Raw genomic sequence first — 109650 nt, forward strand, 5'->3', positions numbered from 1 at the left:
AAGCGTTGTATCTGTTGGCAACGCTTGCTGATCCGCAGCGTTGGCTCGGCGCGCAATCGGCCACCTGCGTGGATGCGATGAACATCCCGCGTGAACACCCACTGGCCCGCCTGCAACCACTGTTACGTCGCTTGAATCGTGAAGAGGGCTGCGCGAGTGGTTTGCTCGGTTGGTTGCAAGCCGAAGATCCGGTGCATGCGTTGCTTGCTCGCCAGTTGCTTGGCGTTCAGGAGGCGCTCGACAGTACCAAGCTGCTCGGCAATGACCGTTTGCTGGCGTGCATGCGCAGCGATATTCGTGCATTCGACGACGATTTGCTCGGGCGGATGTTGCTATGCGGCGTGCTCTATCAGGACCCTTTGATGGATGCCGAGCAACGTGGTTATTTGCTGGGGCGTATCAGCGGTGTCACTAACCCTGAAGACTGGTTCGACAAGTTTCGCGACAGCTTGATCAAAGGTGAACCCACACGTCCACCACGTTCGGCGCTGGAGGGCGAGGGAATCGACAGCGATGCGTTTTACCTTGCTCTCGATGCACTCAAGGGCCTGGCGCGTCATGGCGGTGCCGGCGTGCCACGCCGGAAAATGTTGCAGTGCATGCAGAAGGCCAAGGACTATCCGGCTCACGGGCTCGGCCTGCGCTTCGCACTGAGTGCCCTGCTGTCCTGGAGCGAGCGCCTGCTCCTGGCCAAAAGCGACACCCGCCCAGTGCCATCCTCGGCTTTCTGGCGCTTGGGCAGTCGATTGGGGCGCAAGGCCTTTATCGGCCAGGTGCTGGGATGTGTGCTGATCACTCCGGTCGTGGCACTGCTCAGCGGCACCGCGGTCTCCGGCTTCGCCATGTTGCTGTTGGGGGTCCTGTTGTTGCTCAGTGCGACCCTGCGTCGATTACACGACATGGGTCGGGGCATTCCCACGCTATTGATCATTGGATGCCTGACGCCGGTGTTGCCGTTTTTGCCGCTGCTGTTGTTCGGCTTCCCCGGTGACACACTGCCCAATCGCTATGGCGTGCCGCCGGACAGTGCTGATCAGGAAACGCTGCCCGGTGGTTTGCAGGCCACCTTGCGGCGGCTAAACGGCTAAAGGCGAAGTTGATCCAGCGCCTTGTTGAGCTCTGAGCGATGGCTGGCAATCTCCGCCGATTGCTGGCCAACGAGTACGGCAGTAAAGGCATCCAGCCATTCGGCAATTTGTTCACGGTCCCCACCCAGGCTTTGCATCCACGCCCGTTCCAGTCGCGCCAGCAAGGTGCGATTGGGCAATGCGTCGCGGGGGTGGATTTTCAGGGCAGTGAGCCGCTCATGACTGTTTTGCCGTGATTGCTGGTCGAGCCCGGTGGGGCTGCGATCAATGCTGTGGCTATGGCGTTCGCCACTGGCAAGCAGGGTCACATCGACTTCGAGCAAACCATTGATGTCGTAACTGAAGCGTACATCCAGGGCCTGGGTCTGGTCGCCGGGTGTCACGGGTACGTCAAAGGAGTCGATGAAAATGTTGTCCCGCACCCACGGTCGCTCACCTTGATAGACCGCTATGCGGATCATTGTCTGCTGGGGATGGGTGGTGAAAAATCGTTGCACCCGGGAGGTCGGGATGATGGTGTTACGCTCGATGATCGGCGAGAAGGCGCCACTGACATCTTCACCACGACTGGTCGAAATGCCCAATGTGTACGGGCAGACATCAGTCAGAATAAGTTCTTCAATTGCACTGTCCCGAGCCTTGCACGCAGCCTGAGTTGCGGCACCAAGCGCAACAATCGTGTCCGGGTCAAGGTGGCGGTAGGGCAGGCGGCCGAACAGCGTGGCCACCATTTGCTGCACGGCCGGCATACGCGTGGCGCCGCCAACCATGACCAGGCTGTCGAGGTCCCGGGGTTTCAACCGGGCATCGCGCAACGCTTGCTCGATGGGCGCGCGCAAGCGGGTCAGCAACGGTTCCCAGATTTTCAGCGCGCCCGCTTCATCCAGCGACCATTCGCGCAACGCGCCAGCACCGTTCCAGCTCAGGTGCTGCTTGCCTTCGCCGAGTTTGCATTTGAGTTGTTCCAACGCATCGCCAAGGCTGGCCAACCCCTGGGCGTCGATCATCTGCGGCGTGAGTTGCCAGTCTTTCAGGCAGGCTTGCAGCAACGCTTCAGTGAAGTCTTCGCCACCGAGGAAGTTGTCGCCGGTGGAGGCGTGCACCTCAATCAGCGGTAATGCGTATTCCAGCACCGTGACATCGAAGGTCCCGCCACCCAGGTCAAAAATCAGCGTGCGCTCGAACTTCTGCTCGTGCAGCCCGTATGCCATGGCGGCAGCGGTCGGTTCGTTGATCAGGCGCGACACCGTCAGCCCTGCCAGTTCGGCGGCAAACAGCGTGCGCTTGCGTTGTTCATCACTGAAGTAGGCCGGTACCGAAATGACTGCCTCGTGCACCGGATGGCCCAGCCAGACCTCGGCATCCTGCTTGAGAGAACCGATCACCAGCGCCGAGAGTTCTTCCGGGCTGAATGGCCGACCACCCAGTTCGAACAACTTGTCACTCCCCATGTATCGCTTGAACGCCGCTACCGTGCGCTCCGGATGAGTGGTCAGGCGGGCGCGTGCTGCCTTGCCCACCAAAATGCTGTCATCCTCGTCCAGGCTGACCACTGAAGGGGTCAGGACGTCGCCAAGTGCATTGGGAATCAACTGTGCCCGGCCTTCCTGCCAAACGGCAATCAGGCTGTTGGTAGTGCCAAGGTCGATACCCAGCAGGGCCGGGCGGGGGAGTTTTGCATCCTGCATGATTGATCTCTTTGAGACGGCGCAAAAAATCGCGACCCTACAGGCTGTAGAAAAAACTGGCAATTGGAGTGGCTGCTACCGGTCAGCTCTTGTGCTGTGTATTAGTTACAGGCTGTTGCATTGCCTATTTGAACAACTGCTCAAACGCCTCCACCGGCAACGGCCGGCTATGCAAATACCCCTGATACAAATGGCACCCCAGCCCCTGCAAAAACGCCAGCTGCTCAGGCGTTTCCACGCCTTCGGCAATCACTTCCAATTCCAGGCTGCGGGCCATGGCGACGATGGCGCGGATGATCTCGGCGTCGTTGGGGTCGGTGGTGGCGTCGCGCACGAACGACTGGTCGATTTTCAGGGTGTCCACCGGCAGGCGCTTGAGATAAGTCAGTGACGAATACCCGGTGCCGAAATCATCCATGGCGAAGCTCACGCCCAGGCGTTTGAGGCGGCGCATTTTGTTGATGGTGTCTTCCAGGTTCTGGATGACGATGCCTTCGGTGATTTCCAGTTTCAGCATCGAGCATGGCAGGCCGTGGCTGCTGAGGCTGTTTTCGATGCGCTCGACGAAGTCGTTCTGGCGGAACTGCCGTGGGCTGATGTTCACGCACAGGCTGAAGTGCTGCGGGTCCACCAGCTTCTTGGCGATCAGCTGTTTGAAGGCCTCGCAGGCTTCGTCGAGAATCCAGGTGCCGACCTCCAGAATCAGCCCGCTGTCTTCCAGCACCTTGATGAATTCGGTAGGCGATTGCGCGCCCAGTTCCGGGTGGTTCCAGCGCACCAGGGCTTCGGCGCCGATGATCCGGTTGCCGCGAGCGTCGATTTGCGGTTGGTAGTGCACGCTGAACTCACCACGGGACAGGGCCAGGCGCAGGTCGGTTTCCATGCGCAGCCGCTCGCTGGCGGCCTTTTGCATGGTGTTGTGGTACATCTGCGTGGTATTGCGTCCCGAATCCTTGGCCCGGTACAGCGCAATGTCGGCACGTTTGAGCAGGTCGGTGGGGGTCGAGCCGTGGTCGGGAATCAGCGCCACACCGATGCTCGGGGTGACTTGCAAGCGCTGGCCGTCGAGGAACATCGGCTCCGACAGCAGTTCGCGCAAAGTATCAGCGAGTTCGCGGACCTGAATGCTGACTTCATTGCGCGTGCCCTCCAGGCCGCTGAGCAACACCACGAACTCATCACCGCCCAGTCGCGCGACGGTGTCTTCCATGCGCACGCTGGCTTCGAGCCTGGCGGTAATGATCTTCAGCACCGTGTCGCCCACCGGGTGCCCGAGGGAGTCGTTGATGTGCTTGAAGTGATCGAGGTCGAGAAACAGCAGGGCGCCGCGCAGGTTGTGGCGTTTGAGCAGGGCGATCTGCTGGCTCAGGCGGTCCATCAGCAAGGCGCGGTTGGGCAGGTTGGTCAGTGGGTCGTGGTAGGCCAGGTGGCGAATCTGCGCCTCGGCATTTTTCAGCAGGCTGACGTCACGGGCGGTCATCAGCAGGCAGGCCGTTTCATTGAGGGTGATCGGTTCGATTGAGACTTCGACGGTCAACAGATCGCCGCGTTTGTTGCGCCCGAGCATTTCCTGATGGTGTACCCGGCCCTTGATCTGCAGTTCGGCCAGCAGTGCCGAACGCTGTTTTTCCTCGGCCCAGATGCCCACCTGATACACGGTGCGGCCAATCACTTCGTCGGCGCGGTAACCGGTCAGCCGGCAGAAACCGTCGTTGACCTCAAGGTAGCGCCCGGTATCGCGCTCGGTGATGGTGATGGCGTCAGGGCTGGAGTGAAACGCCTTGGCGAATTTCTCTTCGCTGGCCTTGAGCGCGGCTTCCGAGCGCTGTTGCTGGGTGATGTCGCGCAGGGTGGTGACGATGCACGGCTGGTTGCCGACGCTGATCTGCCGGCTGGAGATCACGCAGGTCAGCGATTGCCCGTTCTTGTGCTGGACGATGATCGCGACGTTGTTCAGGCCCTGTTCGCGAATGACCTGCTCGATGCGTTGCAGGCTTTTTGCCGACGCATCCCACAAGCCGATTTCATCAGCGCTATGGCCAATCACGTCGGCAGCGCTCCAGCCGAAGGTCTGGGTGAAGCTGGAATTGATCTCGATGAACTGGCCGCTGTCCTGGCGGGTGACACAGATCGGGTCCGGACTGACCTGGAACAGCGTGGCGAATTTCTCTTCCGACGCCACTAGCCGCTGCTCGCGCTCCACTTGATCGGTGATGTCCAGCAGCGTGCCGGCCATGCGCAACGGGTTGCCCTGTTCATCGCGGTAGAGCCGGGCGCGACTTTCCAGGTAGCGTGAGCTGCCATCGGACAATTGCACGCGGTACGTCAGCTGATAATTGCCCGCCGGGCCTTCACGCAGGCTGCGATAGGCGTTGCGCATGCTGTCGCGCTCTTCGCCTGGCACGCCTTCGAAGAATTCGTCGAATGACTCATGGAATGGCTTGGGTTCCAGCCCGTGCAGTTGCGCGGCCCGCGCCGAGCCATAGAGCATGCCGCTGGGAATGTGCCAGTCCCAGGTGCCCAATTGCGCCGAATCGAGGGCCAGGTCCAGGCGTTCCTGGCTGTCCTTGAGCGCATGTTCGGCGGCTTTGCGTTCGGTGGTGTCAAGAAAAGTGCTCAGCAGATACGGCTGGCCTTCGAGTTCAACCTTTTGTGCGCTGAGGATGCCGTCGTGCACCTGACCGTTGCTGGCGCGGAACTGCACCTCCATGCTGATCAGCTCACCCTTGGCCTTGGTCGCCTTGATCAACTGCGCCCGTTGCTCGGGATGCACCCAAAGCCCCAGTTCCAGGGTGGTGCGGCCAATAGCGCTTTGCACCGGCCAGCCGAACAGGCTTTCGAAATACTGATTGGCCTCGGTGATCAGGCCGTCTTCCTGGCGGGTCAGCAGCACCATGTTCGGGCTCAGGTGAAACAGCGTGGCGAAGCGTTTTTCCGAGCTGCTCAGCGCTTGTTCGCGCTGGCGCTGATGGGTGATTTCGCGAATCACCCCGATCATCCGCGGGCGGCCGTGTTTGTCCGGCAGCAGGCTGCCGTTGATTTCCAGCCAGTGCAGGCTACCGTCGGGCCAGCGAATGCGGTGGTGCATCGCCTGTTCCAGCGGCGCGCCGGCGATCACCTGATGGAAGGCGCGAATGGTTTTCGCCCGGTCTTCTGCGGGCAGCAGGTCGAGGTATTCCAGGTCCTCGGGCAGCGGTTGGCGCGGATCGAAGCCGAACAGGGCCTGCGTCCCCCGCGACCAACTGATCTGTCCGCGTTCAATGTCCCAGTACCACGCACCCAGGTGCGCGCCGTTCAAGGCCGCCAGCAACTGCGGAGCGCTTTCCCAGCTTTGCTCGGAGCGATGCGGGTCAGCGGCCTGAATGCGCGGCATGGGCGGAATTCGGTCAGCAGGTTTGGGCATTGGCAGCAGGCCTTGGGCTGAATAGGGCGTTAGGCACAGGTATTCACAGCTCTATAGGAGTAGCACAAGTTAGCCACGAGTCCCTGGCAGATCGAGTTGTGCATCCAGCAAAGCCATAAAGGCCCGTGCGGCATTCGACAGCGTCCGTTCGGTGTGCAAGATATAGCCTAGCTGGCGAGTGAGCTGTATGCCCGGCAAAGGGATGCGCGCCACCTGCTCATCCAGCATGGTGCGCGGCAGAACGCTCCAGGCCAGGCCGATCGAGACCATCATCTTTATGGTTTCCAGATAATTCGTACTCATGGCGATGTTCGGCGTCAGGCCCTGGGCCTCGAACAGACGCTGGACGATGTGGTGAGTAAAGGTATTGCCGCCGGGGAAAACCGCCGGGTGCGAGGCAATATCGGCCAGGCTGACCGCGCCGTTGCTGATCAATGCGTGTTCCGGCGCCACCACGAAATCCAGTGGGTCGTCCCACACCGGTGTGGCCTTGACCAGCGCATGCGGCTCCGGGGCCAGGGTGATGACCGCCAGTTCTGCGCGGCCATGGAGAATTTCTTCGTAGGCCACTTCCGAATCGAGGAACTGAATATCCAGCGCCACCTGTGGGTAACGGCGGGTGAACTCCCTTAATAAGGGTGGCAAGCGGTGCAGGCCGATGTGGTGACTGGTGGCCAGGGTCAGGCGGCCGCTGACTTCGCCGGTCAGATTGGTCAGGGCGCGGCGGGTGTCATCCAGCACGTTCAGAATCTGATAAGCCCGTGGCAGCAAGGCCCGGCCGGCTTCGGTCAGGCCGACTTCGCGACCGAGCCGATCAAACAGGCGCACCTTCAATTGCTGCTCCAGCCCGGCGATGCGCTTGCTGATCGCCGGCTGAGTCAGGTGCAGCCGTTCGCCCGCTCCGGAGAAGCTGCCGGTCTCGGCAATGGCGATAAACGCATTCAGGTTGGCCAGATCCATTTGTAGTATTCCAGTTGGTTATCCAAAGCATAAAAAATATGAATTTGAGTTATTTAATGTAACCCCCTAGGATCGACCTCACAAGCCAAGGGGTTATTGAATCGTTCAAAACCCACGGCATAGAAACAAGCTGATGAGGAACCGTCTGATGGCCGGTAAAACGCTTTACGACAAGCTCTGGGAATCTCACGAAGTAAAACGGCGCGACGATGGCTCGTCGCTGATTTACATCGACCGCCACATCATCCATGAAGTGACTTCGCCCCAAGCTTTCGAAGGCCTGCGCCTGGCCGGGCGCAAGCCTTGGCGTGTGGATTCGATCATCGCCACCCCGGACCACAACGTGCCGACCACCCCGGACCGCAAGGGCGGCATCGAAGCCATCACCGATCAGGTCTCGCGTCTGCAGGTTCAGACCCTCGATGACTACTGTGACGAATATGGCATCACTGAATTCAAGATGAATGACGTGCGTCAGGGCATCGTGCATGTGATCGGCCCTGAGCAGGGCGCGACCTTGCCGGGCATGACCGTGGTCTGCGGCGACTCGCACACCTCGACCCACGGCGCATTTGGCGCATTGGCCCACGGCATCGGCACTTCCGAGGTCGAACACGTGTTCGCCACGCAATGCCTGGTTGCCAAGAAAATGAAGAACATGCGGGTAGAAGTCGAAGGCCAATTGCCGTTCGGCGTGACCGCCAAGGACATCGTCCTCGCCGTCATCGGCAAGATCGGCACCGCCGGCGGTAACGGCCACGCCATCGAATTTGCCGGCAGCGCGATTCGCGATTTGTCGATCGAAGGCCGCATGACCATCTGCAACATGTCCATCGAGGCGGGCGCTCGCGTCGGTCTGGTGGCCGCCGATGAAAAAACCGTGGCCTACGTCAAGGGCCGTCCATTCGCCCCGAAAGGCGCGGACTGGGACAAAGCGGTCGAAGCCTGGAAAGACCTGGTTTCAGACGCCGACGCGGTGTTCGACACCGTGGTCAAGCTCGACGCGGCGCAAATCAAGCCACAAGTCAGCTGGGGCACGTCGCCCGAGATGGTGTTGGCTGTTGATCAGAACGTGCCGGACCCGGCGAAGGAAATGGACCTGGTCAAGCGGGGTTCCATCGAACGCGCCTTGAAATACATGGGGTTGAGCGCCAATCAGGCGATCACCGATATTCAGCTGGACCGCGTGTTCATCGGCTCCTGCACCAACTCGCGGATCGAAGACCTGCGCGCCGCGGCGGTGATCGCCAAGGGCCGCAAAGTGGCCTCGACCATCAAGCAGGCCATCGTGGTGCCGGGCTCGGGTCTGGTGAAGGCGCAAGCCGAGGCCGAAGGCCTGGACAAGATTTTCCTCGAAGCCGGTTTCGAGTGGCGTGAACCGGGCTGCTCGATGTGCCTGGCGATGAACCCGGACCGTTTGGAATCCGGCGAGCATTGCGCCTCGACCTCCAACCGCAACTTCGAAGGGCGTCAGGGCGCCGGTGGCCGTACGCACCTGGTGAGCCCGGCCATGGCCGCGGCGGCTGCCGTCAACGGTCGTTTCATCGACGTTCGCGAACTGATCTGAGGAACCGCACATGAGAGCTTTTACCCAACACACCGGTTTGGTCGCGCCATTGGACCGGGCCAACGTCGACACCGACCAGATCATTCCGAAGCAGTTTCTGAAGTCGATCAAACGCACCGGTTTTGGCCCGAACCTGTTTGACGAATGGCGTTACCTGGACGTGGGCTATGCCTATCAGGACAACTCCAAGCGTCCGCTGAACAAGGACTTCGTCCTCAACGCCGAGCGTTATCAGGGCGCCAGCGTGCTGTTGGCCCGCGAGAACTTCGGTTGCGGCTCCAGCCGTGAACATGCGCCGTGGGCGCTGGAAGAATATGGGTTTCGCAGCATCATCGCGCCGAGCTATGCCGACATCTTCTTCAACAACAGCTTCAAGAACGGTTTGCTGCCGATCATCCTCAGCGACGCCGAGGTGGATGAATTGTTCCAGCAGGTCGAAGCCAATCCGGGCTACGAGTTGAAAATCGACCTGCAAGCCCAGACCGTGACCCGGCCTGATGGCAAGGTCTACAACTTCGAACTGGACGAGTTCCGCAAGCATTGCCTGGTCAATGGTCTGGACGATATTGGTCTGACGTTGCAGGACGGCGATGCGATTGCGGCGTTTGAAACGAAGCACCGGGCGAGCCAGCCCTGGTTGTTTCGCGACGTTTGATTTGAGGTAGACAGGGCTGGCCTCATCGCAGGCAAGCCAGCGCCCACGTTTGAATTGCATTCTTCCATATGGATGCATTCCCCTGTGGGAGCCGGGCTTGCCCGCGATGGCGGCGGCACAGACAACACAGGTCTCAATAAGGAAGTCCCCCATGACCAGCACCGCCCAGCACACTCAGGTTGTCCAAAAGCAATTCGGTGAACAAGCGTCCGCTTATCTGAGCAGCGCCGTTCACGCCCAAGGCACCGAGTTCGCGCTGCTACAGGCCGAGCTGGCGGGGCAGGGTGGGGCGCGTGTGCTGGACCTGGGATGTGGCGCCGGTCACGTGAGTTTTCACGTTGCATCGCTGGTCAAGGAAGTGGTGGCTTACGACCTGTCGCAGCAGATGCTCGAAGTGGTCGCTGGCGCCGCCGTGGATCGCGGCCTGAGCAACGTCAGCACGGTACAGGGCGCTGCCGAGCGCCTGCCATTCGCCGATGGCGAATTCGATTTCGTCTTCAGCCGTTATTCGGCGCACCATTGGAGCGATCTCGGCGTGGCCTTGCGCGAAGTGCGCCGGGTACTCAAACCGGGCGGTGTGGCAGCGTTTATCGACGTATTGTCGCCGGGCAGTCCGCTGTTCGACACCTACTTGCAGAGCGTCGAAGTGCTGCGCGACACCAGTCACGTGCGAGATTATTCTGCCGGTGAGTGGTTGCGCCAGGTCAGCGAAGCGGGGCTGCATACCCGCAACACCACGCGCCAGCGCCTGCGTCTGGAGTACAACTCCTGGGTCGAGCGCATGCGTACGCCAGCAGTTATGCGCGCCGCGATCCGCGAGCTGCAGCAGTCGATGGGCAACGAAGTGCGCGAATATTTTGAGATTGAGGCCGATGGTTCGTTCAGTACAGATGTGCTGGTGCTGATGGCTGAACGATAAACGCCAATCGATAGACTTTTTCCGGGCGCGCCCCACGGGCGCACCGACTGATGACATGAGGAAAGCATGAGCAAGCAGATTCTGATTCTCCCAGGTGATGGTATTGGCCCGGAAATCATGGCCGAAGCCGTCAAGGTGCTGGAGCTGGCGAACGACAAGTACAGCCTGGGCTTTGAACTCAGCCATGACGTGATCGGCGGCGCTGCCATCGACAAGCACGGCGTGCCGCTGGCCGACGAAACCCTGGATCGTGCCCGCGCTGCCGACGCGGTGCTGCTGGGCGCCGTGGGCGGCCCGAAATGGGACACCATCGAGCGCGACATCCGCCCTGAGCGCGGCCTGCTGAAAATCCGTGCGCAACTGGGCCTGTTCGGCAACTTGCGCCCGGCGATCCTTTATCCACAACTGGCCGAGGCGTCGAGCCTGAAAGCCGAAATCGTCGCCGGCCTGGACATCCTGATCGTCCGCGAGCTGACCGGCGGCATCTACTTCGGCGCGCCACGCGGCGTGCGCGAGCTTGAAAACGGTGAACGTCAGGCCTACGACACCCTGCCGTACAGCGAAAGCGAAATCCGCCGCATCGCCCGTGTCGGTTTCGACATGGCCATGGTCCGCGGCAAGAAGCTCTGTTCGGTGGACAAGGCCAACGTGCTGGCGTCCAGCCAACTGTGGCGTGAAGTGGTCGAGCAGGTGGCCAAGGATTACCCTGAAGTCGAACTCAGCCACATGTACGTCGACAACGCCGCCATGCAGCTGGTGCGCGCACCGAAGCAGTTCGACGTGATCGTCACCGACAACCTGTTCGGCGACATCCTGTCCGACGAAGCGTCGATGCTCACCGGCTCCATCGGTATGCTGCCGTCGGCGTCCCTGGATGCCAACAACAAGGGTATGTACGAGCCGTGTCACGGTTCGGCGCCGGACATCGCGGGCAAGGGCATTGCCAACCCGCTGGCGACCATTTTGTCGGTGTCGATGATGTTGCGTTACAGCTTCAACCAGCAGGATGCGGCCGATGCCATCGAGAAGGCGGTGAGCCTGGTACTGGATCAGGGCTTGCGCACCGGCGACATCTGGTCGAGCGGTTGCACCAAAGTCGGTACGCAGCAAATGGGCGACGCAGTAGTCGCCGCGCTGCGGAATCTGTAATCTCTCGGGCCCGCTGCGACTTTCCCCCATGAAAGCAGCGGCCCACTTTTCAAAGAAGGTGTAGTTGCGATGAAACGTGTAGGTCTGATCGGTTGGCGCGGTATGGTCGGTTCCGTGCTCATGCAGCGGATGCTGGAAGAGCAGGATTTCGATCTTATCGAGCCGGTGTTTTTCACCACTTCCAATGTCGGTGGCCAAGGCCCGTCCGTGGGCAAGGACATTGCTCCGCTCAAGGACGCTTACAGCATTGAAGAGCTGAAAACCCTCGACGTGATTCTGACCTGCCAGGGCGGCGACTACACCAGCGAAGTTTTCCCGAAACTGCGCGAAGCCGGTTGGCAGGGTTACTGGATCGACGCCGCTTCCAGCCTGCGCATGCAGGATGATGCGGTGATCGTGCTGGACCCGGTGAACCGCAAGGTCATCGACCAGCAGCTCGACGCGGGCACCAAGAACTACATCGGCGGCAACTGCACCGTCAGCCTGATGCTGATGGGCCTGGGCGGTCTGTTCGAGGCCGGTCTGGTGGAGTGGATGAGCGCCATGACATATCAGGCGGCCTCCGGTGCCGGCGCGCAGAACATGCGTGAACTGATCAAGCAAATGGGCGCCACCCACGCCGCTGTCGCCGATCAACTGGCCGACCCGGCCAGCGCCATCCTCGACATCGACCGCCGTGTCGCCGAAGCCATGCGCAGCGACGCGTACCCGACCGAAAACTTCGGCGTACCGCTGGCCGGCAGCCTGATCCCGTGGATCGACAAGGAACTGCCAAACGGCCAGAGCCGCGAAGAGTGGAAGGCTCAGGCCGAAACCAACAAGATCCTCGGCCGCTTCAAGAACCCGATCCCGGTGGACGGTATCTGCGTGCGCATCGGCGCCATGCGCTGCCACAGCCAGGCGCTGACCATCAAGCTGAACAAAGACGTGCCGATCGCCGACATCGAAGGGCTGATCAGCCAGCACAACCCGTGGGTCAAGCTGGTGCCGAACCAGCGCGAAATCAGCATGCAGGAGCTGAGCCCGACGAAAGTCACCGGCACCCTGAACGTGCCGGTTGGTCGTCTGCGCAAGCTGAACATGGGCACGCAGTACGTCGGCGCGTTCACGGTTGGCGACCAACTGCTGTGGGGCGCGGCCGAACCGCTGCGTCGCATGCTGCGGATTCTGCTTGAGCGTTGATTGCCTGAAGCGCTGAAAGAGCCCGTGCCTTGAAAGAGGTGCGGGTTTTTTTATTCCTGCAGTCTGATATTAGTGGGGTGGCACAGGCGGCACAGATCCCGCCCGAATTGCCTCACCGCCAACCACCCGGTAAAGTGCCGCTCCCCCGTTTCGCCTGAGGTAGAACCATGAGCCAGTCCTTCGATATTGCCGTGATCGGCGCCACCGGTACTGTCGGCGAAACACTCGTCCAGATTCTCGAAGAGCGGGATTTTCCGGTCGCTAACCTGCACTTGCTGGCCAGCAGCGAGTCGGCGGGGCATTCGGTGCCGTTTCGCGGCAAGAACGTGCGCGTGCGTGAAGTCGACGAGTTTGATTTCAGCAAGGTGCAGCTGGTGTTTTTCGCCGCCGGTCCGGCCGTGACCCTGAGTTTCGCTTCCCGCGCCGTCGCTGCCGGTTGCTCGCTGATCGACTTGTCCGGCGCCTTGCCGGCTGATCAGGCGCCACAAGTAGTGCCTGAAGCCAATGCCAAGGTGTTGGCCGGCTTGAAAAAACCGTTCCAGGTCAGCAGCCCGAGTCCGTCGGCCACGACGTTGGCTGTGGTCCTGGCGCCATTGCTGTCAGTCATCGATTTGCAGCGTGTCAACGTGACCGCCAGCCTGGCCGTCTCCGCGCAGGGCCGCGAAGCCGTCACCGAACTGGCTCGCCAGACTGCCGAGTTGCTCAACGTGCGTCCGCTGGAACCGACTTTCTTCGATCGGCAGATGGCGTTCAACCTGCTGGCTCAGGTCGGCAAACCGGACGAGCAGGGGCATACGCTGCTGGAAAAGCGCTGCGTGCGTGAGCTGCGTCAGGTCATGGCCCTGCCTTTATTGAAGATTTCCGTCACTTGCATTCAAGCCCCGGTGTTTTTTGGCGATAGCTTTAGCGTGACCTTGCAGTCAGCGAGCGCCGTGGATCTGGCTAAAGTCAACGCGGCGCTGGAAGATGCACCGGGCATCGAGCTGGTGGAAGCGGGTGATTACCCGACGCCAGTGGGTGACGCGGTGGGGCAGGATGTTGTCTATGTCGGTCGGGTTCGCAGCGGTATTGATGACGTGTCGGAACTTAATGTGTGGTTGACGTCAGATAACGTACGCAAAGGCGCTGCGCTCAATGCTGTGCAGGTGGCTGAGTTGTTGATAAAAGACCTGCTGTAAAAGATACTTGGCAACAATTTGTCGAATGATTCTAGCTGAGCGCTATGCTTGGCCGGAGGGCTTGAAGGCAAGGCACCCTGTGGGGCTTTCCCGGGCATCAAAGAAAACATCGCGCGCGACGACTCTTCGCCGCCGCGCGCAATGCCTTACGGCAGCGGCTATTCAACACCTTCTCGCTGGCCGAGGAATGTTCAAACAAAGGATGAGGCTATGGTTCAAGTTCGCAAACTGGTGTTAGCAATAGCGGCCGCCTCGGCGCTGTCCTCCGGTATGGCGCATGCCCTCGGGCTCGGGGAACTGACCCTGAAATCGACGCAGAACCAGCCGCTGCTGGCGGAAATCGAGCTGCTCGACGTCAAGGACCTCACCGCTGCCGAAGTGGTGCCGAGCCTGGCCTCGCCTGAAGATTTCGCCAAGGCGGGTGTCGATCGCCAGGCCTTTCTCAATGACCTGACGTTTACGCCGGTGATCAACGCCAGCGGCAAAAGCATCCTGCGTGTGACTTCCAGCAAGCCGCTCTCCGAGCCGATGGTGAAATTCCTGGTTCAGGTGATGTGGCCGAGCGGTCGCTTGATGCGCGATTACAGCGTATTGCTCGATCCATCGAAATTCTCCCCGCAAACCGCTGACGCCGCCGCGCAACCCGCGCCGACGCCTGCGATTGCCGCACCGGTGACCGGTGCCACCAAGCCGAGCCAGTACACCACCACGCCGCGCGATACCCTGTGGGAAATCGCGGCGAAGGCCCGTAATGGCGGTTCGGTCCAGCAAACCATGCTGGCAATCCAGGCGCTGAACCCTGATGCCTTTATCGATGGCAACATCAACCGGCTCAAAACCGGCCAGGTGCTGCGCATGCCGGACCCGGTGCAAAGCACCAGCCTGCCGCAATCCAAAGCCATCGCCGAAGTCGCTGCGCAGAACACGGCATGGCGCCAGGGCCGTCGTTATGTGGCCAAGCCTGGCCCCGGCAAGCAGCAGTTGGATGCGACCAAGCGCGGTCGTGCTGACGCAGCGTCGACCCAGGCTGCCAAGGACAACCTGAGCCTGGTCTCGGCCGACACCGGCAAGGGCCGTGGCAAGGGCGCGGCGGGTGATGCCAAGGCCATCAGCAACAAGTTGGCGATCACTCAGGAAAGCCTGGACACGACCCGTCGTGACAACGCCGAACTGAAAAGCCGCATGACTGATCTGCAAAGTCAGCTGGACAAGCTGCAACGCCTGATCGAGCTGAAAAACAACCAATTGGCGAAGATGCAGGCTGAAGGCGTAGGGGGGGCTCCTGCAGCCACCGCCGCTGCTCCGGCGATGTCGGCGGAACTGGCGGCCAATCCTGCCGCGACGCCAACCGCTGCCGCTCCAGCGACGCCTGCGCCTGTGGTCACCGCGCCAGAGGCCACGCCGGCTCCGGCTGAAACACCGATTGAGCCGAAGCCTGCGGCCTCTGACGAGCAGACCTTCAACGAGCTGCTGACCAACCCGATCCTGTTGGGGCTGGTGGGTGGCGGCGCCGTGGTGCTGCTGCTCTTGCTGTTGTTGCTGGCGCGTCGCCGCAAGGCCCAGCAGGAAGCCGAAAAACACCTGCGCATGGCCCGTGCCCTGGCCGAGGAGCAAGAGTTTTCCCCGGAGCAGGACTTGCCGGAAAGCAGCTTCGAAGGCCTTGAAGTACCGCCCCCCGTCGTGAAACTGGCGACACCGCCGGCTCCTGCGCCAGCACCTGCTCCGGTTATTGCGCCTGTGGTGGTCACGCCGCCGATTGCTGCGCCGCTGGTCGCCCCGGCTGCCGAACGTTCTGATGACGTGTTGGGTCAGGCCCAGTCGCACATCAACGCTGGTCGCCTGAATCAGGCCGCCGCGTTGCTGGAAGAGGGCATCAAGCAAGAGCCACAGCGCAGCGATCTGCGTCTGAAGCTGATGGAGGTCTATGGCCAGCAGGGCGACCGTGATGCATTCGTCGGTCAGGAGCGTCAATTGGTGGCCAACGGTGAGAACTTCGCCCAGGTCGAACAGCTGAAAAGCCGCTTCCCGGCGATGGCTGTTGCCGCCGTGGCTGCGGGTGGTATTGCCGCTGCTGCCATTGCTGCCGAACTGGACGCTCAATACGTCAAGGACCTGCTGCTGGACGAGCCGCAAGCGCCTGCTCCTGTAGAAGCATCTGCTCCCGCCGTCGACGACCTCGACAGTGCCTTCGACCTGAGTCTGGATGACCTGGAAGCTGCTTCGCCGGCCGTGGTTGCACCTGCACCGGAGCCTGCCGCCGAGCTGGACGAGTTCCCGCTGGATGACGACCTTAGCTTCGAGTCGGTCTTGCAGCAGCAGACAGACGCCAAGGAAAGCCTCGACGACCTGTCGGATTTCGACCTGGACCTGGACCTCGGTGGCGAAACATCGCCAGCAACCCTGGCCGAGGACGACTTCTTGCTGGATCTGGATGAAGGCGTCAAGGACCTGCCGGGCGTTGAAGTCCCGACGGTGAACGAAGCGGCTCTGGATGACCTTGAACTGCCGGCGGATTTCGATTTGTCGCTGGCCGATGAAATGGCGGCTCCAGAAGCGCCGAACGCGTTCACCAGCGAACTCCACGACGTCAACGCCGAACTCGACCGTCTGTCCCAAAGCATCGGCGAGCCGACGTTCACCGCCGAAGATGCGGCGGCGACCGCTGCCGAGGAGCCTGAGTTCGACTTCCTCTCCGGCACTGATGAAGTTGCCACCAAACTCGACCTGGCTCAGGCCTACATCGACATGGGCGACAACGACGGTGCACGAGACATTCTCAAGGAAGTGGTGACCGAGGGCGATGCCGGGCAGAAGAGCGAAGCGAAGGAAATGCTTTCGCGTCTGGCTTGATGGCTGGGTAAGGTGCAAAAAAAAAACGGCAGCCTATTGAGGCTGCCGTTTTTATTTTGCCGGTAGTGCGAGGGTGCTTTACAGGCTGCCTTCGCGAGCATGCTCGCTCCCACAGGGGTTTTGCGAACGCCACACATCCATACATTCAACGCAAAATCAGCTGAAATGCTTAGGCCAGCAAATCCTCATAAAACGCCCCAAACGGCCGGGTAGGGTGGGCAAGCTGGATCTCCAGAATCCACAACCCCACATTCGGGCAATCCTCGAAACTCCCCAGATCACCCGCGCGATAGATCGCATGCGGAAAGTCACTGACCCGGTGGCCCTTGATCTCCAGGTTCAGCTTCCAGCCCATGGCTGTCGCTTGCTCGTCGGCATAACGGTACAGCTCGGGGCCGGCGACCTGATGGGTCCGCCAGTACGCCTCAACCCGATCAAACAGGGTTTTTGCCGCTGCCGCGCAAGCCTGCATTTCAGGATCATCGCCGACCGTGAAGGTGGCACCTGAATCACCTTCATGAAGGTCCCAGACCACGCCCAGGTCGATAAAGAAAATATCGTTTTCAGCCAGCACCGGATCGCCTTCAGATGGTTGCTTGAAGGTTTTCAGGGTGTTTTCGCCGAAGCGAATCTTCGATGGATGCCAGATGCGGTCCATGCCCAACTCGGTCAGTACTTCGACACTCATGCTCACTGCTTCGGATTCACGCATGCCGGGTTTGACGCGGCGTACCATTTCATCGATGGCTTCCCAGGTCTTGCGTTTGGCGTGGAGCATGCCGTTCAGGCTGTAGGTCGGGCCGACGGCTTCTTTGAGAGTGGCGGTCATCATCAGGTCTCGGTGGGTGGCTGTTTTTCGTTATGTGGGTAGCTATATAGCGAAGTCGACAGGGGCTACGCAATGGCACAAACAGCACGCGCTGCTGGCGTCGTGGTCTGGCGGCCTTATAATGCCTGCCTTTGCTTATATCAGCAGGCTGTTACCCCTTGGCAAATTTAGATAATCCGGCCGCCGAAATGGCGGCCGACGGCTTTTTCCGGATCGCGTTGGGCGTTGAATACAAAGGCTCGCGTTATCGCGGCTGGCAGCGCCAGGCCTCTGGTGTGCCCACGGTCCAGGAAATCCTGGAAAAGGCCTTGTCCAAAGTCGCGAACGCCCCGGTGTCGCTGCACTGCGCCGGGCGCACCGATGCCGGTGTGCATGCCTGTGGGCAAGTGGTGCATTTCGATACTCAGGTCGAGCGTTCGCTGAAAGCCTGGGTCATGGGCGCCAATATCAATTTGCCTCATGACATCAGCGTCAGTTGGGCGAAGGTCATGCCGGCGGATTTTCATGCGCGGTTCAAGGCGATTGCCCGGCGCTATCGCTATGTGATCTACAACGATCAGATTCGCCCGGCGCACCTGAACGAAGAAGTGACCTGGAACCACCGTCCACTGGACGTCGAGCGCATGGCCGAAGCGGCGCAGTACCTGGTTGGCACTCACGATTTCAGCGCTTTCCGCGCCGGACAGTGCCAGGCCAAGTCGCCGATCAAGCAATTGCATCACCTGCGCGTCACCCAGCACGGCAAGATGATCGTCCTGGACATCCGCGCCAACGCGTTCCTGCACCACATGGTGCGCAATATTGCCGGGGTACTGATGACCATCGGTGCCGGCGAGCGCCCGGTGGAATGGATGAAAGAGGTGCTGGAGAGTCGTGTGCGTCGCACCGGCGGGGTCACGGCGCACCCCTTTGGCCTGTATCTGGTGCAGGTTGAATACCGCGACGAGTTCCCGTTGCCCGAGCGTTACATCGGGCCGCACTTCTTGACCGGCTTCACGGAACTTGACGGCTGACGCCCTCGAACGCTTTTGTTACCATCCGGGACTTTCCCTGATTGGCCTTGGAGTTTCATCGACATGTCAGCCGTTCGCAGCAAGATTTGCGGGATTACCCGCATAGAAGACGCGTTGGCGGCGGTCGAGGCCGGGGCCGATGCGATCGGTTTTGTGTTTTACGCCAAAAGCCCCCGGGCGGTGACGTTTCAGCAGGCCAGGGCGATCATCAAGGCTTTGCCGCCGTTCGTGACCACTGTGGGGTTGTTCGTCAATGCCAGCCGTTGCGAGCTGGGGGAAATCCTCGACGCCGTGCCGCTGGACCTGTTGCAGTTCCACGGTGATGAAGCCGTCGCCGAGTGTGAAAGCTGGAACCGGCCGTACATCAAGGCGCTGCGAGTCAAGGCCGGTGATGACATTGCGGCGGCGTGCGATGCTTTTCCGAGTGCCAGCGGTATTTTGCTCGATGCCTATGTCGAGGGCGTCCCTGGCGGAACCGGCGAAGCGTTCGACTGGTCTCTGATACCGCAAGGCCTGAGCAAGCCGATCATCCTCGCGGGCGGTCTGAATCCGGAAAATGTCGCCGAGGCAATCGCCCGGGTCCGGCCTTATGCGGTGGACGTCAGCGGTGGGGTAGAAGCGAGCAAGGGCATCAAGGATCACGCAAAGATTCAGGCATTCATCAAAGCGGTGCGCTTACGTTGATGTGACGGCTGGCACACTGCCGCCGTCCACAGGCATGGCTGAGGGGTTTTGGGTTGTACGCAGGTCACGTTTCGTTGACCCGGCAGCCCGGCGATCATCGCCACACATATGAATTTAGCTCAAGGGCATACGCGGGGCCGCGAACCAAAGCGTTCGGGCCGCCGGTACTGGAGAAAGAAAGCATGAGCAACTGGTTAGTAGACAAACTGATCCCTTCGATCATGCGTTCCGAGGTCAAGAAGAGCTCGGTGCCTGAAGGTCTGTGGCACAAATGCCCGTCTTGCGAGGCTGTGCTGTATCGTCCGGAGCTGGAAAAGACCCTGGACGTTTGCCCCAAGTGCAACCACCACATGCGTATCGGCGCTCGCGCCCGTATCGACATTTTCCTCGACGCCGAAGGCCGTGCCGAACTGGGCGCGGACCTGGAGCCGGTTGACCGTCTGAAATTCCGCGACGGCAAGAAGTACAAGGATCGCCTGACCGCCGCGCAAAAGGCGACCGGCGAAAAAGACGCACTGATCTCCATGAGCGGCACCCTGCTGGGCATGCCGGTCGTCGTGTCGGCGTTCGAATTCTCCTTCATGGGCGGCTCGATGGGCGCCATCGTCGGTGAGCGCTTTGTTCGTGCCGCCAACTATGCGCTGGAAAACAAGTGCCCGATGATCTGCTTCGCCGCCTCCGGTGGTGCGCGGATGCAGGAAGCGCTGATCTCCCTGATGCAAATGGCCAAGACCTCTGCGGTGCTGGCGCGTCTGCGTGAAGAAGGCATTCCGTTCATCTCCGTGCTGACCGACCCGGTCTACGGTGGTGTTTCCGCCAGTCTGGCGATGCTGGGCGACGTGATCGTCGGCGAGCCAAAGGCCCTGATCGGCTTTGCCGGCCCGCGCGTGATCGAGCAAACCGTGCGTGAAAAACTGCCGGAAGGCTTCCAGCGCAGCGAATTCCTGCTGGAACACGGCGCGATCGACATGATCGTTCACCGTCAGGAGCTGCGTCCGCGTCTGGGTAACCTGCTGGCGCAAATGATGGGCCTGCCGACGCCGACTTTCGTCGCGGCACCTATCGAGCCGATCGTGGTTCCACCGGTACCTGCGAACATATGACCGAGCGCACCCTTGGCGAGTGGCTCGCCTACCTTGAACAGTTGCACCCTTCGGCCATCGACATGGGGCTGGAGCGTTCGCAACAGGTAGCGTCCCGCATGGGGCTGGGCAAGCCGGCACCGAGGGTGATTACGGTCACAGGCACCAACGGCAAGGGTTCTACCTGCGCATTCGTGGCTTCGTTGCTGCGGGCGCAGGGCCTGAGCGTTGGCGTCTACAATTCTCCGCACCTGCTGCGTTACAACGAGCGGGTGCAAGTCAATGGCGTCGAAGCCACTGACGCCGAGCTGTGCGAAGCCTTTGCCGCCGTTGAGGCGGGCCGTGGCGACACTTCCCTGACTTACTTCGAAATGGGCACCCTAGCGGCGTTCTGGCTGTTCACACAGGCCAATCTTGATGCAGTGGTACTGGAAGTCGGGCTGGGCGGGCGTCTGGATACCGTCAATGTGGTCGATGCCGATATTGCATTGGTCACCAGCATCGGTGTCGATCATGCGGATTACCTGGGCAATACCCGCGAATCCGTGGCCTTCGAGAAAGCCGGCATTTTCCGCCAGGGCGCACCTGCGCTCTGTGGCGATCTGAATCCTCCACAACCGTTGCTGGACAAGGTGCGCGAGCTCAGTTGCCCGTTTTTTCCTGCGCGGTCGCGATTTTGATCTCGGTATCACCGAACACAACTGGCAATGGCGCGGCGTTGACGCCAAGGGGCGTGTGGTCGAATTGCACGACCTGCCGTTGCTGGATCTGCCGATGGAAAACGCCGCACTGGCCTTGCAGGCGTATCTGTTGCTCGATTTGCCGTGGGTCGATGCGCAAATCATTGAAGCCTTGAGCGCCACTCGCGTGGTCGGTCGTCTCGACCGCCGTCAATTCGACTGGCAGGGCAAGCGCCTGAATTTGATGCTGGATGTGGGGCATAACCCGCATGCCGCCGAGTACCTGGCGCGCCGTCTGGCCAGTCGTCCGCCGGTCGGCAAGCGCCTGGCGGTGTTCGGCTTGCTGTCGGACAAGGATCTGGATGGTGTTGTCGGCGAATTGAATGCTAGTGTCCAGCACTGGGCTGTTGCGCCGCTGGATTCGCCGCGTTCGCGCCCGGTTGCCGAATTAGAGGCCGCCTTGCAGAACCTTGGCGCTTCAGTAACGTCCTATGCCAGCGTGGCTGCTGCTCTGGAAGGGCAGTGTGCGCAAGCAACCAGCGACGACGAAATTCTGTTGTTCGGATCATTTTATTGTGTCGCCGAGGCCCTTGAATGGCTGGCCCGGCGCTCCACGGAGGAAGCGGCAAATGGCTTTGCTGGATAAAGCGTACAAGCAGCGCATGGTCGGTGCCCTGGTGCTGGTGGCGCTGGCAGTGATTTTTCTGCCGATGCTGTTTTCCCGTCAGGATGAACAGCGTCAGGTGGTGGTCGAAGCGCCTGCCGCGCCGCATGCGCCTGCGTTGCCGCAAGTGCAGGTGCAGCCAGTGGTCGTGCCTGAGCCGCAAGCGTTGCCTCAGGAACCGGTGCCAAGCGATGATGACATTGCCGAACAGCAAGCGCCGTCGACACCGATTGCTCCGGCACCAGCGCCCGTTGCCAAGCCGGTAGCGCAAGCGCAAGCGCCAGCACCTGCGGCCAAGCCAGCGCCGGCACCGGCCCAGCCGATTGCCGCTGCGCCGGCAAAACCGGACACCACCCAGAGCCGCGTCGATGCCAATGGCCTGTCAATCAGCTGGTCGGTGCAACTGGCCAGCCTGTCGAGTCGTGACAGCGCCGAGTCCTTGCAGAAAACCCTGCGCAGCCAAGGCTATAACGCCTACATTCGTTCGGCTGACGGCAAGAATCGGGTGTTTGTCGGTCCGCTGATCGAGCGCGCCGAAGCCGATCGCCTGCGTGACTTGTTGGGCCGCCAGCAGAACCTCAAGGGTTTTGTGGTGCGTTTCCAGCCTGAGCGCGGTTAACGCTATCGCCTTGATTTGCAATGCACTGACAATCGCAGCTTACCGATAAGCATGGGCTCTGCTAAAATGCGCCGCCTTATCCGTCTGTAGGCTGCACTGTGCCATTTACCTGGGTTGACTGGGCGATCGTTGCAATCGTCGCCATCTCCGCATTGATCAGTTTGAGCCGCGGCTTCGTCAAGGAAGCGCTATCGCTGGTGACCTGGATCATCGCAGGAGTCGTCGCCTGGATGTTCGGTGGTTCATTGTCCGAGTACCTCGCCGGATACATCGAAACGCCGTCGGCTCGCGTGATCGCGGGCTGTGCCATCATGTTTGTCGCCACGTTAATCGTGGGCGCAATGATCAATTATCTTATCGGCGAACTGGTTCGCGTCACCGGACTCTCCGGGACCGACCGATTCCTCGGCATGGCCTTCGGCGCCGCGCGTGGCGTGTTGCTGGTGGTCGTGGCGGTCGGGCTCTTGAGCCTGGGGCCGGTACAGCAGGACGGGTGGTGGAAAGAATCACAACTCGTGCCAAAATTTTTATTGGTTGCAGACTGGTCCAAAAACCTGATCCTGGGGTGGAGCAGTCAGTGGCTTGCCAGCGGTATCAGCGTACCCGCTGAACTACCGTTCAAGGAGCATCTCTTGCCGACGGCCAAAACGCCTCAGTGAGTTGTGTTCAGTTCAGATCCATTAAGTAGGGGTTGCGTCGCATGTGTGGCATCGTCGGTATCGTCGGTAAGTCGAACGTCAATCAGGCGCTGTATGACGCGCTAACCGTCCTCCAGCACCGCGGCCAGGACGCTGCCGGTATTGTCACCAGCCATGATGGCCGGTTATTCCTGCGCAAGGACAATGGTCTGGTGCGTGACGTGTTTCATCAGCGTCATATGCAGCGCCTGGTCGGTCACATGGGTATCGGCCATGTGCGTTACCCGACCGCAGGCAGCTCGACGTCGGCCGAAGCTCAACCGTTTTACGTCAACTCGCCTTACGGCATCACCCTGGCGCACAACGGCAATCTGACCAACGTTGAACAACTGGCCAAGGAGATTTACGAATCTGACCTGCGCCACGTCAACACCAATTCCGATTCGGAAGTGCTGCTCAACGTGTTCGCACACGAGCTGGCCCAGCGCGGCAAATTGCAGCCGACCGAAGAAGACGTGTTTGCTGCCGTCACTGACGTGCACAACCGTTGCGTCGGTGGCTACGCCGTCGTGGCGATGGTGACCGGTTACGGTATCGTCGGCTTCCGCGACCCGCACGGCATCCGTCCGATCGTCTTCGGCCAGCGTCATACCGACGAAGGCGTCGAGTACATGATCGCCTCCGAAAGCGTGTCCCTGGACGTGCTCGGGTTCACCCTGATTCGCGACCTGGCACCGGGCGAAGCGGTCTACATCACTGAAGACGGCAAGCTGCACACCCGTCAGTGTGCGACCAACCCGTCCCTGACCCCGTGCATCTTCGAACACGTCTACCTGGCGCGTCCGGATTCGATCATCGACGGCGTGTCGGTCTACAAGGCCCGTCTGCGCATGGGTGAGAAACTCGCCGACAAGATCCTGCGCGAGCGTCCTGAGCACGATATCGACGTGGTCATCCCGATCCCGGACACCAGCCGCACTGCGGCCCTGGAGCTGGCGAACCACCTGGGCGTGAAATTCCGCGAAGGCTTCGTGAAGAACCGCTACATCGGCCGCACCTTCATCATGCCGGGCCAGGCTGCGCGGAAAAAATCCGTACGCCAGAAGCTCAACGCCATCGAGCTGGAATTTCGCGGCAAGAACGTGATGCTGGTGGACGACTCGATCGTTCGCGGCACGACGTGCAAGCAGATTATCCAGATGGCTCGCGAAGCCGGCGCCAAGAACGTCTACTTCTGTTCCGCCGCCCCGGCCGTTCGTTACCCGAACGTCTACGGCATCGACATGCCAAGCGCTCACGAGCTGATCGCGCACAACCGTTCGACCCAGGACGTGGCCGACCTGATCGGCGCCGACTGGCTGATCTATCAGGACTTGCCTGACTTGATCGAAGCGGTCGGTGGCGGCAAGATCAAGATCGAGAAGTTCGATTGCGCGGTGTTCGACGGCCAGTACGTCACCGGTGATATCGACGAGGCTTACCTGAATAAGATCGAGCAGGCACGCAACGATGCCTCCAAGGTCAAGACCCAGGCAGTCAGTGCGATCATTGATCTGTACAACAACTGAGTTTCTACCGGCCCTGAGGGGCCGGTTTTGTATCTACTGTTTGTATTTCCGAGAATAGGGCAAGGAGTGACAGCATGAGTCAGGATTGGGATGCCGGTCGGCTGGACAGCGACCTCGAAGGCGTAGCGTTCGATACCCTGGCCGTACGCGCCGGCCAGCACCGCACGCCGGAAGGCGAACACGGTGATCCGATGTTCTTCACTTCCAGCTACGTCTTCCGTACCGCTGCCGACGCCGCCGCACGGTTTGCCGGCGAAGTGCCGGGCAACGTCTACTCGCGCTACACCAACCCGACCGTGCGCTCGTTCGAGGAGCGTATTGCCGCGCTGGAAGGCGCCGAGCAGGCCGTGGCCACCGCCACCGGCATGGCCGCGATCATGGCAGTGGTGATGAGCCTGTGCAGTGCTGGCGATCATGTGCTGGTATCGCGCAGCGTGTTCGGTTCGACCATCAGCCTGTTCGAAAAGTACTTCAAGCGTTTTGGTGTCGAAGTCGACTACGTGCCGCTGGCTGAATTGTCCGGCTGGGAGGCGGCGATCAAGGCCAACACCAAATTGCTGTTCGTCGAATCGCCGTCCAACCCGCTGGCTGAGCTGGTGGACATTGCGGCGCTGTCGAAAATCGCTCACGCCAAAGGCGCGATGCTGGTGGTCGACAACTGCTTCTGTACCCCGGCCCTGCAACAGCCGCTGAAGATGGGCGCGGACATCGTCGTGCACTCGGCGACCAAGTTCATCGACGGCCAGGGCCGTTGCATGGGTGGCGTGGTGGCCGGTCGCAGCGAGCAGATGAAAGAAGTGGTCGGTTTCCTGCGCACTGCCGGGCCAACCCTGAGCCCGTTCAATGCCTGGATCTTCCTCAAGGGCCTGGAAACCCTGAACCTGCGGATGAAGGCGCACTGCGCCAACGCCCAGCAACTGGCCGAATGGCTGGAGCAGCAGGACGGCATCGAGAAAGTCCATTACGCCGGTCTCAAGAGCCATCCGCAGCATGAGCTGGCCCAGCGTCAGCAGAAAGGCTTCGGGGCGGTTGTGAGCTTTGAGGTCAAGGGCGGCAAAGAGGGCGCCTGGCGCTTTATCGATGCGACCCGTTTGATTTCCATTACCGCCAACCTCGGCGACAGCAAAACCACCATCACGCACCCAAGCACCACGTCCCATGGTCGTCTGGCGCCAGCCGAGCGTGAAGCGGCAGGTATTCGTGACAGCCTGATCCGCATCGCGGTCGGCCTGGAAGATGTTGCAGACCTGCAAGCCGATCTGGCGCGCGGGTTGGCGGCGTTGTGATCGAGTTGGCGACGCCGACGACCGGTACCAATGGCCGCGTTGCACTGGTCACCGGTGCTGCGCGTGGCATTGGTCTGGGTATCGCCGCCTGGCTGATCAGCGAAGGCTGGCAGGTGGTGCTGACGGATCTGGACCGCGTGCGGGGTTCGAAAGTGGCGAAGGTGCTGGGCGATAACGCCTGGTTCATCGCCATGGACGTGGCGGACGAGGCTCAGGTAAGGCTTGGTGTGGCCGAGGTGCTGGGGCAATTCGGGCGCCTGGATGCGCTGGTGTGCAATGCAGCCGTTGCTGATCCGCACAACATCACACTGGAGAGCCTGGACCTGGCGTACTGGAATCGGGTGTTGGCGGTGAATCTCAGCGGGCCGATGCTGTTGGCCAAGCATTGTGCGCCGTACCTGCGCGCTCACAACGGTGCCATCGTCAACCTGGCCTCGACCCGTGCTGCGCAGTCGGAGCCCGACAGCGAGGCTTACGCGGCGAGCAAGGGCGGGTTGTTGGCCCTGACTCACGCCTTGGCTATCAGCTTGGGGCCGGAGATTCGCGTCAACGCGGTCAGCCCTGGCTGGATCGATGCGCGAGACCCGGCAGTGCGTCGTGCCGAGCCGCTGACCGATGCCGATCATGCCCAGCATCCGGCGGGCAGGGTAGGGACGGTCGAAGACGTCGCGGCGATGGTTGCATGGCTGTTGTCGCGCAATGCCGGCTTCGTCACGGGCCAGGAGTTCGTGGTGGATGGCGGCATGACCAAGAAGATGATTTACAGCGAGTAATTTGGGTAGGGACTCTGTCTTCCTCAATGATGCTGATTGCGCCGTCCTCTTCGCGAGCAGGCTCGCTCCCACAGTAGAAAGCATGTTGCCTGAAGAAACGCGATCCATTGTGGGAGCGAGCCTGCTCGCGAAAGCGGTCTGACAGTTACCGGCCTCGTCCGGAATCACCTGATTTAGTCTTTTTCAGAAAAACTTCAATCCTGCTATTGACTTAGGTTCGCTACCTGCGTAAATTTCGCGGCCTCGGAGATGCAAACGGGTGATTAGCTCAGCTGGGAGAGCGTCTGCCTTACAAGCAGAATGTCGGCGGTTCGATCCCGTCATCACCCACCACTTCCGAGAGTCTTGCGAGAGCAAGATGGAAGCTTTTAAAAGCCTCCACCGACGCGCAGCGGTAGTTCAGTCGGTTAGAATACCGGCCTGTCACGCCGGGGGTCGCGGGTTCGAGTCCCGTCCGCTGCGCCATATTTTCCGAGTCAGGCTTGCTTGATTCGAGATTGAAAAGCTTCTGAGTTTTCAATCAGACGAGTTACTTGGATGAAAGTCCAAAGCGATACGCAGCGGTAGTTCAGTCGGTTAGAATACCGGCCTGTCACGCCGGGGGTCGCGGGTTCGAGTCCCGTCCGCTGCGCCATATCTGCTACAAGGCCCACTGAACGCCTTGGAGCTACGAAGAAAGTCTGCTGGTAATGCCAGCGCCTGCTTCGAGTCGATAGCAAAGACCCTGGTCGAAAGACCGGGGTTTTTTGTGTCTGAAATTTAGTATTTCCCTCCTTGTCCCTTCGCTCCCCCTCTGTCGAATGCACGACTCTGCCCTCTGCAATGCGATGGTGTTTCCCTGAGCCTCTAACAATTTTTGTAACTGGTTGTTTGCGGCAAGCGCAGAAACCTTTAAAGTTAACCTTTCGGTCAGCTTTGCACTGTCAATTCAGCCTTTTGCTTTGTCCAAAAGCGCTCCTGCAAGACTCGAGATCCTTAAGAACATAACCACAAGGGCGGACCCATAACCGCCCAGAGGATGATCCATGTCCAACCGTGATATATCCCGGCGCTCGTTCCTTCAGGGCGGGCTGGTAGCGGGTGTGAGCGTCACGCTCACGCCGCTCAGCACCCAGGCGCTGGCCGCCTTGATGGAAAACAGCGTGACCGTGCCGTCCGAGCAGTGGCTCGGCAACAACGGCAAGGCGCGCTCGCGTAACGATGCCTTGTCCAAGGTCTGCGGCAGCAAAGTCTTTGCGCGCGACATTCGTGCCAAGGACATGCCGGGCTGGCCCCAGCAGCAAGGCCACGCCATGCTGCTGAAAACCATCAAGGCCGACCATCTCTATGCAGGTTATGACCTGTCGTGGCTCGATGCCGATCTGCAGCCTGACCGCATCGTCACCGCCGCCGACCTGGATAAGGATGGCATCGTCTTCCCGGAAGACCATGCCCCCGATCCGCTGCTGCCGGAAGGCAAGGTGCCGATGTTCATCGGTCACCCAGTGGCGATCCTGATCTGGAACGATTTCGAGCGTTTCCGTCAGGCCAAGGCGAAACTCAAGTTCAATGACAAGGCGATTCGCTACGGCGCCAAGGTGCCGTTCTACGAGCGCGACCCTTATGGCAGCTTCCGCTACGTGCGGGTCGGCGGTGCGACGTCGGCGGACGAAGACGAATTCGCCAGCCTCAAGGATTCGATCCTGTTCCCGATGCTGCGCAATCGCCGTCCGGTGTGGAATTCGCAACCAAACCTGCACGGCAACCTGACCGAACGCGGACTGTTTTACGCCGACCGCATGAAGCAGCAAATCGAAACCCCGCCTGACAACTGGCTGGTGTTTGACGAGCGCTACAAGACCCCGTCGATCGAACCGGCCGCGATGGAGCCGGACAACGGCAACGGCTGGTACGACCCGGCGACCAAGACCCTGCATTTTGTCGTGGCCACCCAGTGCCCGCTGGAAGCGGCGACGGAAACCGCGAAGATGATCGCGCCGTCGCGCTTCGGCCTGGCCAACCTGAACATGCATCCGGGCTACACCGTCGGCTACGGCTCCAAGGACCACAACATCTTCGTCTACTACGCAGCGCTCGCGGCGTTGTACGGCGCTGGTGTGCCGGTGCGTCTGGCCAATGACCGCTACGAGCAGTTCCAGAGCGGCATCAAGCGCCACCCGTTCGACATTCGCTACCAGTTGGCGGTGGACAAGAACGATCACAGCTTCCAGATTTTCCGCGCCGAGATGAACGTCGATGGCGGCGGACGCATCAACTACAGCCCGTCGGTAGCCGCCGTTGGTGCTACCGCCGCGCAGTCGATCTACTACATGCCGCAGAACGATTTACAGGTCACCGCTTATCACTCTCGTGGTGTGGAAGCCGGGTCGATGCGTGGCTACGGCACGCTGCAAAGCATGGCTTCGACCGAGATGATGGTTGATGAGATTGCCGGTCGCCTGGGCATCGACGCCATCGACCTGCGCAAGAAAAACGCGATGCTCTCGGGCATGAAAAACACCCAGGGCGCAGTGCCTGCCGGTGCGTTGCGCCTGCACGAAATTCTCGACAAGGCCGCCGTCCACGACGTCTGGAAAAACCGCGAGACGATCAAGCAGCAGCGTGAAGCGGCGGACCCCGACAACTGGTACGGCGTCGGTTTCGCTATCTGCCAGAAAGACTTCGGCACCGGTTCCGAAGCGCCGATGGCCAGTATCGAGTTCACCGCGCAAGGGCACATCACCCTGCGCCATATCGGCATCGAAATCGGCACCGGCATGTCCACGTCCCAGGCGTTGGTCGTGGCTGACTTCCTTGGCACCGCTGCCACGGAAGTGAAGACCGGCGAAACCGAATGGAAAGAGTTGCAGCTGATCAGCGGCGGCAACCCGTACATCATGAGCCAGGCCGAACAGGATGCACTCCTGCGCAACCCGCGCTGGGTCGGAAAACTGGCTTCGGCTTCGTCAGCGACCAACTCCGCTTACTACTTCAGCCACGCCACCCGCGAAGCGGCACGTGTGCTGTTCAACCACGGCCTGTGGCCGGCGGCGCTGGAAATCTGGGGCCAGGGCCCTTACGGCGGGCAAGCCAACCCTTATGTGGTACGTCGCGAAGACGCGCATTGGGTCGATGGCAAACTCACCGCCAACGGCATGCAACCGCTGAGCTTCGAAGCGCTGGCCAGGCGCGCCCATGAGCGCGGTCTGGTGACCGGCGCCACCGTCCACGGTTTCAACCGCTGGAGCTGGGCCGAGGCCGAGTACAGCATCGACGGCGTGCGCGAGCGTCTGCCGCTCGATGGCCTGGCGGTCAAATACGGCGACGGTGCACCGAAGGCAAAACTGGCGCAAATGACCAGCGCCGGTTTCCACCTGCTGGACCGGCAGAACGTGCATTACCCCGACACCCAGTTGAACAACGCGGCGGTGACTTATTACAGCCCGGTGGCAACGCTGGTGGAATTGAAAGTGAACAAGGGGTCGCTGGACGTGCAAGTGCTCAATCACCATTCGTGGGTCGAGTGCGGTCGGGTGCTGGTAGAGGAATTGGTCAGGGGGCAGCTCGAAGGCGGGATCGCCATGGGCATCGGCCATGCGCTGCTTGAAGAGATGCCGTTGTACGAAGGCGGACCGGGGGAGGGTGACTGGAACTTCAACCGTTACCGTTTGCCAATGGCCCGGCACGTGGCGGTCTGGAACCAGACGGCGGAAATTTTGCCGCCGCTGTCGCCAAGCGATCCGTCCAAGGGCATTGCCGAAGTGGTGATGATCCCGATCGTCGGCGCCATCGGTAATGCCGTGGCTCACGCCATCGGTAAACGTGTCCGTGACCTGCCTATCACTTCTGCTCGCATCAAGGAGGCCCTCAATGGCTAACCGTCCGCTTCAACTGACCCTCAACGGTCAATCCGTCGGCCCGGTGGACATCCCTGATGACCTGCCGATGATCGACTACCTGCACGAATACAAGAATCTCACTGGCTCGCGCCTGGGCTGCGGCCAGGGTATCTGCCATGCCTGCGTGGTGATCGTCGACAATCCCGACGGCACCAGTGAAGAAGTGCGCACCTGCATCACCGGCGCGCATTATTTCGAAGGCAAGAAAGTGCGCACCATTGAAGGTCATGCGACCCGCGATGAGCAGGGCAAGGTCACCGAGCTGAACCCGATCCAGCAGCGTTTCGTCGATGAATTCGCCTTCCAGTGCAGCTACTGCGCGCCGGGTTTCGTCAACGCGGCCACCGTTCTGGTCGAGAAGCTGCAACGCCAGCCCATCGTCAAAAGCCAGCTGGAACAGGTCATCGAAGACAGTCTCGGCCACCATGTCTGCCGTTGTACTGGCTACGTGCGCTACTACAGCGCCACGCGTAACGTGCTCACCGATCTGGGCCTGGTCAGGGAGGGTTAAGCATGAAGCATCTACTTTCCCGCCTGGCACTGGCGGTTGGTCTGGCTGCACCGGTGTTATTGGTTCATGCGGATGATCAGGTCAAGCGTGGCGAATACCTTGCCCGCGCCGCCGATTGCATGGCTTGCCACACTGCACCGGGTGGCGCGCCGTTTGCCGGCGGGCTGCCGATTGTCTCGCCGTTCGGGACGATTTACGGCACCAACATCACCCCGAGCAAAGAACACGGTATCGGCCTGTACAGCGATGACGAGTTCTTCGCCGCCCTGACCGAAGGCAAGCGTCGCGACGGTGCAAACCTGTACCCGGCGATGCCCTACACCTCGTATCACCTGATGCCCCGTGACGACTCGGACGCGATTCACGCGTACCTGAAAACCATCGCGCCTATTGAGCGTGCGGCACCGGTGACCAGCCTCAGCTTTCCGTTCAACGTGCGTCTGGGCCTGATGGGCTGGAACATGCTCTACGGCAAGGACGTGAAGCTGGAGCCGGCCGAGGGTAAAAGCGAGGCCTGGAAGCGCGGCCAGTACATGGTCGATGTTCTCGGTCATTGCGGCGAATGCCACACGCCACGCGGCTTGCCCGGCGCGATGCAGCAGGACAAGCGCCTGACCGGTGGTCTGCTCAACGGCTATCTGGCACCGAGCCTGCTGGCCAATGACCTGGCCGCTCGCGGCTGGAATCATCAGGACCTGAGCTCGTTCCTCAAGCACGGCATGAGCGCGCAGGGCACGATGTTCAACGAAATGTTCCCGGTGTTTCACAACAGCACCCAGGGCCTGAATGATCCGGATCTGGCGGCGATGGCGACGTTCCTGCTTGGCGATCAGCCGCCAGTGGCCAACGCGCTGAACGACGTGGCGCTGGACAAGCTCAGCCCAAGTGCCCAGCGCGGTCGCCAGGATTACCTGAATGTCTGCGCCGGTTGCCATGCACCGAACGGCGAGGGCAAGCCGCACATCGCCGTCGCCATGCGCGGCAATACCACGCTGCGCCTGGAAGATCCGCGCAACCTGTTGCGGGTGATCGAAGACGGTATTGGCGAGCAGAAATTCGCCGGGTTCGAACGCATGCAACCGATGCCGGGCTTTGCCGACAAGCTCAATCATGAGCAACTGACGGACCTGCTCAATTACCTGCGTCAGGGTTGGGGCGGTCAGTCGGCTGAGCTGGCGGTCAGCGACGTGCAGAAGCTGCAAGCGGATGCGCCAGCAGCCGAGCACAAGGCGCACTGACATGCAGCATCTCGATCTGCAAGTGGTGCGTCGGGCGCTGGACTGGTCGGCTGCCGGTCAGCGTGTCTGGTTGTGCACAGTGCTTGCCACCTACGGCTCGGCGCCCCGTGCGCCGGGCTCGCTGCTGGCGGTCAACGCTGACGGGCAATGGATCGGTTCGCTGTCCGGTGGCTGCGTCGAGGAGGACTTTCTCGAACGCGTTGCCGAAGGCGCGTTTCTCGATGCCGTCGGCGTGGTTCGCTACGGCGAAGGTGATGATCCGCGCTCGCGTGTGAGCTTGCCTTGCGGCGGTGTGCTCGACGTGTTGGTGGAGAAGCTTGAGCCGGATTGCGAAGTGCAAGCGCATCTGCGCGAGCTGGAGTCGGCGTTGCTCGGGCAGCGCCGGTTGATCCGCGAGGTCGATCTGGCCAGTGGAGCGCGCAGTCTGTTTGCCGATCGCGAGCAGGGCGCGCGCATCGAGCGTGAGATTGATCGGGTCCGTGTGCGCATTGGCGCGGCGCAGCGTTTGCTGCTGGCCGGGTATTCCAGCGTGGCTCAGGCTTGTGCCGAGTTTGCCGTGGGGCTGGGCTTCGAAGTGATTCTGTGCGATCCCCGCGACGAAGTGCTTGACGGCGTGGTGCTGCCAAACGTCGACATTCGCCGCCAGCTGCCGTCAGTGTTCATCGCTGATGGCGGCTGCCACAGCGACACGGCGGTGGTGGCGTTGACCCATGACCCGCGCATTGACGATCTGGCGATGATGGAGGCGGTGCGCACCGAGGCCTTTTACATCGGTGTGATGGGCTCGATGCAGACGTCGCAAAAACGCTTTGAGCGGTTACGCCGGATTGGCGGTTTGGGGGACGCCGAGCTGGCGCGGATCCATGCCCCCATTGGTCTGAATCTGGGCAGCAAGACCCCGGCGGAAATCGCCTTGGCGGTGCTGGCCGACATTCTGCGAATTCGTAGCGGGATTGCGCGGGACAAGCTCTGAGGCTCTGTCGGCGTCGAGCAAGCTCGGCGCCGACAATTTTTAGAACGGCGGCTTCTTCGGCGAGTCCATACTCTGTGGCAATGCTCGCATGGGTGGGCAAACTCCCTGGAGGAAGATCCGCATGACTGCATCGACAGCAAAACCGGTCTGGTTCATCACCGGCTGTTCAACAGGTTTTGGCCGCCAACTGGCCCTCCACACCCTCAGCCTCGGCTATCCGACTGTGGTCACGGCGCGCAACCCGGCGCAGGTCGAAGACATCGTCAGCGGTCATGAGCACAACGCGCTGGTGTTGAAACTGGACGTGACCGATCCGGCGCAGATCGATGCCGCCGTGAAAGCTGCCCAGGCACGATTCGGTCGTATCGACGTATTGGTAAACAACGCCGGGATCGGCTACTTCGGCTCGTTTGAAGAAAGCGATCTGGAGCAAGTGCGCAACATGATGGAAATCAACGTCTGGGGCCTGGCGCAAATGACCCGCGCGGTGCTGCCGGGCATGCGCAAGCAGCGCAGTGGCACGGTGGTGAATATTTCTTCGGTGGGCGGGATTGTCGCGTTCCCGGCGGTGAGCTTCTATCACGCCACCAAGTTTGCGGTGGAGGGGATGTCCGAGTCGCTGGCCCAGGAAGTGGCGCCGCTGGGGATCAAGGTGCTGATCGTCGAACCGAGCGGTTTCCGCACCGATTGGGCAGGGCGCTCGGCCAACGAGGCGAGCCAGAGCATCGATGATTATCGTGAAACGGCCGGCAAGCGCATGGAGATGATCCGCGGCTACAACGGCAAACAGCCCGGTGATCCGGTGCGGGCGGCGGTCGCGATCGTCAATGCGGTCGAGGCCGAGAATCCGCCGTTGCGTCTGTTGCTCGGTAAAGCGGCACTGGCCGGTGGGCGCGGCAAGATCGTGTCCCTGCGCAAGGACTTCGAAGGGTGGGCCAGTGTCAGTGAAGGGGCTGATTTCCCAAGCTGATCGTCAAGCTGCAATACAGGTGGGAGCGAGCCTGCTCCCACAGTGGATTTCAGTGTCTGTCAGAACCCAAGCTTGTCCCGCAACCCGTAATACCAGGCTCCCAACGCCGCAAACGGTGTACGCAGCAGCTGCCCGCCCGGGAATGGATAATGCGGCAGATCGGCAAACGCGTCGAAACGCTCGGCCTGGCCGCGCAACGCCTCGGCCAGCACCTTGCCGGCCAGGTGGGTGTACGTTACGCCGTGCCCGCTGCAACCCTGGGAGTAGTAGATGTTGTCCCCCAGCCGTCCGACCTGCGGCAGGCGCGACAAGGTCAGCAGGAAGTTGCCGGTCCAGGCGTAATCGATCTTCACGTCCTTCAGTTGCGGGAACGCCTTGAGCATTTTCGGGCGGATGATCGCCTCAATGTTCGCCGGATCCCGAGCGCCATACACCACGCCACCGCCGAAGATCAGGCGTTTGTCGCCGGTCAGTCGGTAGTAGTCCAGCAGGTAATTGCAGTCTTCGACGCAGTAATCCCGAGGCAGCAAACTGTTGGCCAACGCATCGCCCAGCGGTTCGGTGGTGATCACCTGGGTGCCGCACGGCATCGACTTGGCCGCCAGTTCCGGCACTAGATTCCCCAGATAAGCGTTGCCGGCAACAATGATGAACTTGGCCCTGACCTTGCCCTGTGGCGTATGCACCACCGGATTCGCCCCGCGCTCGATACGCACGGCTGGCGATTGTTCATAGATTGTGCCGCCCAGCGACTCAACGGCCGCCGCTTCACCCAGTGCCAGGTTCAGCGGATGAATATGGCCGCCGCTCATGTCGAGCATGCCGCCGACATACTGATCACAACCCACCACTTCGCGGATGCGAGGTTGATCCATCAGCTCAAGCTGCGTGTGACCGAAACGTTCCCACAGGCGCTTCTGCGACTCCAGGTGACCCATCTGCTTGGCCGTGATGGCGGCGAACACGCCACCGTCCTTCAGGTCGCACTGGATATTATATTTGGCCACCCGCTCACGAATGATCCGCCCACCTTCGAACGCCATCTCACCCAGCAGTTGCGCCTGCTTGGGGCCGACGCTGCGCTCAATCACGTCGATGTCACGGCTGTAGCTGTTGACGATCTGCCCACCGTTACGCCCCGATGCACCAAACCCCACCTTGGCGGCTTCCAGCACTACCACCCGAAAACCGTTCTCCAGCAGAAACAGCGCGGATGACAAACCGGTATAGCCGGCGCCGATCACACAGACATCAGTCTCGACCTCGCCCTGCAAGGCCGGGCGCGGCGGTACCGCATTGGCCGACGCGGCGTAATAGGACTCTGGGTAGGGTGTGTTCGCCATCCTGCAGCCTCTGTTTAATATATTTTACGAGTGGGCCGATCCTACCTGAGTTAAAAATCGGCTGCCAGCCACCGGGAAAATCTTCTTTGCAGCGGCAAAATTAAATATTTTGCATATTCATAGGGTTAGCTCGAAAAAAGGTGTTGACACCCCTCCGGAATTCCGTAGAATGCCGCCTCACAGCAGGCACGTAGCTCAGTTGGTTAGAGCACCACCTTGACATGGTGGGGGTCGTTGGTTCGAGTCCAATCGCGCCTACCAAACAAAATCCGCTCTGCTGGGCGGTCTGGAAGGGCTCACCGAAAGGTGGGCCCTTTTTTGTTGTCTGCGATTTGCAAAACTTTTGCAAAGCCCTCGCTCAAACTGCACAACCGTGCCCGCCGGTTACCGATCCGCTCCCGTCAAGAAATCTCGAACTTATCGAAATCGCCACCTGTCTTCCTCAAAACGGCCCGCAGAAAATGTGGCCGTTACTCGGTACGGGGGGCGCAAAATGATTGGTGTGGTGATTCCAGCTCACAACGAAGAGAACCTGCTGGGCGGGTGTTTGTTATCAGTTATTACGGCGGCAGCGCACCCGCTGTTGAAGGAAGACGTTCAGATTCTGGTGGTGCTGGATAGCTGTACCGATGGTACGGCGCAGGTGGCGCAGAGCGCGGGAGTTGCGACGTTGGCCATCGAAGGGCAAAACGTCGGCGCGGCCAGGCGCGCGGGGGCCGCGGCGCTCATCGCCGCTGGCGCACGATGGCTGGCCTTTACCGACGCCGATACCATCGTTTCTACCGAATGGCTGTTCCGGCAGATAGGGTTTTGCGCGGACGCGGTCTGCGGCACGGTCAATGTCGACTCCTGGGAGGCTCATGGTCCGGCGGTGCAGGCCAGGTACGACAGCCTCTATCAGCACGTTGAGGGGCATCGACACATACACGGCGCAAACCTCGGCGTGTGTTCGATTGCTTATCAGCGTGCAGGCGGCTTCAAGAGCTTGCCGGCGCATGAGGACGTTCATCTGGTGCAGGATCTGGAGCTGGCTGGCGCGCGTATTGTGTGGACGGCGAGCAATAGCGTGATCACCAGCGCTCGCAAGGAGAGCAGGTGCCGAGAGGGGTTTGGTGATTATCTGGCTTCGCTGGCTTGAAGCGAGCAATGAAGCGTAACAGTTGGAAGCGCGTGACCATGAACTACGCTGGCATCAACATTCCAGAGAGTTGGATGTGAAATTAATGACAGTCCTCTGGCTCGCAGCCGTGCTCTGTGCAGGCTGCAAATACTTCAGCTATCAGGAAAGCTGTGAAGACAATCCCGACCAGGCAAGCTGTGCAGGGATGAACACTCAGGAGTCTGCGGGAACCACTCACAAGCGTTGATCGTCACTGGCTAGCGCTTTGGGCGGCATGCAAATCCGGACATTCTGAGCTACTACTGACAGGCCGGCTCACCATCGTACTGACAGGAGTGGATCAATGCTGACTCACTGGTTTCTTGCGGCTGTTCATCTCTTGGCCCTGGTCATCGGGTTCTGGGCGGTGCTCACGCGGGGCACGGCCTTGCGTCGTTTGTCGGCTGGGGCGGGGGAGGTCCGCAGCGTATTGATCGCGGACAATCTGTGGGGCCTGTCCGCGCTTGTGCTGTTGGTCAGCGGTGGGATGCGTGCTTTTGGCGGGTACGAAAAAGGCACCGATTATTACCTTCATCAGCCCCTGTTCCAGCTCAAGATGGCTTTGTTCGTCCTCATCTTGTTACTTGAAGTTGCGCCCATGCTGGCGTTGATCAAGTGGCGGATTGCGCAGTCACGCGGCGCGGCAATCGATACAACGCGCACGAAGTTGTTTGCCCGGTTCAGCCACATCGAAGCGCTATTGATGATGTTGATGGTCATTGCGGCAACGGGCATGGCCCGTGGTGTGACATTTGGCTAGGCGGCGCTGATCGCTCTCTTCCTCGGGCTTAAACGGAAACGTCTGATAGCCATGATACGGAGCGGGTGATTAGTATTGGCTGTGACCGCGAATGCCGCGAACATCCGGCGGCTGAAACCGGCCGGCATTGCACTGGGATTTGGGGCGGGGGGTAGAAGCGTGCGCCATGGCCATCGAGAAGGGTGAAAGCGAACAGGCAGATGGCGATGGCGTGCCTGAATCTTTAGCCAGCCATAGCGCTGAAGCGTACGGGCTGGCTACTGACAGCAGCAGGATTCAGGGTGTTTGTGGCTTGTCTGGGGCGGTCAGGCCGGCCTGGATACGCTGATAGATTTCTTCACGATGTACCGCAACGTCTTTCGGGGCGTTGATGCCAATTCTGACTTGCTGGCCGCTAACGCCCAGAATGGTGATCGTAATGTCATCACCGATGTTTATGCTTTCACCGACTTTGCGGGTGAGTATCAGCATGGTCTTCTCCTTGATTGCTTTGTAGGGCACCTGATTCAGACAGTGCAGAGGTCGGTGGTATGTATAGATTAGTGCGAAGTCTCACGGTTTGGGTGCCTCTTTCTGACGCGCAGATGCAGCATTAATTCCCAAGGCGTAACTATACAGAGGCCGCAACCATCATTCTCGTTGTTTTAAGCCCATTTTGCGGCTCTCGTGAAGTATTCATGAATGATAAAATCGCCGCTTTCAACATTCAGAGGGAAGCGTTGTGCGCAAAATGGCCTTGGTAATCGCAGTACTGGCACTGGCGGGATGTGGTGAAGGCAATCAGGCGGACGCTCGCAAGGCGCCAGCCACGGCTGTTTCTGCACCGGCTACGGCTGTCGCGCCGCAGTGGTATCTCGAAGTGCGGGGGGAAACTACTCAGGCGGTCAGTGACCTGAGCGGTTGGTTGATCGAGCACAGTTTTGTTTCCAACGTTGTCATGGAAAATGGCAAAGCGCGTATTTTGATCGGGCCGTTCAACTCCAAAGCCGACGCGCAGGCCAAGCAGGCCGAGGTAGATGCAGCGCTCGTCCGGGCTAAAAAGCAGAACATCGAATTGTTGGTCATCGAGCATCCGGTGGCGCAGTAATCCGGCCAATTGGCGGGTGTTTTGCGGCATGGGTGACGAGTCTGCGCACGTACCTGATCAGGGAGCGCAGCATTGCCAGGGGTTCGCTCAATCTGATGGGTTGCTGGCGCTGCAACAAAGCGGGTGGTGAGCAACCCAAAAGGCCCCGGGTTTAATGTCCGGGGCCTTTGTGTCTTCAAGCGGTATTCAGCCGCAGGCTTTCAGGTTGACCGGTCCGACGAAATCATTGCCTCGGCCCATCACACACGCCACGCTCTGATTGCGCTGGCGTTCCCAGGCTTGTACCGGATAAGTCTTGCTCCAGGCTTCATACAGTTGACGGTCCTGTCTGGACAGTTGCAAACCGTACTGCTTGCTCATGTAAAAATAAGTCCGGGCGATCATCCCGCGAATCGACGGGCGTGGCATGACCTTCTTGGCCTTGAAGTCGACCTGGGTCAGGCATGAGCCATATTGACCTGACTGCACCGGCAACCAGCCGAAGCTGAAATTGTTGCGATCGCCATTGACCTCGCCAATGCTCGGCACCAGGTTGTGCAGGTCGGCCTCGGCTTTCTGGTAGGTCGGGTCGTAACGCGTACAATTTTTGCGTCCGCCCGATTGCCAGCATTGGCGCAGATGACCAATTTGCCAGGCCGGAACGATGTGTTCCCATTCGATGCGCGAAGCGCGCTTGGCATTTTTGCGCGGGACATAACCGCACGCCGCCAGGTTGACCTTGTTGCCTGTGTATTTACAGCCGCAATAGAACTCGGTGGACTGCGGCGCGTAGAGCTTCCAGGCGACTTTCTTGGCTTCGTTGAACGTACGTGGCGCGTCGGCCTGGGCACTCATGGTTATGAACAGAAACAGCAAAGCAAAACAGCGGACACTCATTGACTCAATCTTCCTTCGGCACAACCCAGAAAATCTGCACACCACCGTCGTCGCGATAGGCGAGGGTGACGTTGTCGTTTTCGTCGATTTCTTCGAGCAATTGCTCCCATTCATTCACCGGTTCATCCGGCAGACGAAAAATCAGCGCAGCTTTGGCTTTTTGCGCTGTAGGGGAGTTGATGATTTTTTGCACGCGCATGCCCATGCGCTGATAGGTGTCAGGAGAGACAGGGGTCGTGGCCACGGAATTATCCTTATTAAGCTGTACGTGCATACAGTATTTAACTGTAAGCTTTTTCGCAACTGCTTAAAATTCAAGAAAATCCTCTGACAGCACTTTTTTCCATTTGGTGTAGGAAACTTGAGATTTTTTTGTCAGGTGAGTGCCAGGCCACTCGCCGGGACTGGCGAGTGGCGAAAGCAGTGCCCGGCCGGGACCGGTCGGGCGAGGGCGAATCAATATTCCCAGAACATCCGTTGCAACTCTTTGCTGTCGTTGGTCTTGGTCAGCGCGACCATTGCCAGGATCCGGGCTTTTTGCGGGTTCAGATCGTGAGCCACGACCCAGTCGTATTTGTCGTCTGGCTGTTCGGCATTACGCAGTACGAAACCGCCGGCGTTGACGTGGGACGAGCGGATGATTTGTACGCCGTCCTTGCGCAGGGCCTGCAGGGTAGGGACGACGCGCGAAGACACCGCACCATTGCCCGTGCCGGCGTGGATGATGGCTTTGGCGCCCGACTGGGCCAGGGCTTTGTAGGCCGTGTCGCTGACGTTGCCATAGGAATAGGCAATTTCTACGTCAGGCAGGCTCTTGATGGTCTTGATGTCGAATTCCGAATCCAGGGTATGACGCTTGGCCGGCAGGCGGAACCAGTAGGACTTGCCTTCAACCACCATGCCGAGCGGGCCCCAGGCACTTTTGAAGGCTTCGGTCTTGATGTTGATCATTTTGCTGACATCGCGACCGGACTGGATTTCATCGTTCATGGTTACCAGCACGCCTTTGCCGCGGGCTTCCTTGCTGCTGGCCACGGCCACCGCGTTATACAGATTGAGCATGCCATCAGCCGACATGGCGGTGCCTGGACGCATGGAGCCGACCACGATGATTGGCTTGTCGGTTTTTTCCACCAGGTTCAGAAAGTAAGCGGTTTCTTCCAGGGTGTCGGTGCCGTGGGTGATGACGATGCCATCGACGTCTTTGCTGTCGGCCAGTTCAGCGACGCGACGACCCAATTGCAGCAGGTTGTCGTTAGTGATGCTTTCGGATGCAATCTGCATGACTTGTTCGCCACGCACATTGGCCAGTTGGCTCAACTGCGGCACGTCGGCGATCAGTTGTTCAATGCCGACTTTGGCGGCTTGATAAGTGGCGCTATTGGCGGCGCTGGCGCCAGCGCCGGCAATGGTGCCACCGGTGGCCAGGATCACCACGTTGGCGAGTTTCTGTTGGGTTTGGACTTCTTTCGCCTGAAGGGCGGTGGGCAGGAGTAGCAGAAGGGCCAAGGCGCCCGGAATGAAAGTGTTAAGTGCAGATTTCATTATGTTCTCTCTAGTAGTGAGACGGTGCTGATGCAGGTTCATCTAGATCGCCCCTGGCTGATCTGAACGCCGGGGGTATCCAATAGGAGCATGGACTTGCCCCTTCAAAACCGGACACCAACTCCCCGTTAAATTGATGCCACTGCCAAGCGCCTGAACTCCCTCGGTGAACGGTAGTTCAAGGCGCTGTGCGGATGCTGCTCGTTGTAATGTTCGAAGGCAATTACCAAGTTACGCAGCGCCGTTTCTCGATCCGGCTTGGGCATGTGCGCCACGTAATCACGCTTGATCGTCTTCACGAAGCTCTCTGCCATGCCATTACTCTGTGGGCTACGCACCGGTGTGGTCACCGGCTGCAAGCCGATCTGTCGAGCAAACAGGCGCGTCTGTTCGGCGGTGTAGGCCGAACCGTTATCGCTGAGCCACTGCACCGGCGTTGCAGGCAGCTGATCACCGAAGCGCTTCTCCACGCTTTCCAGCATCAAGTCGCGGATGTCATCGCCGCTGTACCCGGTTGGGCTGGCGACCCAGCCGATGGCTTCGCGATCACAGCAGTCCAGGGCGAAGGTCACGCTCAGTTTAGCGCCGTCCTCGCAACGGAATTCAAAGCCGTCCGAGCACCAACGCGTATCGCTGGTTTGCACCGCAATACGGCCTTCGTGCCGACGCGGCACGCCGGGTTGTTTGATCCGGCGTTCAAGCAGCAGGTTGTGATCACGCATCACCCGGTAAACCCGCTTCACGTTGATCGCGGGTAGCAACTGGGTTTCACGGACGCGACGCAGCAATCCCCAGACTCGACGGTAGCCATAGCTGGGCAGTTCGCTGACCTGTTGCTGGATTTCGGCCACCAACTCAGCGTCGTTCACAGGCCTGCTTCGCCGTGTCTTGGGCGATACCGATTGCTTGATTCGAACCGTTAATTGCGAGCGCGCCACACCGAGACATTCGCTGACCAGCTTCACTGGTCGTCCCCCGGCAACAAGGGTGAGTGCGCAATCCATTTTCGCGACCGGGCGATCTCCACGGCTTCTTTGAGGATTTCCGCTTCCATCGTTTTTTTGCCCAGCATCCGTTGCAGCTCACGGATCTGCTTGAGCGCATCGCTCAGCTCGGAGGCCGGCACCACGGCTTCGCCCGCGCTGACCGCCGACAGGCTGCCGTCCTGATACAGCTTGCGCCACAGGAATAACTGGTTGGCATTGATGCCGTTGCGCCGAGCGACGACCGACACACTTTGCCCTGGCTCAAGGCTCTCGCGAACCATGGCCAGCTTTTGCTCTGGGCTCCAGCGGCGCCGCCGCTCCTGGCCCAAAAACTCCCCATTCTTATCGTTGCTGTTAGTCATAAACATAACCGTTTGCCTATCCCTTATCGTAAGGGGGAAACGGTGTCCTGTCTTTCATGGGGCTCGTTCAGAGCAGGATCTGTACCAGTCATACCTTCGCGGAAAACAACGTTTAACCTGATGATTTATATCAATATTGTTTCGTTTACCGAAGATCGCCAACGCTCTGGTGTCCGGTATTCCGAACATATGAGCTATTCGCGTTCGGCTCTCCGAAAGAGACTACAGACGCTGTTGTCTATTCGACTTGCCAGTGGGAAAAACACAACTAAAGAAATGCGTGCTCAGGCCGATGTTCAATGGAAGGATCTTTCTTTTTCAGGAGTTCACATGTCAATTTCAGTCGGTATTCCCAACGTCGCCGCCGTCACCATCGGTGGCAAGACAGCCGCGACGATTCGCGCATTGAATGAAGCGACCGAGGAAGCGTCGGCTCAAGCGCTGGGCGTAAAGGCAAGTGATGGCAAGGTCAAAACCGGCGCTGTCGGTCTTGATAAACCCGTGAGCGCCAGCGAGGCAGAAGATAATTCCACTGCCAGTGTGGCGCAGAAAGTATTGCAAAGACGTCTGAAAGAACTGCAAGAGCAACTGCGTCAGCAGCAGCAAGATCTGGTGGCCGCCCAGGCAGCGCCTTACCCGACCCCTGAAGCCAAGCTGACGGCCGTTTCGGCGATTCAAGGGCAAATTGCCCAGACCAATGCTGCATTGCTGGAAACAGCCAACGCCCTGTACAAGGAAATGACCAAGAGCGCCGGGTCCGGCGCGGTGGTCAATACCACGGCTTGAAGTGAATGCCGGTTTTTACCGGCGACTCTTCTCAACGGTCGTTTCTGATCGTTGACAAAACTCTGCAGGGTTCGCATAGTTCGATCTACGCAAACGTTTGCGCGACGACGTCGATGGCTCGATCCATCGGCGAACGCGATAAAGCCTACGCCAGCGCAAGCGTTGCTCACAATAATCATAAGATCGGAGTGAACCCATGAAGCTGCCATTCGCTGGACGTCTTCTCGCTGTCGCTATGCTGGCTGCCGCATCCGCCGCGTTGCCTCTCTCCTCGGCTTTCGCCGACACCCCGGAAAAACCCAAAGTCGCACTGGTCATGAAATCCCTGGCCAATGAATTCTTCCTGACCATGGAAGATGGCGCCAAGGCCTACCAGAAAGACCATTCCGCCGATTTCGACCTGATCTCCAATGGCATCAAGGACGAAACCGACACAGCAGGGCAAACCCGCATCGTCGAGCAAATGATCCTGGCCAAGGTCAACGCCCTGGTCATTGCGCCGGCTGACTCCAAGGCCATGGTCCCCGTGATCAAAAAGGCCATCGATGCCGGTATCACCGTGATCAACATCGATAACCAGCTGGACCCGGCTGTGGTCAAAAGCAAGAACATCACCGTACCGTTCGTAGGCCCGGATAACCGCAAAGGCGCGCGTCTGGTGGGCGAGTACCTGGCCAAGCAACTGAAGGCCGGTGACGAAGTCGGCATCATTGAAGGCGTCTCTACCACCACCAATGCCCAGCAGCGTACCGCGGGCTTCAAGGACGCGATGGAGACGGCGCAAATCAAAGTCATCTCGCTGCAATCCGGTGACTGGGAAATCGACAAAGGCAACAAGGTTGCCGCGTCCATCCTCAGTGAATACCCGGAAACCAAGGCGCTGCTGGCCGGCAACGACAGCATGGCAGTCGGTGCCGTATCGGCAGTGCGTGCTGCTGGCAAGGCCGGCAAGGTGCAAGTGGTCGGTTACGACAACATCAACGCCATCAAGCCAATGCTCAAGGACGGCCGAGTCCTGGCCACCGCTGACCAGTTTGCCGCCAAGCAAGCGGTGTTCGGCATCCAGACGGCGCTGAAAATCCTCAAGGGCGAGAAAGTCGACAGCGGTGCCAACGGCGTGATCGAAACGCCGGTAGAGCTGGTTACCAAGTAGTTTTCCGGCGACACAATGGCGCTCGTCCGTCCGGGCGAGCGCATGGAGAGTTTTTATGTCAGTTTCCGCCCCGAACGCTGTCCTCTCGGTCAGCGGTATCGGTAAGACCTATGCCCAACCGGTTCTGACCGGCATCGATCTGACGCTGATGCGCGGTGAAGTGCTGGCGCTGACTGGTGAGAATGGCGCCGGCAAAAGCACCCTGTCGAAAATCATCGGTGGGCTGGTCACGCCGACCACCGGCCAGATGCAATTCCAGGGGCGCGATTATCGTCCCGGCAGCCGCACCCAGGCAGAAGACCTGGGCGTGCGCATGGTCATGCAAGAACTCAATCTGCTGCCGACGCTGTCGGTGGCGGAAAATCTGTTTCTCGATAATCTGCCAAGCAATGGCGGCTGGATCAGCCGCAAGCAACTGCGCAAAGCGGCGATTGAAGCAATGGCCCAGGTCGGCCTCGACGCGATCGACCCTGACACTCTGGTGGGCGAGTTGGGCATCGGTCACCAGCAAATGGTGGAGATCGCCCGTAACCTGATCGGCGACTGCCATGTGCTGATTCTTGACGAACCGACCGCGATGCTGACGGCCCGTGAAGTCGAGATGTTGTTCGAACAGATCACTCGTCTGCAAGCTCGCGGCGTATCGATCATCTACATTTCCCACCGCCTCGAAGAGCTGGCGCGAGTGGCCCAGCGCATTGCGGTGCTGCGCGACGGCAACCTGGTCTGCGTCGAGCCGATGGCCAACTACAATAGCGAGCAACTGGTGACCCTGATGGTCGGTCGCGAGTTGGGTGAACACCTCGACATGGGCCCGCGCAACATCGGCGCTCCTGCCCTGACGGTCAAAGGCTTGAGCCGTTCCGACAAGGTTCGCGACGTGTCCTTCGAGGTGCGTGCCGGCGAGATTTACGGTATCTCCGGTCTGATCGGGGCAGGGCGCACCGAATTGTTGCGTTTGATCTTCGGCGCCGACATCGCCGACAGCGGCACCGTGGCGCTTGGGTCGCCTGCGCAGGTGGTGAGCATTCGCTCACCGTCTGACGCGGTCGGGCACGGTATTGCCTTGATCACCGAAGACCGCAAGGGGGAAGGCTTGCTGCTGACCCAGTCGATCAGCGCCAACATCGCCCTGGGCAATATGCCGGTGATTTCCAATGCCGGTGTGGTCAACAATGGCGACGAAATGGCCCTGGCCCAGCGCCAGATCAACGCCATGCGCATCCGCAGTTCCAGCCCGACACAATTGGTGTCCGAGCTGTCCGGCGGCAACCAGCAGAAGGTGGTGATTGGCCGCTGGCTGGAGCGTGATTGCTCGGTGCTGCTGTTCGATGAACCGACTCGCGGTATCGATGTGGGCGCCAAGTTCGACATCTATGCCTTGCTCGGCGAATTGACCCGTCAGGGCAAGGCGTTGGTGGTGGTGTCCAGTGACTTGCGAGAACTGATGCTGATCTGCGACCGGATCGGCGTGTTGTCGGCGGGGCGCATGATCGACACCTTCGAGCGCGACAGCTGGACCCAGGATGATTTGCTTGCCGCCGCGTTCGCCGGCTACCAAAAACGAGATGCGTTGCTCAACGAAGCAGCGCCTAGGGATCTTCCATGAAAACTGCAACATCTGCCGGTAAACGTAGTGGCAATTTTTACGGCCTCGGCACCTATCTGGGCCTGGCCGGGGCCTTGCTGGCGATGGTCGCGCTGTTCTCGGTGTTGAGCAGCCACTTTCTGTCTTACGACACCTTCAGCACCTTGGCCAACCAAATCCCGGACCTGATGGTGCTGGCCGTCGGCATGACCTTCGTGCTGATCATTGGTGGCATCGACTTGTCCGTCGGTTCGGTGCTGGCGCTGGCGGCATCGACCGTCAGCGTGGCGATTCTGGGTTGGGGCTGGGGCGTGTTGCCTGCAGCGCTGTTGGGCATGGCGGCGGCTGCGCTGGCCGGGACCGTCACCGGTTCCATCACGGTGGCGTGGCGGATACCGTCGTTCATCGTGTCCCTGGGCGTACTGGAAATGGCACGCGGCCTGGCCTACCAGATGACCGGTTCGCGCACCGCCTACATTGGCGATTCGTTTGCCTGGCTGTCCGATCCGATCGCCTTCGGTATTTCGCCATCGTTCATCATTGCCTTTCTGATCATCATCATTGCCCAGGCCGTGTTGACTCGTACCGTGTTCGGTCGTTACCTGATCGGCATCGGCACCAATGAAGAAGCCGTGCGTCTGGCGGGGATCAATCCAAAGCCCTACAAGATTCTGGTATTCAGTCTGATGGGGTTGCTGGCCGGTATCGCCGCGCTGTTTCAGATTTCACGTCTCGAAGCCGCTGATCCGAATGCCGGATCCGGTCTGGAGTTGCAGGTGATTGCTGCAGTGGTGATCGGCGGCACCAGCCTGATGGGTGGCCGCGGTTCGGTCGTCAGCACGTTCTTTGGTGTGCTGATCATTTCCGTGCTGGCGGCGGGTCTGGCGCAGATCGGCGCGACCGAGCCGACCAAGCGCATCATCACCGGCGCCGTCATCGTGGTCGCGGTGGTACTCGATACTTATCGCAGTCATCGCGCAAGCCGGCGGATCTGATACATGGCAACGATCAAGGATGTGGCGGCGCTCGCGGGGATTTCCTACACCACGGTGTCCCACGTGGTGAACAAGACGCGGCCTGTCAGTGAGCAGGTGCGGGTGAAAGTCGAGGCGGCCATCAAAAGCCTCGACTACGTGCCCAGTGCCGTGGCTCGCTCACTGAAAGCCAAAACCACGGCCACCATTGGTTTGCTGGTGCCCAACAGCCTTAACCCGTACTTTGCCGAGCTGGCCCGGGGCATTGAAGACTACTGCGAGCGTAATGGCTACTGCGTGATTCTCTGCAACTCCGATGATAACCCGGACAAGCAGCGCAGCTATCTGCGAGTGCTGCTGGAAAAGCGCATTGACGGCTTGATCGTGGCTTCTGCTGGTGGCGACATGGGGCTGGCTCAGGGTCTTGCAGGCGTGCGCACGCCGATGGTCATCGTCGACCGGGGGTTGGAGGGCGTCGATGCGGATCTGGTGCGTATCGATCACGAATACGGCGCCTATCTGGCGACCCGGCACCTGTTGGAGCTGGGCCATCGGGACATCGCAACCATCGGCGGGCCGGCCTCCACCAGCGTGGCGCAAATGCGTCTGGCCGGTTACTGCCGGGCCTTGAAAGAGGCCGGTGTCGACGTGCCGCGTGAGCGCATGCTGGAAAGCGATTTCACCAGCACCGGCGGTTACAACGCCGCCGCGACCTTGCTGGCGAACAACCCGCCTACGGCGATTTTCGCCGGTAATGACATGATCGGTATCGGTGTCCTGCGCGCCGCCGCCGAGCGCAATGTGCGTGTGCCCTCGCAGCTGTCGGTCATTGGTTTCGACGACATCCAGATGAGCCGTTACGTCTACCCGGCGCTGACGACTGTGGGCCAGTCAATCCTGCAGCTCGGGGAGATGGCCGCCGAAGTGCTTTTACGACGTATTGCCACCCCCGATATGGCGACTGATCAACGGATTGTGACCCCCAGCATTGTCTTGCGTGAATCGACTGCGCCGCTGGCCGGTGTGTTCGCCGAATACAGATGAACTAAAAGCACCGCTGAATTGAAAAGCCGCTGAAACCGAATTGATGAGTAGCAATGTATGCCAGCAAAAGTAGTGGTAATAGGCAGCCTGAACATGGACCTGGTCACCCGGGCGCCGCGGCTGCCCCGTGGCGGTGAAACGCTGATCGGCAATTCCTTTTCCACCGTCTCCGGCGGCAAGGGCGCGAATCAGGCTGTGGCTGCCGCGCGCCTGGGCGCCGACGTATCGATGGTCGGCTGCGTGGGGCACGACGCCTACGGCCAGCAACTGCGCGATGCGTTACTGGTCGAGCAGATTGATTGCCAGGCAGTCAGCACCGTTGAAGACTCCAGCGGCGTGGCGTTGATCGTGGTCGATGACAATAGCCAGAACGCCATCGTGATTGTCGCTGGCGCCAATGGTGCACTGACGCCTGAAGTGATCGACCGTTTTGATGCGGTGCTGCAATCGGCCGACGTGATCATCTGTCAGTTGGAAGTGCCGGACGCCACGGTGGGCCATGCACTCAAGCGTGGTCGTGCATTGGGCAAGACCGTGATCCTCAATCCGGCCCCTGCCAGCCGACCGCTGCCGGCAGACTGGTTTGTGTCCATCGACTACCTGATTCCCAATGAAAGTGAGGCCTCGGCGCTCAGTGGTTTGCCGGTCGATTCCCTGACAACGGCCGAAGTCGCGGCGACCCGTCTGATCGCCATGGGCGCCGGCAAGGTAATCATCACCCTGGGCGCCCAAGGCTCGCTGTTTGCCGATGGCGCGCGCTTTGAACATTTCCCGGCACCGACCGTGAAGGCCGTCGATACCACGGCTGCCGGCGACACCTTTGTTGGTGGTTTCGCGGCGGCCCTTGCATCCGGCAAGAGCGAAGCCGAGGCCATTCGGTTCGGTCAGGTTGCCGCGGCGCTGTCGGTCACCCGAGCGGGTGCGCAACCTTCGATCCCCAACTTGTCCGACGTACAGGCTTTTAAAACACCATGAAAAAGACACCGCTGCTCAACGTCGCGCTATCGCGGCTGATCGCTTCTCTGGGCCATGGCGACATGGTGGTGATCGGCGATGCCGGCCTGCCGGTGCCGCCAGGGGTAGAATTGATCGATCTGGCGCTGACTCACGGCGTGCCTGATTTCATCAGCACGCTGAAGGTCGTGCTCAGTGAAATGCAGGTCGAGAGCCATGTGCTGGCCCAGGAAATCCTCGACAAGCAACCGACGCCTTTGACCGTGCTCGATGAGCTGCTTGCAGAAGGCGAACTCGGTCAGCGCGAGCTGCTCAGCCATGATCAGTTTAAAGTGCTCAGCCGACAGGCCCGGGCGATTGTTCGTACAGGCGAATGTCAGCCTTACTGCAACATCGTGCTGGTGTCCGGGGTGACGTTCTAACTCGCTGTATCCCTATTTGCTTTCCCACGCACAAGGAGTGCTCTATGCACCGCTATGCCCAGAAACTGCACCACCTGCTCCGGAGTCTGCTGCTTTTGTCCCTGATTACCGCAACAAGCGCCCAAGCGGCGGAAAAAATCGACCTGATCATCGACACCGACCCGGGCGCCGACGACGTGGTTGCCTTGCTGTTTGCCCTGGCGTCGCCGGAAGAACTGCACATTCGCGCGCTGACCACCGTCGCCGGCAACGTGCGTCTGGACAAGACCTCACGCAATGCGCGCCTGGCTCGTGAGTGGGCAGGCCGTGAAGAGGTGCCGGTCTACGCTGGCGCACCTAAGCCGCTGATGCGCACTCCGATCTACGCCGAGAACATCCATGGCAAGGAAGGCCTGTCGGGTGTGACCGTGCATGAGCCCAAGGAAGGCCTGGCCAAGGGCAATGCGGTCAATTACCTGATCGATACCTTGAAAGCCGCCAAGCCCCACAGCATCACCATCGCCATGCTCGGTCCGCAGACCAACCTGGCGCTGGCGCTGATTCAGGAGCCGGAGATCGTTCAGGGCATCAAGGAAGTGGTGGTCATGGGGGGCGCGCACTTCAATGGTGGCAACATTACCCCTGTGGCCGAGTTCAATCTGTTCGCTGACCCACAGGCGGCGGAAGTCGTTCTCAAGAGCGGCGTGAAGCTGACCTACCTGCCGCTGGACGTGACCCACAAGATCCTGACCAGCGATGCGCGCCTGAAGCAGATTGCCGCGCTCAACAACAACGCTGGCAAGATCGTGGGCGATATTCTCAATGAATACGTCAAGGGCGACATGGAGCACTACGGCATTCCGGGTGGTCCGGTGCACGACGCTACGGTCATTGCTTACCTGCTCAAGCCTGAGCTGTTCACCGGGCGTTCGGTCAACGTGGTCATCGACAGCCGCGAAGGTCCGACCTTCGGCCAGACCATTGTCGACTGGTACGACGGCCTGAAGGCGCCGAAGAATGCCTTTTGGGTCGAGAATGGCGATGCCCAGGGTTTCTTCGACCTGCTGACCCAGCGTCTGGGTCGCCTGAAGTAAATCACACCCCCGCAGGTGCCAGCCTGCGGGGTTTTACTCCCGTTCTGAATCCACCACGCCAAGGTAGTCAGGCGGGTACTTCTCGAACACCTGCGTGATAAAGGACTGGGCAGCTTGCGTCCCCAACTCCTTGACCAACAAATCGATACCAATGATTGCCAACTCCTCCGGACTGCCGGGGCTGTACGAGCTGTGGCCTTGTGGCCACTTGGCTTTGATGTCGGCGTCGATGCTTACGGTGGTCATGGGGGCGCTCGTGAAGTCGGAAAAGTCTGAGTAGCGAGTTAACCATTTTGCGCGAGATTTGGCACTCCGACTTAGGCATGAGGGGAGGGCTATGCGACACTTGGCCTTCGAAATATTTTCAAGGACTGTGCTGTGCAGATCGATTTGAACACCCCTGACGGCTTGACGCTTGAGGCTGTGCGTCAGTTGCTGGCCTCTGCCAGCGATGACGAACACACCCAGTTGCGCGTGACCCAGGGCGGCATTGCCTACATTTCGTCGGGCGTTGTAGGCGGTACCGACATCGACGGGCTGCGATTTCGCCTGGAGACGTGGGCCAAGGGTTCTGGTTATGTCGGACTGGTCGCGGCCAGCGATGAAGTCTGGGTCATGCAGATCTTCAACGCGCTGAAAGAAAACTGGCCGAACCCGCTGTACGACTACATCGATGTCTATTGAGCGCCGTTCATATTCAGTCACGATTGATTGGTGAACGCCGCCGCGATGCTCAGGCAAACTCGGTGCTTCTTCAGATCCGAGGCGGGGTGTTCGCGCGCCTTGCGAAACCAAACACAGATTTGGCGGTCGCACGATCTCAGCTTAACTATCGATAAAAGGAGGCTTTCATGCCTTGGAAGCTCGCGTCATTGGGTACTTTGCTGGCCGCTGCCATGCTGGCCGGTTGCAATACGACCTCCACCGAGTCTGCAAAAGACCCTGTGATGACCGACACTGGCCACAGCCGCTGCGAAGCAAAGGCTGCTGAATTCGCCATTGGCAAAAAGGCATCGCCCGAATTGCTGGAGCAGGCGCGTACTCGCGCAGGCGCGCAGAATGCCCGGTTCCTCAAGCCCGACGACATGGTGACCCTGGAGTACCGCTCCGATCGCCTCAACCTGAACACGGATGACCAGTCGGTGATTACCCGCGTCAACTGCGGCTGATCGCATCAGGCTTTTGTTTCGCCCATAAAAAACCCCGTCACATGGACGGGGTTTTTTTAGTGCGCCAGAAACTTACTCTGGGCGAACTTGTGCAGCTTGCATACCCTTTTGGCCTTTCTCAGCCACGAAGGAAACGGTCTGGCCTTCTTTCAGGCTTTTGAAACCGTCGCTTTCGATAGCTTTGAAGTGTACGAACAGGTCGTCACCGCCACCTTGAGGAGTGATGAAGCCGAAGCCTTTTTCATCGTTGAACCATTTAACGGTGCCGGTTTGGCGATTAGACATGGTGTATCTCCAAGAAACATATATTTTCAGTAGTACTGTGCTGCTCAGGCCAACTGGGCACACCGGACTATCATAGTCGAAATGTTCGCTTTGGGAGCCCCCCGCAGGTGCAGTTTGCCAATTTGTCTGGTTTTCTTTATCGCTTGATATGGCTGGGAGCCCCGATTTCAAAGGGCTTGAGCGGAAATATGAGGCGATAAAAAAAGCTGTAAAAGCTGCGTAAATTGTATGAAAAAGCTGTTTTCACGCCCTTTTTGCTAGCCCTGCAGGTATAAAAGCGCCGCCGCCCGACTTATTTTTTGACGCCGTTCTCGGTCCGGCACAGGGCAATTTTCTGCATCGCCTTGTCTCCCAGCTCTTGACTGGCCGTACCGCTCATCAACGCCTTGAGATCACTGGCAGGGTAGGATTTGAGTTGATCTGCACCGCAACCACAGACAGCTTTTGCCGCTGCATCGCCAATCTTTTGTGCAGCCGCTGGAACGCACTGATCCATATATTGCTTGCGCAGGCCCGCCGGCCAGTCGGCGTGGGCAGTCAGCGGCAAGAGAAGGGCGACAGGCGCGAAGATTGCGAGTAAACGATTCAGACGCATGCTTGGATGCTCCTTTTGGGTCAAATGGCTGGAAATCTGATGGATGAAATAGGGTTCAAGTTCAGCACTCTGGCATAAAAAACGACGTTTTGCCTTGGCGTAAAGCGCCAGTGCGTCGATGACCGTTCATCTGTGCTAGCATGCCCGACTCGGGCTTTTGCAGGCTTCGGACGACTTTCGGTCCCGATGGCGGCAACTGCGCGAATAACCCTGATTTGAATCCCAGTCACTCTGGTTCGGTTTTCCGGTTGGCCGCAAGGCTCCTGCCGCTGTAAGGCAGGCGTTCGTCATTGAATGGCCTGGACCGGATCTTGTACTGGCTCATCCCAACCCACGTGACCTTTGGTAGGGGTCACCACTAGGAGAGGAGGCGCCATGCCAACTATTACTCTTCCCGACGGCAGTCAACGTTCATTCGATCACCCGGTTTCCGTAGCCGAGGTCGCCGCATCCATTGGTGCAGGTCTGGCCAAGGCAACCGTGGCCGGCAAGGTCAATGGCAAGCTGGTCGACGCCAGCGACATCATCGACAGCGACGTATCGCTGCAAATCATTACGCCAAAGGATGAAGAGGGGCTGGAGATCATTCGCCACTCTTGCGCCCACCTGGTTGGCCATGCGGTCAAGCAGTTGTACCCGACGGCCAAGATGGTCATCGGTCCGGTCATCGACGAAGGCTTCTATTACGACATCGCCTTCGAGCGTCCTTTCACGCCCGACGACCTGGCCGCCATCGAACAGCGCATGCAGCAGCTGATCGAAAAAGACTACGACGTGATCAAGAAAGTCACTCCGCGTGCCGAAGTGATCGAAGTGTTCAAGGCCCGCGGCGAAGACTACAAGTTGCGCCTGGTCGAGGACATGCCGAACGAGCAGGCCATGGGCCTGTACTATCACGAAGAATACGTCGACATGTGCCGTGGTCCGCACGTGCCGAACACGCGCTTCCTGAAGTCCTTCAAGCTGACCAAGTTGTCCGGCGCCTACTGGCGTGGCGATGCCAAGAACGAGCAATTGCAGCGCGTTTACGGCACTGCCTGGGCAGACAAGAAGCAGCTGGCGGCGTACATCCAGCGCATCGAAGAAGCTGAAAAGCGCGATCACCGCAAGATCGGCAAGCGTCTGGGTCTGTTCCACACCCAGGAAGAGTCGCCGGGCATGGTGTTCTGGCACCCGAACGGCTGGACCCTGTACCAGGTGCTCGAGCAGTACATGCGCAAGGTTCAGCGCGACAACGGCTACCTGGAGATCAAGACTCCGCAGGTCGTTGACCGCAGCCTGTGGGAAAAATCCGGGCACTGGGCCAACTACGCCGACAACATGTTCACCACCCAGTCGGAAAACCGCGACTACGCCATCAAGCCGATGAACTGCCCTTGCCACGTGCAAGTGTTCAATCAGGGCCTGAAGAGCTACCGCGAGCTGCCGATGCGTCTGGCTGAGTTTGGTGCCTGCCACCGTAACGAGCCATCGGGTGCGTTGCACGGCATCATGCGTGTTCGCGCGTTCACTCAGGACGACGCCCACATCTTCTGCACTGAAGAGCAGATGCAGGCTGAGTCCGCTGCGTTCATCAAGCTGACCATGGACGTCTATGCCGACTTCGGCTTCAAAGACGTCGAGATGAAACTGTCCACTCGTCCGGAAAAACGCGTTGGTTCCGACGAATTGTGGGACCGCGCCGAAGCCGCATTGGCTGCAGCCCTTGATAGCGCTGGCCTGCCGTACGATCTGCAGCCGGGCGAGGGTGCGTTCTACGGTCCGAAGATCGAGTTCTCGCTGAAAGATTGCCTTGGCCGCGTCTGGCAGTGTGGTACCCTGCAGCTCGATTTTAACCTGCCTGTCCGTCTGGGCGCGGAATACGTCTCCGAAGACAACAGCCGCAAGCATCCGGTGATGTTGCACCGGGCGATCCTCGGTTCCTTCGAACGGTTCGTCGGAATCCTGATCGAGCACTACGAGGGTGCTTTCCCTGCGTGGCTGGCGCCGACCCAGGCAGTGATCATGAACATCACTGATAAACAGGCTGATTTTGCCGCTGAAGTTGAAAAAACTCTCAATGAAAGCGGATTTCGTGCCAAGTCTGACTTGAGAAATGAAAAGATCGGCTTTAAAATCCGCGAGCATACTTTGCTCAAGGTTCCTTATCTCTTGGTTATCGGAGATCGGGAAGTCGAGATGCAGACTGTCGCTGTGCGTACTCGTGAAGGTGCTGACCTGGGCTCGATGCCCGTCGCCCAGTTCGCTGAGTTTCTCGCGCAAGCGGTTTCCCGGCGTGGTCGCCCAGATTCGGAGTAATTACTATTAAGCGTGAAATGAGACAAGATAAACGAGCTGCACCGAAAGCCCCGATCAACGAGAATATCTCGGCACGCGAGGTTCGGTTAATTGGGGCTGAGGGTGAGCAGCTTGGGATTGTGTCAATTGAAGACGCGCTTCTTAAGGCTGAAGAGGCCAAACTGGATCTGGTGGAAATTTCCGCCGATGCAGTACCCCCAGTTTGCAAGCTGATGGACTACGGCAAATCGATCTTCGAAAAGAAGAAACAGGTTGCCGCAGCCAAGAAAAACCAGAAGCAGATTCAGGTTAAAGAAATCAAGTTTCGTCCAGGGACGGAGGAAGGGGATTACCAGGTAAAACTGCGCAACCTGGTACGTTTCCTGAGTGATGGGGACAGGGCCAAGGTATCCTTGCGATTCCGCGGCCGTGAGATGGCCCACCAGGAGCTGGGGATGGAACTCCTCAAGCGAGTTGAAGGTGACTTGCTCGAGTACGGTTCGGTCGAACAGCATCCTAAGATGGAAGGACGCCAGCTGATCATGGTCATCGCCCCGAAAAAGAAGAAGTAATCAACAGGGCACGGCAGGCCTTCTGATTATGTTTATCAACTGAATGCGGAGTATCCGAACATGCCAAAAATGAAAACTAAAAGTGGTGCTGCTAAGCGGTTTCTGAAAACTGCTAACGGTATCAAGCACAAGCACGCTTTCAAGAGCCACATCCTGACTAAAATGTCGACCAAGCGTAAGCGTCAACTGCGCGGTAGCAGCTTGCTGGCACCGTGTGACGTGGCAAAAGTCGAGCGCATGCTGCGCCTTCGTTAATTTAGTCAAGAATAGAGGAAGTAACTCATGGCTCGTGTAAAGCGTGGCGTCATTGCCCGTAAACGTCACAAAAAAATTCTGAAACTTGCTAAAGGCTACTACGGCGCTCGCTCGCGCGTATTCCGTGTTGCCAAGCAAGCGGTAATCAAGGCAGGCCAATACGCCTACCGTGACCGTCGTCAGAAAAAACGTCAGTTCCGCGCTCTGTGGATCGCTCGTATCAACGCTGGTGCACGTATCAACGGTCTGTCCTACAGCCGTTTCATCGCCGGCCTGAAAAAAGCGTCCATCGAGATCGACCGTAAGGTTCTGGCTGATCTGGCAGTGAACGAAAAAGCGGCGTTTGCTGCGATTGTCGAGAAAGCTAAAGCCACCTTGGCTTAAGTACCCCCGACAGTCACCCGGCCTCACCTCTGTGGGGCCAGGTGTTAAACGTCATAAATAGGGGAAGAGCCTTCAAGCTCTTCCCCTATTTTGTATCTGGAGTCTGTACATGGAAAACCTGGATGCGCTGGTCTCTCAAGCACTAGAGGCTGTGCAAAGCGCTGAAGATATCAATGCCCTGGAGCAAATCCGGGTTCACTACCTTGGTAAAAAGGGCGAATTGACTCAGGTGATGAAGACCCTGGGGAATCTGCCGGCTGAAGAGCGTCCGCAAGTCGGTGCGCTGATCAACGTTGCCAAGGAGCGTGTCACAGAGGTTCTCAATGCCCGCAAGGCACTGTTTGAAGAGGCCGACCTGGCCGCCAAACTGTCTGCCGAGTCCATTGACGTGACCCTGCCTGGCCGTGGCCAGACCTCGGGTGGCCTGCATCCGGTTACCCGCACTCTGGAACGTATCGAACAGTTCTTCACTCACATTGGCTACGGCATCGCCGAAGGCCCTGAGGTCGAAGACGACTACCACAACTTCGAAGCGCTCAACATCCCAGGCCATCACCCGGCCCGGTCGATGCATGACACCTTCTACTTCAATGCCAACATGCTGTTGCGCACCCATACCTCGCCGGTACAGGTCCGCACCATGGAATCGAAGCAACCGCCGATCCGCATCGTCTGCCCAGGCCGTGTGTACCGTAGCGACTCCGATATCACCCACTCGCCGATGTTCCACCAGGTCGAAGGCCTGCTGGTTGATCGCGACATCAATTTCGCCGACCTCAAAGGCACCATCGAAGAGTTCCTGCGGGTGTTCTTCGAAAAAGAACTGGCCGTGCGTTTCCGTCCTTCGTACTTCCCGTTCACCGAGCCATCCGCCGAAGTCGACATGGAGTGCGTGATGTGCAGCGGTAAAGGCTGCCGTGTCTGCAAACAGACTGGCTGGCTGGAAGTCATGGGCTGCGGCATGGTTCACCCGAACGTGCTGCGTATGTCCGGGATCGACCCGGAAGAGTTCTCCGGCTTTGCCTTCGGCATGGGCGTTGAGCGTCTGGCCATGCTGCGTTACGGCGTGAACGACTTGCGTCTGTTCTTCGACAACGACTTGCGGTTCCTCGCGCAATTTCGCTAGTCGTAACTAATTCTTAGGAGAGCAGGATGAAATTCAGTGAACAATGGCTGCGTGGCTGGGTTAGCCCGCAGGTAAGTCGCGACGAGCTGGTTGCCCGTCTGTCGATGGCCGGTCTTGAGGTCGATAGCGTTACCCCGGCCGCCGGCGAATTCAGTGGCGTGGTAGTGGGCGAGGTGCTGAGCACCGAGCAACACCCGGACGCCGACAAATTGCGTGTTTGCCAGGTCAGCGACGGCTCGCAGACGTTCCAGGTCGTTTGCGGTGCGCCTAACGTGCGTCCGGGCCTGAAAATCCCGTTCGCCATGATCGGTGCCGAGCTGCCAGGCGACTTCAAGATCAAGAAAGCCAAGCTGCGTGGCGTTGAATCCAACGGCATGCTGTGTTCGCAAGCCGAACTGCAAGTGGGCGAAGGCAACGATGGCCTGATGGAACTGCCGGCCGATGCGCCGGTGGGTCAGGACATTCGTGAATACCTGAGCCTGGACGACGCGAGCATCGAGGTCGATCTGACCCCGAACCGTGGTGACTGCCTGTCCCTGGCCGGTATGGCCCGTGAAGTCGGCGCGCTGTACGCCGCTGAAGTTACCCGTCCGGTGGTGCCTGTCGTACCGGCCGTGCACGACGAAGTGCGTTCGGTTGAAGTGCTGGTCCCGGCCGCTTGCCCGCGCTATCTGGGCCGTGTGATCCGTAATGTCGACCTGTCCCGGCCTACGCCGCTGTGGATGGTCGAGCGCCTGCGTCGCGCCGACGTGCGCAGCATTGACGCCGCTGTCGACATCACCAACTACGTGATGCTGGAGCTGGGTCAGCCGCTGCACGCCTTCGATCTCGCCGAAATCAATGGCGGCATTCGCGTGCGCATGGCTGAAGAGGGCGAGAAGCTGGTTCTGCTCGACGGTCAGGAAGTCAGCCTGCGTAGCGATACGCTGGTGATTGCCGACCACTCCCGCGCCCTGGCGATTGCCGGTGTGATGGGGGGCGAGCACAGCGGTGTCTCCGCGACCACGCGTGACGTGTTCCTTGAAAGTGCGTTCTTCGACCAGATCGTGGTCGCTGGCAAGGCCCGTTCCTACGGTCTGCACACTGACGCCTCGCACCGCTACGAGCGTGGCGTGGACTGGCAACTGGCCCGTGAAGCCATGGAGCGCGCCACTGGCCTGCTGCTGGAAATCACTGGCGGCGAAGCCGGCCCGATCATCGAGACTGTCAGCGAACAACACCTGCCGAAGATTGCACCGGTCACCCTGCGTGCCCAACGCATCACCCAGATGCTGGGCATGGAAATGGATTCGGCCGAAGTCGAGCGTTTGCTCAGCGCTTTGGGCCTGACCATTTCCGCCGACGGAGCAGGGCAGTGGCGCGTAGAAGTGCCAAGCCATCGCTTCGACATCAGCCTGGAAGTCGACCTGATCGAAGAACTGGCGCGTCTGTATGGCTACAACCGTCTTCCGGTTCGTTACCCGCAAGCCCGTCTGGCACCGCAAGCCAAGGCTGAAGCGCGTAGCGAATTGCCTGAGCTGCGTCGTCTTCTGGTCGCTCGTGGCTATCAGGAAGCGATCACTTACAGTTTCATCGATCCGAAACAGTTCGAACTGTTTAATCCGGGTGTTGAACCGCTGTTGCTGGCCAACCCGATCTCGAACGACATGGCAGCCATGCGTTCGTCCCTGTGGCCAGGTCTGGTCAAGGCGCTTCAGCACAACCTGAACCGCCAACAGGATCGCGTCCGTCTGTTCGAAAGCGGTCTGCGCTTCGTCGGTCAACTGGAAGGCTTGAAGCAAGAGCCGATGCTGGCCGGTGTTGTTTGCGGCAGCCGTTTGCCGGAAGGCTGGGCACAGGGTCGCGACGTTGTCGATTTCTTCGACGTCAAGGCGGACGTCGAAGCGGTGCTGGGCTTCGCCGGTGCACTGGGTTCGTTCACTTTCGTACCGGGCAAACACCCGGCGCTGCACCCGGGTCAAACGGCGCGCATCGAACGTGAAGGGCGTCTGGTCGGTTTCGTCGGTGCCATTCACCCTGAGCTGTCGAAAACCCTGGGCCTCGACCGTCCGGTCTTCGTTTTCGAACTGGTTCTGGCCGAAGTGGCGTTGGGTAAAATGCCTAAATTCCACGAGTTGTCGCGTTTTCCTGAAGTGCGTCGTGACCTTGCATTGATCGCTGACACAGGCGTTGCGGCCAGTGCCGTACTGGACGTAATCCGTGAAAGTGCAGGCGAATGGCTGACAGACCTCAGGCTATTTGACGTGTATCAGGGTAAAGGCATTGATCCTGATAGAAAAAGCCTTGCAGTCGGCTTGACCTGGCAGCATCCATCGCGCACTCTTAATGACGATGAGGTGAATACCACGACGCAAAATATCCTCACCTCGCTCGAACAAAGGTTGAACGCCACGTTAAGGAAGTGACGTATGGGGGCTCTGACGAAAGCTGAGATGGCGGAACGTCTGTATGAAGAGCTGGGCCTGAATAAACGGGAGGCCAAGGAATTGGTCGAACTGTTTTTTGAGGAAATCAGGCACGCTCTTGAAGACAACGAACAAGTCAAATTGTCCGGTTTCGGCAATTTCGACCTTCGGGACAAACGCCAGCGGCCTGGCCGCAATCCGAAAACGGGGGAAGAAATCCCGATCACGGCTCGCCGTGTGGTCACCTTTCGTCCAGGGCAGAAGTTGAAGGCCCGAGTTGAGGCTTATGCTGGAACCAAGTCATAACGACGAACTCCCCGTCATCCCGGGCAAACGCTACTTCACCATTGGTGAAGTCAGCGAGCTCTGTGCCGTAAAACCGCACGTGCTGCGCTACTGGGAGCAGGAGTTTCCTCAACTCAACCCCGTCAAACGCCGTGGGAACCGCCGGTATTATCAGCGACAAGACGTGCTGATGATCCGGCAGATCCGCGCGCTTCTTTACGATCAGGGGTTCACCATCGGCGGCGCACGGCTGCGTTTGTCCGGCGATGAAGCCAAAGATGACACCACCCAATACAAGCAAATGATCCGCCAGATGATCGCCGAACTCGAAGATGTTCTGGTGGTACTCAAGAAATAAATTCATGCTTTTAAATACTTCCAGTTTTCAAAAGCTTGCGATATATTCTTGAGCGTTCTTCGAGATGAGGAACGAGTTTCACGCCTAGTCGGGGCGTAGCGCAGTCCGGTAGCGCACTAGCATGGGGTGCTAGGGGTCGAGTGTTCGAATCACTCCGTCCCGACCATATTTTTCAGTAACTTAGCCGAACTCTAACCAGTTCGGCTTTTTTATGTGTAGGGACTTTTGCGGGGGTTCATCCCGTTTTCCTCCTGAGTATGGTCAGGGCCGGTCCTCGCGAATCGGTGGCTGACACTTTGTTTGCCGCTTCGATCAGTTGCCCAAGCTCTGCGGTAGAATAGTGGCTCGTGATACTGCCGTTTTTATGCCCAAGCAAAATGTTTCGGTCCTCAAGTATTACACCTGCTGCACGCAACCTTCTGCCAAAGGTGTGCTTCAAGTCGTGAATCCGAAATGACCTGAACCCCGGATGCGCTGGCGACTGGTTGGCTTTCTCCCACTTGTCCGCCGCGCGCTTCCTGGCCTTTCTCCATGCCGAATCGTTCATTCGGTGCATGGCCGTGGCCCCCAACTGATCTGGCTGACCATATGGAAAGACCAGCTCCTTGTGCAAGCCGCGCTGCTTGTCGATGATGTTCATGGCCACCTTGTTCAGGATCACCAGGCGTTCATCGCCGTTCTTCACCCCTGCTTTTTCACTTCGCCCGCCGAATCCGGCAGGTATCAGAAACACGCTGGTGTTCAGTTCGGGCACGCGTATCTCCCAATCCCACCGCAACTTGCATACTTCCTGTTCCCGGCAACCGCTGTTCACCTTGTAGAGGGCCATCCTCAACAGGTGATCCGGTAGCTCGGGAAACAAGATCGCCTGCTCTTCCCACGACATCGGGTAGGGTTTTCGGGCGGACCTCTTTTCCTCCAGCATCGATATCATCGGCACGCTTTCAAGCCACGGCCGCTTCTCTGCGTCTCGCCACTTCCTGTGGCACAGGTTCAGTATCCGGACGACTCGCTGCAGGGCGATGTTGACCGTCCTGTTCGAAACGCCCGGCTTTATCTTCCCGGTAGCCGTTTTGGTAGGCTTTTGCCGATCTCGCTTGAAGGGGGCTAATGCCCCATCATCAATATGCGTGATCGGCAAGTCGCCAATGTACGGATCGAGCTGCTCGATGTGCGAGGCGGAGAGAGCGATTGATGCCTGGTCCTTGAACTCAATCAAAAATCGGGTGGCGGCCTCCCGCCAGGTTCGCACCTGGCGCACGCCGTAGACCTTTTGCTGCCTGAGCTTTTCGAGCCGGTGAATCAGGTACTGCTCCGCTTCTTCCCTTTCGCTTGTTCCAGTGCTTTCTTGAAGTCGGATACCTCGGACGACTTTGTCGATGTGCCAAATGCCGTTCCTCTCGTAGAGGCCAGACATGGTTTTTCGCGCCATTTATTGACTCCTTGGCGCCCACTGCGGGGCGGATTGTTGTCCTCATTGCTCGCTTTTTCAATTGCCATTGACTCGATATAGGCGTTCGCCCACGCATCCAGTTCAAGCCGGTCGAACGCAACACCCTGTTTCCCAATAGGGAATTCACGGATGTGGGGCCTGACGGTTTTCTTGAATTCAGCACGGCACATACCGAGATACGCAGGGGCTTCCATCGCCCGGATGAAGCGCGGCGGGGTATCTGAGACCGTCGCTGCTTTTGTGTTGGCCATAGGAAATCCTCGCCATGCCGTTTCTGGCTGGAATGTGTTGGAAGGTGTGAGGTTATTGTGGTGGGGTGGCGAGCGCGGAGCGGTCGAAGCGATCAATCTCGGCAAGGATCAGGGCCCCGGCGCGCACAAGATCGCGACGATAGTCCTTTGGTTTCCACCAATTAGGAGCCCACGGCCACATTGGAGGCGGCTGCCCCGCATTTGGATAGTCATCGCTGAACAGCAGGTAACAGCCGGCTGCCGTCGTCATGCCGCCGCTTTTTTGCCCGTCATCATGTACTTGCGTCCAGCCCTCGATATTAACTTGTCGCTGACGTTCGGAGCCGATATCACGAGCCGCCTGTGACGTGCTGCCCAGTTGCTCGTCGCGCTCGTTTAGGAGAAGTTGCAGGGCGTCACGCTCAGCGGTGACCCGGTCGAATTCGAACGCTCTGACACAGAGAATATTGGACGCTTCGTGACTCCAGAAGCTTTGAACATTACTCATCACAAAAACCTCAGCAAAAGAGTTGGGCCAGCGCCAGCAGGCACACGGCGTATTCAAGTAGTTGGTTGGTCACGGCGGTTCTCCCGCGCGGCATGCTCGCGCTGACGGGCTTTGCTGCATTTGTCGTGGTTGCCGACGTGGCGGGGCCTGTGGCACTTGTCGCAACGTGCGTTGAACTCCATTACGCCGGCGTTTAGCTTGCCGGTACTGGTCATCTCCACGGACCTCGGTAGATGTGCTGGAGCATGAACAGGCCGGCGCAAATTGGGATGATCATGGCTGCACCCTCTTGAACTCGATGACCCAGACCCACGGGTTGGCGGCCCAGCTGTCGGCGCCGTTGATGGATTCCCACAGTCGCTGAAACGAATCTTCATAAGAGATGCTGGCACAGTCGCAAGTCGGTGCGCCGTCCTGGTCGTAAGGCTCGCGACAATGAAACTCATGGTCACCGATGCCTTCGACCTGGGCTTGGTCCTCGTCGATGTCCTGTAATCGCTCGATCCGAACGGCTGTCACCTCCAGCAGGATGCGGCTGACCCAGCGCGGCATGTGGATGCTCGGGCGCCAACGGCCTTCTGTGCCGGCGATCAAATCTTCTGACCAGCAAGCGAATGGGTATGGCTTCGAACGCGGGTCGTCGTAGTTGAAGGCGCCGCGCTCATCGAGAAAGCTTTCGTCTTCCATCAGGTCGCGAATGTCGTCGTCTGCCCGGTAGGCAATGCCAGGTGCGCCTTGCAGGTTCACGTCAGACCAGGTCTCACGCACATACAACCGGTCGCCGGGTTTGCCGTAGGGGCAGTTGGCCGGGATCGGCACCAATTCGCCCGTGGCAGAGGTCTCCCACAAGCCGTGCGGCATCTTGAGTGTTCGCCTTGTGACCGTCTTCCGGCCTTCCAGGATGGCGCGCACCATCGGGGCCGAGAACAGGATCGGCCGTTCTTTGATAGCGGTCATTGGTTGGCCTCGGATGCTGCTGCTCTCGCGGCGGTGATTTCATCGATGAGCGATTGCGGGAGCTGCGCGGCGTGCTCGCCTTCCGACCACGAAAGGGGCTCGGACTGGCGGATCATCTCGTTCAGCAGATCGAACGCCGCAAGCAACTGGTCGTCGCGGATCTCGCCGTCCTCCGGCAAGTCATCGCAGAAGTGGTCTGAGGGATCGATTTGACTGGGGTAGTTCGGTTGGCAGATGCAGAGCTGCAGGTCGGCCAGCTCTATATCGCTGTCGATGAGGTAGTCGCGCAGGCTGTCTTCATCGAAGAAGTACTGGTCGCCATCGAAGATAACCAGTGGTTCGCCGGCCCATTCCTTGATCGGCATCGCTGCGAATTTTGCTTGGCGTCGTGCATGGCGACACTCATCGCAGGAACTGTTCACCTCATAGATTGGATGTTCAGGATTCACCTCGCAGCGGCGATGAGTTGCGCCGCAGTAGCGGGCAAGGTTCTCGTCGGCGCCGAAAAAACGGCCATCTGCGGAAATCCAGCCGGTGACCGTTTTGAGGCTTGCCGCTTCTGGTGCGTCGAACATGATGATTGGCTTTTGTGCGTTCATGACTTCACTCCGTCCCGGCCAGATAGGCCGGTTCAGTGGCTGCGGCAAGCCACTCGCGTAGCGTGCCCGCAATCTTGGTTCGGTCGTCCTCCTCACACCACGTCTTGTCGAGCCATTCATCGCTGACCCGCTCGACATCCCAGTCGTTGTAAGCGCCAGGCTCTTCGCCATTCATTTGCTCGAGCACTTTTCGCGCACCGGCTTCATCGACCGCCGCAACCCAATCGCAATCGCCAACCATGAAGGCAAGCAACGCAAGCGGTGCTGGCTGTCTACCGTTCAATTCGAATTCCTTGTTTTGAGTTTTCATGGGCAATACCTGTCCTTTGCCGCTATAGCGGCTGACTTTGAAGGGGGAGGGAGTTATTGGTATTGGTTGCTGATGCGCTCGGCGATGTCTTCGAGCTCTTCTGCCATTCCGTACATCTTGTTGTTGTCGCGGCGGGAGACGACCGGGGAGCGGTGGACGTTCCGGACTACGAGGATCTTCGCTGCCACCAGGATCAACCAGGCTTCGAATTTGCGGCGGATGAAGCGCTTCACGGCGTCACCTCTTTGAGCAGCTTGTCGCCGATTTTGGTGAAGGTTGCGCGGATACGAGCACCATCGCGCAGGATGTCGCGGCGCTCATCCATCAGACGTGCAGTCGCCCAATAGCCGCAGTCTTCGTTATATTCTTTGTCCGGCTCGCACTGCTCGACAGCGTGAACCCAGCCATGCCAGACGATCACCTCGCCCATCATCAGATCGTGGCATTCGCCAGACCAGTATTTGTCGCGGTATGGCTTCAGGTCGAAGTAAGCACCGTCGGCATCGTTCTGCACGCGCTTGATGGCAGCGCCGTTGTCGCGCAGGGCTTTGCGGTGGTTGGCGTAAGCGACAGCCAGTTCTGCCAGGCGCTCGGAAGTTGTCTTCATGGCATCACCTGCAACAGATCAATGATTTGCTTGATACCGCTGGCGTAGCTGGATGGCATCATAACGGCGGTCTGGGTGAGATTGGCGATGGCCTTGGCCGCAGTGTCCGGCCGGCGCAGGGAAGAACCGAAGGACCGGACCACCTCAAGGGCGTAGTTGAGGCCCTCCAACTCCATGACCCGGTTGATCGGACCAGTGATTTCTATCTGTGGGAGCGAGACTGCTGGAATCGGGGCCTGAACCTCGACGAAGTCCTTTATTTTCGGGGCTTTACCTGTGGGAGCGGACAAGGCTTTGCCCAGGGCGTTGGCGAGCGCCTGTTGTGCGAGTGAGTTCATGGGGAAATACCTCGCCGGGTCATGCCCGGGCGGTGGATGGTGGTGAGGTTATGCGGCGGCTTTCAACGCTTCGAGGATCCTCTGGCCGGCGAGGGGAGGAACAGCGTTGCCGGCCATATGCATGGTCAACCGGTGATTATCCGGTCGCTTCGTGTCGGACGGGAATGACATTGCGGCCAGCGCCTCATTTGCCGACAGCATTCGCATCTCGTCGCCACGGACGAGCGCCCAACGGTCAAGCGTGGTGATGGTGCCGATTGGCCTGTTGATGTCGCGACCAGTGAGTCCGGAGCCTTTGCCGTAGTAAGGCATGATGAATCGCTCTCCGAAGCGTTGACGTCCGTTGCGTACACGGTCAAGTGTTGCTTGGGCGCGCCCAGGCTTTTCGATTTGCGACCACTTTCCTGAGTAGAAGTCGAGGAAGCTGCTGGCAGGAACGTGCTCACATTGCTGGAGCTGCAGTTGAATCGGTGCCTTACTCTTCGTGCAGATCAGAAACAAGCGCACTCGGTGCTGTGGTACTCCAAGGTCTGCACAGTCCACGATATGCGGTGCGACCTGGTATCCGAGGCGCTGCATGGCGTCTACCCAGCTCGGGTAAAGCACCCAATCAACGAACTCAGGCACGTTTTCCACTACCCACGCCTCTTGCTCCAGTACCTCAGCGGCAGACGGTACAGCCCAGGCAGTAGACCTCGATGCATCGTGCTCGGGGTTTCCCTTTTTCTTGCCGCGTGCCTTTGCATGGCCTTGGCAGCATGGAGAAGCTATACCGATATCAGTCCGAGGCACGGCGCCCCAGTTTGCTTGGTGTAAGTCCTGGCAAACGTGGATAGCGCCCGGATGATTTGCTCTGTGCCACTCAACCGCCACCGGCCAGTGGTTCGCGGCCCAAAGGACATCGACGCCAGCTGCTTCGGCGCCCTCTGTCCATCCACCGAGGCCGGCGAACAAATCGATTGCTGTTGTCATGATGAATTTACCGTTTAGGAAAGATCTTGGTCAGCGCACCGTTGACTGCATGGCCGCGCCTTTGGACGACTCGGGCCAACTTCTCCCGGTCCTTCTCGCTGTGGCTGGCCTGACTTAGCAGGCCGAAATAGCTGTTGGCGGTTTCGCGTAGATCCTCGGCGGGCGCCGCGACTGTTCGCTTCAGTGCCTGGGCCAGGGATCGCTTGCGAGTGGTTCGCCGCCACGGCTTGATGACGTGGCCAACGAAGTCGACGCCGCGATCTACCGGCTGCAAGATGGTTTTCGTGGGGTTCAGCCTGGCGCCAAGGCTGGGCAGGAATGCTTCAACCTGTGCCAGCCAGGCGTTGAGCTGTTGCGGTGATTCATGCAGAAACAAGAAGTCATCGACGTAACGGACGTAATGCTTGGCGCCCAGCTTGTGCTTGGCGAACTGGTCCAGTGCGTCGAGGTAGACGTTCGCGAAAAACTGCGACGACAGGTTGCCGATCGGCAGGCCAAGGCGGGCAGGTTGCGCGGTGAGGCGCTTGTGTTGCGGTACCCGGTTGAACAGATGCGCCGGGCTGCGCACCTCGTAGTCTTCGCGAGGATCGTGCATCAGGATCTGTTCGGCGAGTGCCAGCCACCAGGGCTCGGTGATCTTGGCGGCCAACTGCCGGCGCAGAACCTCTTTGTCGATCGCGACGAAGAAGTTGGCCAAGTCGCACTTCAAATAGAAGATCGGCTTCGACCAGTTCTGGCTGGCGCTGCGGATCTTTGCCTCAAGCCTGGTCGCGGCGTACAGCGTGCCGCGCCCTGGAATGCAAGCGCAACTGTCCGCTATGAAGCTGGCGTAGAAGCGCGGTGCCACACGGTTGTACAGCAGGTGGTGGACGACGCGGTCCCGGAATGCTGCAGCCCAAACCTCGCGGGCTTTCGGTCGGGTAACCACGAAACATATCGAGCGGCCAGGCCGGTAGGTGCCGGCGAGCAGGTCGTCGTGCAGCGCCATCAGGTTGCGTTCCAGATCCATTTCGAAAGCCAGCGCGCTGGCGCTGTTGCGCTTTGAGCGTCGGCAGTCGTAATAGGCTTGGACAAGCTCGCTGAACGGGTATGGACCAACATTCGAATCTGCGGACGGGGCGGACGCGGAGCTCGTTGTTCTTGTCGTTGTTGTTCTGATTGCCATCATCGAAGTTCATGTTGAATGCGTTGTTGGCGGAGCGCTGCGACCTATCGTGCTATCTACGTCGCCAAGCCGAAGGCAGAGCCGATCAGCAAGGAAACTGCGCAAGACCTGCACGGACGCTTTAGACCGTCGGTATCTTTAATGCGCATGGCGGTGACCCAGAGGTCAGCGGCACGACCAGATTCAATTCGCACAGACCTGAAAGCCGTGACTCTCAGGTGGCGGGCGCGGTTGGGGTAGAGCGTTTCCAGGCGTTGGCCTGTTTTCCGATTGAGGTGGTTACCTCGATTGCGGTGGCGTGCTGAGTGATGCTGATGAACCGACTTTCCTTGAAAAGTCGCATCAGGAACTCAATCACCTGAACCTTTTCGACAAGTAACGTCAGATGTGGTCGCTTATCTGGCGTCGAGTTGGCCCGGGCAATCAACATAAGCACGTCGATGCACTCATCGATGACCCGTTTCCCGAGGGACTGCTTCAGGTCGCGGGGAATGTTGCGTGTGAGGTTCGTGGCCATCTGAAGCAGACCGAGGGAAGCCTTGTAGATCTGCAAGTCCGTATGCATCGCCATGGGCGCGCTCTCCAAGAGCAACCGGCCGCAAGCGGCCGGATTGAATAAGCAAATTAATCAATCAATTGACTGCGGACGGGGCGGACGCGGAGCTCGTCGTACTTGCCGACGTAGTCCTGAAAGCCATCATCGAAGCCCATGCTGAATGCGCCGTTGGCGGAGCGCTGCGTTGAGGACCAGTACCAAGTGTCGCCGAAGGCCTCAGCACCACCTTCCTGAAAGGCTGTCAGCGCGGTCTGTGCTGGCGATTCCTCGGTATGCAGCAGGCCGACAGGTTCGCTGTTCGGGTTATCACCGCTACGGCCGTACTGCCAGTTCTCTTCGGTGGTTGGCTTGAAGTGGCGATACTGCAACTCCTGCACATCGCGGGCCGGAATCGCCCAGTCAGCGAAGCCTCCGATATTCAGAGCCAGCACCTTCTGCGCGAGTTCGCTGCCAGCCGCTGCCATGGCCTCGGTATTGGCCCGGCTGTTTGTGAAGCTGTCGGCGCCTTCAATCTTCACGCCGTATTCACCCCAGACGCCGGCCAGTTCGTGCGCGGCGCCGGCGGTGATGTTCAGGTAGCGCTTGCCGGTGTCCGGGTCGCGGGTGATGCCGGAGAAGAAACCGCCACCGAAGGGTTGGCCGATTTCCGGGATGGCGGCTGCTGATGCTGCTTTCTCAACTGCGGACATGGTTTTTCCTCTTTTCGAAGGCAACAAAAAAGGCGCTGCTGCGCCCGGTGCCGATCAAGAACGAATGATTGAAGGATTAAATAAAGAATCTGCGGACGGGGCGGACGCGGAGCTCGTTGAGCTTGCAGAAGTTGCCCTGAAAGCCACCAACGAAGTGCATGAAGAATGCGTAGTCGGCGGAGCGCTGCGTTGAGGACCAGTAGTAGCAGTCTTTGGCGAACAGATCAGGAACGTTCACCCAGCAGTGATACAGCTCGGCGGCCGCCGGCAGGTAGAAGTCGGCGTGCCCATCAGCCTGGTAGGTGAAACAAGCTTTGGCCGCTGGATAGTTCTCTTTGCTGCCAGACAGGATTGCCGTATTGGCCCGGCCGTCAGTCTTGCTGGTAGCGACCGATTCCGTGGCGCGCGGACCCCATTCGAAATTGCCGATATCATCCTTGGAGATGATCAGGTAGTGCGCCGGGACACCGCCATGTTCGGCTACCAGACCGCCATTGATGCCGCCCTGGCCTGGCCAGTATTCGCCGATGGCCGGAACTTCATGAACGGTGATCGGTTGAATATTTGCCGCTGGCGGCAGTACCAGGGCAAAGGTGCTGGCCAACGCAAGTTGCGCTAGAGAAGACGCCGGCATCTTGATCGTGGTGTCGCCGTGTTTCAGCGTGATCATTTCTGATTTCATGGTGATGATCTCAATAAGAAGGCGCCCTGAGGCGCCTGTGGTGTTGCGATTGGATGGGTTAAACCACGTCTTCCAGGGTGGCGATGACCTTGTAACTGTGTTCCAAGGCGCTTTCGCCTTCGGTATCGAGCTGGATCACTTCGTTGTCGAGCAGACGCAGCAGCAGAACCATCACCTGGTCGCTATCAATGGCCAGGCGGCTTTGAACCCAGTGAGCCTTGAATGGCTTGGTGTTGGCCTTGAGCACGATCAGTTGGGCGGCGTCCTCGTAGGTGAAGTCGCCGAACTCTTTGTCGAATACCGCTGGGTTTTGGCCAACGTCGTGAACTTCGGCATCATCGTTGTGCGATTGATCCAGCACTGGGCGTAGCACCTCCCGAGCGCCGTTTGTGTTCATCGCCGTCACGATGCCGGTCTGCTCCATACCTTCAAGCATCCGCGCCGCACGGTTGTAGCCGATCTTCAGCTTGCGCTGGATGGCGGAAATGGTTGGTCGCCGCGTTTCCATGACGAAGGTAACGGCCTCCTGATACAGCGGGTCTTCGCCTTCCCCGGTGAAGTCTGGAAGCTCGTTGCCGTCCGGTTCATCTGGCCCGGTGCTGGCAGGGAACAGGCTGCCGGTCAGCTCACTGGCGTGCAGGGGCAGGTCGGGCTGGTCGCGGTCGGGCTGGATAAAATCCAGGCCCTCGGCGTAGTCGTCTGGCGCCATCACCAGCAGGCAGAGCCGGCCTGCGCTGTCGATCAGGTCGTGCCGGTTCGGGTCTTTCGCGTCCACGATCGACGTCAGGGTCAACTGCTTGGAGTTGAATTTTACCTCTTTCATCGTGACTTCTATGGTCGAGACGTTGCGAGAACTGATGATCGCAATGGCGTTGTGGGCCGCTTCCGTTGCCGACTCGGTTGCCCGGTCGATTACTTCTTGCTGGCAACCTTCGTTCAGCTTGCTCCAGGGCGAGTGCAAGTTTTTCAGTTCGAACAAAACCATGTTGACGAGGTCGTGCACCAACAGTTCGTGCGCGATGTAGGACGCCGGAACGTCCGCCAGCTTGGCGCGTTCAATGATTGCTTTGTGTTCGGGCTTCATCGGGATCCCTCAGTGCTTGGCGATGCGCTCAAGCTTCGATTGTTGAGCCGGGCTCAGGTTGGTGTGGGCGGCGTAGCGTTTGAAGCTGGCCCGGATGTTTTCTACGAACTCGATTTCCCAGGCTCCGCTGGCGTGAAGCTCGGCGGAGATCAGGATTGCGGCGAATTCCTCAAGGCTGTCGTAGATATCCAGAACGGATTGAGAAGCCATGACAGGTCCCCTTGATCAGGCTGCAGCCTGGTCGCTCTGCACTGACTGGATGTGTTGGACCAGCGCGGCGCAGATACGCGGGAAGTCACTGGCGCGGTACAGCTGCGCACCTTGCTTGCGTTCAACCGCTTCAAAGCCCATGGATCGCAGGAACTCAGCCGACAGCGTGAAGCCCAGGCGCGAGGTTATATCGCCCAGCTTGATGCGCTGGCCGTCGTCTGCTGGTGTCTGAGTAATCGGCGCGACAGCGGCGGTTGCAACAGCAACAACCGGCGTCGGCTCGGTCACCTGAGGGACGGCCTCTGGCTCAGTCACCGGCGTAACTGTTGCTGCCGCCGCCTTCTGGGCATCTTCCTGACGCTTGAGCTCAGCCTGCTGTTGCTCGTGCTCGTTGATCCTGACCTTGATCAGCGCCACCAGGTCGTCATTGGCCTTGAGCACCAGTTCCTGTGCATCGTGGAACAGGAAGCCGTGCTTGATCGCCAATTCATTCAGGCTTTTCAGGTTCGCGCGGATCCCATCAGCGATACGGCTGGCCTCGATCTTGGCGCGGGCCAGTTCAGCGTCGGCGGCTTCCTTCAGGCTGTCGATGGTGCGCTTGCCCTTGATGGCGCCGGCAAAATCCGCCATCACTTTCGGCATACGGATCCGGCTGTTGAGTGTTTCGTTGATTTGGTCGATGTGCACCTGCAGCGCTTTCGCCGCATCCATGACGATGTCGCTGCGGATGATCTCCTTGCGGGCCTTGATCAGCTTTTCCAACTCCAAACGCTTGCGCCGAGTCTCTGCCGTGATGTCATCAATCGCCTTGAACAGCACGTCAATGCTTTCGGTCTGGCTGAGTGCGTGCTCTTTGGCGGCCTTCAGCTTGTCTTCCACCTCGCTGCACCACTTCACCGTGGCATCTGCGTCGGCGAAGTCTTGGTCGTTCGCCAACTCGGTATTGATGTCGCCGATCACAGCCAGCGCATGGGCCTTAAACGCGTCCAGGTTGCTGGCAGTGACCATGCCGGTTACATCGATGCGTAGCGCCGGCAATTGGTCAGGGGCAGATCCGGTAGCCACGGCTTTGGCTTGCTGGGGAACAAATTCGCCAAGGTCCTGCTCGAACTGAGCCCAGCCTGCGATCAGCTCTTCACGGCGACCAGGCACCGGGCGGTATTCCATGCTGACGAACTTGTCGCGGGTACCATCCGAGCAGACGAAAATCACACGCTCTGCACCGCTCACCAGCAGCTGCTGTTCAAGCTGCCAGTAGTAGTGGGGCTCTAGCTCTCCGGTGCGGATCTGCGCGACCACCTTCTCGTTCCACAGTTTGTGCTCGAATAGAACGTCACCCAGCATCGTGGCACCGTCCATGGAGGCCAGCAGGTTGCCGCTGGTACCGACGATGGGGTAAAGCTCTTCGCCGATATCTTCCTCAACCAGGGGGCGCGCCATTTCCTCAGCGGCGTGGCCACGGTCGAACACTGCCTGTTGTTGCTGCGTGACGTCTGGAACAATGCCGGTCTTCTTCATGGACAACAGGTCGTTTCGGGTCTGGAACTTCGAAGCGCCCTTCATCGCGGGCGCTTCCGACGCGGTGAAATAGCTGGAACGAAGGGCGTGCCACTCAGGCGTGCCTTGCTGAACGTTATGCACTTGCATTGGTGGCATCTCCTTCGATGGGAGCCAAGGCGCGAATACGCTCTTCCTGCTCCTGGCTGATGGTGTATTTGCTTTTGATGTTGCTGATGATGTGGTCGGGATTGGTTCGGTTCTGAGCGATCATCCCGCGCCACTTCTCGGCGCTTTCGTCGAGCTTGCTGTCGGGATAGGGCGGCAATTGCTTCGGCTCGTCTGCCTTGCGCGCCTGATTGACTTCGCGTTCGGTGGGGATGTCCTGGACTTCCTCAGCCATAGGCATGCCGCGCAGCACGTCCGGGAACACGTCGCGCAGGGCGAAGGAGCGGGCACGCATCTGACGCATGCGTTTCGGGTATTGGCTCCACGGGCCTTGTTTTCCGGCCAAGCCCGCAGCTTTCGCGTCAGTCATGCTGAACGTGCGGAACTGCTCGTCTTCACCGACGCGCTTCACACGGCAGGTTGCCGTCTCGCCGTCGTCGGATTCGTAGACGTACTCACACAGCGGCGAGCTGCGTATCAGGGCTATGACTGCGTCACCCCAGAGCGACGGGCGACCGTTGATGACCGCGATGCTTTGCATGGCCTGCATGGGCTGCAAACCCAGTTCCATACCCCACTGAACAGCCACCAGAATGTTGGCCGGTTTGCGTTGGAAGTCCTTGGGGACGATGTCGGAAGCCGAGAGGAAATCGGCAAATTTCAATGCCTCTTCGATGTTCTGCGGCGCTAGGCTGAAAATGGGTTTGACCGTTAATTCGGACACAGAAGTTTCCTTGCCGCGATGTGCGCAGCTTTCAAGGTGATCGGTTACTGAGTGACGCGGTCAGCGAGCGCGCCGAGCAGCATTAGAAGGGTGAGAACGGTTATGGCGGTGAACGAGCCACGCCAGATCAGGACGCGGCGGGCGCGCTGGCGGGAGGTCATTTCGACACCGCTGCCGGTAGGCAGCGCTGTTGTTGCACTTCCCGAAGCTCCCCATAGAAGCCCAAGCAGATCACCATCACCACGACGAGAAACCACCATGAAGGCTTCATTTCGAAGGCCTCGCGATCAGCATTCCACGTGCAGTCACCTCGACGCTGATTCGCTTCGCCAGATCAGCGACCATAAAAAAGCCCTGATTCTTCAGGGCTTCGTACAAGGCTTTGTGGTTGGGGGCGAGAATCGCCACGCAGTTGCCGTTCATTGGCGTTGCTCCAGTAGCATCATCAGGTCCCGGTGCTGGCGATCAAGGATTCGATCCTGGCGTGTCACGTAATACCGGTGTTCGTCGATATCGATCGCACCCAGTGCATGGGCCATTTCGATGGCCATGCTCGTTTCGGCGTGCAGCTGCGCCGATGTGTTTCCAGCAATCAGCAGGGCGAACCGCGAGTCGATCATGCCCAGCGCTGTATCGTGTGCGCGGCTCATGCTGCCCACCGTACCCGCCGCAACCGGGCATCTATTTCAATCCACAGCGCCGTTTCTATATGCTTACCGTACTGATTGGTCAGAAGCGGTAATGCCAGGTGATCTACGTCCATCCGCACGCCGTCTTCGTCGTAGCAGATGCCCGAGAGCACCTTGAACTCAACCTCCCGGCTACCGTAGAAATCCCAGTCGCTGTTCCAGGCGTTGAACGCCGGCGGAATGTTCTCGCAGTGGGTCACCTCCACCTGGAGGACAAACCCCTCAACAATCACTTCGTAAGTCATGGTCGCCTCCAGATTCGGCGGTTGATTGAAGTCACTCGGCTGCCTTCGTTCCTGCCAGTTGCCGTTGGGCGCAGGGGAAGGCATGCGACTGAGTTCCAATAAAAAGGCCCGGTCGGAACCGGGCCTCTTTCTGAAAGAGCAATAAACGAATAATCAAATAGGCAATCTGCGGACGGGGCGGACGCGGAGCTCGTTGATCTTGACGACGTAGTACTGAGTGCCATCAACGAAGTACATGCCGAATGCGTAGTAGGCGGAGCGCTGCGAACTCGACCAGACCCAGCCCTCGATCTTGCCGTTGAGGTTCAGCCAGATTTCGTACAGTTCGGCGGCGGCCGGCAGATAAAAGTCAGCGTGGTCGTCGGCTTCATGCGATACAGCTGCTTTAGCGGCCGGGTAGTCGCCGCCGGATTCGATCAGCGCCAGGGTGTTGGCCTTCCCATCAATCAGGCTGGTGGCCGGCGACTCATCACCGTATTGGCCCCATTCGAAACGACCCAGCTCATCACCCAGGATCAGGTGGTAGGCAGCGGTATCGCCACGGGCCGGCATGACACCGGCGTAGATGCCGCCTTGACCTGGCCAAACTTCGCCAAGGGCTGGCGGCTGAATATTGGTTGCTGTGTTCATGGTGGTTTCTCGTTCGGTTGGTTTCCCAAATGGCCCGTCTCCAGGCCATTCAGTGAAAATTTCCGCGTCCCTTCGGCGCTACTGGCGCGGTACGGGCTCGTTCAAATTGTTTGTCCAGCCGCGACCCTGTCCGCTGGAAAACTGATTCGGGGCTTTACGCTGCGCACCCTGGGACAGTTGCCATCCCTCTGGACCATTCAGGCCGGTCCATCGCTTGCCTTTGCTGCTGGGCCGGTGGTGATCCGGCAAGGTGAGGCGGTAGATCTAAAGAGCGGTGGCTTTCGCCGGTAGGAATCTGCGTTGTGCGCAGAACTTGATTTGCATTATGCGCAGAAAATATTCTGCGTCAAGCGCAGATTATTTTTTTAGGACGAAAAAAAGCCCGCGCGCGGCGGGCTATTCCAACTGGGGGGTGGAGAAGGGTTAGAGGCCTGTCATTTTGGTATCAATCACACGGCCGATAAATCGGCAGTTTCCGAAAATTTCGACCGTCCGATAGCTTGGATTTAGTGGCCGAAGGTATTTGCTACCTGCATCCTCGATGTACTGGCGGAATGTTTGCTCGCCTCCTTCCGTGATGACGACATAATATTTTCCGCTGATAACCTCAGCCCCAGGCTGTACCAAGATCCGGGAACCCTCAGGAAAGCTAGGGTTTCCGTTGCAGGTCATAACATCCCCGCGAACTTCCATCCAAAATCCGTTTTCACCAGCATTTTCAAGTGAGGCAAGGAACATTTTATTATCACCCGATGTGAGTTTATCCGGTGATTCTGCCCAGCTCTCTGCCTTGTCCCACTCAACAAGTGGATACAACTTTAGTGTAAGGGATGGCTGGTCCGACAACTCTACATTGGTGATCAGGTGCTCAAGGGCGCTTGCCAGAAGCCCACCGGACCCCATCGAAGGGTCATAAACGCTATTAACTAGCTTTAGGTCGAGTACGGACATTATCCGTTTTAAAAGATCATGACTGGCGCCCTGCAACCCACGCTCAAGGCGAGATAAATTACCAGTGTCCGTATCAACCTGGTTAGCGAGCGTCTCAAGCGTTAGGCCCTTGGCCTTTCGCGCATCTCTGATTTGTTTTCCGATATCCATTTAACAATTTTCTTCTGTTGCTGCGCGCTACGCAAAGCGCGCTGCGCAGATTTGGCTTGCGTTAAATCTGCGCTGTGCGCAGAATCTCCTTGTCTTCCACTCAAGGCGTACCGCCATGACTCCTTTAAAGCGTGCCCGTATCACTCGCAAATGGACGCTTGCCGACGTTTCGGCCCGTCTCGCGCAGTTCGGTGACGCTGTCGATTCAGGCAACCTTTCCCGTGTTGAACGTGGTGTTCAGCGCGCATCGGTGCCCCTGGCTGAAAGTCTCAGCAAGGTGTTCGACGGTGAAATCACTGAGATCCATATCCTCTACCCGGAGCGGTTTCCCGACTCCGGAGAAGAGGCGGCCTAACCATGTCCACGACCCAATTAAGCCAAGAAGAGGTTGTAAGGGCTCGCAAGAACTATGCGGTTCTCATGCAGCGCCTTGCATCCGTCGGCAACGGACCTGTCGCCCTTGCAGTGGGTTGCGATGAAGCAACGATCAGCCGCATGAAGCCGGAGAAGTTCGAGCAGCTCTCCCAGATCCTGGCCGTCCTCAATTTGAAAATCGTCCCCGGTGAAATGCGCTGCTTCAACGAGCGCGACATCGAGATGTTCATCCACGGCTCGAAGCGCTGGATGGAGCACATCCAGGGCGTTGACCAGCTCGAGGAGGACTGACTGTGGTCAACAAGCCTGAGCCACCAATTTCCCCTGATGTTGATCTTCGCGGGATGCCGTTCATGCCCCTGGATGTCAACAGATTGCGCGATAGCGATCTTGCAATTGAGGCAACCGGTGAAGAATTTCGCGCCGCCGTGATGCTTTGGTGTGCGTCTTGGAACCAAGTTCCTGCCGGGTCTCTACCAAATTCTGATACCGCGCTGGCTGCGTATGCCGGATTCGGTCGCGATATTAAGGGCTGGAAGAAGGTAAAAGACGGCGCGCTCCGTGGTTTTATCGAGTGCTCAGATGATCGCCTATACCACTCAGTGGTGACCGAGAAGGCGATGTGCGCCTGGGCTGAACGCGTCGAGTATCGCGAGATAAAAGACAACGAAAAGTCCCGTAAACAAAGGGAGAGAGAGGATCGCAAGCGCATGTTCGAGGCGCTTAGAAGTGTTGGAATTGTCCTTCCTTATAACGTGACAACCTCTGAGCTCCGGTCCCAATACGACAGCATAAAGCCTGATGAAGAAGCCGTGACAGGTCACGAGCATGTCACTGTGACAGGTCACGCACTGGACACGGCTAAGAGAGGGACAGGGACAGGGACAGGGACAGGGATTAAAGATCAAGAACACACACACACCGCGCAGACGAAATTCTCGCTCCACGATGCCTGGGAACCCAACCCAACCACGTTCACCGCCGTCCTGTTCCGCAATGGCATGGCAAGCCAAACCTTCGAAGCCGACCAGCTTCTTGAATTCCGCTCGTACTGGATCAGCCGACCCGATGACCTGAAAACACAGGCCCAGTGGGAACACGCACTCGCCCAGCAACTGAAACGCCAAGCCCGCACCCAGCAAGCCAACGGGGGATCACCCAATGAAACCGGTAGACGAATTGCTCAAAGCCGCACGCGTAACGCTCACGACATCCTCACCGACGACACCTGGTGAACCGGTAGTCGAGAACGTCACCCCGCTGGAGCAACAGGAGCGCCGCGCAGTCCGTCGTGTGTTTGCAACGCTGAAAACCGCGTTCCCGGCTTGGTACGAAAAGCACTATGGCGACGTAAAAGCCGAATCCCTGGCCCGCCGCGTGTGGATGACCGCGATCCATGAACTGGGCGACGACGCCGTAAACCGTGGACTGCAACGCATGGTGCTGGAATGCAAGTTTCCACCATCGCCCAGCGATTTCATGGACCTGTGCAAGCGCGTTGATGACTTGCCATCCGAGGCACAGGCATGGGATGAGGCGCTGTGCGGCACGTACACGCACAAGGCCGTACGCATCGCTGCTGAGGCCACCAGCACGTTCGACCTGAAATCGGCGACCCACCACGACAAAGCGCTGAAGCAACGCTTCGAACGCAACTACGCGATCGTCACTCGCCGCGCACAGACCGGCCAGAACCTGGAAGGGCGAATCGCCAAGGGACTGAGCCACGACAGCATGCGTCCACGCGAACAAATCCAGCTCGAGCACTCGCGCAACGAGGTCGACCGAATCGTCGACACCCTCGAAATACCAAAAGATCCCAATGCCTGCCGCGCCATGCTGCTGGCCAAACTCGGCATCCGGAGAAGCGAGCATGTCTGATCTGAAACCCGTTTCCTTCGTCGTGCCAGGTGAGCCGCAAGGCAAGGGCAGGGCGCGCATCGGCAAGGTGGGTAACTTCGCACGCATGTACACCCCAGCCAAGACTGTCGCCTACGAAGGGCTGGTCGCGCTCGCAGCGCAGGACGTCATGCAGGGTCGAGAGCTTATCGACGGCCCGGTGCTGATCGAGCTGCGCATCGTCCACTCGGTGCCTCAATCCAAGTCGAAAAAGTGGAAGGCCCAGGCATTGGCTGGCGAAATCCCGTGCATGAAAAAACCGGATACGGACAACGTGCTGAAAGCCATCTGTGACGCCTGCAACGGCGTCGTTTTCAAGGATGACGTCCAGGCCACGGACGGGATGTTTAAACGGCGCTGGGGCGAAACGCCGGGCGTCCACGTACGAATTGTTCCGCTGTGCAGCTGATCCACCAGCACTACGCATAACTACGCTTCGAGGGGAAGGGGAGAATCATGAAACTTATCAGCGCGAGACAGGCCTGGCGGGACGCACTGCACGAAGGCCGCGATTCGGTACTGGCTGCCGCAGCAGAGCGGGCCAAGATGGGCAAGCAGGGGCGCGTCATCGGCGAGACGATGCCGTCAATGCTCGACAGCAACGGCCGGTGCGCCCACATGCTGGCCGCCGGGCTGGTGCAGTCGGCCATTGCCACGTTGCCCAAGCCCTTGCAGCACTTCGGGCACGCGCTGTATTCACCGGTTGCCACCGGCCAGGACCTGAACATTGCTCACGCGCTGGTGTGGTTCAACACCGAGCTGCCCGAGTGTTCCGACCGGCGCAAGGAAATTGCCTACTGGATGGCCTTGGCCGCGATCAAGAGCCACCAGGCGTTTGTGTCTGATCGCGAAGGCTGGGGCGCTGTCCGCGTCTGTGAGTTCGTGCGTGACTGGTACGGCGCGAAGATGGATGCGACCAACTGGGCCCGGGACTGGGCGGCGATCTGGAGCGCGATAGCGATCTCGGTCGACCGGCTCGACGCGAAGGCGCTGAAGCCTGTTGCTGCCGTCATCGTCCGCATGGATGGTCGCCGGCATGACGGCTGGTGCCGCTGGGACCGTCATGACCGTGACGCTGTTGCTGACGCCCGTGCAGCCAGCTACGCCGAGCGCCGCACCGGAACGGTCCTTGCCTTGCAAGTCCGCCTCAGCGCTATGACGCAGCAGCAGCTCAGCCGCTGGTTTCGACGCATGAGCGCATATTCCGCCGCCTACCGCGACGAATGGGACAAGGATGTGATCGAGAACTCCCACCGGCACCAGCGCTATCTTGACCGCGTCACCGAGTACTGGAATCAGCGCCAGCGCGTCGGTGACGTGAAGAAGCGTGTGGCGTAACATCCAACGGCATGAATTGGAGGGTTTTGCATGACTGATCAAGATTTGTTGGTGTTTGCGTCCAAGTCCGCACAGCTTGATTTTGTACCAAGCAAGGATGGCGGGGTTGGAATAATTGGGGGGATTTGGCATAAGCCGTGGAACCCCCTCAAGGACGATGGTGACGCTCTGCGCCTTGCGGTGACACTCGGCCTCGACCTGAAGCTCTCGAAATATCTCCCAGAGGCCTTTGATCTGGTCCCCGGGGCCGCACCCTCGCAGATTGATGCATTCGAAAAGGTCCGGCGCGCCATCGTTGAAGCCGCCGCCGAAATCGGGAGAGCAATGCCTCATGAAAAATCACCTCCAGATCACGCGAGGCGCACTATTACTGGTGTCACCGGAGGTAGCCCGAATAGTTTTTCATGCAGCGTCGCCTGCGCCTCTTGTGGCCGAGCCCTATCAGTTACGGCTATTACCAGTGAATATAGGCAGATCGTCTGCTCTGATTGTCTGGCCAAAGCCCGAATCGAACCAAAAACATGACCGCTTGACCATTTGACGAGTGTTCTGATACCTTTTTCGCAAGTTGCAAAGGTTCGCCCAGAGCGAAACCAACCCCAAAAACCCGGCCATTGAGTCGGGTTTTTTCGTTTCTGATGCGTGGTAGAGCAGCGGTCAGCTCGTTGGGCTCATAACCCGAAGGTCGGTGGTTCGAATCCATCCCTCGCAACCAATTTCACAGCACTGTTCCCCTTCATGGTGGTGCTTTGGCCGCTCTCACTGGCGGCCTTTTTTATTCCTCGGAGTTCACCATGGCTGAGCCAGCAAGCACTGCCGCCGGCGTCCTGCTCGTGAAATACGGCGTCGTCATTGCTGGCTTCGCCGGAGCGATCCTCTCGTTGACGTTCTTGCAGGGACTGACCCGCAAGCAGGCCGTATGGGCCTTCTTCACCGGCTTCAGTTCAGCGATTTTCTGCACGCCCCTGGCGGTGAGCTTCTTTCACCTTGAGCCAGGCGGTGAAACCCAGTACGGCGTTGCCTTCCTGATTGGCCTGCTGGCCATGAACATCATTCCGGGGCTGAAGGCCTTGGCGGGACGGTTCGGCGCCACAGGAGCTGCCGGATGAGTACGATTTTGATCCGTGCGTTAAGTGCGGCAGATGCGTTTCTGTGCGTCTTGGTCGTCATCGCCGCCTTCGACTACTTGCGCCGCGTGCGGCCGATTGATCAGCCAGTCCTGAGCATTTCGTTCTACCTGGTGGCCATCGGCGCGTTCGGTGCATTCGTCACCGCGATCCAAGGCCATTGGGTGAACCCGTTCGGCGTGATGATCCACGCCGGCATCGTGGTGTACGCCTGGGCACGGCGCGGCCACATCTTTGAGGCAGTCATCAAATGAACTTCTTCAAATCACTCCTCGCATGGATTGCGAAACCCTTCTATCCCGAGGATCCACTGATGAACATCACCACTCTTGCGTCCGTCCTGATCGTCGGCGCCACCATGCAACTGGTTGCAAGCGAAGCTGCCGTATTCGAATCCAGCGACACCGCAGTTGCAACCGTCGATGCGACCGGGCTCGTCACCGCTGTGGCCCCGGGGTCCGTGGCTATCACCGCGACGTCCCCGAACGACGTAAACAACACCAGTCTGGTCAACCTCTCGATCACTGCTGCGCCCGAGGCTGTTACAGCTTTGCCGGTGGCTTCCGCTGCTCCTGCTGTTGCGCCAGCCCCATCCCGTGATGTCATCCAGGTGCTGGAAGGCATCTTGATTGCGCTCGGTCATGAGCTGCCTGCGTGTTGGGCGGAAGCGGCCGCGCTCGCCAAGAAGGTCGTCTAAACGCGAGGTATCCCCATGGCGCTGACAGCCAAGCAGCGTCAATTCGTCGTCGAGTACCTGATTGACCTGAACGCCACGCAAGCGGCTATCCGCGCCGGGTACAGCGCCAGGGGGGCAAAAGACCAGGCATGGCAGCTCATGCAACGCCCCGAGATCACTGGAGCCATTGAACTGGCCAAGGAAGAGCGCAGTAAACGCGTCCAGGTTGATGCCGACTACGTGCTGCAGCGCCTCACCGATATCGACCAGATGGACTTTATCGACATCCTTGAAGACGACATGTCGTTCAAGCCCGTGCGGCAGTGGCCCAAGATTTGGCGCCAATACCTTTCGGGCTTCGATATCGCCGAGATGTTCGAGGGAGCCGGCAAGGACCGCGACATGGTTGGCGTCCTCAAGAAAATCAAATGGCCCGACAAGGTCAAGAATTTGGAGTTACTCGGCAAGCACGTGAGCGTGAACGCCTTCCGTGACCAGATCGGCCTGGGAGACCCGAGCGGTGGCCCGATAAAGGTCGCCACCGCCGACCTTGGGAAACTGACCGATGAACAGCTCGAACAGCTTGAGCATCTCGCCGCAGTTGCTCGACCTGACGTCGATTAGAAATGAGCGTGCTCGCCGTGGGCTGCTGCAGTTCACCCTCAGAACAAAGCCTGACTTCATTGAGGGCTGGTTTAACCGTGAGGTCGCCGCAGCCCTTCAGCAGTTCTACTACGACGTCGAGCGTGGCTTGCAACCACGCCTGATGATCTTCGCGCCACCCCGCAGCGGGAAATCTGAGTTGTTCAGCCGGAGATTCCCGGCTTGGGCGCTTGGGAAAAATCCTGACTTGCAGATGATCGCTTGTTCGTACGCCTCGGACCTGGCCAACCGGATGAACAGGGACGTGCAGCGCATCATCGATGACGACACATACCACAGCATTTTTCCGGACACCTGCCTGAACGGTAAGCGCGTGGTGACCGTCACCGGAACCGCGCTGCGCAACAGCGAGATTTTCGAGGTCGTCGGCCATTCAGGCGCCTACCGAAGCGCCGGTGTCGGTGCGGGCATCACCGGGATGGGCGCCGATATCGGCATCATCGACGACCCGGTCAAGGACGCCAAGGAGGCGAACAGCGAGACGGTCAGACAGGCGATTTGGGACTGGTACACCACCACGTTCTACACGCGACTGTCGCCGAAGAGCGGGATTTTGCTCGGCATGACCCGCTGGCACTCCGACGACCTGGCCGGGCGCCTGCTCCAACAGATGGAGGCCGGCGAGGGCGATAACTGGACAGTCGTGAGCTTCCCGGCCATTGCCGAAGAAGACGAAGCGTTCCGGAAAATCGGCGAGGCTCTTCACCCTGAGCGCTACCCGCTGGAGCGCTTGGCCAAGATCAAACAGGCAATCGGCTCACATGCCTGGAACGCGCTTTATCAGCAGCGGCCAAACACCCGGGGCGGCGGCCTGATCCATTCGGCATGGTTCATCCGGTACCGCGTACTTCCTCGCATCGAATATCGGGTTATCTACGCGGACACCGCGCAGAAGACCGCCGAACGCAACGACTACACCGTGTTCCAGTGCTGGGGCTATGGCGAAGACCGTCGGGTCTACCTGATCGACCAGTTGCGTGGGAAGTGGGAAGCCCCTGACCTGCGCAAGCGCGCCACCGAGTTCTGGAACAAGCACAGCGCAGAACGTGACGTTGGTTACCTCAGGTCATTCATGGTCGAGGACAAGGCCAGCGGCACCGGCCTTATCCAAGACCTGCGCAGCCTCGGTGGCATCCCGATAGCCGGCATCGAGCGGACCAAGGACAAGCTGACTCGCGTCATGGACGTCCTAGGCTACATCGAGTCCGGCAACGTCTGCATTCCTGAGGGGGCGCCATTCGTGTCCGACTTCATAACGGAGTGCGAATCCTTTACCGCTGATGACAGCCACCTTCACGACGACCAGATAGACCCAATGTGTGACGCAATCAACGACATGCTCGGCAGCCAAAGCAGCCTTGCCGTTTGGGGAAGACTATGAGCAAGCGGCACGAGATCAACACCCGGGCCGCCAAGGTCAACAAGCAAACCGATGCAGCCCGGAAGTCATTCATGACGGGCGACAGCTTCCAGAACTTCACCGCCAGGGTTGGTCTAGGTACCCAGAATCAGCATAGTGACAGCGGCTACGGTTTCAATTTCGTCAGCCGCAACCGCATCCAGATGGAGGCCGTGTATCGCTCCAGCTGGCTTGCTGGCCGTGCAGTGGACTGCCGTGCAAAGGACATGACCCGCGAGGGGATTGAATTCAACTCGATCATGCCGCCCGAGGAAAAGGACAAGCTCTCCCGTGCTTTTGAACGGTTGCAGATCTGGAAAGGGCTTGGCGACAACGAGAAATGGTCACGGCTCTACGGCGGTTCGATTGCCGTGATGCTGATCGATGGCCAGAAGCCTGAAACCCCGCTGCGCTTGGACACGATCGGACCTGGCCAATTCAAAGGCCTGCTGGTGCTCGACCGCTGGCTTGTTCAGCCGTCACTTGAAAACCTTGTCACCGAATACGGTCCCGACCTTGGCAAGCCGAAGTTCTACACCGTGGTGGCAGATGCCCAGGCACTGATCAACCAGAAGATCCACTACAGCCGTGTGATCCGCCGCGAAGGTGTTGAGCTGCCTTACTGGCAGCGCATCGCCGAAAACGGCTGGGGTCAATCGGTGCTTGAGCGCCTGTGGGATCGTCTTATCGCGTTCGATAGCGTCACATCGGGGACCGCTCAGTTGGTCTACAAGGCCCATTTACGCACCTATTCGGTTGAAGGCCTGCGCGACTTGATCGCACTGGGTGGTCGTTCGCTTGAGGCGCTCCTCAAGAACATTGACATGATCCGTCAGTTCCAGAGCAATGAGGGGTTAACCCTCATGGATGCCAAGGACAAGTTCGAGACGCATCAATACAGCTTCTCCGGCTTGTCGGACGTGATCGACAAGTTCGGCGAGCAGGTCTGCGGTGCCGTAGAGACGCCGGACATCATCCTGTTCGGCCAGTCCCCGGGCGGCATCAGCAATGGCGATGACACCTCGGTGCGCATCTACTACGACAGCGTTAAGAGCGACCAGGACACGTACCTGCGGCCAGGCGTGACGACCATCTGTGACGTGATCAGTCGTTCCGAGTTGGGCAAGCCATTGCCTGAGGGTTTTGCCTTCGACTTCGTGCCGCTCTGGCAACTCAGCGACACCGAGAAGGCCGAGATCGGCGCCAAGGACACGAATTCCGTGGTCACGGCGTACGACTCGCAGATCATCAGCCGGGCGACTGCCCTGAAAGAGCTTCGCCAGTCCAGCAACACCACGGGGCTTTGGTCGAACATCACCGACGAAGAAATCACCGAGGCTGAGGCTGAACCGCCTCCAAGCCTTGGCGAAGGGGATTTGACCAATGGGCCGCCTGAAAACCCTGGACAAAAAGAGAAGCCGGAATCCGGTCAGGACGAGTAGAGCTGAAAGGCAATACCAGTCCTCGCTGTCGCAAGTGGCCCGCCAGGTGGGAAGCATCATCAACGGCTTCCCACCTGGTGATCCGTCTGTTGAACCAACCATCTCGAACATGCTGAGCCGGTACGCGGACCTGTTAAATGATTGGGCTGTCTCGACGGCGAGCAAGATGCTCGTCGAGGTCAACCAGCAGGACCGCAAGGCCTGGGCAACGCTCACGGAACAGATGTCGCAGGCGCTCAGGCAGGAAATCCGCACGGCGCCAACTGGTCAAGTCATGCAGGGTTTATTGGCCGAGCAGGTCACGCTGATCAAAAGCATCCCGCTCGATGCTGCGAAGCGTGTGCACGACCTCACGCTGCAAGGAATTGAGGACGGTACTCGCTCCAACGAGATCGCGAAGGAAATCATGCGCTCGGGCGAAGTGTCCGAGAGCAAAGCCAAGGTGATCGCCCGTACCGAGGTGTCCCGCACTGCATCCACGCTGACTGAGGCTAGAGCCCGATCAGTGGGCAGCGAAGGCTACATCTGGCGAACCTCCGGTGACAGCGATGTGCGCCACTCCCACGCCGAAATGAACGGCAAGTTCGTTCGCTGGGACTCCCCGCCAACCCTGGACAAGATGACCGGCCATGCAGGGTGCTTCCCGAACTGCCGCTGTTACCCCGAACCCGTTATCCCTGAGTGAACCCCTATGCACGTGAGAACCCAAGACGAGGCCGGGCGCTGGTTCGCGCCTGAGCGCCTGAGTGCGCGGCAACGGATGACGCCTGAGGGCTTCCTGCTGTGTGAGGCGGTCCCAATTGCTCGCACTGGAACACTGCTCTACGACGAAAGCGAACTGGTCAACGATGACGGTCCTCTGGTCCAAGGCGGAAGCGGCGGCCTGGTGACCATCGAGCGCAACCCTGACCAGGTGTTCCGCGCCGAAACCATCGCCAGCTTTGAAGGAAAGCCGGTGACGCTCAGTCACCCCGACGACTTTGTAAACCCCAGCAACTGGCGCGAGCTGAGTGTCGGAATCACGCAGAACGTCCGACAGGGCGACGGCATCGAGAACGATTTGATGCTGGCCGACCTGCTCATCACCGACGCTGAGGCTATCAGCCTCGTGCGCGCCCCTGTCGATGCTGCAACCGGCCAACCAGTCTCACCGCTGCGGCAGGTCTCATGCGGTTACGACGCCGATTACGAACAACTGGCGGTCGGTCGCGGCCGCCAAATGAACATCGTGGGAAACCACGTAGCCCTGGTAGAGCGTGGCCGCTGTGGCCCGCGATGTGCAATTGGAGACTCCGACGATATGAGAACCACCGACGCAAAACCCCAAAAGCGCACTTGGATGGACCGCGTTCGCACGGCGTTCAAGGCGAAAGATGAAGCGGCACTGGAAGAAGCCTTGGAAGGGGCCGAAACCGGTGATGAGGAAGAAGAGGAAGAGGGCAAGAAGTCGGTAAAAACTGGCGACTCCAAGACCCTCGACGCCATCCTCAAGACCATGAAGTCCCTGGACAAGCGCATGGGCGACATGGAAGAGGAGGTGAAGAAAATCACCGAGGACGACGAAGTCGATGGTGACGGTAAAACCACCGACAACCTTCTTGATCCTGAGCCCGTCAGCAAGACTACCGAAGCGCTGGGTACTGCCTATACCGGCGATGCAGAGGTGATGACTGACCTGCGTTCCAGAGCTGAGGTGTTGGCACCTGGTGTCACCTTTGCCGCTCGCAGTTCCAAGGTGAAAACCTCCGACCACGTTTGCACTTGCCAGCGGTCGGCTCTGTCCGCCGCCATGCAGACCGCCGACGGCAAGTCTGTTGTCGAGCCATTCCTGATTGGCCGTGACCTGTCGAAGCTCACTGCTGATCAGGTATCGGCGGTGTTCGTCGGTGCATCCGAATTGGCCAAGGCCCGTAACAACGGCGCTGGCGCCCGCAGCTCGATTAGCACCAAGGACTTTGGTCGCGCCCCGCTGAGCGTGGACGAGATCAACAAACGCAACAGAGAGTTCTGGAATCCAAGCCAGAACCGCCACTGAGGAAAGACCCGATGAGCAACGCATTTTTGTACCGGATGCCTGCGGGCATTCCCGGCGACGTAACTCGTGCCAGCCAGGCAACGATTGAACCGGTTTTCCTGAACCCGTCTGTGCCGTTCGCAGGCTACGGCCTGTTCGGCAAGATCTCCGGCGGTCAGTTCGTGCCGTTCGGCGCTGGCGACGTGGACGGTGGCCAATACGGCCTGTTCGCACGGCCTTACCCGACTTCGGGTGGTTCTGGCTCTGATCCGCTGGGCACCTCTACACCACCGACCAAAGGGGTGGCTGACGTCCTGCGCCGTGGCTACATGACCGTGAAGCTGAACGCCGGTACCGCGTCGAAAGACAGCACCGTATACGTGCGTGTCGCTGCCGCTGCTACGGGCAAGCCCATTGGTGGCATCGAGGCAGCAGCCGATAGCACCAACACTGTCGCGATCAGCACCGCATCTTTCATGGGCGCCGCCGATGCCACTGGCGTCGTCGAAATCGCCTACAACATCTAAGGGGAATGCTCGATGAGCAACTTGATCCTGCCGCGCCATATCAAGCGCGCACAAACTCGCGACAGTCTCCAGACGTTCGACGCCCGGACTATCGATTCCACCGGTGCGTTCCTGGTCGGTGAACTTGAACGCCTTGATCAGACCATGCACGGGCCGCTGGCCAGTGTTACCTGGGGTCGCGACATCCAGCTGCGTGAAGACGTCAGCATTGCTGATGAAACCTCCAGCTTCACCAACAGCACCTTCGCTTCGGTCGGTGGCACCAGCACCACCGGCAAGGCCTGGATCGGCAAGGATTCGACCTCAATCGCCAGCATGGCGTTGGACATCGGCAAGACTCCGAAGCCATTGACCCTTTGGGGTATGGAGCTGTCGTGGACGCTGCCTGAATTGGCATCTGCCATGCAATTGGGGCGCCCTGTAGATAGCCAGAAGTTCACCGGCTTGCAGCTCAAGCACAACATGGACGTCGACGAGCAGGTCTATATCGGTGATACCGAGTTGGGCGAAACAGGCATGACCAACTCTTCGGTGGTGACCAACGTCAGCAATGCCATCACCGGCAACTGGGGCACCGCAACTGCTGACCAGATCCTGGCCGATGTTAACGATCTGCTCAACAGCGTGTGGTCTGCATCAGGCTTTGCAGTGTGCCCTGCTGAGCTCCGCCTGCCTCCGGTTCAGTTCAGTCAACTCGTCTCTCGAAAAGTGTCCGATGCCGGCAACATCTCGGTCATCGAGTACCTGCGCATCAACAGTCTGACAAACTCCCTGACGGGTCGCCCGCTGAACATTCAGCCGCTGAAATGGCTGACCGGCCGTGGCGCGTCCAGCACCAACCGCATGATGGCCTACACCAACGAGAAGGATCGCATCCGCTTCCCTCTGGTGCCGCTGCAACGCACCCCGCTGGAATATCGTGGTATTCGCCAGATCACCACCTACTACGGCCGCCTGGGCGTTGTGGAAGTGGTCTACCCAGAAACTATCGGCTACCGCGACGGTATCTAACTGGAGAGCGCCATGAAATTTCTCAACGTTCTCCAGGGGTTCAAGCTGAACCTTGCAGAAGGTGTCCGCGAGTTCGAAGCCGGCCTGCAAGAGGTCGAGGACGATATCGCGGAACACTGGTACGTGAAGGCCAACACCGAGGCTATGACGGCCAAACAAGCCAAGGCGTTGCAGGCTGACGCCGGCGACGATGACCAGGCCAAGGCTGACGCGGATGCCAAAGCGAAGGCCGACGCCGATGCGAAGGCAAAGGCAGATGCCGATGCAAAAGCCGATGCGGACGCGAAGGCCAAGGCTGACGCGGATGCCAAAGCGAAGGCGTGACCCATGGACGCCGCGCAGTTCCGCGCTGACTTCCCTGAGTTTTCCGACACAACGAAGTACCCGGATTCAGCCGTAAATCTGTGGCTGAATCTGGGCGCAAAGACCCTCGCTCCTGATCGTTGGTGCGACTACCTGGATATTGGTCTTGAGTTGTTCACAGCGCACAACTTGTCTATCGCCGCCGGCAACCAGCTTGCGGGGGCCGTCGGTGGCGCGCCGGGGCAGATCAAAGGGCCGGTCAATTCGAAGTCGGTCGACAAGGTCAGCGTCGGATACAACTCTGGCGCCGTCGCGCTGCAAGACGGCGGGTTCTTCAACCTGACGACCTACGGTATCCAGTTCCTGCAATTTGCCCGCATGGTCGGCACCGGGGGTATTCAGCTATGAGCATGAAGATCACCACCGACAATGTGGCCAAGGTTCTGGCGTCGATTCAAGAGCTCGCCAGCAAACAGGTGCTGGCGGGTATTCCTGCTTCGACAGCTGATCGTGATGACGGATCACCACTCAATAACGCACAGATTGGATACATCCAAAATTACGGATCTCCGGCGCAAAACATACCGGGTCGCGATTTTATGGAATCGGGTATTGAGCTGGTGCAGGAAAGCATCAATGACCACCTGAAGAAAGCAGCTACAGCCGCAGTGAACGGAAATTCTGAAAAAGTGGACGTTGAACTCAATGCGACAGGGTTGGTTGCTCAGGCTGGGTTGCGGGCAAGAATCAACAGCGGGGATTTTGCTCCGCTATCGAAAAGAACCTTGGCCGCGAGGCGCCGGCGCGGGAGAACGGGGATAAAGCCCCTGATCGACAAAGGTGAACTGCGTAACTCTCTCACCTACGTGATCCGCAAGAAGGACTGACCATGGCCCAGCTCGATGTAACAGATGTCCTGCTTGACCCAGACTTCATGGATACGGGCCTCGCGTGTAAGCGCCAGGTCCTAGCGGTCGGCGACAACGGTAGGGCAACCTCGACCGAAACCAACATCGCGTTCGCAGGTGTGGTCACCAGCGACAAGGGCGACATCCTTGAGCGCCTGGCGGGTGGTGAGCGCAAGAAAGGCTCCATCACCGTTCACACCATCTTCGCGCTGACTGCCGGCGACGGTGACACCACTGCCGATATCGTCACCTGGCGCGGCAAGACCTATACCGTGTCCAACGTCAACGACTACCAGCACTTCGGGCGCGGCTTCATCTGCGCCACCTGCGACCTTCTTCCTCTAGCGGGATAACCCATGGCAAATACCTCCGCAACCGGTGGCTACCTCGCACCGGCGGGGTCGCCTGCGCCCCCGGAAGACGATCAGCTTGAAGACGTGCTGCAGGCCATGGTGGTCGGCATCAGCGGGCTTGCCGGCCAGTTCGTCAGGCCTCGCTGGCAACCAACGACACCGAAGCAGCCCGAGCCGGGCGTGAACTGGTGCGCAGTTGGCGTCCACGACACGAAGACCATCGCCAACCCGGCCATCGATCATGACGGATCGGACGACGGCCACGACCAATACCAGATGCACGAAGAGCTTGAGGTGCTGTGTTCGTTCTACGGGCCTCAATCCCAGAGTTACGCGTCGATTCTTCGTGACGGCATCTTCATCACCCAGAACAGCGAAGCAATCAAGGCGCTCGGCATGGCGTTTTTTCGGCGCTTCAAATATTCGGCCCGCGCCTGAGCTGGTCAATCAGCAGTGGATCCGCCGCTACGACCTCTTCATCTACATGCGCCGCCAAGTGGTGCGCGTCTACCCCGTACTCAACATCCTGTCGGCAGATCCCGTGATCGTCGACTGATTCCACCCGGAGAAAGCAATGCAGACTCTTGCCATTTCGGACGTCGTGAACGTCCAGATCGTCATGTCTCCGAAGGCAGCTGCTACGCGCAATTTTGGCGCGTTGCTGGTCCTCGGCTCGTCCCCAGTCATCAATGTCAGTGAGGGACTGCGGCAGTACGCCGGCACTGACGGCATCGTCAGCGACTTCGGCACCTCGGCGCCTGAATATGTTGCAGGCAACCTGTTCTTCAGCCAGTCGCCACAGCCGTCGATCATGTATATCGGTCGGTGGGCCAAGACAGCAACAGCCGCCATTCTCAACGGTGCGGTATTGTCGACGGATGAGCAGGCCCTGGCCAACTTCACCGCAGTAACTGCTGGCGGTATGAAGATCACCATCGACGGCACGCTGAAAACACTTTCGGCTATCGACCTGTCGGGCGTCACCAACCTGAATGGTGTGGCCTCGGCCATCACCACCAAGCTCGCCTCGGCAGGCACCTGTGTTTGGGATGCGACTCAAAGCCGATTCGAAGTCACCAGCGCAACCACGGGCGCCAGCTCGACGATCAGCTATGCGGACGTTCCTGCTTCTGGCGTGGATGTTTCTGCACTGCTGGGTCTGCAATCCGGCCAAGCTTCGGCCCCCGTCAACGGCGTGATCGCCGAAGCGCTGGTGGACGCCGTGGCGCGCCTCGCGGGCATGTCGAACGACTGGTATGGGCTTCTGGTGGCAGACCCTTCGCTGGCATCCTCTGATGTGCTGGCAGTGGCTGCCTTCATTGAGGGCGCAGGCCAAAGCCGGGTTTTCGGCTACACGACGCAGAACTCACTGGCGCTCGATCCGACCAGCACTACCGATATCGCCAGCAAGTTGGATGCTGCCAACTACAAACGCACCTTCACTCAATTCTCCAGCTCCAGCCCGTATGCAGCGGCCTCAATCTTCGGCCGAGCCTTCACCGTTGATTTCCAAGGCAACAACACGACCATCACCCTGAAGTTCAAGCAGGAACCCGGAATTACTGCTGAGAGCCTGACCGAAACTCAGGCTGCAGCGCTGAAGGCAAAAAACTGCAACGTGTTCGTCAACTACAACAACGACACGGCGATCATCCAGGAAGGAGTGATGTGCAACGGTTACTTCTTCGATGAAGTGCATGGCCTGGATTGGTTGCAGAACGATATCCAAACCGCCGTGTTCAACCTGCTTTACACAAATCCAACGAAGGTTCCGCAAACCAACCCAGGTATCAATCGCATCGTCACCACCATCGATAGTCGATGCGACCAGGCCGTGAGCAACGGACTTGTGGCACCTGGTGTTTGGAATGGCCCAGATGTGGGCGCCATCACAACAGGACAGACGCTGACCAAGGGCTATTACGTGTTTGCTAGCCCTGTTGATACCCAGGCTCAGGCTGATCGTGAGGCACGCAAGGCTCCAGTCATTCAAGCAGTCATTAAGCTTGCGGGCGCCGTCCACTTCTCTGACGTAATCGTCAACGTCAATCGCTGATCGGAGTTGATCAATGGCCACTTATAGCTTTCTCGATGTAAACGCGACTCTGGTTGGCGCCGGTGCAGTAATTGACCTTGGTGCCGGGTCGGCGAACGCGGAAGAGGGGATTACGATTTCCCGGACAGATGACAAAAAACACCATGCTTACCGGTGCCGATGGCGAGGGTATGCACTCGTTGCACGCCGGAAAGTCCGGCACTGTGACCCTTCGATATCTGAAAACCTCTCCAACGAACGCCAAGCTGATGGCCCTTTACGACGCTCAAGGCCTCAGCTCTTCGCTGTGGGGACAGAACGTCATTTCAGTGACGAACAGTGCGAGCGGTGACGCTACCGGCTGCCGCAGTTGCGCATTCAAGAAGGCCCCAGACCTGAGCTACAAAAAAGACGGCGATATCGTGGAATGGGTTTTCGACGCCATTAAAATCGATACCATCCTGGGTACTTACTGATGAGCGAATTTGACCTCGGTACTGACACGTTCCGGATCGGCAAGCTGAACGCGTTTCAGCAGTTCCACCTGTCCCGCAAGGTGGCGCCGATGATCCCGATGCTGATCCCAGTGTTCTTGAAGCTTAAGCAATCCTCTGCACCTGTTGCGGGTGAGGACGGTGCCACGGTGAGCACAGAGACTCCGCTCAGCGGTGATCTAGGCGCATTGGCGGAACTGCTTCAGCCGTTCGCCGATGGCATCGCAGCCATGCCTGATGAAACAGCCGAGTTCATCCTTTCGACCTGCCTGGGCGTCGTACAGCGAAAGCAGGGCGCCTCATGGTTCCCCGTCTGGAACACAAGCCACAACGTCTGCATGTTCGACGACCTGGACCTGGGCCTCATGATGAAGCTGTCCGTGCGCGTGATCACCGAGTCGCTGGGCCCTTTTTTACGCGGGATGCTTACCGGCCAGAGCAATCCCAAGGCCTGACGGTCGAACTCGCGAAGCTGCCCGACGGCGAGGATTGGCTGCTCATTCCGGTTCATGAGGGAATGTGCCGGTATGAGTCCTTGCTGAACGGCACGCTTGATATTTCCGACATCGCAAAAATGAATGACTCGCTGCTGATCCGCGCCGTAAACAAGGATCGGGTGCGCAGATCCCTGGAGGATTAAATGGCTGATCAAGACGTCATTAAGGAGTTCTTGGTCGGCCTGGGTTTCAAGGTCGACCAGAAAGGCGCGAAGGACTTCACCACCGGAATCGACACCGCAACGAAAAGCGTCATCAAGTTGGTCACTGTGATCGCCGGTGCTTCGCTGACTGTCGCCGCCGGCGTCTCGGCTTTCGCCTCCAACCTCGAAGGCCTGTATTTCGCGTCCCAGCGGGTCGGATCCTCCGCCGAGAGCCTGAAGTCTGCTGAATATGCCGCGCGTGATCTGGGCGCATCGGCGGACGAGGCTCGCGGCTCAATCGAGGGAATCGCCAAGTTCTTGCGCGACAACCCGGGCGGTGAAGACTTTCTGAAGGGCATCGGCGTGCAGACGCGGGATGCCAATGGCAACCTGAAAGACACTGCCGATATGCTGGTCGACATTGGTCAGAAGCTGAAGGCGATGCCGTGGTATCAGGCGAACCAATACGCTGGCGTTCTCGGTATCGACGAGAAAATGCTGCGCGCCATCCAGGACGACAAGTTCGGCGCCAAGCTCGAACAGAACCGGAAAAAGCTGCGAGATAGCGGGCTCGACCAAGCCACCAAGGATGCTCACGCGTTCATGGAGGTGCTACGTGGTGTCGGTCTGCAATTCGACACGTTCGCGATCCAGGTCCAAGCCGCCCTGATGGGCAAGCTGGGCCCGGACCTGCAACGCTTCGCGCAGTGGTTCGAACAGAACGGCCCGATGATTGCGAACCGAATCGCCGATATCGCCGTCAAGCTGATCAACTTCGTTGAAAAGTCAGCGCCATATCTCCAAAAGATCTGGGATTTCTTCGTCAAGCTGGATGAGGCCACCGACGGCTGGAGCACGCGAATCATCGTGCTGCTCGGCCTGCTGAACGCACTCGGTGCACTGTCACTGGTGAGTGGTATCACTCGTTTGGCGGCGTCATTCGTTAGCCTTGGTGCGGGCATCGCCGGACTGTCCGGGGCCGCTGCCATCCTGACACCGTTGGCCGGGGCGACAGCTTTGCTGTACTCGCCAACCCTGAACGACGGTGAAGACGCAATCATCGACAAAATCAGGGAAAAGCAGGGGCTTCCGCCGCGAGAAGGTCAGACCGAAGACGGGACACCTACCCATGAGGGGCAGACGCCGGACCAGGCCGCACGTGAGCGGGCGCGCGCCGATGCCTGGCGCAAGAACCAGGACGTTGACAAGGACAAGTCGAACTTCGTCTCTGACTTCTTTGAAAGCGTGGGTTGGACCAAGGAACAGGCGGCGGGCATCACGGCGAATCTGGCAGCAGAAAGTAACTTTGATCCTAAGGCGAGGGGAGACTGGGGGCGTGCTCGCGGTGTTGCCCAGTGGCATGACGACCGCCAGCGAGAGTTCGAAAAGTGGTCTGGATTCGACATCAAGGACGACCGCGCCGACCTGGTAAAGCAGCTTGAGTTTGTTCACTACGAACTGACCCAGGGTGCCGAACAGAAGGCCGGCAATTTGCTCAAGGCTACGGAAAACGCGCAGGACGCGGGTGCCGTGGTGTCACGCTACTACGAGCGCCCAGGCACAACGGATGAAGCCAAGAATCGGGAAGCCACCACCCGTGGCGAGATGGCCGCCCAGCTCAATCAGACGACGAACATCACCATTCATGGCGCGACTGACCCAGGCGCGACAGCAACAGCGGTTGGTGGTGTGCAGAACCGGGTAAATCAGGAAATCACCCGAAACTTCAACACTGCGGTGAACTGATATGCCGAATTTTGCGGGATTCATTACCATCGACCCGAAGCGATCCATCGACACCATCGTCGCCCATGTGACGTTGGAAGAAGTGGGCACGGACGAACTGCAAATCACCGAACACCCTGTCGAACTGGGCGCGAACATCACCGATCACGCCTTCAAGAAACCGGCCGATCTCGTGATTCGATGCGGCTGGAGCAATGCCAGTCTCGCCGGGGTGCTCAATGGTGTTCAGGGGTTGATATCGGCGCTGAGCGGCGGTGATGCGTTCGGCTCCGACTACGTGTCCAGCGTCTACAACCAGCTGCTGGCATTGCAGGAGTCGCGAATCCCGTTTGATGTATCCACGGGGAAGCGCCTCTACAGCAACATGCTGATGCGCAGTCTGGGCGTGACAACGGACGAAAAGAGCGAATACACGCTGATGGTGACGGCTGTTTTCAAGCAGATCCTTATCGTTCAAACCCAGGCCACGACACTGCCGCCCCGCGATGACCAGGCGCAACCCGAAGCGACCGCCGAGACGGCCGACACAGGCACGAAGCAGGTAGTGGTCGGAGTTCCAGCACCAGGCGGCTGGCAGCCACCAAACGGATAAGCCCATGGCCAACTTTGAAATCCCGCTCACACCAGACCCGCAGACTTTCACCGTCTCATTGTCTGGTGTCGACTACCGGCTCACCGTGCAATGGCGCAATGCCGACGGCGCCGGCTGGATCCTCGACATCGCCGACACAAGCGCGAACCCCATCATTCAGGGCATTCCTCTGGTGACCGGGGTAAACCTGCTGGAGCAGTATGCCTACCTGGGCTTCACCGGCGCCCTATGGGTACAGACAACGGCCGATCCTGATGCGGTGCCGACCTTCGATAACCTCGGGGTCGGCTCGCATCTCTACTGGTACACCGCATAAAACCCAATTGAGGAAAAAGGCATGAACTCGATAGCGCTGGTTGCAACGCTCGACCCGATCAGTATTGAAAGCCGCAAGACGGTCATTGAGGCGTTCCAGATTCTTGAGCTGGCTGTCACAACGCCGCTGGGCAAGGATGAAATGGCCGCAGTAGATGCGGCCAAGGCCGTGCTGTTACAGGTAGATGTTTCGGTAAAAGTGGCTTAGCTAGGGATTATCGGCTCCGCATAGCACCGACAATGACCGTCATGGGAGCGGCAGCCTGACCCTGGGTGTCCGTGATGATGGGGATGATCCCATCTGAACTTTCGGCCGTTGTTCGTCGAGCACACAACGCATACAGCCTGGTCGCCACATGATCGCCAGACGTAGTGGGTGCCTCCAATAAAAGTTGCACGCTCTTTCGTCTCTTCAAATGACGCGACGGCGTTGTCTTTGAGTTTTTGCAGGTAGTCCGGATCGCCGAATGCGACTCTTTTTCTGACCTTTGGCTCTGTCAGTGATGGATTGTGAGCCTTTACAGCTTCGATTTTTGGCTTCCTACGCCTTGCAATGAGGGAGGCGATGGCTACAAACAGCAAAACCAGCGCGCCAACAATGATGATGGGTGTCCTATCCATTTTTCGATCCGTGAGCAGGGAACAAGAGCATGAGCGTACCCCAGTACTTGCGCCAAATCAGCCTCAAGGTGGGCGACGCCACTGACGCCCTTGACCTGTCAGACATGCGAATCAGATTTGCGGTTCGGAGGGGAGACATCGCCACGCCGAACACTGCTGACATCCGGGTCTACAACCTCAGCGACGATACGGTTAAAAAAATTCAAAAGGAATTTGAACGTGTTGTCTTGCAGGCCGGATACCCTGGTAATTACGGCACTATTTTTGATGGGACGATAAAGCAGGTCCGGCGAGGGCGTGAGAGTCAGACTGACACTTACATCGATATCACGGCGGCCGACGGCGACAGCGCCTACAATTTTGGGGTCATGAATGTAACTTTAGCCGGCGGGTCGACCGCTCAGGATCACCTAGATCAAGTATTAAAGTCTCTGGCTTCTCGCGGCATCACTATGGGGGAATCGCCGGAACTTTCCCCAAGCAAATTACCGCGCGGTAAAGTGTTCTACGGGATGACTCGAGACTTTCTCGACATCCTTGGAAAGACGCAGGATGTAAGCTGGAGTATTCAAGACAGAAAGTTGACGCTGATCCCGAACAACGCCTATTTGCCTGGTGATGCTGTTGTGGTTACTTCCGCTACCGGCATGATTGGTTTGCCCGAGCAAAACCAGAATGGCATAAACGTAAGAACGTTGCTGAATCCGGGGATTAGGGTCGGTAAACGTCTGAAGCTCGATAACACCAGCATACAAAAACTTAGACTTAATCCAGCCCCCCTAGGGCAGGCCTCAGTAGATCTCTCTCTTATCCAGATAAGGACAGACTCAGATGGGTTTTATAAGGTTCTCGTCGCGAACCATTACGGCGATAACCGTGGAAATGACTGGTATACGGATACCATATGCATTTCGATTGATGCCGCCGTAACTAATGGCTCAATGATCAAAGCAGGCACAGGAATTCCTGGTGCAATTGCGACACCTGGTCCAGTTAAGCCATTTGGTTAGTCTTGGCCCTTCAGGCACCATTGACCTCTCTGGTAGGCACGCTTGCATGGTTCGTAGTTTTTCCGGTCATACACTGACTTCATAACTACCGCAGCCCCAGTTTTATCTACCTGAGCAACTACATATGCGGCCTCAGTCGCCCGCATGGTCATGCCGTTTTCAAGAATCCGTATTACGCCCCCACCAAGCGTTCTTCCCCAGCACCCCTTCATTGGAACAGCGACTCCGGTGGTTGTGTATTCCCGCATGTTTTTCGCTTCAGTAATTGGAAGTTTGCATGGCCTGTCCTCATAAAGGACTTCGGTCGCAACTCGAGCATCGAATTGTTCACCAACAAACATGTGATTCGGACCTGGATCAACCAAGACTGTTTCTGCAAAAGCACTCGGTGCAGAAGCAATAAGCATGATGGCTAATAATTTTTTCAAGGTGACATCTCCATGAATGTACTTGAGCGGTTTGACGACTCTGTTGCTGCACAGAAGGTCGCCCTTGGCGGGTGGCAGTCCAAAATACAGACGGCAATCCCCGGGATAATTCAGTCCTTCAACACCGACAACCCTGATTCTATGACCTGCACGGTTCAACCGGCAATTAACGGCCAGGTGCGGGACGAGACTGGGACGCTTACCGGTGTTGAATTGCCGCTGCTGGTGGACTGTCCGGTGCAGTTCCCGGCCGGCGGCGGCTGCACGCTGACCTTTCCGGTGAAGGCCGGCGATGAATGCCTGGTGGTGTTCTCGTCGCGCTGCATTGACGCCTGGTGGCAGTCGGGAGGTATCCAGGTGCAGCCCGAGCTGCGCATGCATGATCTGTCTGATGGATTTGCGCTGTTGGGCTTTCGGTCGCTGCCCAGAGTTATTGGTGGGATCAGCACCACGGCGGCACAACTGCGCACTGACGACGGTGCTGCGTTCGTTGAGGTCGACGCGGTCAGCCATGTGATCAACATCACCACCACGGCCCCGATCAATGTGACGTCGACGGCCTCGGCAAATGTGACGGCCCCTGTCATCAATCTGGCGGCAGCGGGGCAGACCTTGCTGAAGTTCGTGACCGAGACGTTCCAAGCGCTCTTCAACAGCCACACCCATGCATCTGCTGGGGCCGGCGTACCAAATCAGTCAATGACGAACGCCCACATGACCACAACGGTGAAAGGGGGCTGACATGCGCTATCGAAAACTTGACGCCAACGGCGACTACACCTTTGGCAATCAGCAGGCCGACTTTCTAATCGACTCCCCCGAAGCCGTGGCACAGGCGGTGGGCACGCGCCTCAAGCTCGATCAGGGCGAGTGGTTTCTCGACAAGACCGAGGGCATGCCGTGGAGCACCGAAGTTCTGGGTGAGCGCACAGCAGCCACCCGCGATTCAGCCGTGCAAAAGCGAATCCTCGGCACCCAGGGCATGGTCCAGATCGATAACTACGACAGCAACTTCGATCCGGACACTCGACGATTCACGCCGACAGCCGAAGTCACTACGGCCTATGGCCAGACGACTATCAATGGGACTTCATAAATGGCCTCTCCAACAGCAGCGACCATCACGCCCACCGGTATTACCGCGCCGACGTACGCGCAGGTGCTGGCATACCTTCAGGCTCAATGCCGATCGATCTACGGCGCCGACGTCTACCTTGAGGCTGACTCGCAGGATGGCCAGTATCTCGCAGTGCAGGCGCTGGCAATCAGCGACGCGAACGCGGCCACGATAGCCGCCTACTTCTCTTACTCGCCCAGCACTGCGCAGAACGCGGCGCTGTCGATCAACGTGAAGATCAACGGGATAACCCGGGCGATTCCAACCAATTCGCAGGACGATCTGACAATCATCGGGCAGGCCGGCACCGTCATCAACAATGGCATCGCCCAGGACCAGGCCGGCAATAACTGGATGCTTCCTGCGACCGTAACCATTCCGCCGTCGGGCACAATAACGGTCACTGCCACCTGCGCGACTATCGGCGCGGTTACTGCCGGTGCCGGACAAATCAACAAGATCGTGACTGCCACGAGGGGCTGGCAGAGTGTAACTAATGCCAGTGATGCATCAGCAGGTGCACCTGTCGAAACTGACCCCGCGCTGCGCGCCCGCCAGAAGACTTCGACGGCGCTGCCATCCCGCACGGTGCTGGAAGGCACCGTCGGAGCTGTGGCGGGAGTGGCAGGGGTTACCCGATATGTTGCCTACGACAACGACAGCAAAGTCACAGATAGCAATGGCATCCCTGGCAACCACCTTGCAATGGTGGTAGAGGGCGGCGACGCGACGGCTATCGCGTCTGCCATTGCATCAAAGAAGGGCCCCGGTGGCGGGACATACGGGACAACCTCAATCACCGTGCTGAACGTCTATGGCATGCCGATCATCATCAGTTTTTTTCGGCCGACTTATCAGGCGATCACCGGTGCGATGTCTCTCAAGGCGCTCCCCGGATATACGACGGCAATTGGCGCAGCCGCTCAGCAAGCAGTTTCCGACTATGTGAACCAAGTCGCCATAGGTGGTGGTCCGAGCGGGACTGTGGAATGGGCTGATGCCCTGACCGCCGCCAACAGCGTTCCAGGCAGCACGACCTTCAAACTGACGGCGTTGACACTTTCAGGGCCATCCGGTGCTGGTGCTCCAGATGTGCCGCTGGCCTTCAACCAAGCAGCCTCCTGCACGCCCGCGAGCGTCGTCCTGACGGTGACCTGATATGCCCGACATCACGGACTACACCGGAAAGATCACGAGCGAGCATTCCGACAAGCCGAAGTACATGGCGATGGTTCAGGTGGTGGCGCAGTGCTTTCTGGATGCCGGCTTGGCGTCTTCAGCGCTGCCAGCCGTTTTCGACTTGGACAGTGCATTAGACGCGCAACTCGATAATGTCGGGGAGTGGATTGGAATCACGCGCAACGTCTCAACACCACTCAGCAATGTCTACTTCGCGCTTGATACTGCTGGTCTCGGATTTGATCAGGGTGCATGGAGAGGCCCGTTTGATCCTGACACGGGCATTACGACGCTCGACAACGATACCTACCGGACGTTGCTCAGGGCAAAAATCGGTGCAAACCAATGGGATGGCACGCTCGGGCAGTCGAAAGCAATTCTGGACTTGGTGTTCAGCGGTGACACGTTCGTGTTCATCCAAGACAACCAGGACATGACGATCACGATTGGGGTGGTTGGTCAGCAGCCAACTGCGCTGGAGTTGGCACTGCTCACCGGCGGACATATTCCAATCAAGCCGCAAAGCGTCGGCGTCAGCTATTACATCGTGCCAACCAACGACGGCCCACTTTTTGGGTTTGACGTCACCAACCAATATGTCGCCGGCTTCGACCAGGGAAGCTGGGGCAAAGTCTACTCATAAATCGGGGTTTTTATGCCAACGAATGACTTCTTGCCGTTCGGCAACGCCGTGGGCGCCAATGTGATGGCACAAGCAGATTATCTGGCTCTTGCCGCAAGGTCCGCGGGGTTCTCATCGGGGACCGCGAACTCTGCACAGCTCAACAAGGCCTGGCGCCAATCTTCAATCATGGCGGCCATGCTGGCCCAGTTCATCGTTGATCAATCTGGGCAAAATGCTGTTGATGACGGCACTACCGCTACCCTTGAGGCCAACTTTCTATCGGCAATCCGGGCCGTTTCAAAGCAATCGGTGATCCTGTCCGACACGGGCACTGCGGTAAACAATTACGCGGCTACAAACGTTGTCCCTTACACCTCTGGAACGCTCTTGCATGGGACTCGTCAAACAGTTCAATTCGCTCGGGCGAATACAGGATCTTCAATATATTCGCCTGATGGACTTGGCCCTTACCCTATTTACGGTTTGAATCTGCTTCCATTACAGGGCGGCGAGATCAGTCTGCGCGGCGTTGGCAATATGATTTTTATTGTTGATGCTGCCGTGAATAGTGGTAATGGCGCATTTATCTTGCTCGAGTGCACGGGCGGCGCACTCCAAATTGCTCCAAGCACAAAGCCTCTGCAAGCATTGCAGCGCGGACAGGCCTACAGCGCAGTGGGTGCTGCTGTACTTGCTGACACAGGATCTGCTGCAAACATTTACTCGGCCGTAAACGCCGTTCCTTACACTTCAGGGACAATTGCCCACGGCATAAGACAGTGCGTCCAGTTTGCCCATGCTAACACTGGGGCATCAAGTTATGGACCTGATGGTATTGGACCGTTCCCAATTTATAACTTGAACTTATTACCATTGCAGGGCGGTGAAATATCTCTGCGCGGCGTTGGCAATATGGTGTTCATTGTCGACTCAGCAGTAAACGGTGGTAATGGTGCGTTCATTCTCCTGAATTGCACAGGATCAGCGCCGACGGGCCGGCTTATCAATGTACAAACCTTCACCTCGTCAGGCACATACACGCCTACACCAGGTATGGTGAGTTGTGTCATTGAAGTTCAGGGCGGCGGTGCGGGTGGCGCTGGGGCTACTGTTCCTTCTGCTGGGAATGTCAGCCTTGGTGCGCCTGGACTTTCTGGGGCATACGGTCGCGGCAGGTTTTCGGCCGCTTCTGTTGGCTCAAGTCAAACTGTCACTGTCGGCGCTGGTGGAGCGGGCGGCGTCGGTGCGGCGGGTACGGTAGGCGGATCGAGTTCTGTTGGTGGGTTGATTTCTGCGCCTGGTGGCATTGCCGGAGGCGTTCTGAACAATCAAGTTCCTCCGCAATACAATGGTAACGGGACTACTACGGCTCAGCCTACTGGTGCGAACATATCGGGAAACTCAGGAACTGGATCGGGACTTTCTTACGCTCAATCATCCAGCTTTGGTTATGGTGGTTATGGTGGGGCTTCTAACTATGGAGGGGGCTTAAGTGTTACTGCAATAAATTCTGGCTCAGGTAGCGCGGCTAATAACTATGGGGCTGGAGGCGGGGGGGTATGCGCTGGTTCCGGTAGCGCAATATTGACTGGCGGCGGCGGAAAATCAGGCATTGTTACCATCTGGGAGTACGCATGATGAAGATTTATGCTCGGATTGAAGGCGGAGTTGTAGTTGAAATAATTCAACCATGGGCCGGAGCTGATGGCGTTCAAGTTGATATCCCAATAGAAGATAGATTTACTCCGGAATTTGTCGCCACGCTGGTTGATATAACCGATCTAAACCCAATGCCTTTAGAGCAATGGCTTTATGACGGATCTACCTTTGAAGCTCCTACGGAGCATCAGCCAACTCCAGAAGAAATAATCCAGAAAAATACGAGTCAACAAAATAGCCTTATCTATATGGCTTCGCTCGCGATGGCCCCAGTTCTTGTTTCGTTGCAACTCGGCGATCCTACTGACGACGAGACCGTAAAGGCTAAAGCATGGCAGTCTTACTATCGTGATCTAAAACTGGTTGATTTGACTGTTGCTGATCCCGCGTGGCCGATTGCGCCAGAGTGATCAAATAAAAAGCTGCATGCTGGAGGATTTAATGTGCATGTGATTTATATGCCGACCACTTAGCAGCAACTGTTTCAGAACCTACCGAACGCCGGCCTTAACGCCGGCGTTTTTTTTTGTTTCCGTTATTCGGAGTTAAATCATGGCGATAATTACCGCGCAGGATGCTGGAGGACAGAACGTGGTTGCGTACCTCGATATGCTCGGCTGGTCTGAGATTGGGACCGCAGGCTTGGCTGCCTCAGATGACGGCTACAACGTCGTAGTCACTGGCATTGACGGGAAGCTGGAGCTGTTTTCCAGCTACGCTGACCACCCGTTTGCCAACGGGCGCCCATCGAAGGTCATCAACAGCAAAGGGCTGACCTCGAATGCGGCTGGGCGTTATCAGCAGATGCTGAAGGACTGGCCACATTATCGCGACTTACTCCAGTTGCCGGACTTCGGACCGCTGAGCCAGGATCGCCTCGCCATCCAACATATCAAGGAGTGCCGCGCATTACCGGACGTGATCGCGGGCAACATCGCCTCCGCCATCGCCAAATGCTCAAACATCTGGGCGAGCCTCCCGGGGAATTCGTACGGGCAGCCGGTTCGGCCTACTGACGATTTGATCGCGCATTACCTGGCCGCGAGTGGGGTGATGCAATGACCTCCATCGGACTGCGAGTTCTGATTGTGCTCGCCTTGGTGTTTGGCGCGCTATTCGGCGCCTACCACTTCGGTGGCAGCGTTTGTGATGCGAAGTGGCAAGCGCGCTGGGATGAGCGAGACACCCAGGATGCAACCGCGAAGGCGAACAACGAAGCTGCTGAGCGCACCAAAGAGCAAGCCCAACAACAAGCGATCAATAAGGTGGTCCAAAATGGTCAAGCATTTATCGACACAGCAACTGCTGCCGTTACTGCTGCTAACCGTGAGTCTGATGGGTTGCGCAACAAAGCCGACGCCGCTGCCGCTGTCGTCGCAGCCAGTAAAGCCAGCGTCAATTCCTGCACTGCCGCCGCAGGCCAGGCAGCTACCCGCGCCGCAATGGTGCTTGCCGACGTGCTCAAGCGCGCTGACCAGCGAGCGGGTGATCTGGCAGCAGTTGCTGACCAAGCCAGAGCCCGGGGCATGACCTGTGAGCAGGCATATGACGGTATTTCGAAATAGGATTGTGTTCGGTCGGCAGGACGCCGGGGCAGGGACTTTCTCGTCGAAAACCTGTAGGGACTTTTGCGGGGAATCGTGAAACGTAGCTGAACAGCGTAGAGCGTCGATTGCAGTGGGCGCCTACGTAAAGGGTTGTTCTTTAAAGCATTTTAGCTCCCCAGCAAGCATGGGGTGCTAGGGGTCGAGTGTTCGAATCACTCCGTCCCGACCATATTTACTGAGTAAAATCAGACAAAAAAGCCGATCATCTAGATCGGCTTTTTTGTGCCTGCGCAAAACCTCAAAGTGGCCTTGTTCGACATCCACCCCGCAGGTTGCAGTAGTAGCAGGTGCCGAGGTGCTTGTTCCCTGGCGTGTTATCGGCGGGCGAAGCGGGGAATGGCGGGGGGGGGGGGAGAGCGCCACTATTGGCGGTAGAAGTGCGGCATTCTGCTAGGATTTAGACCGCATTGAATGACTATTTTAGGGAAAAGATATGTCGGTCTACTCAGTTACCGTCCCCTGTTTCGCGCAGATGCTGCGAGCGTTATCGTCTCTTTTATCCAAGGGTGAGGCCTCTGCTCTAGAGCGCGGTTACGACCCTCAAATTCTGCTTGAGTCTCGACTTGCACCGGATATGCACAATTTAGCCCGGCAAGTTCAGTACGTTTGCACTCAGGCGCAGGAGACGCTCCAGCGACTTACACAACAGCCAGTGCAATCGCTCACTCCCCCCGAAAACCTGGCGACAGCGAAGGTACTGATCGAACGTACTTTGGCGGTTCTTGATTCGGTGGACCGCGCTCAAATAGATGAAGGAGCAGATCGCAAAATCGCTATTGAGTTACCAAATGGCATGGCCTTCGATATGACCGGTGTTGAATACGTGGTGAATTGGGCCACGCCACAGTTCTACTTTCACCTAATCACGGCATACAACATTTTGCGTCATAACGGCGTACCCCTCGGCAAAGCCGATTACGTACAACACATGTTCGCTTACCTGCGACAGTAGCTTCTCGTCCGGTAAGGGCCGCAGGCCCGCGCTACAGTCGACTCAGCCTGCAAGAGCAGTTCAGAATGGATATGGATATGGATATGGATATGGATATGGATCGTTTCAGGTGACTTTTTGCTTTCTCTTTGAATAGGTGCATCAATGCAGACATCCCCTCCCGAAGGCTTGCCAATCTATCGGATACTGACAGGCAAAGACGACGCCTCTTTCTGTCATCGAGTATCTGAAGCGCTTGCGCTGGGCTACCAGCTGTATGGTTCGCCAGCTGCAACATTCAACGGCGAGTTTGTTGTAGTAGCCCAGGCGGTTATCTGGCGCCCGGACAAGTAGGACTCTTGCCATGTGAAATTTTTAAGTCCGCCAGACCAAGCAACCCGCCGCCTGCCCAAGGTGATTGTCCTGCGTTCCAGAAATGAGGTGCGGTGGAATGTGTTGTTGCGCATCACCGGATGGGATTTTGAAACTGCACACTATTTGAAGGTGTCGCTCACTCAGCCCGGTCGAATCCTGTTCTTTTGCCTTAGCCATTCTCGCGTGGTTCGCTGCGATTTCATTGAGAGTTGACACGGTACATCTCCCGGTGACTGACCAAGCGTATCGCTGGAGTCTTGATGCGTTGATTTGATGGCTGCCGCGTCAGAAATACGTCGTTCTGGGGCTGCTACGGTCGGCCTTTGCAAGCTGTAAGCCAGACACGGTCGTGTCTTAGGCGCCGCTTTTTATAGGCGACGAATGGTGCCGCAGAGCGATCTATGAGCAAGGGGCAGGGGGGCGAGTAGCGCAACACAGTGTCACCTAAACGCTATAGTTGTTTTTACACAACGCTCCCCCTGATGATGCGCGACAATTCCTAACTACAAAGTCAAAAACAGGACTCATCTCATGAAAGTCAGCGCACGCAACGTATTCAAAGGCCAGGTCAGTCAGGTGCAGGCCGGTGCCGTCAATGCCGAAGTGGTGTTGACCCTCGCAGGCGGTGAGCAACTGGTTGCCGTAGTCACCATGGAGAGCATCCGCAACTTGGGCATTGCCGTCGGTAAAGAAGCCGTTGCCTTGGTCAAGGCGCCTTGGGTGATGTTGATGACCGAGTCCAGCGACATTCGTCTGTCTGCCCGCAACTGCCTGGAAGGCAAGGTGTTGAGCGTGACCGATGGCGCGGTCAATGCCGAAGTGGTGATCGAATTGGCCGGTGGTGCCAAGGTGTATTCGATCGTGACACGTGATGCCGTCACCGAACTGGGTCTGGTGGCTGGCGTCAGCGCTACAGCGGTCATCAAGGCGTCCCACATCATCCTCGGTGTTCCGGCCTGATAAACTGCCGCCTCGATATGGCGTGTAATCAGGGGTAGAGGAATGCTGTTTGTGGTGATGCTGGGTGGTAAACACCCCAAGGCAAAAATAGAAGTCCACGATGTCGTGTTTGCCATCGCCGACAGCCTTGAAGCCACCTACCCGCAATTACGCCAAGGCTGGTTCGGCATCCCCGCCGGTTTGCACATTGATGCCTGGATGCAGGTCGACGGTGTAGAAGGGTGGAAAGTGGAGCTGAGCCCGCTGGCGCCTCTGCCCAATTCACTGCGCCTGTACTTCATCAACCTGGGTGGTTATGAATCGCAGGCGTTTGGCGAAGCCCATCATTATCTGCTGGTGGTTGCCCGGAACAGGAACGAAGCGAAAGCCAAAGGCAAACGGCACATGCTGGCGACCTGGAGCAAATCCCACACGGATGCGCTGCTGGACGTCGACGACTGCCTGCCGATTGATGAGGTCAGCGGGCGCTACATCCATCTGGTCGAAGGCGAACACCGTGGCGTGATTCAGCACAACGATTACATCGTGCTGCCCTAGCCAGAAGCGTTTGCGAGCCTATTCCCCCAGTCGCTGCAGCGTATGCTCCATCGGCGCCAGCGATACATTGATCAAACCGTCCAGCGGGCGATTGAGCTCTTCAACCAGCAGAATCGTCGCCGCGGCCGACAGCGCGCACAGCATCAACACCACCACAATCGTGCCATTACGCGGTGCAAACAAGCCGAACGAGCCGAAGATCACCGACAGCCAGGTCACCAGAATCACCAGCATCGCCGGCGGAATCGAATGATTGGCTTGCAGCAGTGTCAGCCAGCGCGCGGCGTAAACCGCTTCCATACCTTGCAGGGCGGCGCTCTTGAATGTGCGTTGGTTATCTGTGGCGGGGGACAGTGCTTCAACCTGTTGTCGCAGTGCTTCGGAGCGGCTGATGGCCTCAGGCCCGTCCAGCAAGGCCAGTTTCGCGCTGTCGCGTGAGGCGAGGACTTGCAGCACCTCGGCATAGTTGTGTTTGAGTTGGGTACGGATGGCCTGGGCATCCGGGCCGTAGCGGGCGAGCAGCCGGTCGAATTGCATGACCTTTGCGGCTGCGCCCTCCAGTTCGGCGTTGGTGGTGTCGAAGGTGGTTTTGGCCGAGGATACCAACAGGCCCAATACCAGTGCCGTCAGAGTGGCGATCAGGCCGGTCGCGAGTTTCACCACGCTGACCGACTCGTCGCTCAAATGATGATCGGGCAAGCGCTCGCGTATGTACGATCCGAACAGGGCGCTGCCAAACAGACAGATGAATACGATCAGTGCGACCACCAGATGATTCATCCTGCCTCCGTTGACATTATTGGTACTTGATCACAATCCCTTTGAGCTTGCGTCCCTCAACGGTCTGGAAATCGCGGTTCCACCGTGGCCCGCTGACGTAGGCGGCCACTGGCTGAATATGGTCGTAGACCACCACCACCGCGTTGCCGCCGAGCTTGGCGCCTTCTTCCCGCAATTTTTGTTCGACATCGGTAATCGGCGGCGCCGGGTCGAGGCTGGCGTCGACCAGTATTTCACCGAGCCGAATATGCGGGCGATCAGGTTCTCTGCGCAGCACTTCGACCTGGCTGGCCAGCGTCGGCGCAGGGTGCTCCACGCCGACGTAAGCGGTCGTTTGCGCATCCACCGTGGCACAGCCGCTGAGCGCCAGCAGGGCGCTGCAAAGTCCCGCTGCCAGCAGAGAGTATTTGAGACGAGCAGACCAACGGGAATGACGAACCGGCATAAGAAACTCCTCCTGAAAAATCGGCTGCCAAGGCTTGTTGACGTTAGCAGACGCTCTGCCAGTTGCCAGACAGCCCGACCTTTTCAGGTCGGGCTTTTTCATGGCCGCAAAGACCCCCGTCAGGCCTCTTTCTCACAGTTCACCATCCACGCCACGCCAAACCGGTCAACCAGCATGCCGAAGCGCGCCGCCCAGAACGTCGCCTCCAACGGCATCTGAATCGTGCCGCCATCCGCCAGGGCGCCGAACACCCGTTCAGCCTCGGCCACGGTGTCGACGTTCAACGAAATCGAACAACCGCTCATGCCATTCACCGGACGGTCGGGCGTGGTGTCGGAACCCATGATCGCCTGGTCGCCCACCAACAGGCGGGTGTGCATGATCAGGTCCAGGCAATGGGCAGGAACGTGCTCACGCGCCGGGCTTTCGCCGAAGGTCATCATCATTTCGATCTGACCGCCCAGGCTGGCGCTATAAAAAATGAAGGCCGCTTTGCAGTCGCCGTTGAAGATCAGATAGGGATTGATTTTCATGGTGTACTCCAGGGTGTATGGGAACCCATCGACTGCACTTCAGGCTGTGCAACTCATTCGATGGTATTGACCCCTTAGCAAAGCGCTAAAACCCAAAAAACGGCAGCTTTTTTAAGACGTGTTTCCTATAGATGAAGCGGGGTTTATTGCTTCATGGCTGCATGACTTCTGTAATCATCATGATTCGCCCCCTGCTGAAGTACCATGACAGACACCGCCCATTCGCTGCCGAGACCGTCATCCCATGCCATCCCTGTCCCGTTTCGCCCCTTTGCTCGACCAGGCGAGACGTGCCCTGCTATTGGTTTGGAGCACGTCAAGAGGCTTGTTCCTCGGCCTGGTGCTGGCCACGCTGATCGCGGGTGTCCTCCCGGCGCTGGCCGCCTGGCTGGGTCAGCGCATTGTCGATGCGGTGGTCACTGCCATGCAGTTGCATGCGCAGCAGGGCAGTGCGCCGTTATGGCCGGTGATTCGTTACGTGTTGTTCGAGGCCGGGGTGTTGGCGTTGTTGTCCGGCACGCAACGGGCGTTGTCGGTGCAGCAGTCGTTGTTGCGGGTGCAGTTGGGGCAGAAGGTCAATACGATGATTCTGGAAAAGGCCCAGACGCTGTCGCTGGTGCAGTTCGAGAATTCCGAGTTCTACGACAAGCTGGTACGCGTGCGGCGCGAGGCCTCGACCCGGCCCTTGGCGCTGGTGATGAAGTCGCTGGGGCTGATCCAGAACCTGATCGTGCTGATCAGCTTCGCTGTGTTGCTGGTGCATTTCTCGCCCTGGGCGCTGGTGCTGCTGGTGGTCGGCGCGTTGCCGGTGTTCTTCGCCGAGGCGCACTTTTCCGGGGACGCGTTTCGGCTGTTTACCCGCCGGGCGCCGGAGAGCCGGCAACAGAGTTACATCGAAACCCTGCTGTCCCACGAGGGCTATATCAAAGAGGTCAAGCTGTTCGGTTTCGCGCCTTTGCTGCTCAAGCGCTATCGCGAGACCTTTGCCCGACTCTATGCCGAAGACCGGCGCCTTACGCTACGCCGCGATGGCTGGGGCTTTGCCCTCGGCCTGCTGGGCACCGGGGCATTTTACCTGGCGTATGCGTGGGTGGTGGTCGATACCGTTCACGGCCAGATCAGCCTCGGGCAAATGACCATGTACCTGGTGTTGTTCAAGCAGGGGCAGACCGCCGTCAGCAGCAGCTTGAGCGCTATCAGCGGTTTGTATGAGGACGGCCTTTACCTGTCGAGTCTCTACGAGTATCTGGCCGAACCGGTGGTGACCCACGACGGCAGCCTCACCACCGGCGCGGTGCCCGGCGATGGCCTGCGCTTCGAGAACGTCGGTTTCTGCTATCCCGGCGCCAGCCGCGCCGCCCTTGAAGGTATCGACCTGCATCTGGTCCCCGGTCGTAGCGTGGCGCTGGTGGGGGAGAACGGATCGGGCAAGACCACGCTGATCAAGTTGCTGACCCGACTCTACCGCCCGGATCAGGGCCGAATCCTGCTCGATGGCAGCGATCTGCAAAGCTGGGAAGAGGACGCGCTGCGACGGCGCATCGGCGTGATTTTCCAGGACTACATTCGCTACCAGTTTTCCGTGGGCGAGAACATCGGCGTCGGCGATACACTGGCTTTCGACGATGAAACACGCTGGAAACAAGCCGCCGCCGAAGGCATGGCCGCGCCCTTCATCGAAGGACTGGATCGCGGCTATGCCAC

At 58.8% G+C, this 109650-nt stretch carries 127 protein-coding genes, 6 tRNA genes and 3 pseudogenes (2 of these 136 cut by a window edge); 94 read left to right on the plus strand and 42 right to left on the minus strand.

Annotated features, from left to right (window positions below):
* Positions 1-1088, plus strand: the 3' portion of a protein-coding gene (locus tag POF45_RS26355) for a J domain-containing protein (RefSeq protein ID WP_282317061.1). 1582 nt of this gene lie to the left of the window's left edge; the window shows 1088 of its 2670 coding nt (coding positions 1583-2670); its start codon lies beyond the left edge, outside the window; its stop codon occupies positions 1086-1088.
* On the opposite strand, the gene POF45_RS26360 is transcribed toward POF45_RS26355, so the two are convergent.
* From POF45_RS26360 to POF45_RS26370, 3 genes are all read right to left on the minus strand, one after another.
* Positions 1085-2776: a molecular chaperone HscC gene (locus POF45_RS26360; protein WP_259501726.1), complete on the minus strand. Its 1692-nt coding sequence runs from the start codon at positions 2774-2776 to the stop codon at positions 1085-1087. The genes POF45_RS26355 and POF45_RS26360 overlap by 4 nt on opposite strands.
* Positions 2777-2900: 124 nt before the next feature.
* The gene (locus tag POF45_RS26365; RefSeq protein WP_282317062.1) at positions 2901-6179 is read right to left on the minus strand and encodes a PAS domain S-box protein; all 3279 of its coding nucleotides are present in this window, start codon (positions 6177-6179) and stop codon (positions 2901-2903) included.
* A gap of 69 nt (positions 6180-6248) precedes the next feature.
* Complete coding sequence (locus POF45_RS26370; protein ID WP_259501731.1) at positions 6249-7139, minus strand: LysR family transcriptional regulator; 891 nt, start codon at positions 7137-7139, stop codon at positions 6249-6251.
* 148 nt (positions 7140-7287) lie between these two features.
* Here POF45_RS26370 and leuC point away from each other — a divergent pair, with 148 nt between their 5' ends.
* The 7 genes from leuC to POF45_RS26405 all read left to right on the plus strand — a co-directional run bounded on the left by leuC (position 7288) and on the right by POF45_RS26405 (position 16639).
* Positions 7288-8706 (plus strand): 3-isopropylmalate dehydratase large subunit, encoded by a 1419-nt coding sequence (leuC, locus tag POF45_RS26375; RefSeq protein ID WP_282317064.1) that lies wholly within the window; start codon positions 7288-7290, stop codon positions 8704-8706.
* A gap of 10 nt (positions 8707-8716) precedes the next feature.
* A complete protein-coding gene (gene leuD, locus POF45_RS26380) occupies positions 8717-9361 on the plus strand; it encodes a 3-isopropylmalate dehydratase small subunit (RefSeq protein WP_282317065.1) in 645 nt (214 codons plus the stop codon).
* 151 nt (positions 9362-9512) lie between these two features.
* The gene (locus POF45_RS26385) at positions 9513-10280 is read left to right on the plus strand and encodes a class I SAM-dependent methyltransferase (RefSeq protein ID WP_282317066.1); all 768 of its coding nucleotides are present in this window, start codon (positions 9513-9515) and stop codon (positions 10278-10280) included.
* A 66-nt stretch (positions 10281-10346) separates the two neighbouring features.
* A complete protein-coding gene (leuB, locus tag POF45_RS26390) occupies positions 10347-11429 on the plus strand; it encodes a 3-isopropylmalate dehydrogenase (RefSeq protein ID WP_259501750.1) in 1083 nt (360 codons plus the stop codon).
* A gap of 69 nt (positions 11430-11498) precedes the next feature.
* The gene (gene asd, locus POF45_RS26395) at positions 11499-12611 is read left to right on the plus strand and encodes an aspartate-semialdehyde dehydrogenase (protein WP_259501758.1); all 1113 of its coding nucleotides are present in this window, start codon (positions 11499-11501) and stop codon (positions 12609-12611) included.
* Between the two features lie 167 nt (positions 12612-12778).
* Positions 12779-13789 carry an aspartate-semialdehyde dehydrogenase gene (locus tag POF45_RS26400; protein ID WP_282317067.1) on the plus strand — a complete coding sequence of 337 codons (1011 nt, stop codon included), beginning with the start codon at positions 12779-12781 and terminating at the stop codon, positions 13787-13789.
* A 210-nt stretch (positions 13790-13999) separates the two neighbouring features.
* Positions 14000-16639: a motility hub landmark protein FimV gene (locus tag POF45_RS26405; RefSeq protein WP_282317068.1), complete on the plus strand. Its 2640-nt coding sequence runs from the start codon at positions 14000-14002 to the stop codon at positions 16637-16639.
* Positions 16640-16808: 169 nt separating this feature from the next.
* Here the strand turns inward: POF45_RS26405 and POF45_RS26410 are convergent, their stop codons facing one another.
* The gene (locus tag POF45_RS26410; RefSeq protein ID WP_259503129.1) at positions 16809-17468 is read right to left on the minus strand and encodes an aminopeptidase P family protein; all 660 of its coding nucleotides are present in this window, start codon (positions 17466-17468) and stop codon (positions 16809-16811) included.
* 188 nt (positions 17469-17656) lie between these two features.
* On the opposite strand from POF45_RS26410, the gene truA reads away from it, so the two are divergent.
* From truA to POF45_RS26495, 17 genes and pseudogenes are all read left to right on the plus strand, one after another.
* A complete protein-coding gene (truA, locus tag POF45_RS26415) occupies positions 17657-18481 on the plus strand; it encodes a tRNA pseudouridine(38-40) synthase TruA (protein ID WP_409077952.1) in 825 nt (274 codons plus the stop codon).
* Positions 18482-18544: 63 nt separating this feature from the next.
* The gene (locus POF45_RS26420) at positions 18545-19165 is read left to right on the plus strand and encodes a phosphoribosylanthranilate isomerase (RefSeq protein WP_259501778.1); all 621 of its coding nucleotides are present in this window, start codon (positions 18545-18547) and stop codon (positions 19163-19165) included.
* Between the two features lie 182 nt (positions 19166-19347).
* Entirely contained in the window at positions 19348-20268 is a 921-nt protein-coding gene (gene accD, locus POF45_RS26425; RefSeq protein ID WP_282317069.1) for an acetyl-CoA carboxylase, carboxyltransferase subunit beta, read from the plus strand.
* Positions 20265-21573: pseudogene (gene folC / locus POF45_RS26430) on the plus strand (bifunctional tetrahydrofolate synthase/dihydrofolate synthase). Before accD ends, folC begins: the two are co-directional and overlap by 4 nt.
* Entirely contained in the window at positions 21557-22210 is a 654-nt protein-coding gene (locus POF45_RS26435) for an SPOR domain-containing protein (RefSeq protein ID WP_259501785.1), read from the plus strand. Before folC ends, POF45_RS26435 begins: the two are co-directional and overlap by 17 nt.
* Positions 22211-22308: 98 nt before the next feature.
* Complete coding sequence (locus POF45_RS26440) at positions 22309-22869, plus strand: CvpA family protein (RefSeq protein ID WP_259501786.1); 561 nt, start codon at positions 22309-22311, stop codon at positions 22867-22869.
* Positions 22870-22910: 41 nt separating this feature from the next.
* Positions 22911-24416 carry an amidophosphoribosyltransferase gene (purF, locus tag POF45_RS26445; protein ID WP_259501789.1) on the plus strand — a complete coding sequence of 502 codons (1506 nt, stop codon included), beginning with the start codon at positions 22911-22913 and terminating at the stop codon, positions 24414-24416.
* 74 nt (positions 24417-24490) lie between these two features.
* Positions 24491-25702 (plus strand): O-succinylhomoserine sulfhydrylase, encoded by a 1212-nt coding sequence (locus POF45_RS26450; RefSeq protein WP_282317070.1) that lies wholly within the window; start codon positions 24491-24493, stop codon positions 25700-25702.
* Positions 25699-26475: an SDR family oxidoreductase gene (locus tag POF45_RS26455; RefSeq protein ID WP_259501793.1), complete on the plus strand. Its 777-nt coding sequence runs from the start codon at positions 25699-25701 to the stop codon at positions 26473-26475. Before POF45_RS26450 ends, POF45_RS26455 begins: the two co-directional genes overlap by 4 nt.
* Before the next feature lie 257 nt (positions 26476-26732).
* Positions 26733-26808 (plus strand) — tRNA-Val (locus POF45_RS26460).
* Positions 26809-26863: 55 nt separating this feature from the next.
* Positions 26864-26940: transfer RNA gene (locus POF45_RS26465), tRNA-Asp, on the plus strand.
* A 92-nt stretch (positions 26941-27032) separates the two neighbouring features.
* Positions 27033-27109 (plus strand) — tRNA-Asp (locus POF45_RS26470).
* A 391-nt stretch (positions 27110-27500) separates the two neighbouring features.
* Positions 27501-30332 (plus strand): xanthine dehydrogenase family protein molybdopterin-binding subunit, encoded by a 2832-nt coding sequence (locus POF45_RS26475; RefSeq protein WP_282317071.1) that lies wholly within the window; start codon positions 27501-27503, stop codon positions 30330-30332.
* Entirely contained in the window at positions 30325-30864 is a 540-nt protein-coding gene (locus POF45_RS26480) for a (2Fe-2S)-binding protein (RefSeq protein WP_259501797.1), read from the plus strand. The genes POF45_RS26475 and POF45_RS26480 overlap by 8 nt, the downstream gene beginning before the upstream one ends.
* Positions 30865-30866: 2 nt before the next feature.
* Entirely contained in the window at positions 30867-32102 is a 1236-nt protein-coding gene (locus tag POF45_RS26485) for a c-type cytochrome (RefSeq protein ID WP_259501798.1), read from the plus strand.
* A 1-nt stretch (position 32103) separates the two neighbouring features.
* Positions 32104-33075, plus strand: coding sequence for an XdhC family protein (locus tag POF45_RS26490; protein ID WP_259501800.1), 972 nt, complete (start codon positions 32104-32106; stop codon positions 33073-33075).
* A 121-nt stretch (positions 33076-33196) separates the two neighbouring features.
* A complete protein-coding gene (locus POF45_RS26495) occupies positions 33197-34045 on the plus strand; it encodes an oxidoreductase (protein WP_259501802.1) in 849 nt (282 codons plus the stop codon).
* Between the two features lie 59 nt (positions 34046-34104).
* On the opposite strand, the gene POF45_RS26500 is transcribed toward POF45_RS26495, so the two are convergent.
* Entirely contained in the window at positions 34105-35388 is a 1284-nt protein-coding gene (locus POF45_RS26500; protein WP_282317072.1) for an NAD(P)/FAD-dependent oxidoreductase, read from the minus strand.
* A gap of 184 nt (positions 35389-35572) precedes the next feature.
* On the opposite strand from POF45_RS26500, the gene POF45_RS26505 reads away from it, so the two are divergent.
* From POF45_RS26505 to POF45_RS26515, 3 genes are all read left to right on the plus strand, one after another.
* Positions 35573-35649, plus strand: a tRNA-Val gene (locus POF45_RS26505).
* Between the two features lie 232 nt (positions 35650-35881).
* The gene (locus tag POF45_RS26510) at positions 35882-36526 is read left to right on the plus strand and encodes a glycosyltransferase family 2 protein (RefSeq protein WP_259501825.1); all 645 of its coding nucleotides are present in this window, start codon (positions 35882-35884) and stop codon (positions 36524-36526) included.
* A 325-nt stretch (positions 36527-36851) separates the two neighbouring features.
* On the plus strand, positions 36852-37307 hold the full coding sequence (locus POF45_RS26515) for a DUF2214 family protein (protein WP_282317073.1): 456 nt from the start codon (positions 36852-36854) through the stop codon (positions 37305-37307).
* 276 nt (positions 37308-37583) lie between these two features.
* On the opposite strand, the gene csrA is transcribed toward POF45_RS26515, so the two are convergent.
* Entirely contained in the window at positions 37584-37778 is a 195-nt protein-coding gene (gene csrA / locus POF45_RS26520) for a carbon storage regulator CsrA (RefSeq protein WP_007938114.1), read from the minus strand.
* Positions 37779-38028: 250 nt separating this feature from the next.
* Between csrA and POF45_RS26525 the strand changes: the two genes are divergently transcribed.
* On the plus strand, positions 38029-38394 hold the full coding sequence (locus POF45_RS26525; RefSeq protein WP_282317075.1) for an SPOR domain-containing protein: 366 nt from the start codon (positions 38029-38031) through the stop codon (positions 38392-38394).
* Positions 38395-38580: 186 nt separating this feature from the next.
* On the opposite strand, the gene POF45_RS26530 is transcribed toward POF45_RS26525, so the two are convergent.
* The 4 genes from POF45_RS26530 to POF45_RS26545 all read right to left on the minus strand — a co-directional run bounded on the left by POF45_RS26530 (position 38581) and on the right by POF45_RS26545 (position 42163).
* Complete coding sequence (locus tag POF45_RS26530) at positions 38581-39270, minus strand: endonuclease (RefSeq protein ID WP_282317076.1); 690 nt, start codon at positions 39268-39270, stop codon at positions 38581-38583.
* A gap of 4 nt (positions 39271-39274) precedes the next feature.
* Positions 39275-39544, minus strand: coding sequence for a DUF1654 domain-containing protein (locus POF45_RS26535; protein ID WP_282317077.1), 270 nt, complete (start codon positions 39542-39544; stop codon positions 39275-39277).
* A gap of 182 nt (positions 39545-39726) precedes the next feature.
* On the minus strand, positions 39727-40815 hold the full coding sequence (locus POF45_RS26540) for an asparaginase (protein WP_259501834.1): 1089 nt from the start codon (positions 40813-40815) through the stop codon (positions 39727-39729).
* Positions 40816-40943: 128 nt separating this feature from the next.
* Positions 40944-42163 (minus strand): IS3 family transposase gene (locus POF45_RS26545; RefSeq protein WP_431978581.1). Its coding sequence is split into 2 segments (ribosomal slippage): positions 40944-41818 and positions 41818-42163, totalling 1221 coding nucleotides; the frame shifts between segments, so codons are not numbered across the junction.
* Between the two features lie 330 nt (positions 42164-42493).
* Here POF45_RS26545 and POF45_RS26550 point away from each other — a divergent pair.
* The 8 genes from POF45_RS26550 (at position 42494) to POF45_RS26585 (ending at position 50157) form a co-directional block, all read left to right on the plus strand.
* Complete coding sequence (locus POF45_RS26550; protein ID WP_259503130.1) at positions 42494-42949, plus strand: hypothetical protein; 456 nt, start codon at positions 42494-42496, stop codon at positions 42947-42949.
* A 196-nt stretch (positions 42950-43145) separates the two neighbouring features.
* Positions 43146-44102 carry a sugar ABC transporter substrate-binding protein gene (locus POF45_RS26555; RefSeq protein ID WP_282317078.1) on the plus strand — a complete coding sequence of 319 codons (957 nt, stop codon included), beginning with the start codon at positions 43146-43148 and terminating at the stop codon, positions 44100-44102.
* Positions 44103-44157: 55 nt separating this feature from the next.
* Positions 44158-45711, plus strand: coding sequence for a sugar ABC transporter ATP-binding protein (locus POF45_RS26560; RefSeq protein ID WP_282317079.1), 1554 nt, complete (start codon positions 44158-44160; stop codon positions 45709-45711).
* Positions 45708-46685 (plus strand): ABC transporter permease, encoded by a 978-nt coding sequence (locus POF45_RS26565; protein WP_282317080.1) that lies wholly within the window; start codon positions 45708-45710, stop codon positions 46683-46685. The genes POF45_RS26560 and POF45_RS26565 overlap by 4 nt, the downstream gene beginning before the upstream one ends.
* Before the next feature lie 3 nt (positions 46686-46688).
* A complete protein-coding gene (locus tag POF45_RS26570; RefSeq protein WP_259501840.1) occupies positions 46689-47708 on the plus strand; it encodes a LacI family DNA-binding transcriptional regulator in 1020 nt (339 codons plus the stop codon).
* A gap of 57 nt (positions 47709-47765) precedes the next feature.
* The gene (gene rbsK / locus POF45_RS26575; protein ID WP_259501850.1) at positions 47766-48683 is read left to right on the plus strand and encodes a ribokinase; all 918 of its coding nucleotides are present in this window, start codon (positions 47766-47768) and stop codon (positions 48681-48683) included.
* The gene (gene rbsD, locus POF45_RS26580; protein ID WP_259501853.1) at positions 48680-49084 is read left to right on the plus strand and encodes a D-ribose pyranase; all 405 of its coding nucleotides are present in this window, start codon (positions 48680-48682) and stop codon (positions 49082-49084) included. The genes rbsK and rbsD overlap by 4 nt, the downstream gene beginning before the upstream one ends.
* Before the next feature lie 44 nt (positions 49085-49128).
* The gene (locus POF45_RS26585; protein WP_259501854.1) at positions 49129-50157 is read left to right on the plus strand and encodes a nucleoside hydrolase; all 1029 of its coding nucleotides are present in this window, start codon (positions 49129-49131) and stop codon (positions 50155-50157) included.
* Between the two features lie 33 nt (positions 50158-50190).
* Here POF45_RS26585 and POF45_RS26590 read toward each other — a convergent pair whose 3' ends face one another.
* On the minus strand, positions 50191-50403 hold the full coding sequence (locus POF45_RS26590; RefSeq protein ID WP_259501855.1) for a hypothetical protein: 213 nt from the start codon (positions 50401-50403) through the stop codon (positions 50191-50193).
* A gap of 132 nt (positions 50404-50535) precedes the next feature.
* Between POF45_RS26590 and POF45_RS26595 the strand changes: the two genes are divergently transcribed.
* Together POF45_RS26595 and POF45_RS26600 are read left to right on the plus strand one after the other, a co-directional pair.
* Positions 50536-50841 (plus strand): hypothetical protein, encoded by a 306-nt coding sequence (locus tag POF45_RS26595; RefSeq protein ID WP_259501856.1) that lies wholly within the window; start codon positions 50536-50538, stop codon positions 50839-50841.
* A gap of 167 nt (positions 50842-51008) precedes the next feature.
* Positions 51009-51326 carry an I78 family peptidase inhibitor gene (locus POF45_RS26600; protein WP_259501858.1) on the plus strand — a complete coding sequence of 106 codons (318 nt, stop codon included), beginning with the start codon at positions 51009-51011 and terminating at the stop codon, positions 51324-51326.
* Positions 51327-51398: 72 nt separating this feature from the next.
* Here POF45_RS26600 and POF45_RS26605 read toward each other — a convergent pair whose 3' ends face one another.
* Together POF45_RS26605 and POF45_RS26610 are read right to left on the minus strand one after the other, a co-directional pair.
* A complete protein-coding gene (locus POF45_RS26605) occupies positions 51399-51611 on the minus strand; it encodes a cold-shock protein (RefSeq protein WP_003179963.1) in 213 nt (70 codons plus the stop codon).
* Between the two features lie 292 nt (positions 51612-51903).
* A complete protein-coding gene (locus POF45_RS26610) occupies positions 51904-52206 on the minus strand; it encodes a hypothetical protein (protein ID WP_259501860.1) in 303 nt (100 codons plus the stop codon).
* A gap of 375 nt (positions 52207-52581) precedes the next feature.
* On the opposite strand from POF45_RS26610, the gene thrS reads away from it, so the two are divergent.
* The 9 genes from thrS (at position 52582) to POF45_RS26655 (ending at position 60034) form a co-directional block, all read left to right on the plus strand.
* The gene (gene thrS, locus POF45_RS26615; RefSeq protein WP_259501868.1) at positions 52582-54504 is read left to right on the plus strand and encodes a threonine--tRNA ligase; all 1923 of its coding nucleotides are present in this window, start codon (positions 52582-52584) and stop codon (positions 54502-54504) included.
* Positions 54504-55055, plus strand: coding sequence for a translation initiation factor IF-3 (gene infC / locus POF45_RS26620; RefSeq protein ID WP_176469887.1), 552 nt, complete (start codon positions 54504-54506; stop codon positions 55053-55055). The genes thrS and infC overlap by 1 nt, the downstream gene beginning before the upstream one ends.
* Before the next feature lie 60 nt (positions 55056-55115).
* Positions 55116-55310 (plus strand): 50S ribosomal protein L35, encoded by a 195-nt coding sequence (rpmI, locus tag POF45_RS26625; RefSeq protein WP_008145659.1) that lies wholly within the window; start codon positions 55116-55118, stop codon positions 55308-55310.
* A gap of 27 nt (positions 55311-55337) precedes the next feature.
* Entirely contained in the window at positions 55338-55694 is a 357-nt protein-coding gene (gene rplT, locus POF45_RS26630; protein ID WP_007905879.1) for a 50S ribosomal protein L20, read from the plus strand.
* Positions 55695-55803: 109 nt separating this feature from the next.
* The gene (gene pheS / locus POF45_RS26635) at positions 55804-56820 is read left to right on the plus strand and encodes a phenylalanine--tRNA ligase subunit alpha (RefSeq protein WP_007905876.1); all 1017 of its coding nucleotides are present in this window, start codon (positions 55804-55806) and stop codon (positions 56818-56820) included.
* Positions 56821-56846: 26 nt separating this feature from the next.
* Positions 56847-59225, plus strand: coding sequence for a phenylalanine--tRNA ligase subunit beta (pheT, locus tag POF45_RS26640; protein ID WP_282317082.1), 2379 nt, complete (start codon positions 56847-56849; stop codon positions 59223-59225).
* A gap of 3 nt (positions 59226-59228) precedes the next feature.
* A complete protein-coding gene (gene ihfA, locus POF45_RS26645) occupies positions 59229-59531 on the plus strand; it encodes an integration host factor subunit alpha (RefSeq protein ID WP_002553164.1) in 303 nt (100 codons plus the stop codon).
* Positions 59512-59868 carry a MerR family transcriptional regulator gene (locus POF45_RS26650; RefSeq protein ID WP_003179985.1) on the plus strand — a complete coding sequence of 119 codons (357 nt, stop codon included), beginning with the start codon at positions 59512-59514 and terminating at the stop codon, positions 59866-59868. Before ihfA ends, POF45_RS26650 begins: the two co-directional genes overlap by 20 nt.
* An 89-nt stretch (positions 59869-59957) precedes the next feature.
* Positions 59958-60034: transfer RNA gene (locus POF45_RS26655), tRNA-Pro, on the plus strand.
* 69 nt (positions 60035-60103) lie between these two features.
* Here POF45_RS26655 and POF45_RS26660 read toward each other — a convergent pair.
* The 24 genes from POF45_RS26660 to POF45_RS26775 form a co-directional block, all read right to left on the minus strand.
* Entirely contained in the window at positions 60104-61285 is a 1182-nt protein-coding gene (locus tag POF45_RS26660) for a tyrosine-type recombinase/integrase (RefSeq protein WP_282317463.1), read from the minus strand.
* Positions 61171-61572, minus strand: a complete 402-nt coding sequence (locus POF45_RS26665; protein WP_282317083.1) for a hypothetical protein — start codon at positions 61570-61572, stop codon at positions 61171-61173. The genes POF45_RS26660 and POF45_RS26665 overlap by 115 nt, the downstream gene beginning before the upstream one ends.
* 52 nt (positions 61573-61624) lie before the next feature.
* Positions 61625-62059, minus strand: coding sequence for a hypothetical protein (locus POF45_RS26670; RefSeq protein WP_282317085.1), 435 nt, complete (start codon positions 62057-62059; stop codon positions 61625-61627).
* A 273-nt stretch (positions 62060-62332) separates the two neighbouring features.
* Complete coding sequence (locus POF45_RS26675) at positions 62333-63016, minus strand: hypothetical protein (protein WP_282317087.1); 684 nt, start codon at positions 63014-63016, stop codon at positions 62333-62335.
* On the minus strand, positions 63013-63615 hold the full coding sequence (locus POF45_RS26680; protein ID WP_282317088.1) for a hypothetical protein: 603 nt from the start codon (positions 63613-63615) through the stop codon (positions 63013-63015). Before POF45_RS26680 ends, POF45_RS26675 begins: the two co-directional genes overlap by 4 nt.
* A gap of 4 nt (positions 63616-63619) precedes the next feature.
* Complete coding sequence (locus POF45_RS26685; RefSeq protein ID WP_282317089.1) at positions 63620-63925, minus strand: hypothetical protein; 306 nt, start codon at positions 63923-63925, stop codon at positions 63620-63622.
* A 53-nt stretch (positions 63926-63978) separates the two neighbouring features.
* On the minus strand, positions 63979-64158 hold the full coding sequence (locus POF45_RS26690; RefSeq protein ID WP_282317091.1) for a hypothetical protein: 180 nt from the start codon (positions 64156-64158) through the stop codon (positions 63979-63981).
* Positions 64155-64532 carry a hypothetical protein gene (locus tag POF45_RS26695; RefSeq protein WP_282317092.1) on the minus strand — a complete coding sequence of 126 codons (378 nt, stop codon included), beginning with the start codon at positions 64530-64532 and terminating at the stop codon, positions 64155-64157. Before POF45_RS26695 ends, POF45_RS26690 begins: the two co-directional genes overlap by 4 nt.
* Positions 64529-64870: a hypothetical protein gene (locus POF45_RS26700; protein ID WP_282317094.1), complete on the minus strand. Its 342-nt coding sequence runs from the start codon at positions 64868-64870 to the stop codon at positions 64529-64531. Before POF45_RS26700 ends, POF45_RS26695 begins: the two co-directional genes overlap by 4 nt.
* Positions 64871-64918: 48 nt before the next feature.
* Positions 64919-65842 (minus strand): DNA cytosine methyltransferase, encoded by a 924-nt coding sequence (locus tag POF45_RS26705; protein ID WP_282317096.1) that lies wholly within the window; start codon positions 65840-65842, stop codon positions 64919-64921.
* A 7-nt stretch (positions 65843-65849) separates the two neighbouring features.
* The gene (locus tag POF45_RS26710; RefSeq protein ID WP_489739890.1) at positions 65850-67010 is read right to left on the minus strand and encodes an RNA-directed DNA polymerase; all 1161 of its coding nucleotides are present in this window, start codon (positions 67008-67010) and stop codon (positions 65850-65852) included.
* A 211-nt stretch (positions 67011-67221) separates the two neighbouring features.
* The gene (locus tag POF45_RS26715; protein ID WP_282317098.1) at positions 67222-67578 is read right to left on the minus strand and encodes a four helix bundle protein; all 357 of its coding nucleotides are present in this window, start codon (positions 67576-67578) and stop codon (positions 67222-67224) included.
* 53 nt (positions 67579-67631) lie between these two features.
* Positions 67632-68252 carry an Lcl C-terminal domain-containing protein gene (locus POF45_RS26720; protein WP_282317099.1) on the minus strand — a complete coding sequence of 207 codons (621 nt, stop codon included), beginning with the start codon at positions 68250-68252 and terminating at the stop codon, positions 67632-67634.
* Positions 68253-68328: 76 nt separating this feature from the next.
* Complete coding sequence (locus tag POF45_RS26725; RefSeq protein WP_282317100.1) at positions 68329-68934, minus strand: Lcl C-terminal domain-containing protein; 606 nt, start codon at positions 68932-68934, stop codon at positions 68329-68331.
* 58 nt (positions 68935-68992) lie between these two features.
* Positions 68993-70018, minus strand: a complete 1026-nt coding sequence (locus POF45_RS29945) for a DNA translocase FtsK (RefSeq protein WP_431978619.1) — start codon at positions 70016-70018, stop codon at positions 68993-68995.
* A gap of 9 nt (positions 70019-70027) precedes the next feature.
* Positions 70028-70228, minus strand: a complete 201-nt coding sequence (locus tag POF45_RS26735) for a hypothetical protein (protein ID WP_282317101.1) — start codon at positions 70226-70228, stop codon at positions 70028-70030.
* A gap of 15 nt (positions 70229-70243) precedes the next feature.
* The gene (locus tag POF45_RS26740) at positions 70244-71875 is read right to left on the minus strand and encodes a YqaJ viral recombinase family protein (protein WP_282317102.1); all 1632 of its coding nucleotides are present in this window, start codon (positions 71873-71875) and stop codon (positions 70244-70246) included.
* Positions 71862-72617 (minus strand): recombinase family protein, encoded by a 756-nt coding sequence (locus POF45_RS26745; RefSeq protein WP_282317103.1) that lies wholly within the window; start codon positions 72615-72617, stop codon positions 71862-71864. Before POF45_RS26745 ends, POF45_RS26740 begins: the two co-directional genes overlap by 14 nt.
* A gap of 44 nt (positions 72618-72661) precedes the next feature.
* Positions 72662-72877 (minus strand): hypothetical protein, encoded by a 216-nt coding sequence (locus POF45_RS26750; RefSeq protein ID WP_282317104.1) that lies wholly within the window; start codon positions 72875-72877, stop codon positions 72662-72664.
* Positions 72878-72884: 7 nt separating this feature from the next.
* On the minus strand, positions 72885-73040 hold the full coding sequence (locus POF45_RS26755; protein ID WP_282317105.1) for a hypothetical protein: 156 nt from the start codon (positions 73038-73040) through the stop codon (positions 72885-72887).
* Positions 73037-73267, minus strand: coding sequence for a hypothetical protein (locus tag POF45_RS26760; RefSeq protein WP_282317106.1), 231 nt, complete (start codon positions 73265-73267; stop codon positions 73037-73039). Before POF45_RS26760 ends, POF45_RS26755 begins: the two co-directional genes overlap by 4 nt.
* Entirely contained in the window at positions 73264-73551 is a 288-nt protein-coding gene (locus tag POF45_RS26765) for a hypothetical protein (RefSeq protein WP_282317107.1), read from the minus strand. The genes POF45_RS26760 and POF45_RS26765 overlap by 4 nt, the downstream gene beginning before the upstream one ends.
* A 153-nt stretch (positions 73552-73704) precedes the next feature.
* Positions 73705-74181: an Lcl C-terminal domain-containing protein gene (locus POF45_RS26770; RefSeq protein ID WP_282317108.1), complete on the minus strand. Its 477-nt coding sequence runs from the start codon at positions 74179-74181 to the stop codon at positions 73705-73707.
* Between the two features lie 423 nt (positions 74182-74604).
* Positions 74605-75282, minus strand: a complete 678-nt coding sequence (locus tag POF45_RS26775; protein ID WP_282317109.1) for a S24 family peptidase — start codon at positions 75280-75282, stop codon at positions 74605-74607.
* A gap of 115 nt (positions 75283-75397) precedes the next feature.
* On the opposite strand from POF45_RS26775, the gene POF45_RS26780 reads away from it, so the two are divergent.
* From POF45_RS26780 to POF45_RS26935, 33 genes and pseudogenes are all read left to right on the plus strand, one after another.
* Entirely contained in the window at positions 75398-75637 is a 240-nt protein-coding gene (locus POF45_RS26780) for a helix-turn-helix domain-containing protein (RefSeq protein ID WP_282317110.1), read from the plus strand.
* A 2-nt stretch (positions 75638-75639) separates the two neighbouring features.
* Entirely contained in the window at positions 75640-75948 is a 309-nt protein-coding gene (locus POF45_RS26785) for a CII family transcriptional regulator (protein WP_282317111.1), read from the plus strand.
* A gap of 2 nt (positions 75949-75950) precedes the next feature.
* On the plus strand, positions 75951-76892 hold the full coding sequence (locus POF45_RS26790) for a DnaT-like ssDNA-binding domain-containing protein (protein WP_282317112.1): 942 nt from the start codon (positions 75951-75953) through the stop codon (positions 76890-76892).
* Positions 76819-77538 (plus strand): replication protein P, encoded by a 720-nt coding sequence (locus POF45_RS26795; protein ID WP_282317113.1) that lies wholly within the window; start codon positions 76819-76821, stop codon positions 77536-77538. Before POF45_RS26790 ends, POF45_RS26795 begins: the two co-directional genes overlap by 74 nt.
* Entirely contained in the window at positions 77531-77965 is a 435-nt protein-coding gene (locus POF45_RS26800) for a RusA family crossover junction endodeoxyribonuclease (protein WP_282317114.1), read from the plus strand. Before POF45_RS26795 ends, POF45_RS26800 begins: the two co-directional genes overlap by 8 nt.
* A 47-nt stretch (positions 77966-78012) precedes the next feature.
* The gene (locus tag POF45_RS26805; RefSeq protein WP_282317115.1) at positions 78013-78894 is read left to right on the plus strand and encodes a hypothetical protein; all 882 of its coding nucleotides are present in this window, start codon (positions 78013-78015) and stop codon (positions 78892-78894) included.
* A 30-nt stretch (positions 78895-78924) separates the two neighbouring features.
* Positions 78925-79419: a hypothetical protein gene (locus POF45_RS26810; protein WP_282317116.1), complete on the plus strand. Its 495-nt coding sequence runs from the start codon at positions 78925-78927 to the stop codon at positions 79417-79419.
* Positions 79420-79533: 114 nt separating this feature from the next.
* A tRNA-Met gene (locus tag POF45_RS26815) sits at positions 79534-79609 on the plus strand.
* Positions 79610-79688: 79 nt separating this feature from the next.
* The gene (locus POF45_RS26820) at positions 79689-80003 is read left to right on the plus strand and encodes a peptidase M48, Ste24p (RefSeq protein WP_282317117.1); all 315 of its coding nucleotides are present in this window, start codon (positions 79689-79691) and stop codon (positions 80001-80003) included.
* Positions 80000-80275, plus strand: coding sequence for a hypothetical protein (locus POF45_RS26825; RefSeq protein ID WP_282317118.1), 276 nt, complete (start codon positions 80000-80002; stop codon positions 80273-80275). The genes POF45_RS26820 and POF45_RS26825 overlap by 4 nt, the downstream gene beginning before the upstream one ends.
* On the plus strand, positions 80272-80718 hold the full coding sequence (locus POF45_RS26830; RefSeq protein ID WP_282317119.1) for an Ig-like domain-containing protein: 447 nt from the start codon (positions 80272-80274) through the stop codon (positions 80716-80718). The genes POF45_RS26825 and POF45_RS26830 overlap by 4 nt, the downstream gene beginning before the upstream one ends.
* 15 nt (positions 80719-80733) lie before the next feature.
* Positions 80734-81321, plus strand: coding sequence for a terminase small subunit (locus tag POF45_RS26835; protein WP_282317120.1), 588 nt, complete (start codon positions 80734-80736; stop codon positions 81319-81321).
* Positions 81263-82741: a phage terminase large subunit gene (gene terL, locus POF45_RS26840; RefSeq protein WP_282317121.1), complete on the plus strand. Its 1479-nt coding sequence runs from the start codon at positions 81263-81265 to the stop codon at positions 82739-82741. The genes POF45_RS26835 and terL overlap by 59 nt, the downstream gene beginning before the upstream one ends.
* A 71-nt stretch (positions 82742-82812) precedes the next feature.
* Positions 82813-84201, plus strand: coding sequence for a DUF1073 domain-containing protein (locus tag POF45_RS26845; protein WP_282317122.1), 1389 nt, complete (start codon positions 82813-82815; stop codon positions 84199-84201).
* On the plus strand, positions 84143-84886 hold the full coding sequence (locus tag POF45_RS26850; RefSeq protein WP_282317123.1) for a phage head morphogenesis protein: 744 nt from the start codon (positions 84143-84145) through the stop codon (positions 84884-84886). Before POF45_RS26845 ends, POF45_RS26850 begins: the two co-directional genes overlap by 59 nt.
* 6 nt (positions 84887-84892) lie before the next feature.
* Positions 84893-86236, plus strand: a complete 1344-nt coding sequence (locus POF45_RS26855; protein ID WP_282317124.1) for a DUF2213 domain-containing protein — start codon at positions 84893-84895, stop codon at positions 86234-86236.
* A gap of 11 nt (positions 86237-86247) precedes the next feature.
* Positions 86248-86742: a structural cement protein Gp24 gene (locus POF45_RS26860; protein WP_282317125.1), complete on the plus strand. Its 495-nt coding sequence runs from the start codon at positions 86248-86250 to the stop codon at positions 86740-86742.
* Between the two features lie 12 nt (positions 86743-86754).
* Complete coding sequence (locus tag POF45_RS26865) at positions 86755-87753, plus strand: DUF2184 domain-containing protein (RefSeq protein WP_282317126.1); 999 nt, start codon at positions 86755-86757, stop codon at positions 87751-87753.
* Positions 87754-87765: 12 nt separating this feature from the next.
* Positions 87766-88077: an STY1053 family phage-associated protein gene (locus POF45_RS26870; protein ID WP_282317127.1), complete on the plus strand. Its 312-nt coding sequence runs from the start codon at positions 87766-87768 to the stop codon at positions 88075-88077.
* 3 nt (positions 88078-88080) lie between these two features.
* The gene (locus POF45_RS26875) at positions 88081-88464 is read left to right on the plus strand and encodes a DUF4054 domain-containing protein (protein ID WP_282317128.1); all 384 of its coding nucleotides are present in this window, start codon (positions 88081-88083) and stop codon (positions 88462-88464) included.
* Complete coding sequence (locus POF45_RS26880; protein ID WP_282317129.1) at positions 88461-88943, plus strand: hypothetical protein; 483 nt, start codon at positions 88461-88463, stop codon at positions 88941-88943. Before POF45_RS26875 ends, POF45_RS26880 begins: the two co-directional genes overlap by 4 nt.
* 2 nt (positions 88944-88945) lie before the next feature.
* A complete protein-coding gene (locus POF45_RS26885; protein ID WP_282317130.1) occupies positions 88946-89317 on the plus strand; it encodes a hypothetical protein in 372 nt (123 codons plus the stop codon).
* Between the two features lie 96 nt (positions 89318-89413).
* Positions 89414-89873: pseudogene (locus POF45_RS29980) on the plus strand (phage neck terminator protein).
* 18 nt (positions 89874-89891) lie between these two features.
* Complete coding sequence (locus tag POF45_RS26895; protein WP_282317132.1) at positions 89892-91373, plus strand: DUF3383 domain-containing protein; 1482 nt, start codon at positions 89892-89894, stop codon at positions 91371-91373.
* Between the two features lie 13 nt (positions 91374-91386).
* A pseudogene (locus POF45_RS29955) lies at positions 91387-91446 on the plus strand (hypothetical protein); the annotation flags it as partial.
* A 7-nt stretch (positions 91447-91453) separates the two neighbouring features.
* Positions 91454-91828 (plus strand): tail tube family protein, encoded by a 375-nt coding sequence (locus POF45_RS26905; protein ID WP_349016874.1) that lies wholly within the window; start codon positions 91454-91456, stop codon positions 91826-91828.
* Positions 91828-92301, plus strand: coding sequence for a phage tail assembly chaperone (locus POF45_RS26910; RefSeq protein ID WP_282317134.1), 474 nt, complete (start codon positions 91828-91830; stop codon positions 92299-92301). Before POF45_RS26905 ends, POF45_RS26910 begins: the two co-directional genes overlap by 1 nt.
* 62 nt (positions 92302-92363) lie before the next feature.
* Positions 92364-92486: a DUF6889 family protein gene (locus POF45_RS29960; RefSeq protein WP_431978621.1), complete on the plus strand. Its 123-nt coding sequence runs from the start codon at positions 92364-92366 to the stop codon at positions 92484-92486.
* Positions 92487-94232, plus strand: a complete 1746-nt coding sequence (locus POF45_RS26915) for a phage tail tip lysozyme (RefSeq protein WP_282317135.1) — start codon at positions 92487-92489, stop codon at positions 94230-94232.
* Between the two features lies 1 nt (position 94233).
* Complete coding sequence (locus tag POF45_RS26920) at positions 94234-94824, plus strand: phage baseplate protein (RefSeq protein WP_282317136.1); 591 nt, start codon at positions 94234-94236, stop codon at positions 94822-94824.
* A 4-nt stretch (positions 94825-94828) separates the two neighbouring features.
* Complete coding sequence (locus POF45_RS26925) at positions 94829-95140, plus strand: phage baseplate plug family protein (RefSeq protein ID WP_282317137.1); 312 nt, start codon at positions 94829-94831, stop codon at positions 95138-95140.
* Positions 95141-95161: 21 nt separating this feature from the next.
* Entirely contained in the window at positions 95162-95347 is a 186-nt protein-coding gene (locus POF45_RS26930; RefSeq protein ID WP_282317138.1) for a hypothetical protein, read from the plus strand.
* A gap of 442 nt (positions 95348-95789) precedes the next feature.
* Entirely contained in the window at positions 95790-96770 is a 981-nt protein-coding gene (locus POF45_RS26935) for a phage protein (protein WP_282317139.1), read from the plus strand.
* Here POF45_RS26935 and POF45_RS26940 read toward each other — a convergent pair.
* Positions 96767-97198, minus strand: coding sequence for a hypothetical protein (locus POF45_RS26940; RefSeq protein WP_282317140.1), 432 nt, complete (start codon positions 97196-97198; stop codon positions 96767-96769). The two genes, POF45_RS26935 and POF45_RS26940, sit on opposite strands and share 4 nt — an antisense overlap.
* Before the next feature lie 12 nt (positions 97199-97210).
* Here POF45_RS26940 and POF45_RS26945 point away from each other — a divergent pair, with 12 nt between their 5' ends.
* The 10 genes from POF45_RS26945 to POF45_RS26990 all read left to right on the plus strand — a co-directional run bounded on the left by POF45_RS26945 (position 97211) and on the right by POF45_RS26990 (position 104670).
* A complete protein-coding gene (locus POF45_RS26945) occupies positions 97211-97939 on the plus strand; it encodes a Gp138 family membrane-puncturing spike protein (protein ID WP_282317141.1) in 729 nt (242 codons plus the stop codon).
* Position 97940: 1 nt separating this feature from the next.
* Entirely contained in the window at positions 97941-98294 is a 354-nt protein-coding gene (locus POF45_RS26950) for a contractile injection system sheath initiator (RefSeq protein ID WP_282317142.1), read from the plus strand.
* The gene (locus POF45_RS26955) at positions 98295-99473 is read left to right on the plus strand and encodes a baseplate J/gp47 family protein (RefSeq protein ID WP_282317143.1); all 1179 of its coding nucleotides are present in this window, start codon (positions 98295-98297) and stop codon (positions 99471-99473) included.
* A 1-nt stretch (position 99474) separates the two neighbouring features.
* Positions 99475-100137, plus strand: a complete 663-nt coding sequence (locus POF45_RS26960) for a DUF2612 domain-containing protein (protein WP_282317144.1) — start codon at positions 99475-99477, stop codon at positions 100135-100137.
* Between the two features lie 30 nt (positions 100138-100167).
* Positions 100168-101757, plus strand: a complete 1590-nt coding sequence (locus POF45_RS26965) for a glycine-rich domain-containing protein (protein ID WP_282317145.1) — start codon at positions 100168-100170, stop codon at positions 101755-101757.
* Complete coding sequence (locus tag POF45_RS26970; RefSeq protein WP_282317146.1) at positions 101754-102188, plus strand: tail fiber assembly protein; 435 nt, start codon at positions 101754-101756, stop codon at positions 102186-102188. The genes POF45_RS26965 and POF45_RS26970 overlap by 4 nt, the downstream gene beginning before the upstream one ends.
* 142 nt (positions 102189-102330) lie before the next feature.
* Positions 102331-102840: a glycoside hydrolase family 24 protein gene (locus tag POF45_RS26975; protein WP_282317147.1), complete on the plus strand. Its 510-nt coding sequence runs from the start codon at positions 102331-102333 to the stop codon at positions 102838-102840.
* Entirely contained in the window at positions 102837-103343 is a 507-nt protein-coding gene (locus tag POF45_RS26980) for a DUF2514 family protein (protein WP_282317148.1), read from the plus strand. Before POF45_RS26975 ends, POF45_RS26980 begins: the two co-directional genes overlap by 4 nt.
* Before the next feature lie 475 nt (positions 103344-103818).
* On the plus strand, positions 103819-104337 hold the full coding sequence (locus tag POF45_RS26985) for a DUF1993 domain-containing protein (protein WP_282317149.1): 519 nt from the start codon (positions 103819-103821) through the stop codon (positions 104335-104337).
* Between the two features lie 144 nt (positions 104338-104481).
* Complete coding sequence (locus POF45_RS26990) at positions 104482-104670, plus strand: DUF1737 domain-containing protein (protein ID WP_259501887.1); 189 nt, start codon at positions 104482-104484, stop codon at positions 104668-104670.
* 21 nt (positions 104671-104691) lie between these two features.
* On the opposite strand, the gene POF45_RS26995 is transcribed toward POF45_RS26990, so the two are convergent.
* The gene (locus POF45_RS26995; RefSeq protein WP_282317150.1) at positions 104692-104907 is read right to left on the minus strand and encodes a hypothetical protein; all 216 of its coding nucleotides are present in this window, start codon (positions 104905-104907) and stop codon (positions 104692-104694) included.
* Positions 104908-105222: 315 nt separating this feature from the next.
* Here POF45_RS26995 and POF45_RS27000 point away from each other — a divergent pair, with 315 nt between their 5' ends.
* Together POF45_RS27000 and POF45_RS27005 are read left to right on the plus strand one after the other, a co-directional pair.
* Positions 105223-105651 (plus strand): TOBE domain-containing protein, encoded by a 429-nt coding sequence (locus tag POF45_RS27000; protein WP_282317151.1) that lies wholly within the window; start codon positions 105223-105225, stop codon positions 105649-105651.
* Between the two features lie 42 nt (positions 105652-105693).
* Positions 105694-106188, plus strand: a complete 495-nt coding sequence (locus tag POF45_RS27005) for a DUF1543 domain-containing protein (protein ID WP_282317152.1) — start codon at positions 105694-105696, stop codon at positions 106186-106188.
* Between the two features lie 18 nt (positions 106189-106206).
* On the opposite strand, the gene POF45_RS27010 is transcribed toward POF45_RS27005, so the two are convergent.
* The 3 genes from POF45_RS27010 to POF45_RS27020 form a co-directional block, all read right to left on the minus strand.
* The gene (locus POF45_RS27010; RefSeq protein ID WP_259501899.1) at positions 106207-106968 is read right to left on the minus strand and encodes a bestrophin-like domain; all 762 of its coding nucleotides are present in this window, start codon (positions 106966-106968) and stop codon (positions 106207-106209) included.
* Between the two features lie 16 nt (positions 106969-106984).
* On the minus strand, positions 106985-107413 hold the full coding sequence (locus tag POF45_RS27015) for a hypothetical protein (RefSeq protein WP_282317153.1): 429 nt from the start codon (positions 107411-107413) through the stop codon (positions 106985-106987).
* Positions 107414-107532: 119 nt separating this feature from the next.
* Entirely contained in the window at positions 107533-107946 is a 414-nt protein-coding gene (locus POF45_RS27020; RefSeq protein WP_282317154.1) for a VOC family protein, read from the minus strand.
* Between the two features lie 244 nt (positions 107947-108190).
* Between POF45_RS27020 and POF45_RS27025 the strand changes: the two genes are divergently transcribed.
* Positions 108191-109650 carry the 5' portion of an ABC transporter ATP-binding protein gene (locus POF45_RS27025; protein WP_282317155.1) on the plus strand. It continues 352 nt past the right edge of the window, so only the first 1460 of its 1812 coding nucleotides appear in the window; the start codon lies at positions 108191-108193; its stop codon lies off the right edge, out of view.

The sequence above is a fragment of the Pseudomonas fungipugnans genome (assembly GCF_029955235.1).
Classification (GTDB): domain Bacteria; phylum Pseudomonadota; class Gammaproteobacteria; order Pseudomonadales; family Pseudomonadaceae; genus Aquipseudomonas; species Aquipseudomonas fungipugnans.

Coding starts and splice junctions, on each gene's coding strand:
- POF45_RS26980 (WP_282317148.1), top strand. CDS start 102,837: ATGACCTCCATCGGACTGCGAGTTCTGATTGTGCTCGCCTTGGTGTTT.
- POF45_RS26600 (WP_259501858.1), top strand. CDS start 51,009: ATGCCTTGGAAGCTCGCGTCATTGGGTACTTTGCTGGCCGCTGCCATG.
- leuC (WP_282317064.1), top strand. CDS start 7,288: ATGGCCGGTAAAACGCTTTACGACAAGCTCTGGGAATCTCACGAAGTA.
- leuD (WP_282317065.1), top strand. CDS start 8,717: ATGAGAGCTTTTACCCAACACACCGGTTTGGTCGCGCCATTGGACCGG.
- POF45_RS26705 (WP_282317096.1), bottom strand. CDS start 65,842: ATGACAACAGCAATCGATTTGTTCGCCGGCCTCGGTGGATGGACAGAG.
- POF45_RS26475 (WP_282317071.1), top strand. CDS start 27,501: ATGTCCAACCGTGATATATCCCGGCGCTCGTTCCTTCAGGGCGGGCTG.
- POF45_RS26895 (WP_282317132.1), top strand. CDS start 89,892: ATGCAGACTCTTGCCATTTCGGACGTCGTGAACGTCCAGATCGTCATG.
- POF45_RS26720 (WP_282317099.1), bottom strand. CDS start 68,252: ATGTCCGCAGTTGAGAAAGCAGCATCAGCAGCCGCCATCCCGGAAATC.
- rbsD (WP_259501853.1), top strand. CDS start 48,680: ATGAAAAAGACACCGCTGCTCAACGTCGCGCTATCGCGGCTGATCGCT.
- POF45_RS26710 (WP_489739890.1), bottom strand. CDS start 67,010: ATGATGGCAATCAGAACAACAACGACAAGAACAACGAGCTCCGCGTCC.
- POF45_RS26780 (WP_282317110.1), top strand. CDS start 75,398: ATGACTCCTTTAAAGCGTGCCCGTATCACTCGCAAATGGACGCTTGCC.
- leuB (WP_259501750.1), top strand. CDS start 10,347: ATGAGCAAGCAGATTCTGATTCTCCCAGGTGATGGTATTGGCCCGGAA.
- terL (WP_282317121.1), top strand. CDS start 81,263: ATGAACAGCTCGAACAGCTTGAGCATCTCGCCGCAGTTGCTCGACCTG.
- POF45_RS26610 (WP_259501860.1), bottom strand. CDS start 52,206: ATGCGTCTGAATCGTTTACTCGCAATCTTCGCGCCTGTCGCCCTTCTC.
- POF45_RS26585 (WP_259501854.1), top strand. CDS start 49,129: ATGCACCGCTATGCCCAGAAACTGCACCACCTGCTCCGGAGTCTGCTG.
- POF45_RS26480 (WP_259501797.1), top strand. CDS start 30,325: ATGGCTAACCGTCCGCTTCAACTGACCCTCAACGGTCAATCCGTCGGC.
- POF45_RS26675 (WP_282317087.1), bottom strand. CDS start 63,016: ATGACCGCTATCAAAGAACGGCCGATCCTGTTCTCGGCCCCGATGGTG.
- POF45_RS26410 (WP_259503129.1), bottom strand. CDS start 17,468: ATGACCGCCACTCTCAAAGAAGCCGTCGGCCCGACCTACAGCCTGAAC.
- POF45_RS26535 (WP_282317077.1), bottom strand. CDS start 39,544: ATGCACGTACAGCTTAATAAGGATAATTCCGTGGCCACGACCCCTGTC.
- POF45_RS29945 (WP_431978619.1), bottom strand. CDS start 70,018: ATGAAGCCCGAACACAAAGCAATCATTGAACGCGCCAAGCTGGCGGAC.
- POF45_RS26605 (WP_003179963.1), bottom strand. CDS start 51,611: ATGTCTAATCGCCAAACCGGCACCGTTAAATGGTTCAACGATGAAAAA.
- rpmI (WP_008145659.1), top strand. CDS start 55,116: ATGCCAAAAATGAAAACTAAAAGTGGTGCTGCTAAGCGGTTTCTGAAA.
- POF45_RS26805 (WP_282317115.1), top strand. CDS start 78,013: ATGAAACTTATCAGCGCGAGACAGGCCTGGCGGGACGCACTGCACGAA.
- POF45_RS26550 (WP_259503130.1), top strand. CDS start 42,494: ATGTCAATTTCAGTCGGTATTCCCAACGTCGCCGCCGTCACCATCGGT.
- POF45_RS26750 (WP_282317104.1), bottom strand. CDS start 72,877: ATGGTGGTTTCTCGTCGTGGTGATGGTGATCTGCTTGGGCTTCTATGG.
- POF45_RS26910 (WP_282317134.1), top strand. CDS start 91,828: ATGAGCGAATTTGACCTCGGTACTGACACGTTCCGGATCGGCAAGCTG.
- POF45_RS27020 (WP_282317154.1), bottom strand. CDS start 107,946: ATGAAAATCAATCCCTATCTGATCTTCAACGGCGACTGCAAAGCGGCC.
- POF45_RS26970 (WP_282317146.1), top strand. CDS start 101,754: ATGATGAAGATTTATGCTCGGATTGAAGGCGGAGTTGTAGTTGAAATA.
- accD (WP_282317069.1), top strand. CDS start 19,348: ATGAGCAACTGGTTAGTAGACAAACTGATCCCTTCGATCATGCGTTCC.
- POF45_RS26670 (WP_282317085.1), bottom strand. CDS start 62,059: ATGAGTAATGTTCAAAGCTTCTGGAGTCACGAAGCGTCCAATATTCTC.
- POF45_RS26795 (WP_282317113.1), top strand. CDS start 76,819: ATGAAACCGGTAGACGAATTGCTCAAAGCCGCACGCGTAACGCTCACG.
- POF45_RS26885 (WP_282317130.1), top strand. CDS start 88,946: ATGGCCCAGCTCGATGTAACAGATGTCCTGCTTGACCCAGACTTCATG.
- POF45_RS26385 (WP_282317066.1), top strand. CDS start 9,513: ATGACCAGCACCGCCCAGCACACTCAGGTTGTCCAAAAGCAATTCGGT.
- POF45_RS26685 (WP_282317089.1), bottom strand. CDS start 63,925: ATGAAAACTCAAAACAAGGAATTCGAATTGAACGGTAGACAGCCAGCA.
- POF45_RS27005 (WP_282317152.1), top strand. CDS start 105,694: ATGCTGTTTGTGGTGATGCTGGGTGGTAAACACCCCAAGGCAAAAATA.
- POF45_RS26985 (WP_282317149.1), top strand. CDS start 103,819: ATGTCGGTCTACTCAGTTACCGTCCCCTGTTTCGCGCAGATGCTGCGA.
- POF45_RS26915 (WP_282317135.1), top strand. CDS start 92,487: ATGGCTGATCAAGACGTCATTAAGGAGTTCTTGGTCGGCCTGGGTTTC.
- POF45_RS29960 (WP_431978621.1), top strand. CDS start 92,364: ATGTGCCGGTATGAGTCCTTGCTGAACGGCACGCTTGATATTTCCGAC.
- POF45_RS26725 (WP_282317100.1), bottom strand. CDS start 68,934: ATGAAATCAGAAATGATCACGCTGAAACACGGCGACACCACGATCAAG.
- POF45_RS26365 (WP_282317062.1), bottom strand. CDS start 6,179: ATGCCCAAACCTGCTGACCGAATTCCGCCCATGCCGCGCATTCAGGCC.
- POF45_RS26770 (WP_282317108.1), bottom strand. CDS start 74,181: ATGAACACAGCAACCAATATTCAGCCGCCAGCCCTTGGCGAAGTTTGG.
- POF45_RS26650 (WP_003179985.1), top strand. CDS start 59,512: ATGCTGGAACCAAGTCATAACGACGAACTCCCCGTCATCCCGGGCAAA.
- POF45_RS26515 (WP_282317073.1), top strand. CDS start 36,852: ATGCTGACTCACTGGTTTCTTGCGGCTGTTCATCTCTTGGCCCTGGTC.
- POF45_RS26855 (WP_282317124.1), top strand. CDS start 84,893: ATGCACGTGAGAACCCAAGACGAGGCCGGGCGCTGGTTCGCGCCTGAG.
- POF45_RS26665 (WP_282317083.1), bottom strand. CDS start 61,572: ATGGCCAACACAAAAGCAGCGACGGTCTCAGATACCCCGCCGCGCTTC.
- POF45_RS26825 (WP_282317118.1), top strand. CDS start 80,000: ATGAGTACGATTTTGATCCGTGCGTTAAGTGCGGCAGATGCGTTTCTG.
- POF45_RS26775 (WP_282317109.1), bottom strand. CDS start 75,282: ATGGATATCGGAAAACAAATCAGAGATGCGCGAAAGGCCAAGGGCCTA.
- POF45_RS26830 (WP_282317119.1), top strand. CDS start 80,272: ATGAACTTCTTCAAATCACTCCTCGCATGGATTGCGAAACCCTTCTAT.
- POF45_RS26935 (WP_282317139.1), top strand. CDS start 95,790: ATGAGCGTACCCCAGTACTTGCGCCAAATCAGCCTCAAGGTGGGCGAC.
- POF45_RS27000 (WP_282317151.1), top strand. CDS start 105,223: ATGAAAGTCAGCGCACGCAACGTATTCAAAGGCCAGGTCAGTCAGGTG.
- POF45_RS26485 (WP_259501798.1), top strand. CDS start 30,867: ATGAAGCATCTACTTTCCCGCCTGGCACTGGCGGTTGGTCTGGCTGCA.
- asd (WP_259501758.1), top strand. CDS start 11,499: ATGAAACGTGTAGGTCTGATCGGTTGGCGCGGTATGGTCGGTTCCGTG.
- POF45_RS26740 (WP_282317102.1), bottom strand. CDS start 71,875: ATGCAAGTGCATAACGTTCAGCAAGGCACGCCTGAGTGGCACGCCCTT.
- POF45_RS26760 (WP_282317106.1), bottom strand. CDS start 73,267: ATGAGCCGCGCACACGATACAGCGCTGGGCATGATCGACTCGCGGTTC.
- POF45_RS26695 (WP_282317092.1), bottom strand. CDS start 64,532: ATGAAGACAACTTCCGAGCGCCTGGCAGAACTGGCTGTCGCTTACGCC.
- POF45_RS26530 (WP_282317076.1), bottom strand. CDS start 39,270: ATGAGTGTCCGCTGTTTTGCTTTGCTGTTTCTGTTCATAACCATGAGT.
- thrS (WP_259501868.1), top strand. CDS start 52,582: ATGCCAACTATTACTCTTCCCGACGGCAGTCAACGTTCATTCGATCAC.
- POF45_RS26930 (WP_282317138.1), top strand. CDS start 95,162: ATGAACTCGATAGCGCTGGTTGCAACGCTCGACCCGATCAGTATTGAA.
- POF45_RS26955 (WP_282317143.1), top strand. CDS start 98,295: ATGGCCTCTCCAACAGCAGCGACCATCACGCCCACCGGTATTACCGCG.
- truA (WP_409077952.1), top strand. CDS start 17,657: ATGGCGGCCGACGGCTTTTTCCGGATCGCGTTGGGCGTTGAATACAAA.
- POF45_RS26715 (WP_282317098.1), bottom strand. CDS start 67,578: ATGGCGATGCATACGGACTTGCAGATCTACAAGGCTTCCCTCGGTCTG.
- POF45_RS26510 (WP_259501825.1), top strand. CDS start 35,882: ATGATTGGTGTGGTGATTCCAGCTCACAACGAAGAGAACCTGCTGGGC.
- POF45_RS26490 (WP_259501800.1), top strand. CDS start 32,104: ATGCAGCATCTCGATCTGCAAGTGGTGCGTCGGGCGCTGGACTGGTCG.
- POF45_RS26800 (WP_282317114.1), top strand. CDS start 77,531: ATGTCTGATCTGAAACCCGTTTCCTTCGTCGTGCCAGGTGAGCCGCAA.
- POF45_RS26755 (WP_282317105.1), bottom strand. CDS start 73,040: ATGAACGGCAACTGCGTGGCGATTCTCGCCCCCAACCACAAAGCCTTG.
- POF45_RS26420 (WP_259501778.1), top strand. CDS start 18,545: ATGTCAGCCGTTCGCAGCAAGATTTGCGGGATTACCCGCATAGAAGAC.
- POF45_RS26990 (WP_259501887.1), top strand. CDS start 104,482: ATGCAGACATCCCCTCCCGAAGGCTTGCCAATCTATCGGATACTGACA.
- POF45_RS26700 (WP_282317094.1), bottom strand. CDS start 64,870: ATGAACTCACTCGCACAACAGGCGCTCGCCAACGCCCTGGGCAAAGCC.
- POF45_RS26765 (WP_282317107.1), bottom strand. CDS start 73,551: ATGACTTACGAAGTGATTGTTGAGGGGTTTGTCCTCCAGGTGGAGGTG.
- POF45_RS27010 (WP_259501899.1), bottom strand. CDS start 106,968: ATGAATCATCTGGTGGTCGCACTGATCGTATTCATCTGTCTGTTTGGC.
- POF45_RS26945 (WP_282317141.1), top strand. CDS start 97,211: ATGAATGTACTTGAGCGGTTTGACGACTCTGTTGCTGCACAGAAGGTC.
- POF45_RS26435 (WP_259501785.1), top strand. CDS start 21,557: ATGGCTTTGCTGGATAAAGCGTACAAGCAGCGCATGGTCGGTGCCCTG.
- POF45_RS26555 (WP_282317078.1), top strand. CDS start 43,146: ATGAAGCTGCCATTCGCTGGACGTCTTCTCGCTGTCGCTATGCTGGCT.
- pheS (WP_007905876.1), top strand. CDS start 55,804: ATGGAAAACCTGGATGCGCTGGTCTCTCAAGCACTAGAGGCTGTGCAA.
- POF45_RS26565 (WP_282317080.1), top strand. CDS start 45,708: ATGAAAACTGCAACATCTGCCGGTAAACGTAGTGGCAATTTTTACGGC.
- POF45_RS26950 (WP_282317142.1), top strand. CDS start 97,941: ATGCGCTATCGAAAACTTGACGCCAACGGCGACTACACCTTTGGCAAT.
- POF45_RS26875 (WP_282317128.1), top strand. CDS start 88,081: ATGGACGCCGCGCAGTTCCGCGCTGACTTCCCTGAGTTTTCCGACACA.
- POF45_RS26360 (WP_259501726.1), bottom strand. CDS start 2,776: ATGCAGGATGCAAAACTCCCCCGCCCGGCCCTGCTGGGTATCGACCTT.
- POF45_RS26810 (WP_282317116.1), top strand. CDS start 78,925: ATGACTGATCAAGATTTGTTGGTGTTTGCGTCCAAGTCCGCACAGCTT.
- POF45_RS26870 (WP_282317127.1), top strand. CDS start 87,766: ATGAAATTTCTCAACGTTCTCCAGGGGTTCAAGCTGAACCTTGCAGAA.
- POF45_RS26450 (WP_282317070.1), top strand. CDS start 24,491: ATGAGTCAGGATTGGGATGCCGGTCGGCTGGACAGCGACCTCGAAGGC.
- POF45_RS26735 (WP_282317101.1), bottom strand. CDS start 70,228: ATGGCTTCTCAATCCGTTCTGGATATCTACGACAGCCTTGAGGAATTC.
- POF45_RS26860 (WP_282317125.1), top strand. CDS start 86,248: ATGAGCAACGCATTTTTGTACCGGATGCCTGCGGGCATTCCCGGCGAC.
- POF45_RS26500 (WP_282317072.1), bottom strand. CDS start 35,388: ATGGCGAACACACCCTACCCAGAGTCCTATTACGCCGCGTCGGCCAAT.
- POF45_RS26680 (WP_282317088.1), bottom strand. CDS start 63,615: ATGAACGCACAAAAGCCAATCATCATGTTCGACGCACCAGAAGCGGCA.
- POF45_RS26590 (WP_259501855.1), bottom strand. CDS start 50,403: ATGACCACCGTAAGCATCGACGCCGACATCAAAGCCAAGTGGCCACAA.
- POF45_RS26865 (WP_282317126.1), top strand. CDS start 86,755: ATGAGCAACTTGATCCTGCCGCGCCATATCAAGCGCGCACAAACTCGC.
- POF45_RS26920 (WP_282317136.1), top strand. CDS start 94,234: ATGCCGAATTTTGCGGGATTCATTACCATCGACCCGAAGCGATCCATC.
- ihfA (WP_002553164.1), top strand. CDS start 59,229: ATGGGGGCTCTGACGAAAGCTGAGATGGCGGAACGTCTGTATGAAGAG.
- POF45_RS26835 (WP_282317120.1), top strand. CDS start 80,734: ATGGCGCTGACAGCCAAGCAGCGTCAATTCGTCGTCGAGTACCTGATT.
- POF45_RS26845 (WP_282317122.1), top strand. CDS start 82,813: ATGACGGGCGACAGCTTCCAGAACTTCACCGCCAGGGTTGGTCTAGGT.
- POF45_RS26495 (WP_259501802.1), top strand. CDS start 33,197: ATGACTGCATCGACAGCAAAACCGGTCTGGTTCATCACCGGCTGTTCA.
- POF45_RS26880 (WP_282317129.1), top strand. CDS start 88,461: ATGAGCATGAAGATCACCACCGACAATGTGGCCAAGGTTCTGGCGTCG.
- csrA (WP_007938114.1), bottom strand. CDS start 37,778: ATGCTGATACTCACCCGCAAAGTCGGTGAAAGCATAAACATCGGTGAT.
- pheT (WP_282317082.1), top strand. CDS start 56,847: ATGAAATTCAGTGAACAATGGCTGCGTGGCTGGGTTAGCCCGCAGGTA.
- POF45_RS26850 (WP_282317123.1), top strand. CDS start 84,143: ATGGGCCGCCTGAAAACCCTGGACAAAAAGAGAAGCCGGAATCCGGTC.
- POF45_RS26975 (WP_282317147.1), top strand. CDS start 102,331: ATGGCGATAATTACCGCGCAGGATGCTGGAGGACAGAACGTGGTTGCG.
- POF45_RS26405 (WP_282317068.1), top strand. CDS start 14,000: ATGGTTCAAGTTCGCAAACTGGTGTTAGCAATAGCGGCCGCCTCGGCG.
- POF45_RS26540 (WP_259501834.1), bottom strand. CDS start 40,815: ATGAAATCTGCACTTAACACTTTCATTCCGGGCGCCTTGGCCCTTCTG.
- POF45_RS26925 (WP_282317137.1), top strand. CDS start 94,829: ATGGCCAACTTTGAAATCCCGCTCACACCAGACCCGCAGACTTTCACC.
- POF45_RS26820 (WP_282317117.1), top strand. CDS start 79,689: ATGGCTGAGCCAGCAAGCACTGCCGCCGGCGTCCTGCTCGTGAAATAC.
- POF45_RS26370 (WP_259501731.1), bottom strand. CDS start 7,139: ATGGATCTGGCCAACCTGAATGCGTTTATCGCCATTGCCGAGACCGGC.
- POF45_RS26400 (WP_282317067.1), top strand. CDS start 12,779: ATGAGCCAGTCCTTCGATATTGCCGTGATCGGCGCCACCGGTACTGTC.
- POF45_RS26660 (WP_282317463.1), bottom strand. CDS start 61,285: ATGTCTGGCCTCTACGAGAGGAACGGCATTTGGCACATCGACAAAGTC.
- rbsK (WP_259501850.1), top strand. CDS start 47,766: ATGCCAGCAAAAGTAGTGGTAATAGGCAGCCTGAACATGGACCTGGTC.
- purF (WP_259501789.1), top strand. CDS start 22,911: ATGTGTGGCATCGTCGGTATCGTCGGTAAGTCGAACGTCAATCAGGCG.
- rplT (WP_007905879.1), top strand. CDS start 55,338: ATGGCTCGTGTAAAGCGTGGCGTCATTGCCCGTAAACGTCACAAAAAA.
- POF45_RS26560 (WP_282317079.1), top strand. CDS start 44,158: ATGTCAGTTTCCGCCCCGAACGCTGTCCTCTCGGTCAGCGGTATCGGT.
- POF45_RS26960 (WP_282317144.1), top strand. CDS start 99,475: ATGCCCGACATCACGGACTACACCGGAAAGATCACGAGCGAGCATTCC.
- POF45_RS26570 (WP_259501840.1), top strand. CDS start 46,689: ATGGCAACGATCAAGGATGTGGCGGCGCTCGCGGGGATTTCCTACACC.
- POF45_RS27015 (WP_282317153.1), bottom strand. CDS start 107,413: ATGCCGGTTCGTCATTCCCGTTGGTCTGCTCGTCTCAAATACTCTCTG.
- POF45_RS26785 (WP_282317111.1), top strand. CDS start 75,640: ATGTCCACGACCCAATTAAGCCAAGAAGAGGTTGTAAGGGCTCGCAAG.